The sequence below is a fragment of the Paraburkholderia sp. J76 genome (assembly GCF_905220295.1).
Lineage (GTDB): Bacteria > Pseudomonadota > Gammaproteobacteria > Burkholderiales > Burkholderiaceae > Paraburkholderia.
On sequence record NZ_CAJMZJ010000001.1, the window covers coordinates 1 to 112,518 of the forward strand.

Genomic DNA, 112,518 nt, shown 5'->3' on the forward strand with positions numbered 1-112,518 from the left:
GGTTTCCGGGAAGATCAGCGGATTGTCCGACACCGCGTTCGCCTCGACGAGCAGCACCTGCGCCGCATGGCGCATCTGGTCCAGACACGCGCCCATCACCTGCGGCTGGCAACGCAGCGAATACGGGTCCTGCACCTTGCCGCAGTCGCGGTGCGAAAGGTTGATCGCCGAGCCTTCGAGCAGCGCGCGGTAGGCCGCGGCGGCATCGATCTGGCCGCGATGGCCGCGCAGTTCGTGAATGCGCGCGTCGAACGGCTTTACCGAACCTGCTGCCGCATCCACGCAGAGCGCACCTGAAACGAGCGCCGTGCGGTAGAGGTCTTCGATCGCGAACATGTTGTAGATCGCGAGCGCCGTGGAAGCCTGCGTGCCGTTGAGCAGCGCGAGACCTTCCTTCGCCTGCAGCGCGAGCGGCTTGAGGCCGACAAGACGCAAACCCTCGACCGCGCTCATGCGCTCGCCCTTCGCGAACACATCGCCCACGCCGAGCAACGTGCAGGACATATGCGCGAGCGGCGCGAGGTCGCCCGAGGCGCCCACGGAACCCTTCACCGGGATCACAGGCAATACGTCGGCGTTGAATAGCGTGATGAGCGCATCCATCACTTCGCGGCGGATGCCCGAATGGCCGCGCCCCAGGCTCGACAGCTTCAGCGCCATCAGGAGACGCACGACAGGACGCGACATCGGCTCGCCCACGCCCACGGCGTGCGAGAGCACGAGATTGCGCTGCAGCAGTTCGAGCTGCTCACGCGGAATATGCGTGCTCGCCAGACGCCCGAAACCCGTATTGATGCCATACGCGGGCTCGCCCTTCGCGGTGATCTCGGCAACGGCGCGCGCGCCCGCGTCGATGGCGTCGAAGCTGGCCGGATCGAGTTCGAGCTTTACGCCGCCGTTTTCATCGGCGCGCGCGATCTGGCGCAGTTGGGGCAGGGTCAGGTGGCCGGGCGTGAGTTTGATGTTCATTGCGGTGTCGAAGTTGTCTGGACAAGGTGAAATCAGATTACCGAAGCAAGCTTGTCTATACAAGTTAAATTCGCTCAACGTATACCCGGATCGTCGATTCCTGACGCCGGAATTACGCCATCTTTCGATTCCAGCACAGTGAAATCCCCAGGTGATAACACCGATTGCCGGTCCTTTCGACGCGTCGATAATTGTATAGACAACTTGCCGGCCTATCGGAGACTTCATGAAGAAACTTGCCTTGTGTGTTGCCCTCGCCCTTGCCGCCGGTGGCGCGTACGCGAAAGACTGGTCCACCATCCGCTTCGGCACCGACGCGAGCTACGCGCCGTTCGAATCCAAGGCAACAGACGGCAAGCTGGTCGGTTTCGACATCGACCTCGGCAACGAAATCTGCAGGCGCCTGAACGCCAGGTGCGTGTGGGTCGAGCAGGACTTCGACGGCATGATTCCGGGCCTGAAGGCAAAAAAGTTCGACGGCGCCCTCTCCGCGCTCACAATCACGCCGCAGCGCGAACAGCAGATTGCCTTCTCGGCCAGGCTTTTCAACACGCCCACGCGCCTCGTCGCGAAGCAGGGCTCGCCGCTGCAACCGACCATCGCCTCGCTGCGAGGCAAGACGGTGGGCGTCGAGCAGGGTTCCATTCAGGAAACCTACGCAAAGCAGAACTGGGCGCCCAAGGGCATCAACGTGATTCCCTACCAGAACCAGGACCAGGTTTATCTGGACCTGCAATCGGGACGCCTCGACGCCGCGCTGCAAGACGAAGTACAGGCCAGGATCGGCTTCCTCAAGACACCGCGCGGCGCGGGCTTCGCGTTCGCTGGCGCGCAAATCCCCACGGGCGCCGCCGCCATCGGGCTGCGCAAGGAAGACGCCGACCTCAAGGCGAAGATCGACAAGACGATCGCCGACATGATCCAGGACGGCACGTACAAGAAGATCGAATCGAAGTATTTCGACTTCGACGTGTACGGCGGTTAAGCGCAGCGGTCTTTCCCGCAACGAAAAAACGGGAGCGCGGCTCCCCTGAACGAGGACATCCCCCATGGTCTTTCAAGGCTTCGGCCCGCTGCTCCTCGCGGGCACGTGGGAAACCATCAAGCTCGCGGTGCTCTCGCTCGGCGCCGCGTTTGTGCTCGGGCTTGCGGGCGCCGCCGCGAAGCTCTCGCCCAACCGCGCGCTCTCGCGCATCGGCACGGCGTACACCACGCTCATTCGCGCGGTGCCCGATCTCGTGCTCATGCTGCTGCTGTTCTACAGCATCCAGATCTGGCTGAACGACGCGACCGACATGATGGGCATGGACCAGATCGACATCGATCCGTTCGTGGCCGGCGTCATCACGCTCGGCTTCATTTACGGCGCGTATTTCACCGAGACTTTCCGCGGCGCGTTTCTCGCCGTGCCGCGCGGACAGATCGAGGCGGGCTTCGCATACGGCATGAGTTCCACGCGCGTGTTCACGCGCATCCTGTTCCCGCAGATGATGCGTTTTGCGTTGCCCGGCATCGGCAATAACTGGCAGGTGCTCGTGAAGGCCACGGCGCTCGTTTCGATCATCGGTCTCGCCGATATCGTGAAAGCCGCGCAGGATGCGGGTAAGGCCACGCAGGCGTTTTTCTTCTTCACGCTCGTGACCGGCGCGATCTATCTCGCCATCACCACGGTTTCCAACCTCGCATTGCATCGCCTCGAAAAACGCTATTCGACAGGCGTGCGGAGGGCAGCGCTGTGATCGAACTGCTTCGTCAATACTGGCCCAATTATCTGTACAGCGACGGTTTCAACACCAGCGGTCTCGCCATCACGCTCTGGCTGCTGGTCGTGTCGATCGTGGTGGGCTTCCTGCTTGCCGTGCCGCTCGCCATTGCGCGCGCTTCGCGCAACCGGTGGCTTTCGCGGCCGGTCTGGGTCTATACGTACGTGTTCCGCGGCACGCCGCTCTATGTGCAATTGCTGCTCTGCTATACGGGTCTCTACAGCCTGCATTTCGTGCATGCGAATCCGGTTCTCGGCGACTTCTTTCGCAGTGCGATGAATTGCACGCTGCTGGCGTTTGCGCTGAACGAGTGCGCGTACGCCACCGAGATTTTCGCGGGCGCGATTCGCGAGACCTCGTATGGCGAAATCGAAGCCGCTCAGGCCTATGGCATGTCGAAGACGAAGGTCTACACGCGCATCATCCTGCCTTCCGCCTTGCGGCGCGCCCTGCCCTCGTACAGCAACGAAGTGATCCTCATGCTGCACGCCACGACGCTCGCTTTCACGGCGACCGTGCCCGACATTCTGAAAGTGGCGCGCGACGCGAATTCCGCCACCTATATGACGTTCCAGGCGTACGGAATCGCGGCGGCGCTCTATGCGTCCATCGTCTTCGCCCTGATCTGGGGCTTTCGCCGCCTCGAAACACGTGTGCTGGCCTACCTGAAGCCGCAAGGCCATTGAGAACCCGGAGTGAACCGAGTATGTACAAGCTGATTGTCGACGACCTGCACAAGAAGTTCGGCGAGAACGAGGTGTTGAAGGGCGTATCGCTCAAGGCAAAGGCTGGCGACGTGATCAGTCTGATCGGGTCGAGCGGATCGGGAAAGAGTACGTTCCTGCGTTGCATTAATTTTCTCGAATCGCCCTGCTCGGGACGCATCACGCTCAACGGCGAGGAAATTCGCACGAACGCCGATCGCGGCGGCGCGCTGCGCGTGAGCGATCCGAAGCAGCTCCAGAAAATGCGCACGCGTCTTTCGATGGTGTTCCAGCATTTCAATCTCTGGGCGCACATGACGGTGCTCGAGAACATCATCGAAGCGCCGGTCAGCGTGCTCGGACTGAGCCGCAGCGAAGCCGAGGCCCGCGCGCGCAAGTACCTCGACAAGGTGGGGCTCGCGGCCGGCGTCGAGCACAAATATCCTTCGCACCTTTCCGGCGGCCAGCAGCAGCGCGTGGCGATTGCGCGGGCGCTGGCGATGGAGCCCGAAGTGATGCTGTTCGACGAGCCCACCTCCGCACTCGACCCCGAACTCGTGGGCGAAGTGCTCAAGGTCATGCAAAAGCTCGCCGAGGAAGGCCGCACGATGATCGTCGTCACGCACGAAATGGGTTTTGCGCGCAACGTTTCGAATCACGTCGTGTTTCTGCACAAGGGGAAGATCGAGGAACAAGGCGACCCCAAGGAAGTGCTCAATGCGCCGCGCAGCGAGCGGCTGCAGCAGTTCCTGGCGGGGCGGTTGAAGTAAGGCGCGCGCGGCGCCCTTTGGGGGCGCGCCGCGCCGTTGGGCCTAAACTACCGGCATGCCGCCCACTTCAGACGAATGCATGCCAGCCAGCGCAGCCGCCAGGTCCGCGCCCCTCTACGACCCGGCCCTGCTGCGCCGTCTACTGCGCGCAAAAGACCGCATGGACGCCGCCTCGCACGAGGCCTGGCCCGTCAAGCGCCTGGCCGAGGTCAGCGGCGTTTCCGAAGCGCATTTCGCGCGCTCCTTCAAGCGGGCCTTCGGCCTCCCGCCGCACCGCTACCTGCTCACGCGGCGCATCGAGCAGGCCGCGACCCTGCTGCGCGACACCGATCTCGACATCACGGATATCGCCTTCGCCACCGGTTGGGAAAGTCTCGGCACCTTCGGCCGCACATTTCGCGACGTTACAGGCCTGAGCCCCAGCGCCATGCGCGTTCAGGCGCGCGCAAACCTGCCCGATATCGACCGCGTGCCCGCCTGCGTGCTCAAGGCCGCGCAGCGCCCGGACCTCACCACAGCAGTTTTGGAGAAGCGCCGGCGCGCGCCCGCGGCTAAAGTGCGGCCATTCGACAAGGAGATGACATGAACCAGGGTATCAATGTGGTGGGTGTGTACGTCGACGACCAGGAAGAGGCGCTCAGGTTTTACGTCGACAAGCTGGGGTTCCGCGTGCATACCGACGTGCGCAACGGCGCGTACCGATGGCTCACGGTCCAGCACCCGGAGCAGTCCTCGTTCCAGCTCGGCCTCTTCCAGCCGGGGCCGCCCGTTCACGACGAGGCCACCGCGCAAACGCTGCGCGCCATGGTCGCCAAGGGCGCCATGCCGCCCCTCGTGCTCGCGGTGGCGGACTGCCGCGCCAGCTACGAGCGCCTGAAGTCGCTCGGCGTGGAATTCACCCAGGAGCCGGTCGATCGATACGGCAGTGTGGACGCCGGTTTTCGCGACCCGGCCGGCAACGGCTGGAAAATGATTCAGGCGCCGAAGCAGTCATAAGGGCGATGCATGCGCGGCGCCGGTGGGCGCGGCGCATGCCCAGTGCGAAGACGCAATGCGGGGCGTCCACGCTCATCAGCATTTTCAACACTCGCTTTCATTGTGGCCGCTTATACTGCACGCGTTCAACGCGCGCGAAGATGGCCATGAGCAAACGAATGACTGTCCGGCAGTCGCCGGTGCACGGAAAAGGCGTCTACGCATTGCGTCCCCTGCGGGCGGGCGAGCGCATCTTCGAATACAAAGGCAAGATCATGAGCTGGCGCAGCGCGGCCCGGCGTTATCGGCTGCGTGAAGATGGCGCGCATACGTTTCTCTTCGGCCTTTCCGATGGCCGCGTGATCGACGGCGGCCAAGGCGGCAACTGGGCGCGCTGGCTCAATCACGCGTGCCAGGCGAACTGCGAAACCATCGAAATAGACGGCCACGTCTTCATCGACGCATGCCGCGACATCCTGCCTGGCGAAGAGCTGTTCATCGACTACGCGCTCGAACTGCCCGAGGACGCCTGCGAAGAAAACGTGCGCGAATATATCTGCCGCTGCGGCGCGCCCGCATGCCGCGGGACGATGCTGGCCGGCGTCGGTGTGCGTGCCGACGCCGGCACGAACATCATCAGCGCTGCGAGCCTGCTTTAGGCGTCAGCGCATTCAGAACCGGCGCCTCCTGCCGATCGTCGTCATGATTCCGTCCTCGCGTTACGCGTTTGCATTCGTCGTCAATGCGGCGTTGCCCGCGGCGGTGTACTGGCTCACGCTGGCTCGCCTGGGAGTCCCAGGCGCACTGGCCGCATCGGCGGCGCCCCTGCTCGCCTGGATGATTTTCGACCTCGTGCGATTTCGACACTTCGACGCACTGAGCGCACTCGTTCTCGCGAGTATCGGCATGTCGCTCGTCGTGCTGGCTTCGGCGAGCGCGCGGTGGCTGAGCGAAGCGCGCGAGCCGCTGGTGAGCGGGGTGATCGGCGTGATTTTTCTGCTGTCGCTGCCGCTGGAACGGCCACTGGTGTTCTACCTCGGACGTTCGACGCTCTCGCGGGAACGCTCGGGCCGCGAGCGGGAATTCGACGAGATGTGGCAGAACCGCCCTGCGCTCGTGCGCTCGATCCGCCTCATGACCGCGGTCTGGGGCCTGGGACTCGTTGGCGAGAACGCGGTGCGGATCTGGCTCGTCTGCTGTACGGGCGCGCAAAACGGCGACCGTCTCTCGATGATCGTTAGGTATGCGACATACTTTGGACTCACCGCGTGGTCGATCGTTTACCGGAATCGGTATGTCAAGCGGCAGGCGTGAGGAGGGAAGCTCGAGGGGGCGATCGCGCGGGCACGCGCGATCGCCTGTCACATACGCCAGCCGTTACTGCGCGATCGGCTGCGTTACGTCCTGACCGAACCACTGCATGGAGATCTTCTTGAGCGTGCCGTCCTGCTTGAGCGAGGTGAGCGCGTCGTTGATCGCCTTCTCGAATTTCGGATTGCCCTTGCGGAACGGAATGCCCATTTCCTGATTGGCGCCCGGCAACACGGCGCCCGGACGCAGCGGCAGATTCGACGTCTTGATGATGTACGGCAGCATCAGGCGGTCGTCCATCGTCGCGTCGATGCGCTTCGCGGCCAGGTCGCGCAGCTTCTCGGGCGCGCCAGGATACGTTTGCACGTTGATGCCCTGCACCGCGCGCGCCATCTGGTCATAGTTGGTGCCGAGCGTCACGCCGAGCTTCTTGTCGCCCTTGAATTCCGCGAGCGTCTTGAATTCGCGCTTGTCGTCGGAGCGCTGGATGAGCTGCGCCGCCGAATACGTGTACGGCTGGCTGAAGTCGAGCGCCTGCTGGCGTTGCGGCGTAATGGTCACCTGATTGACGATCACGTCGAATTTGCCCGCCTGCAGCGCCGCGATAATGCCGCTCCATTCCGTGGGAACGAACTCGGGCTTGACCCCCAGTTTGGCCGCCACGGCCTTCGCCACGTCCACGTCGAAGCCGACGAGTTCGCCCTTGCTGTCACGCGAGTCGAACGGCGGATACGTGCCTTCCAGGCCGATCTTGAGCACTCCCGCCTGCTTGACGGAATCCAGCAAATCTTCCGCATGGGCGGAAACGGCGGTAAATCCGAGTGCCGATACGGCAAGCGCGCTAGTGAACAGGAGCTTCGTCAACTTCATTCAACTTCCCCTCTTTATCTGGATGTCTGGACTGCTTCGCGATGGCACATCAGCGCCCCCCGAGGCCGCGTCGCTAGAGAATACTACGATCGGCAGCGCGTTCGTAGCCCGCACAACTGAGTACTTTCCCGGCTGACGCGGGCGCGCCCGGTGCCTTTTACCGGCTTCTGGTAATGTCACGCACATGCAAACCATCCTCTCCATCGAGAATCTCTCGAAAGTCTACGCATCCGGACTCCGGGCGCTCACGGACATCAACCTCGACATCCAGCGCGGCGAAATCTTCGCGCTGCTGGGGCCGAATGGCGCGGGCAAGACGACGCTCATCAGCATCGTCTGCGGCATCGTCAATGCGAGCGAAGGCAGCGTGCGCGTGGCCGGCCACGATATCCTCGCCGACTACCGCGCCGCGCGCTCGCTGATCGGCCTCGTGCCGCAGGAGCTGACGACCGACGCGTTCGAAACGGTCTGGGCCACCGTATCGTTCAGCCGCGGCCTGTTCGGCAAGCCGGCCAACCCCGCGTACGTCGAGCGCGTGCTGCGCGACCTCTCGCTGTGGGAAAAGCGGAACAACAAGATCATGACGCTCTCGGGCGGCATGAAGCGCCGCGTGCTGATCGCGAAGGCGCTCGCGCACGAGCCGCAAGTTCTCTTTCTCGACGAACCGACCGCGGGCGTGGACGTCGAATTGCGCCGCGACATGTGGGAACTCGTGCGCGGACTCAAGGCGAACGGCGTGACGATCATCCTCACCACGCACTACATCGACGAGGCGGAGGAGATGGCCGACCGCATCGGCGTCATCAACGCGGGCCAAATCATGCTCGTCGAGCGCAAGGACGTGCTCATGCGCAAGCTGGGCCGCAAGCAGCTCACGCTGCAGCTCGAAGCGCCGCTCGCCGCGATTCCGCCGGGGCTCGCCGCATGGGGGCTGGAACTGGCCGGCGGCGGCGCGGAACTCACCTATACCTACGACAGCGAAAACGAACGCAACGACATCATCACGCTGCTCAAGGATCTGAGCGACGCGGGCATCGGCTTCACCGACCTGAAAACGAGCCAGAGTTCGCTGGAAGACATCTTCGTGAGTCTCGTCCACAAGGACCCGGCGGCGGCTTCAGGGGCCGCCGCGCTTTCGGTCGAGGAAAACGGCAAAGGACAGGTAACTTCCCGATGAACCACTACGCAATTCGCGCCATCTACCGCTTCGAAATGGCGCGCACGCGGCGCACGCTGATGCAGAGCATCGTCGCGCCGGTTATTTCGACGTCGCTCTACTTCATCGTGTTCGGCTCCGCGATCGGTTCGCGCATCAAGGAGGTGAACGGCGTGAGCTACGGCGCGTTCATCGTGCCGGGCTTGATCATGCTGTCGCTCCTTTCGCAGAGCATTTCGAACGCGTCGTTCGGCATCTACTTTCCGCGCTTCACGGGCACGATCTACGAACTGCTCTCGGCGCCCGTTTCGTACCTCGAAATCGTGATCAGCTATGTCGGCGCGGCGGCGACCAAGTCGGTGGTGCTCGGGCTCATCATCCTCGCGACCGCGGGGCTTTTCGTGCCGATCCAGATTCAGCATCCCGTATGGATGGTGCTGTTCCTGCTGCTCACGGCGATCACGTTCAGCCTGCTCGGCTTCATCATCGGCATATGGGCCGACAACTTCGAGAAGCTGCAAATCGTGCCGCTGTTGATCATCACGCCGCTCACCTTCCTCGGCGGCGCTTTCTATTCGGTCGACATGCTGCCTACGGCGTGGAAGGTGATCACGCTGTTCAACCCGATCGTCTATCTCATCAGCGGATTCCGCTGGAGCTTCTACGGGCTCGCGGACGTCGACGTGGGCGTGAGTCTCGGCATGACCGCCGCGTTTCTCGCCGTGTTCCTCGCGATCACCGCGTGGATCTTCAAGACGGGCTACCGGCTGAAAACCTGACTCCGGCGAACCGGCCCGGCGGCCGCCCCGAATGTCAGGCCGGCAACTGCCCTGGCGCGCTGTCGAGCGGGCCTTCCTCGCGGCGGTTCAGCGGGCCGTCGAACGAGCCATCGAGAATACGAAGCTTGTCGGTCATATCGGGAACGCTGTGACCGGCCGCGCGAAGCTCGTTCACGAGCCGATGTGCAACGGCCCGGCAATGCGCCAGCGTCTCGTGCAGGCGCGGCTCGGATTGAAGGCCTGTCACCGCGCGCTCCATGTCGGGCGGCGATTCGCTCAGCAGAGCGGGAACGACCTCCTCCGGCGGAATCAGCGAGCCGTGACTCAGCAGTTGCGCGGTCCAGTCGCATCCGTACAACAGCGCGCGCCGTTCAGCCCGGCGCGCTTCGTCCTGCTCGAGCGTGGCGAGGCTGTGGCGGCTCTTCTGTATCTCGGCGCGCCACGGCGCAAGAACATCGGCACGCAGCGCCGCTATCGCCTCGCCGAGCGCAACGTTCTGGCCGCCGGCCGCGAGGCGGCGTTCATCGAGCCTGTCGACTTCGTCCCGATAGCTTTCGAGGTACGCCAGCCAGTTCAACGGCAGTTCCGGTTTTTCGAAAAACGCGCGGCGCACTTCATTGAGTTCGTTGCGGATATCCTGCAGCGCCTGGCTGTCGGCGAGACGCGCCTCGTGTACGTCGTGGGCGGTCACCATCTGCCGGTGCAGCGGGAACAGCGGATTGCTGTAGCGCCGCTGCAGATGCCGCTCGGCCGCGCCCGGCCGGGCGCTCCACTTCCAGTTGGGCAGCGATTTCGCGTCGAATTCCACCGCCTCTATCATCGGCCGGAAAACAGCAAGCGCTTCTTCCGTGGCGTGGCGAAAGCAGTCCGCGAGCTTGTAGTCGTTGCCTTGCAACGATACGGCCGCATCCCCCGCGTAAGGCGACTCGGGCCGAAGCCTCAGGGTGCCCGTGGCAAGAAAGAATTCCATCGGCAATTCGACGCTCAGGCCTTCGAGGCTGAACGCCCGCTGCTCGGCGGCAATGGCTTCGACGGAATGCGCCAGGCGATTTTCCTGATCGAGAAGCGTATCGGCGGCATCGCCCGACGAGGGCTGCGCCGCGTCCGCCAGCAGGCAAAACGTTTCGCGCGCCATTCTCGCCGCGATGGTGCCGTGCTTCTCGGCAAAGAGCCAGAACCAGAGGGCGAGCTGATATCCCTTGACCCCATTTTGGGCGGCCGTTTCGACCTCGGGCGCAAACGCGATGCCGGGCGCGGCCCAGTTCGCGAACGGCGGCGTGCCAACGCCCTGATACATGCCCAGGAGTTGGCGTATCGATTCATGCGTATCGGCGGGCCAGTTGCGCGCCTCTTCCTGGCGCTTCTCCGTCTTCCAGAACCTCCAGTCCATTCTGCACCTCGCAAGAGAGCAAGAGTCTCGGTGCGACTCGCTGCGAGGGATACTTGCACACTCCGCCGAGGGCGTAAACCGGTGATGTCCGCGCTTGCCGCGCTCGTGCCTTTCAGGCCCCGCTCAATTCCTGATGCAGCGCGACGAATTCGCGCGAGAGTTTGTGCGCCGGATCGAGATGAACGACGGGCCTCGCCTGCTGATGCGATTCGCGAATCTTCACCGACGACGACAGCCGCGACGCCAGCACGGGTAGCCCTTCATCGACGAGTTCGTCGACAAGTTTCTGCGGCAGGCTCGCGCGTGGCTGAAACTGGTTGATGACGATGCCTTCCACCGTGAGAGCCGCATTGTGATCCTGCTGTATTTCCTTCACGTTTTCGAGCAGCGTATAGAGCGCGCGGCGCGAGAAGTCGTCGCAGTCGAAGGGAATGAGGCAGCGCTCGACTGCGATCAGCGCGGAGCGCGTATAAAAATTCAGCGCGGGCGGCGTGTCGATGTAGATCGCGTCGTACATGTCGAGTTCCTTGAGCGCGTCGCGCAGCTTGTAGATCTTGTAGCGCGATTCGAGCTTGCCGTGCAGTGTGTCGAGATCGGGATGCGCGGGCATCACGTCGAGATTCTCGAACGGGGTGGAATGAATGAACGAGGTGACGTCGATGGGCCTGAAGCTGAAAGTCAGCGCGGTTTCGAAGAAGTCGGCGACATTGGGCTTCGCGTCGGCGCAAGCCGCGCCGAGCAAGTACTGGCTCGAATTCGCTTGCGCGTCGAGGTCGATCACGAGCGTGCGCTGGCCCTCATTTGCGCTGATGGCTGCGAGGTTGCAGACGATTGTGGACTTGCCTACGCCACCCTTCTGATTGAACACCACGCGCCGCATCTCTTCGCTCCCCTGTTTCTCTTCAATTCAATGAAACGGATGGGGTTCAGCATAACCGATGCGGCGGTGCAAAAGATTTTGGGTGAGCAGTATTCGCAGCAAATTACCCGTTATGTAACGGCTTATTTTCCGGTGCCGTTTGACTGGTTATAACCACTGCCGTCGCCGCATGCGTAACTCGCGGTTGCCGGAAGCGCCAGGACAAGTGATACAGCCACGAGGGCTGCAAAGAGGCGTCGAGCTTTCATCCAGGTTTCTCCTGTTCGAACATGGGCCGTCCATTAAGGATAGGTCAGATGACTTACAGGTGTGCTTTCGTGTGATTACCTGTGATTACGACCTGAATCATGGCGCGACTGGCTTGCCGCTCGCGTCCTTGACCTTCTCTTTCCATTGCGACCTGATTTCGCTCACGACCGTATCGGGCAGCGAAATATAGTCGAGGCTATCGGCGGCCGAAGCGCCGTTCTTGAAGGCCCAGTCGAAGAACTTGAGCGTTTCCTTGCCTTGGTCCGGCTTGTCCTGTGCGGTGTGCAGCAGCACGAAGGTCGCACCGACAACGGGCCACGCGTCCTTGCCCGGCTCGTTCGTGAGGATCTGGTAGAACGACTTCTTCCAGTCCGCGCCGGCGGCTGCGGCCTTGAACGTTTCGGTGCCCGGTTGAACCACCGCGCCCGCTTCGTTCTTCATCGCCGCGTACACCATGTGATTTTGTTTGGCGTACGCCCACTCGACGTAGCCGATCGCGCCCGGCAGACGCTGCACGAAGGCCGCGACGCCGTCGTTGCCCTTGCCGCCCGTACCCGTCGGCCAGTTCACGGTCGTGCCTTCGCCGACCTTGCTCTTCCACTCGGGGTTGACCTTCGAGAGGTAGTTCGTCCAGATGAAGCTCGTGCCCGAACCATCGGCGCGGCGAACCACCGCGATGTCGAGATCGGGCAGCTTGACCTTCGGGTTCAGCGCAGCGATAGCCGGATCGTTCCACTTCCTGATCTTGCCGAGATAGATGTCGCCGAGCACCGGGCCCGACAGCGTGAGTTCACCGGCCTTCACGCCCGGCACGTTGATCGCAGGCACGACGCCGCCGACCACTGTCGGGAACTGGAACAGACCTTCCTTGGCCAGTTGATCGTCTTTCAGCGGAGCGTCCGAGCCCGCGAAGTCCACGGTCTTCGCCTGAATCTGCTTGATGCCGCCCGACGAGCCAATGCCCTGGTAATTCACCTTGCCGCCGCCCGACTTCTGATAGGCATCCGCCCATTTCGTATAGATCGGCGCTGCGAAAGTGCTGCCCGCGCCGGTGATGTCGGCGGCCTGCGCGATGCCCGTACCCAGCGCGAGAATGACAAACGCAAATACACTGAGTCTCATCTCGTACTCCTGAAAATCGGTCTTGATGCGCTGGACCTTACGTTTGCAACGTGACGATGGAGTGACACGGGAGGGATGTGGGGCATGCCTGTGAAAGGCAAATAAGGACAAAAGGACAAATGCGGGCAGCTACATCGGGACTGAACGCCGGGCGCATTCAATCCCTCACCACGAAAACTTTGGCGCTACTTCCTGCGCCGGTGGTTGACGAGCCGAAGAATATCGTTGGTCGGCCCGCTGGTGATGAGGCGCGAGATGTCGTCGAGGTGAACCCATCGGCACCTCGCTATTTCGCTGCTCGGCCGCGCCTTGGCTTGCCTCGGTATTTCGCACGAAAACACGTGGTGGTGTTTCTGCTTGCCGCGAATGTCGAACAAATACCGGGCTGCCTTGCCGGAGAGCCGGGTCTCTTCCCTGAGTTCTCGCAGCGCGGCTTCCATGAGATGCTCGCCGCGCTTCAACATGCCGCCCGGGAGCGCCCACTTCGACTGACTGCGCGCGACCAGGAGAATTCGCTTACCTCTGCGACAAATCACGGTGGCCCGTTTCTTCAACTCGAACTCCCATTTCGTTCATGGGGTGCTTCTCGACGAATATCTATTGCAACGCCTGACTTAGCTAAGCATCGTAATACAGAAAGTCAGAAGTTCAACCCGCTGGCGTGAGCGACGGCTGCCAACTTACCCGAACTCGAACATTTCATCAAATCGTCATAAAGATCGGGTTAGCGACAGCCCTTATGGTATGTTTTGGGCCACACATATTTCTTGTCGGACTCGAGGCTGCAATGGATATGGATAGTGACTGGCCGTTGCCACGCCCGCGCACTTTCTTCAGAATCGACCGGCAACGCGCCACGGCATCACTTACCAGAAAGTCCTCTATCGCCAGCACCTTTTCGTTATTGGCCATGCCGGTGGTCGTCGAGGCGGTGCAAAGAGCGAAAACGCTGTCGACAGAAGTCGACCCCGACGCGTTTCATCAGCTTCGTGTGGCGTTCCGAAAACTCCGCGCCTTGTATTGGGCGTACTCTCCGTGGCTCGGCGAGGAAGCCACCGCGCAAGCCAGCGACGAATTCAAGCGTCTGGCTGCCGTGGCAGGCGGTACCCGCGACTGGGACATCGCAGGCGATCTCCTCGAGACCGCGCAGAAGTCGGACGCATCCATCGAACGGCTCGTGACCGCTGTGCGCGAGAAACGCGCGCAAGCGGTGGCGCATAGCCAGGCCATGATCGACAGCGGCGCCGTCGAGGCATTTCTGAACGACGCCGTGCTTCGTGCGCAAACCACGCTGCAATCCTGTTGCGATGACCTGCCGATCAGCGCGTTCGCGAAGAAGCGCGTCCGTCTCGCGCAGCGCACGCTTCGAAAGCGCAGCAGGCGCGCCGCGCGAAGCGAAACTGGCCGCGAGGAAAATCTCCATGACGTGCGCAAGGCAGGGAAAAAACTGCGGTATCTGCTCGAGTTTTTTCAACCGGTCATCAAAGGCGGGCACGACCGCACCATCAAGGAACTGACGTCCGTGCAGAAGACGCTGGGGGAATTCAACGATATTGCCGCCAGTGAGACCTTGATTCGCAATACGACATTCGAAGACGTTCCGGCCGAAATCGTCGAAAAGTCATTGCAGTGGCTGGAAAGAAAAAAGTGCCAGCGAATACATGTGGCGTCGCGAAGGGTAAAAGAGTTATCCGGCTGAACCTGTGGCTGAACCCGCGCCGCCGCCACGCGGTTGAGCCGCGCTTGCGCGCAAAAACAGCCGCAAGGACAACGTAAGTTGCCGAAGAGGCCAAACCCGGGCCAAACCCGCCCCAACCGGGTGTTTTCGCCACACCGCCCCCGGCAAAGGTTGACGCGCGGAACGCGCGGCCATTACCCTTGCGCGCTGATGGTTCCCGGCGACGGGATCAAAAGGGAACGCAGTGCAAGACTGCGGCTGCCCCCGCAACTGTCAGCGGCGAGTCCATGCCAGAGAGGGCCACTGGGAAACCGGGAAGGCCGGCAACGGACGGCGACCCGCGAGCCAGGAGACCTGCCATCAGCCGAGTCCAACAGCAGCCGCAGCGGGCGGGGACCCCCACTGCGCAAGCACCGCCCGTGCGGCGGTCGCCCGTTGCAAGGACAGCCCTATACAGGAGCTGTTTCCAGCCACCGCATCATGAAGTTTCGCCAATTCGTTTTGACTTCCGCCGCGCTCGCCTGCGCATGGCACACCGCGCACGCCGCCGCCAGCGACGACGACACCACGCTGCCCAATATCCTCGTCGTGGGCGACACGCAGCATCTGCCGCAATCGTTCGATCAGCGCTATGCGACCACCCAGGTGCTCACGCGCGCGGACCTCGACCGCGTCTCCCCCGCCGACCCCAGCATCGCGCAAGCGCTCGCCACGCTGCCCGGCGTCACCGTTTCGCAAACCGGCGGGCCGGGGTCGTACACGGGCGTGAGCATCCGCGGGTCGTCGGCCGATCAGGTGGCCGTGTTCATCGACGGCATACGCGTGGGCTCCGTCACCACCGGCACGGCCGAATGGGCCGATCTCGCAACGGCCTCGTTCGACCGCGTGGAGGTGATCTCGGGTCCCGCGGCCGCCTCGTTCGGCGCGGACGCCGTGGGCGGCGTCGTGCAGCTCTTCACGCGCCATGCGTCGAATCAGCCTAACCAGACCACCGTGTCGTTCGGCGGCGGCTCGAACAAGACCTTCGATACGCAGGTGCGCACGTCGGGCACGGTGCCCTCGACCGGGCCGCTTTCCGCGTTGAGCGGCCTCACGTATTCGCTGGGCCTGCACGACTACAACACGGCCGGTATCGATGCAACGCAGCCCGGCGCTTACGGCCACGAAGACGGCCGCAACCCCTACCACGCGCAGAATCTGGACGCGCGCCTCGGCTACGCGCACGACAACTGGTCGATCTCGACCTTCGCGCTCTACCATCGCTCCGATCTGTCCTTCGACAGCGCGGGAGGCACCGACCGCCAGCGCGACAACCAGCTCACGACCGGCGTCGCGTTCCACCTCGACATCACGCCGACCACGCAGTTCGATCAATCGGTGGGTTACGCGACGGACCGTCAGTTCCTCTATTCGGACGACCCGACGATCCCCACCGACGAGATCGACTCGACCCGTCTGTCCACCTCCACCGCGATCACGCATCAGGAAAGGGGCCACACGCTCTTCGGCATGCCGCTCGAAGGCGAGACCAAGCTCGCCTACGACTACACGCGCGAACTGGCTTTCCTGCCCGTGGATGTGCCTGGCGGCCTGCCCGCGCGCAACGATTCAGCCGTCTCGATGCATCAGTCGGCCACGCTCGGACCCGTCACGCTGTTTCTGGCGGGGCGGCACGAGATCGTGCAGGGGCAATCGGTGAATACGGGCAATGCCGCGCTCTCGTGGGCGATCACACCGGTCTACACGGCGCGCGTTTCGTATGGCAATGCATTCCGCCTGCCCACGTTCAACGATCTGTACTATCCGGGCTATTCGAACCCCGACCTGCTGCCCGAGCGCAGCAACTCGGTCGAGGCCGCGCTCGATGCGACCACGTCGATCGGCACGTTCACGGCGGCCGTGTACGACACGCGCGTGCACGACCTCATCACGTACAACTCGCAGACTTTCCTGCCCGTGAACGTGGGCCGCGCGCACATTCAGGGTCTCGACCTCTCGTACAAGGGCACGCTCGGCAAGTACACGCCGGTGAGCCTCACGGTGGGCATTCTGAATCCGCAGGACGTGAGCGACCAGACCTGGCTCAATCGCCGCCCGCGGCAGACGGCGAGCCTGAGCGTGGATCACACGTGGGACGAGTTCCATCTCCACGCGCTCAGCACCGGCGTTTCGCTGCTGTATAACGGCTCGACGTTCGACGACCAGGCCAACACCATCTACCTGCCTTCGTGGACGACGGTGAGCCTGCGCGCGTCGTACCAGGTCAATGCGCATCTCGCGCTTTCGGCCTCGCTTGCGAACGTGTTCAACCGGCAATATGTGACCGCCTACGGGTACAGCACGTTGGGGCGCACGGCGTTCGGCAAGGCCACTTACACGTTCTAGGCGCGGGACCTGTGAGCGGGTGCGCAAAAGCCCTTGCGCGCCTGCCCCCCTAACTTTCGCGCCTGGGCCGCCGCACCGCGCGAATCTTCCCGCTATTGCCGCCGCCGCAGAAAAACTGTTCGGCGCCATCGGATTCCAGTCCCGAGACGGCCGTTCCGGGCGGCATGTCGAGCTGTTCCAGGACTTCGCCCGTGCCCGGATCGATGCGCCGCAAGTCGCTTTCGTCGCCTTCCCAGGTGCCGTGCCACAACTCGCCGTCCACCCACGTCACGCCCGTCACGAAGCGGCTCGATTCGAGCGTGCGCAATATCGCGCCCGTCTGCGGATCGACCTGATGAATCTTGCGCTCGCGATAGACGCCGACCCACAGCGTGCCGTCCGCCCACGCGAGGCCCGAGTCGCCGCCACCGCCGGGCGCGGGAATCGTGGCGAGCACGCGGCCCGTTTCGGGGTCGATCTTATGGATGCGGTCCTCGGCGATCTGAAACAGATGCTGACCGTCGAAGGCCGTGCCCGCGTGCGCCGCGATGTCGATCGAGCGCTGCGTCCGGCCGCTCTCGGGGTCGAGCGAGGCAATGCGCTCGCCCACGGCGAACCACACGTGCCTGCCGTCGTACGAAACCCCGCCCACCTTCTCGATGCCGGGAAACGGGCCGTACTCGCGGACAATTTCGGCAGTCGTTCGTTTCATGACTTCTCCTCGAATGAAAGGACAGGCGTCCATCCTAATCGCCCGGCAGCGGCGCGGGGAGTAACAAGGTCGTCGCGAATCCGGGCACGGGCGGCGTGGTCCAGCGGCGCGCGCGGCCATAGCCGAACGACTGCACCTTGCTCGCCGCGGCGAGCGAATCGAGCGCGCGCTGCACGGTGCGCTGGCTCGCGCCCAGCGCGAGCGCCAGCGCCGAACTCGACCACGATTCGCCATCGGCGAGAAAAGCCAGCACCGCCGCGTGCTTTTCTTCCACAGGCCGCGCCAGCACCACCACTTCGCTCGCGTGACGAGGCGCGAGCGCGAAGCCGCGCTGGGTCGCGCCGATGTCGGCCACGTCGCGCAACAGCGTGCGCAAGCGGCCAATTTCCACGCGCAGGCGCGCGCGATGCGTTTCGTCGGCGTGCTTCGTGCGAAAGGCGCGCTCGATGAGCGCGTCGCGCGGCACGTCGGCGGGCCACGCTTGCGCGAGCGCGCGGGCGAGCACGAACAGCACGGGGCGTCTTGCGAGTTCGACGACGGTCGCGCCCTCGCGCGCGACATAGCGGCACGCATCGACGACGAGCGCCTTCGAGGCGAGCAGCGCCTCAACCTCTTCCAGCAGCAGAATGCGCTCTTCGCCGCGCGCGATGAGGCGCGCAGCCGGCGAGTCCAGCAGCAGCGCGGCGCTCTCGATCTCCGCGCTCAGCGCGGCAATGCCCGCCGCGCGCGCGGCGCGTGCGGCCTCGGCGAGCGAGCGCCGCGCCGCCTGCGCCTGAATGCGCCGCATGGCGATGCCCGCGGCGATCAGTTCATGCGCGGCGCGCAAGGCGGCCGGCAGCGGCGCGGGATCGGCTTGCGCGAGCATACCTGCGGCCTCGTCGAGCCGCCCGATGAGCAGCAAGCGGCGAATTTCCAGGTAGCGCGCGTGCGCGGCATTGAGGCGGTCGCCGTGCGCTTCGAGCGTTTGCCGCGCAGCAGCGAGCGTATCGGTGGGCCAGCCGAGATCGCGCGATGCCAGCGCGATTTCGGCCTCGGCAACGACGCAGCGCGCGCGGGCCACGGCCTCGCGCGAGCCGAAGCCGCGCGCCGCGCGGCGCAATAGCGCCTTGGCGCGCGCGAAGTCGCCGAGCTGCGCCATGGCGATGCCGCGCAGCGCGAGCGCAGGCGCGTCGTCGCGCAAGGCCACGCGGTTCAGCGCGCCGAGCGGGTCACCGCCCGCGAGCGAGCGCGCCGCGGCCGTGATCAGCGAATCCATCGTCATGAGAATCCCGCCACACTTGTCACTCCCCTGGCTCCTGGGTCCGGACCTAATCTAACACGGCGATCACTCGCATCATCGATCGAACGACGCGGCGGCGCGAACGTCATGCTCGGGCGCGCCGCCCCCGATGAATCCATAGGAGGACCAGGCAATGGCAACCCATACCACCGGAACACGCGAAGACTGGCTTGCGGCGCGCATCGAACTGCTCGCGGCCGAAAAGGAACACACGCGGCGCGGCGACGCATTGGCGCGGCAGCGCCAGGCGTTGCCGTGGGTGCGTGTCGACAAGACGTATCGATTCGAAACGGAAGAAGGCGGCGCCACGCTCGCCGATCTCTTCCAGGGGCGCTCGCAACTGCTCGTTTATCACTTCATGTTCGGGCCGGATTACGCGGCGGGCTGCCCGTCGTGTTCCGCGATTGCCGATGGCTTCGACGGCGTCGCCGTGCATCTCGCGAATCACGACGTACGGCTCATGGCGGTGTCGCGCGCGCCGCTCGCCAAACTGCTGGCCTATCGCAAGCGCATGGGATGGCATTTTCCGTGGGCCTCGTCGAGCGGCAACGACTTCAACTTCGACTTCAACGTGTCGTTCACCACGGCGCAGCAGCGCGCGGGCGACATCGAATACAACTACGCGCGCAGCGGCCACAAGATGGACCTGAATCCGCCGCCCGCGCCCGTCGCCCAGTTCGCGGCGAGCTGCGGCACCGACGCGGCGACCTACACGCGCGACCGCCCGGGCCTCAGCGCATTCGTGCTGGAAGACGGCGTGATCTATCACACGTACTCGACCTACGCGCGCGGACTGGATGGCGTATGGGGCATGTACCAGTGGCTCGACCGCGCGCCGAAAGGACGCAACGAGGCGGGCATCTGGTGGCACCGGCACGACGAGTACGCGGATAGCTGAGGCGCATCATGGATAACGTCGGCATGACGGTACGGCGGCGCAGCGGCGCCGCGCGTGCGATTTTCTTCGGCGTTTCGTCGCTCGTCGTCGCGGCCAGCGCGCGCGCAACGTGGGTCTGGTGCGCTTCGATGGAAACGACGGGCGGCACGCCCATGCCCGGCGGCTGGACGATGTCCGCGCTCTGGACGCCCATGTGCGGACGCACGTGGTTCGACGCCGCCGTATCGTTTGCCGGCAAGTGGAACGCGATGATGGTCGCGATGATGTTGCCCGCGGTGGCGCCGGCCTTGTGGCGGTATTTCGAGGCGCTGCGCAACGAGCGCGCTGCGCGTGCGGGCGGGATGACCGTGACGGCGGCGTCGGGGTATTTCCTTGTCTGGCTGGCCGTGGGAATGCTCGTGTTCGCGGCCGGTGCACAACTGACGGCGCTTGCCGTGGCAGCGCCAGCGTTGACGCACACGGCGCCCACGCTGGCGGGTGTCGTCGTCGTGATGGCGGGCGTGTGGCAGTTCTCCGCGTGGAAAGCACGATGGCTTGCGTGCTGCGCGAACGTGCCGCCGGGCGCACATGCACGGCTCGACGTGCAGACTGCGCTGCGCCACGGCTTGCGGTTCGGTCGGCACTGCGTGTGCTGTTGTGGAAATTTGATGGCGGCGCTGCTGGCTGCGGGCGTGATGGACCGCCCCGCGATGGCTTTGGTGGCTGCGGCCATTGCCGCGGAAAGATGGGTGCCGGGCGGCGCAAAAGTCTCGCGAGCGGTGGGAGCGGCTGCGATTGTAGCGGGCCTGGCGATGGTGGCAAGAGCCGTGGCCGCATAAAAAACGCCGTTCCACATGCGGGAAACGGCGATAAAGCGCTCGATGCTCCGGACTGTGCTTAGCAATCCGTAGTAACAACAAGAGGCGCACTGAATACGACATGACGCCGCGCAACTGGCTCAATAGCCATCTGAAGCGACCATCGACGGGGGCGCGGCCCCTCAGCCCGTATGCGGCGCAGGCAGCGGCAACGGCTGCGGCTCCGGCGCGCCGGAATCGAACGTGGTCATGAGCCGCACCAGATCGGCGAGCGAATTCGCTTTCATCTTCTCCATGACGCGCGCGCGGTGAATCTTGATCGTTTTCTCCGCCGCGCCCAGTTCGTCGGCGACGAGCTTGTTCGGCCGGCCAGTCACCACGAGCGCCATGACCTCGCGCTCGCGCGGAGTGAGCTTTTCCACGCGCCGCTGGATTTCCGCACGCTGCTCGCGCCGCTCAAAAGCATCGCAAGCGCGTTCCAGCGCGCGCGACGTGGCTTCGAACAGCACGCGCGCGTCGATCGGCTTCGTCAGGAAGTCCGATGCGCCCGCCTTCATCGCCTGCACCGCCGTGCCCATGTCGCCGTGCGCCGATACGAACACGATCGGCACCCTGCCCTCCAGCCGTTGCTGCAATTCGATGCCGCTCAAATCGGGCAACTGGAGATCGAGCAGCAGGCACGCGGGCGCGCTCGTCAGATCGGCGCCGTGCAGGAAGGCGCTCGCGCTGCCGTAGGCTTGCGCCGTGTAGCCGCCGGATCGCAGCAGGCGGCACAGGGCGTTGCGAACGTGCTCGTCGTCGTCCACGACGAACACGACGGGAGTGGGCGAATTCATGGTGAAAAACGCGTGATCGTCTGCACGCACGCGCCCTCCGCGGGAAGTTCGATATGGAAGGTCAGTCCGCTGTCGGCGTTGCGCTCGGCCCATAGCTGGCCGCCATGCGCCATGACGATGGTGCGGCTGATGGACAAGCCCAGACCCAGCCCTTGCGGCTTGGATGTCATGAACGGCTTGAACAGCGTAACGAGCCGGTCGGCATCGACGCCGGGCCCGTGATCGCGGATCGCCAGACACACCCTGCCGCGATCCTTGCTGGCTGTCACGACGATGCACACCCGGCGATCTTCCGCGCGGCAGTCGTGCACCGCGTCGAGCGCATTCAATAGCAGATTCACGAGCACCTGCTGCAGTTGAACCGCATCGCCGTGCACTTGCGGCAGGCCGTCTTCGATTCGCGCGCCCACGGCCGCGCCACAGGTTTCCGTCTCGCGGCGCAGCAGGCGCACCACGTCGCGCACGAGGCTGCTTACGTCGACAGGACACATCTCGGGCGGCTCGCATCGCGCGGACTGGCGCATCTTGCGGATGATCGCGTGCGCACGCGTGCTGTCCGACACGACCTCGCCGAGCAGTTCCCGCAGGTCGCTCATGGCTGGCGGGTTCTGGGCGAGAAAACGCTGCGCGGCCTGTGCATTGCTGAGAATGGCGGTGAGCGGCTGGTCGACTTCGTGCGCGAGCGCGGCGGCCATGTCGCCCACTTCGGACGCGCGTTCCCGGCGCAGCCGGCGCGGTTCGTCGCGAGATTGCGCGTGCGCCCCGCCGTGACTTTCGGGTTCGATGACGACCACCATGCGCGCCGCCGGTCCAGCCGCGAGCGACGCCGAAGCGCTCACGCGTACGTCGATATCGGCGCCGTTCTTCGCCCGCGCGACGGCCACGCGCGTCACGCTATGCGGCAATCCTTGCCCGGTCTCCAGCGCGGCGAACGACACGGGGCGCGCGTCTCGACGCCAGCCCACGAGCACGCTTTCGATGTGCATGCCGATCAATTCGCCCAAGGCGTAGCCGAGCACGCGCGTGGCCATGCCATTGGCCCACGCAACGCTGCCCGTTTCGTCGATCACGAGCGCCGCCGCGGGCACGACTTCGAGAACGCTGTGCAGGCTTTGCGCGATGGCTTGCGTCGCCGGCGCCGATACGTGGGCGTCTTTGGCCGCGGCCGATGTTTTCCCATGTGGAAGACTGCGCGGCTTGATTCTTTCGAGCCACGCGAGCAGGCCGGCCGCTGCGTGCCCGGCTGTGGACCTGCGCAGCTCCAGTTTTTCGTTCCGCATGTCTGCCCTGATCACGTTGTCCTCCGAGTGCGCAGCCCGGCTACGGCGCGAGAAACGTAGTTGCGGAGAATGAGTCAGTCGTTGAAATGGACGGGAACATCGTCGCGAAACGGTAACGCCATATGCGTTCCCCGCGCGTGTTTATTATATGAAATAAATTGCGGATGCCTGATGTCGCGCGCAATTGCTTTCGATAACTTATTCCGCACATGAAGGCCTGAATGGCGCATATACACTGACTATTTGCGCGGATATATTTGCGAACGTTTTTCTGGATTTAGATAGTTTTCCGCGCAATGATTCGATTGAACCATTCAATGCAAATAGCAATCACCTATATTGCTTTTCAAATTATTTTTATGCGCATTGGTAAATAACCGCGGTCATTATTTCGCCTGGCAACGTTCTCAATCGCCACGCGCGAGCCGATGCCGATCACGGCGCCGAAGCTGGCGCCGCCGCGCTCGCCCCATGATGCTGCGCCGCGTTCTGCTGGGTACGCTGCTGAGACTGGTTCGAGCGCGCCTTGTGCTCCGCTTTGCGCTGCACGTCCCGCATCTGTCTCGTTCCCATCGTTCCCGCCTGCGCATATGCCTCAGACATGCAAGCGGGCGCACAAATCAGGAGCACCATCGCGCACGGCGCAGCAAAACGCATTTTCATTTCGGATCTCCAGGTATCGACGCTACCGACCTCGGCGAGCGACCAGATTCGCCGCGCAGCCGCTGCGGTGTCAAGAGGACTCTGGTCCGGCTGCCGGCATCAGGCGTCTTACCGGACTATACCCTTGGGTCAAGGCGCGTGCGTTGCCGCACGGGCGGGTGTTTGCGCCGGGGCTTCCTCGCCGAGCATATAGAGCAGCAACGCGTCGCGGTCGGGTCCGCTCAACGCCGCCGTCGAGCGCATGAGCACCGCGCTCGCCCAGCACACGTCGGCCATCGTGGCGCCGGGAGCGCCATTCGTGACGCGCGCGAGCCGCGCCACGGCGGCGGGATCGCCCGAGAGCGCCGCATTGACCGCATCGTCGAGATGCCGCAGCGCCCTCTCGTACGCTTCAGGCGTAGGCAGCGTGAGCGGCGCAGCAAGCAGGGCGCGGATCACCACGCGGTAGAGCAGCGAGAAATATTCGGCCGTGTCGGCATCGGTCATGCTGCCAATCGAAATGCGCCCGGCAATGTCCTGCACGCTCGCAATTCCCTGGCAATCGCCGCGCGCCGCGCGGCCTATGTATTTCACGAGCAAGGTGAAGTACGCCAGCCGTTCCTGCGACGTCAGGCGCGCAACGCCGCTGCGGATCAGGCGCTCGCGCGCCGCGTCGTCGCGCAGCAGCGCTTCGAGGCCCGCCGCGCCGCCTGGCACGGCGACCGCCACCGCCGGGTCAGCACGCAGCCGGTAGAACCAGGCTTCGACGATGCGGACCCGAGTCGTCTCCTGCTCCGCACCGGGCTCGCTCGGCGGCGACGTTTGCCAGGCGGGGGCGACAACGTAGTCGAGCACAGCGAAGAGCCGCTCCGGCGCGTCCTCGCTGCGCGGCACGCTGCCCGACGCATCGTGAGCCGCCGACGCCAGCGCCGCGGTCAGCGCGAGCAACGCACGACGCCATGTCTTCATGCGACCTCGCGAGGCGCGCTCAATCCGTCGCACTGCCAACTGTTGCGTGGTTCGCGCGAATCGCCGCGGCTATGTCGGCGCTGATGGCGGCAAGTGCGCGGTTGTGCGCGTCGACGAGCGCGCCGTAGTCCCGGCTCGTCGCCGGCTCGTGCGCCACCGTGTGGCCGAGCGTGAGCGCCTCGTGGCCCGGCGGCTTCACGACCCATTGCGCGTCGATCGTCACCGCGTCCCCGAGCACGCTGTCGATGCGCGTGATATCCACCCGAACGCGCCACACCGGCACCGTGGGAGCGCCCACATCGATGGTCGAAACGCGCGCCGTGCCGAGTCGCTGCGCGAGGTCCTCGGCCACGACGCGCCCGACATCCAGTTTGAGCGGCGAGGCCCAGCGCGCGAACTCGTTCATCTCGATCGTGTTGTCCGCGTTGCGCGTGACGATTTGCGGCCTGTCCACCATGTCGGGCACGGTCACGGGCCCGACGACGACATCGAGCGCGGCAGCGCTGCTCGATACGGCGGCCACGGCTGGTGTCGCGCCCGCCGTCGCGGCGCTCGCCTCGTCGGCGCGCAGCGCATAGAACGTCGGCGACGGCGACGAACAGCCAACAATGCACGCTATGGCAGCGGCGAGAACGGTTTGCGAGGTCGCGTAGCGGCGCTTCACTGCTTGCCTCCTGGTTTGCCCTGCACCACGGCCTCGGGATGGCGTTCGAGATAATCCGTGAGCATGCGCACGGAAGCGGCGGTGCGGGCCAGTTCGCGCATGGCGTCGCTCGTGTTCTGCTGAAGCTGCGAGTCGGGCTGCAAGGCGTCGGTGGCCGAATTGAGCGTGGACTGCGCCGCCGAGAGCGTGTCGTGCGCCTGCGGCACGACGTCGGTGCCGAGCTTCGCCATCACATCGTTCGCGCTTTGCAGCGTGCGCTGCGCACTCGCGCCGATTGCGTCGAACGGAATGCCATTGAGCTTCGCCAGCAGTCGCGTGAGCGAGTCTTGCAGCGACTGCAGCGTGCGCGGCACCGAGGGCAGTTCGGGCGGCGTTCTCGTCCAGTCGATCCTGGCCTTGGGCGCGTCCGGGAAGACGTCGAAGGCCAGGTAGAGTTGTCCCGTGAGCGGATTACCCGAGCGCAACTGGAACCGGAAGCCATTGGCAATCAGGAACTCGGCAAGCTGGTGCGGCTGCGCACTGATGCGTCCCGCCGGCTTGCGATCCTGGTAGCGCGACGTGAAGCGCTCCGGATACAGATTGATTTCAACAGGAATACTGAACTGTTTCTTGACCGGGTCGAAGCGCGTGTAGATCTTTGTCACTTCGCCTATCACCACACCGCGGAAATCCACGGGCGCGCCCACGGTCAGCCCGCGCACCGAATCGTGGAAGTCCACGACATAGGTATCGACGATGCGGTCGTGCACCTTCATCGAATCGGCATGCGTGGCGTAGAGTTCGAATTTCGAGTCGGCGTCGGCTTCGGGCGATTCGCCGCCAGCGTCGGCATCGGGCGTTTCGAACGCCACGCCGCCGATGAGCAGCGACACCACCGACTGCGTGTTGATCTGCACGCCATCGGGACTGAGCGAGACGTCGAGTCCGCTCGCGTGCCAGAAACGCGTGTCGCCGCGCACAAACCTGTCGTAGGGCGCGTTCACGAACACGCGCAGCGTGACGCCCCGGCCGTTCGGGTCCATTTCATAGGAAGCGATCTGCCCCACCTGAAGACGGCGGAAGAACACCGGCGAGCCCACGTCGAGCGAGCCCATGTTCATGCTGTGCAGCACGAATTCGCGCCCCGGAACGTCGCTTGGTATCGCAGGCGGCACTTCGAGGCCCACGAAGTCGCGACGCGTTTTGCTGGAATTGCCTTCGTCCATGCCGACGAAGGAGCCCGAAAGCAGCGTGCCCAGTCCCGAAACGGTCCCACCCGAAATGCGCGGGCGCACGACCCAGAAGCGCGTGTTGTCGACGAGCATGCTCGCCGCGTCCTTCACCAGTTCGCCCGTCGCGATCACGCGCTTGTGATCGCGCGAGAGCGTGACCGCCTTGACCACGCCGATATCGACGTCCTTGTACTTGATCTTCGTTTTGCCGGCTTCGAGGCCATCGCCGGTTTTGAAGCTGATCGTGATGGTCGGCCCTTCCTCGATGATCGCCTTGGCGGCGAGCCAGCCGCCGATGAGCACCGCGACGACCGGCACGAGCCACACTATTTGCATGCGCCAGCGCGAACCCTGCACCGGCTTCGCTTCGGGCAGGTCGGGCAACGCGTTGTCGTTACCGGGCGCTGCCATTCTCGCGCTCCGTGGCGTCCCAGATGAGACGCGGATCGAACATGTTCGCGGCGAACATCGTGAGGATCACTACCGCGCCGAAAGCGATTGCGGCAGGGCCCGCCTTGATCGTGGCGAGTGCGTTGAACTGCACCAGCGCGACGAGCATCGTGATGACGTAGATGTCGAGCATCGACCAGCGGCCCACCAGTTCGATGAGCCGGTAGATGCGCGTACGCTGCTCGGGCAGCCACGTCCAGCGGCGCTGCGTGGACCACGTGAGATACGAAAGCCCGAGAATCTTCAGCATGGGCACGGCAATGCTGGCAATGAACACGAGCAGCGCGAGCGGCCACGATCCCGACACCCACAAATACACCACGCCGCTCATGATCGTGTCCTTCTGCGTGCCGAACAGCGAACTCGTGTCCATGACGGGCAGCACGTTCGCGGGCACGTACAGCACGATCGCCGCAACGAGGAGCGCCCACGTGCGCGAAAGGCTCGCGACCTTGCGCAGATGCAACGCGCTGCCGCAGCGCGGACACGTGGCGGCATGCGCGGCCGCCGGCATGCGCGCGAGCAGCCCGCACGCGTGGCAGCGCGCAATCCCGCACGCGGCGCCAGTGAGCGGCGCTGCGGCGCGGCCGCTTCGTGCGATGGCCTCCTCGCGCGGCGGCAAGCTCGTTGCCACGGTGGGCGCGTCGGGCGCGTTGGCCGGCCGCGTCGCGCGCGCCACGCGCGACCAGAACTGGCGCGCGTCGAATGCCGCGCTCGCGCCCGCGAGCACCAGCATCAACGCGCCGAACGACCACAAGGCGACGCCCGTCACGACCGTTGCGATATGCGAGAGCTTCACGAGCGCGACCAGCAGGCCGAGTATGAGCACCTCGGTCATGCCCCAGGGCCGCGCGGTGTACATCAAGCGAAACAGGAGCGGCGCACGCCAGGGCGCGCGACCGATTGCGAGCGGCACGAGGAGCGCGAGCAGGCACATGATCTGCATGGCCGGCATGAGGATCGTCGTGGCGAACACCAGCGCCGCGATGGGCCACATTCCGTCGAGATAGAGAATCGCGACCGCATGCCACAATGTCGTGCGCACGAGATTGCCGTTCACCGAAAGCCCAACGATCGGATACAGGTTGGAAATCACGAACAGCACGAGCGCGCCCAGCGCGAATGCGAGCGAGCGCCCGAGGCTATCGGGAAGATCGCGTTCCAGTTCGGCGTTGCAGCGCAGGCAGCGCAGCGTGCCGCGAGGCGGACAAGGCGCGCCGCGCTGCATGAGATCGCAGTCGTGGCAAACAAGAAGCTCGGCGCGCTTCATCACGGGGCCTCCCTGAAGCCGGTCGTGGCGTGATCGCTGCATCGTCCTATACCGGTTCGGCGTGCGCGGCGTCAGCCCGGCGGCGGCACGCCAAGCACCGCATGAACCGCGCCAATGAGCGCGGAGTCGTCGAACGGTTTGCGCAGGTACGCAAACGCGCCCGCTGCCTGCGCCTGCTCGCGCACGCGCGTATCGTCATGCGCCGTGATGACGATGCACTGAATGCCCGTGCCGTCCAGCCGGCGCTGCACCTCGATACCGTTGATGCCGGGCATCTGGATATCGAGCACCACGCACGCCGGCGCGTGAGGCGCACCGGCCGCGAGCGCGTCGAGAAATGCTTCGCCGCTCGTGTACACGTCGGAGTCGATGCCAACCGACTTCAACAGGCGCTGGATCGCTCGCCCGACCGACTCCTCGTCGTCGACGACGGCCACGGATCGTGTCACGTTGTTCATATGACTGTGCGTTCGCTTTCCGATGGGACAGCCGGAGCGGCTGCCCCTTGCGCGACCTCCGGTTACAGATCGAGCTTCGTCACCTTCGTGCCGGCTACGGACGCGTCGGCCATGATGCCCGTATTGGTCATCACGATCGCCTGCACGGGCGCCGTTGCCGTTCTCGTGTCGATCTGCCCGTTCGCACCGACTTTCAGGAGCGAAACGGCAACGTCGCCGCCCACCGACCAGCCCGCCGAGTTGCGGAATTTGTCGAGCGATTCCTGGGTCATGAAGAGGAAGATCACGGCGGTGGACTGCACGCCGGCCTGCAAGCCGAACGAAGCCGCCGCCGTGCTGTAGTACCCGACGGTCGATCCGCCTACGCGCAGCGCGCCCTGACCATATGCCCCGCCGATGATGAACGCGGCCTTCCCCACCGAAGGAAACACCAGCACGCCTTGCGCCTTCGAAACAAGTTCGCGCGAACCGGCGACCGTCGAGAAGAGCCTTGACAGCGCGCCGTCAACTGACGCATCGATCTCCTGGCGCTTGGCCGCGTCGGTCGCGCCGCTCTGGCCGCTGCTCGTAGTCGTGCTGCAACCCGTAACGGCGAGCCCCGCCACAGCCGCCGCCGTAAGCACAAAAATCCGTCGCTTCATCGTTGTTCTCCATTGGGTTTTGACAGCCCGCATACCGCGCTCACGCACGACGCCCGGCGTCGCGCTGTTCATCCTTGAGCGACATGGTCGCAGACGCCGCGTACCGGACCAATCGGACCTTGGTCTTACGCCGTCCCGAAGCACGCCGCATTACTGGACGGTGTAACCGCGACCTTGCATGCACGCCGCAAACGCGCGGTTAAACGTATCGATCGCGCCCTGCTGCTGTTGCTGGGCGTTGGCTTGTTGCGCGCGCCGGTCCTGCCGGGCGCGCGCGCCGCCCGCCATCGTTCCCGCCGTTGCGCCCACCGCCGCGCCCCTGCCCGCGTCGCCCGTAATCGCGCCGATCACCGCGCCGCCCGCCGCGCCGCGCGCCGCACCCTGGACGCGTTGGCCGCCGCCCACGGCCGGACCCGAAGGCGGCGGCGGCGTCGACGCCACCTGCCGCGGGTCGATGCCCGTGTTGTTCTTCGCCCACGAGTAGCACGCCGATTCATCCGCCTGCTGTTGCTGCGCGCTCTGCCCCCGCGCGGGATAGGCAATAGGCGTGGCCTGCGCGGCGCTCGCCGCCAGCAGCACGGCGGCGCACAAGACGCCCGCCCGGAAATTTACGTAGGGATCCATATCGACTCCTTGTGCGCGTGCGAGATCGCGCCGGATTCACGGCAAACCACAGCGGCATGCGACTGTGGTTCGTTCAATAATGTGGGAGCGATACGGCGAGGGCAATCGGACCTTGGTCCTACCATCACGCCACGCGGCGGGACGGCGCTATGACACGCCCGGCGGCACACAGCCGGAAAGGCAGTGCGGTGCGGCGGGCGCAGAAGAGAGGCTGAGGCGGAGGCGGCGATCGATCAGAACTTGTGGCGAATACCGAGGCTCACCATGAATTCGAACTGCCGTTCATCCGGAAAGAGGGACGAGAAGCAGCATGAGCGCTAGCTTTTTCATGTTTGCAAATGGCGTGGAGCCCTTTGCGTTCCCTTACCGCTGCGCCGACCGCCGCTGCGAATAAACGATCAGGAGTCCGTACACGACACCCGCAGCGAGGCTCGTGCAGCCGCTATACCAGACGAGCCCGAGCGCCCATCCCTCTCCCGCCACCGCGAGCCATAACGCAACGAGCAACGCGCACCATCCCGCACAGCGCAGAACGCGGGAAGCCGCGGCGGACAACCGCGCGCCCAACAGCATCTCCTGATGACGCTCCATGGCCGCCGCGAGACACGCAAAGGCGGGTACGCATACCAGCAAGGCGAGCATCGGCATCACGCATCCTCCTGCGCGGCCAGTGCGCTCTCGCCGCGTTTGCCCGCGACCTTCGCGCGCTGCCGGTGCCGCGCGGTGCGCACCGCGAGCGCGGCATGCAGCGCGGCAAGCGCCAACATCATCAGGTCGAAACCGGCATAGACCCAGTCGCCATCCGCGAGACTGCGCCAGAGCGGACGCTGAGTCGTCAACGCATTGACCACGGGCAGCAACGCCAGTAGTGCAGCGGCGAACCACAGCAACTCGATCCACGCCCGTTTCGCCGGGCGAGCAAGCGCGTAAAGCAGCGTGACCGCCCAGATCGCGAAGAACGCATTGATCTCCGCTTCGGCGCGATTCGCGAGCGAGACCGGCAGCAGACGGTTGGCCCACAAATAGCCCGTCATGGCGATGGAAAGGCCCGCGATGCTCGCGATATTCAGGCGCTCCACCAGACGAAAGCCGAAGTACGGCCGTTCGGGATCGGGCAGCTTCTGGCGGCGCTTGACCGTCCACATCACGAGCCCTGTTCCCACCATCGCCGTGCCTGCAAGGCTCACGATGAAATACAGCCAGCGCAACTGCAGGTCGCTGAAGCGCCCCATATGCAGCGCGTACAGCACGCCGCGCGTTTCGGCCGCGCCGCCCACGCTGTCGTTCACGCTGAGTAGTTTGCCGCTCACGCCGTCGAACAGCAGGTACTGCGGACTCATCGACACGCGCGCCGCCTCGCCCCGCGAAACCGCCACGCGCGCGCTGGCGTCGCCGGGGTTCGTCACCGTCACGCGCAGCACGTTGTCGCGCCCCCAGCGCGCTTGTGCCTCGCGCACCATTGCGTCGACTGGCGCCAAGGGCGCTTTTATGCCGAGCGGGCTGCCGGGCTGGATATACGCGCTCATCTGTGCGGCGAATGCTTCGCGCTGCGCCGGTGCCTTCAGCGCGATCTGCGCGCCCCATGGCATGTACATCGTCATCAGCGTGACGAGGCCCGTGTACGTGATCATGAGGTGAAACGGAAGGCCGAACACCGAAAGCGCGTTGTGTGCGTCGAGCCACGAACGCTGGCCCTTGCCCCAACGGAACGTGAAGAAGTCGACGAAGAGTTTCTTGTGCGTGATCACGCCGCTCACGATCGCCACTAGCATGAACATCGCGCACAGCCCCGCCAGCCAGCGGCCCCACATCACCGGCATGTAGTAGAACTGGAAATGGAAGCGATAGAAGAACTCGCCGCCCAGCGTGTCGCGCGCGTCGACCTTGTTGCCCGTTGCGGGATCGAACGTCGCTTCGCCGAATACGCGCTTGCCTGACATCGCATCCGGGCTGTTGGCGGGCATGCGCCAGAACGCACTGGCGATATTGCTCCGCGCGGTGGGCAGTTGCATGCTCCACTGCGGGCTGCCCGCCGCGATCTTTTCGAGCGTGCCATTCACGCGCTGCGCAACGGCGGCGGGGTCGGGCGCGACCTGCTGGTGCGCGAGTTCGGGCCGCATCCATTGCGATATCTCCTCCTTGAAGTAGCTGACGGTGCCGGTCAGGAACATCGCGTAGAGAATCCAGCCAACGAGCAGTCCCGCCCACGTATGGAGATCGGACATGCTCTGGCGCACGCCGCGAGCTTGCGGTTGTTTCGCCGAACGTTTCATCGGTGCGCGCCTCCCGTCGCCGCCACGCTGGATGCGTTAGACGTTGCGTGCGCAACCGATGCAGAAACCCACCACGCCGCCAGAGCGAGCGGCAGCGCGGCAAGCAGCAGACCGGCCCACGCGCGCCGGGCGCTGCGCGCGAGAAATACCCAGATCACCGCGCCTGTGTAGAAAACGAAGCTCGCGAGCATGCCCGTAATGACGCCTTGCGGCGCGCTCATGGGCAGCGCGAGCGCAGCCACGCTCGCCAGCGCGCCGAGCGCATAGCCGCCGAAAATCGCGCCGACGATACGCGCGGCAAGCGGGCCCGCGCGGCACAAGCGATGGAGCGCGACGCTCATGCCGACTGCCGCGCAGGCACTATCCACCCCGCCAAAATTCGTTTCATGGTCCTTCCTGCAAGCTTGAAATGTCGACCTGCACCGGGCGCGGCGGCCTGCGAAGGCGCGCGCCAATGCTCACCTGCGCGTTACGCGAGGTGTCCGGATCGTATTGGGGGACGATGATGTATTACCGACGAGGTCGTGATGATAACCCGTGCGCGCGATGTGGGCAAAAGAGCGGACAAGGCGCGCCGCAACGGTTTCGGGCGCGCCTGCGGAACTCAGATCGACTTGACCTCGCCGCCGTCCATTCTGAGCGTCGTGCCGGTCATCCAGTGCGCGCCGGGCGACACGATGAACGCCATCAGCCCGGCGATTTCCTCGGGGGTGCCGTAGCGCGCGATGCCCGCTTCGGCGGGGAATTTCGCCGTCGCTTCCGCCACGCTCATGTCGTGCAGCGGCGCCCAGTGTTCCAGATACGACTGGCGGCGCCCCGTCATCACGGGGCCGGGCAGCACGCTGTTGACCTGCACGCCATCCGCGATGCCGCGATCCGAAAACGCCTTGGCGAGCGCGACGATTGCCGCGTTGATCGTGCCCACTGCCGCATAAGGCGCTTTCGGGAACACGGCCGAATTTCCCGACATCAGCACCACCGCGCCCGCGCTGGCCTTTAGTGCGGGCCATGCTTCGATCGTCAAACGTCGCGCTCCGTGCAGTTTGAGCGCGAGACCGGCTTCCCATTGCTCGTCGGTCATCTCGAACAGGTCGATTTGCGGCACCGCCCCCGCGATGTTGAGCAACGCGTCGATGCGCCCGAACGCCGCGAGCGCTTGTTCCACCACTTGCCGTGCTGCTTCGGCGTGCGAAAGATCGATGTCGATGACGAGCGCCTCGGCGCCCGCCTCCCTCACCTGCGCGGCGGTCTGTTCGAGTTGCTCGCGGTTGCGCGCCACCACGACAATTGCGTCGAAGTCGTGCGCCAACCTCACGGCGGTCATTCGGCCAATGCCCTGACTTGCGCCCGTTACGATTGCGACTTTGCTGGCCATCTCCTTCTCCTCATTCGATCAGTATTGCAAATCATCATCCGAGAAATTCGACAATCGCCGCGGCGATCTCGTCGGCGTGCGTTTCCAGCGCGAAGTGGCCGGTGTCGAAAAAGCGCACGACCGCCTGCGGCAAATCGCGCTTGAACGCCTCCGCGCCGGGGGGCAGGAAGAACGGATCGTTCTTGCCCCACACCGCGAGAAACGGCGGCTGGTGCGTACGGAAATACGCCTGAAACGCGGGGTAAAGCGCAACGTTGTTCCGGTAGTCGCGGAACAGGTCGAGCTGGATCTCGTGCGCGCCGGGGCGGTTCATATAGTAATCGTCGAGCGAATAGCCGTCCGGCGACACCGCCGACGCATCGGGCACGCCGTGCGTGTATTGCCAGATCGTCGCTTCGCGCGTGAGCAGTGTGCGAAGCGCCTCGCGATTGGCGGGCGACGGGTCCTGCCAGTAAGCGCGTATCGGATTCCAGCCTTCGCTCAAGCCTTCCTCGTAGGCGTTGCCGTTTTGCGAAATGATCGCGGTTATGCGCTCGGGGTGCGCGAGCGCGACCCGAAAGCCCGTAGGCGCGCCGTAATCGAATACGTACACCGCGAAGCGATCGAAGCCGATGCGCTCGGTAAAACGCGTAATCACCTCAGCAATGTTCTCGAACGTGTACGCGAATTGGCCGCGATCCGGCAAGTCCGACTGACCGAAGCCAGGCAGATCCGGCGCGACGATATGAAAGCGGTCGGCAAGCTTCGGAATGAGGTCGCGGAACATGTGGCCGGAACTCGGAAAGCCGTGCAGAAGCAGGAGCTTCGGTGCGCCGGCGCGCCCGGCTTCGCGGTAGAACACGTTGAAACCGTCGACATCGGCGCGGCGGTAGGTAATGGCTGTCATGACTTCCTCCAGAGTTTGAACGGGCAATAAGACAGGCAGACAGGCTGGCGCGGGTTGGTGCGGCTTAGCGCGAAGACACCGAGCCAACGGCTTCGGCAATCACCTGCGTTGTGACATCGGGCGCCGTGACGCTCGGCGCGTGATCGACTTCATGGGCGCGGACCTGCGCGTTCATCCGGCTTGCCATGAAGCGTTGCGTGTCGGGATCGATCATGCGGTCCTCGCCTGCGACCAGGAACCAGGCCGGCCGGTCTCTCCAGAGAGGCCGCCCCACCGCTTCGCCGATGCACGCGGCCGCAATCGGACGCTGGATCGCGGCAAGCGCCGCCGCCTCCTGCGCCGTGGCGTGCTGCGCAAACGCGTTTGCAAACGCCTCTTGCGGCAGCCAGATCCAGCCGTGCCGGTCGGGCGCCAGTTGCGGCGCCTGCGGGTGCGCATTCCCACGATGGAACACGTCGGCGACGCTTTCGCCCTCGTCGGGCGCGAGCGCGGCCACATACACGAGCGCCGCGACGTTCGCCGCCCGCGTAGCGCCGATCACGGCCCCCGCGTAGGCGTGACCGGCCAGGACCACCGGCCCGTCGATCCGTTCGAGCGTACGCTCGAGCGCCGCCACGTCGTCACCCAGCGACGTCAAAGGAAGCGGGGCGGCCACGGCCTCGATGCCCTGACGATTCAGCCGTTCGATCACCTTGCCCCAACTCGATCCATCCGCCCACGCGCCATGCGCCAGCACCACATTCGTTTTGCCGTGAGACATCCTCTGCTCCTTTTAAGAAGTAGCGCTCGGTGCGAATGGGCCGCTCCGCGTCGCCGTTTGTAACCGTGTTAATCGGTTATTAGAGGTTACTAACTGGCTGTGTAACTTGTCAAGAACGATTTTGATGGTTACACTGAAAGGACCCTGATTACCACTTTGCGGCAAGAAAAATGGATTACCGTCCTATCCCGGCGATATTCGTGGCCGACGCCCCCGGGCTCGACTTCCTAAACTCCATTGCGACACCGGTAGATGTTCCCGTCGACTGGATCGCCGACGGCGAAGGTTTGCTGTCGTGGCTCGAACAGGCGGGCTTGGTTCCCGCCCCGGCGCTCGCCGCCTTGCGCGGGCAGTTCAAGGCGGCGGAGTTCGACACGGTTGCGGCCGAAGCGCGCGCGCTGCGCGAATGGTTCCGCGGATTCCTGCGGGAGAGAATGGGCCGGCCGCTTACCGGCGCCGACCTGGGCGTACTCGCGCCGCTCAACGCCCTGCTAGCGCGCGACGAGCGGTATGGCGAAGTCGTCGCGCTCGGCGCCGAGGGCGCAACGGCGTTCGAATACCGCGTGAAGCGCCGCTGGAAATCGCCGGAATCGCTCTTGATGCCCATCGCCGAAGCGCTGGCGAAACTGGTGTGCGAGCAGGATTTCACGCACGTGAAGGCCTGCGAAGGACCGAAGTGCACGCTGCTCTTCGCCGACCATACGCGCGGACACGCGCGGCGCTGGTGCAGCATGGCGATTTGCGGAAATCGCGCGAAGGTCGCTGCGCACCGCAAACGGCTCAAGGAGCGCGAGAGCGCTTGAGGCGTGGGCAGGCGCGAGCCTTGCGGGACATGGCGAACCTGTCGAAAGGGAGAGGAACCATGAACGCCAGCACCCAGAAGCCCGATCAAGACGACGGCAAGAAAGCCGACGAGAACCAGCAGCAGAAGCACACGGAGCACAGCGACGATCAGCGCAGCGCGATGCCCGAGCGCGATGACGACTCGCGCAAGCAGTCACCCGCCGACCGCCCGGGCAAGCAGTCCGGCGAAGGGGAACCTTCGGTGGGTTGACTTCGTTGTTTCGTTTTACTAACTGCGCAAAGAGGCTTGCATGATGCCGGCCTCTATAGTCAGTCGCTGGTCAGTCGCGAGCCGGTGCGCCGAGCGGAAAGAGCGCACGATATGGCCGCGCCTCGTTCACGGCGCGCGCATACGAAGGCCTTGCGAGCAGGCGCTCGCGATAGGCGCGCACCTTGGGGTACGCCGTGGCGATGCGGTGCGTCCAGTCCGCGTAGAAGAGCGACGAAGACGCGGCGCAGTCCGCCATCGTGTAGTCCTCCCCTGCCGCCCAGGTTTTGTCCGCGAGGTGGCCTTCGAGCCATGCATAAGCCAGTTCGAGCTTTTCGGCCGCAAAGGCCCGCGCTTCGTCGCGCTTGACCACGTCGCCCGTCAAGGCGCCGTCCACGGCACGCTGCACGGGCGCCATGACGTGCAGGTCGAAGAAGCGGTCGAGAAACCGCACGTCGAGCGCGGCCATGGGATCCGCGGGCAACAGGCGCACCGGGCCGGGATACTCGAGCTGCAGGTATTCGATGATGATGCTCGTTTCCGCCACGTTGCGCTCGCCGTCCACGAGCACGGGAAACTTGCGTAGCGGCCAACGCCGCAACCACTGCGCCGTATGCTCGGGCGAATCCGGGCCGATGCCGCGAAACTCAAACGGTGTGTCGTTCTCGTACAGCGCGACGAGCACCTTCTGTGTGTACGACGAGAACGGATGGCCATATAGCGCGAGCGACATCGCAAGTCTCCTGGTTAGCGCCGGGTCGTTGAAACCATGCACTGGTTGCCTGTGGATTGCAAGCGGCGGCGCGTATTCCGTCAATCAATACTGGAATTTCGACCGCTGCGTCATCCAGCGCCGGTATTTGCACGTACGCGCCGCTTCGGCAATCTGCTGCACGATCAGCGCACGCAACGGCGACACGTTCGGATCGGGCGTTTTTCCCCGGCTCAATCGGCGCAACTGAAACTTGACGGCGGCCATGTTGGCCAGAGACGCCAGCGGCTTGTTCTTCCAGGTGATCGGCAAAAGTACGGGCGCGTTGTCTTTGCCGGCGCGCCAGTCGCGAGGCAGATGCGGATCGATAGCCAGCGCCGTGCCGATACCGACCATATCCACCCCGCTCGCGATAACCTGTTCGGCAACCGCTCGCCGGCGCACGCCTCCCGTTACCATCACGGGCATCTTCGCGATCGTCCGGATGTCGCGGGCAAATTCCACGAAATACGCTTCGCGGGCCAGGGTGCGGCCGTCGCGAGCATCGCCTTGCATGGCCGGGGCTTCATAACTTCCACCCGACAATTCCACGAGGTCGACGGCCTGATCATTGAGTAGCCTCACAACGTGCCGCGCATCGTCGGCGCTGAAGCCGCCGCGCTGGAAGTCGGCGGAATTCAGCTTGACGGCCACGGCAAAGCGAGGAGAAACGACCGCACGAATGGCTTTGACGATTTCCAGCAGCAGGCGAGCCCGATTCTCGAGCGAACCGCCCCACTCGTCCGCTCTCCGATTGGTGAGCGGCGAGAGAAACTGGCTTAGCAGATAGCCGTGGGCTGCGTGGACCTCCACGCCCGTGAAACCGGCCAGTTCGCCCAGTTGCGCAGTGCGGGCAAAACGGCGGATCACTTCTTCGATCATTTCGCCCGTCATTGCGTGAGGCACATCGAAGTACTTCGACATCTTGCCCAGCGCCAGGGGTACGGCCGAAGGCGCCCAGGTCGGCTGCCCAAGATTGGCCCGCATCTGCCGGCCAGGATGATTGATTTGCAGCCAGAATTGCGCGCCCTTCGACCGGCCGATCTGCGCCCAACGCCTGAATGCTTCGATGTGCTTGTCATTTTCAAGCACGACGCCGCCGGGGCCCGTCATGGCGCGGCTGTCCACCATCACGTTGCCGGTAATGAGCAGCCCGGCGCCGCCTTCCGCCCATGCTTGATAGAGACGCATGAGTTGCGCGGAGGGCGCATGGTCTGCGTCCGCCATGTTTTCTTCCATGGCGGCTTTGGCGATGCGGTTCCGGACTACCGAACCATTCGGGAGCGCCAACTTGTCGAACACGTTCATGGGTTCACCTCGTCTGATCGTGGGTTCGACTTTAAGGTTGAAGTCAACTTTAATGTCAAGACCTTTGGCGAGCGAAAGCACCATGCTTGACCTTCAAGTTCAGTTGAATCGTTTCCCAACGATTTTTTCCGCGGAATGCGACCTTGTTGCGCGGCGGTGGTCCGCTGAGCCAGTTGCTCGATGGACTGGGCGTCTCGACCATTGTTCGTCTGGACGTTATCAAGGATGCCCAGGTAGTGCTGAATTTACCGGCACCACTCAAGGCCTTCGATTGAAGCTATCCTTTCGGTCTGACCGGGGAGTATCGGAAACATGAAAATCGGCGAGCTTGCGGAGCGCACGGGCCTTGCCGCCTCGCGTATCCGCTTCTACGAAGGTATCGGCTTGTTGAAGGCGGAACGTCAACCGAACGGTTATCGGACGTATTCGCCTCAAGCCGTGCTGGTGCTCGATCTGATTGCGACGGCGCAGCACGCGGGTTTCAGTCTGGACGAGATTCGCATGTTGCTGCCACCGGACCTCACGCAGTGGAAACACGGCTCGCTTGTCGAAACGCTGCGCGGCAAGGTGCAGGATATCGAAGCACTGGAAATGAGGCTCGCGCAGAGCAAGGCCCATCTCGTCGCGCTTCTGGCGGAAATCGAAGCGAAACCGGATGACATGGATTGCTCCGCCAACGCCAAGCGAGTGCTTTCCCGTCTGCGGTCGGGAGAAGTGAAACCGCCGGCGCTGGAGGCCGCAGACGTCACGACGCTACGCAAGGCGAAGCGTCGCGGGCCGGTCAAGCGCGGTTAGGAGCGGGTTTCGCGCGGCGCGCGCCGCGAGCGATGGAGCGAATGCCACTGGGCTAATTCCGCAAGGCTAAAGGTTTCATGTCCTCTGCCGATATAGCGCCAGTTACGCAATCAATCCGAGGAATCCATGCTTCGTTTCGCATTTGCCGTTCTGTTCGCCGGCCTGCTCGCAGGTTGCAACACGACCCTGCACGTTGAAAAGCCCGACCCGACGTCCGGCCTTTATTCAACCCATACCGTACTGAAACCTGCCGACGTTCGCGTAGCGGAAAAGTTCGACCCGGCCTACACGCAAATGGTCTATCTGAAGATCAACACGGAAACGCCGAACCCACGGTTCGTCGACTTCTTTGTGTCGGCGCTTCAGGAAATGCACACCTTCAAGAAGGTCGTGACGAAGGATGACCTGCAGGCAATCGTGATCGAACACAACCTGGGCAGCAAGGTTCCGAGCGTGTCGGATCTCGTCGGGCTCAATAACCTTAGCAAAGAGATTGGGCCGTTCCTGATTGTCGAGCCCAATGCGGTGTTCAAGGGCGGCTATAACTTCGAAGGAACGCTGAAGGCCATCGACGCCAGCACCGGAAAAACCGTCCTGCTGATCGACATGACCGCGTTCAACATGGCAGGACTCGACGATCCGCTGTTTCACCCGATGCTCAATGGATTCATCAACTGGACGCACAACCTGCCTGTCGCGCCCGAAGCGCCAAAAACCGCGCAGCAATCGGACGGCGCAAAACTTTGACGGTTTCCGCGAACGTCCGGCTAGCGATGGCGTAGTGACGAATCCGCAGCCGGACGTCGCGGATAGGCCGCGAGACATAAATCCAGCACTTCGGCGCGAAACCAGTGATGTGCCGGGTCGTGATCGAGGCGCGGATGCCAGATCGCCGAAATGTTGAAAGCGGGCATGGCGAGGGGCAGCTCGAAGCACTGCAATCCGTTGGCGCTCGCGTAATCGGGTACGAAGGAATTGCCCAGGCAGGAATGCGGTACGGCTGCGAACCAGTCCGAATGACGTACCAGTTGCATGGCGCTGAGATAGGATGGCACCACCATCAGCACGTTGCGGCGTATGCCCGCTGGTTCCAGAGCCGCGTCAACCGCATTTTCCGCTTCGCCCGTACGCGAAACCATCACGTGGCCGCACGCTGTCCATTGCTCGACGCTGATACGCGTGTCGCCGAGTAAAGGATGGCCCACGCGGCACACGCCGACATAGCGATCGCGGAAAAGCAGACGCGTTCGCATCTCAGGGGCAGACGTCCTGACAACGCCGATCTCCAGATCGATCGCGCCTTCCCTCAACGGCTGGGCGTCCCAGTCGGGCTTGGGCGTGAAGCGAAGCTGCACGCCGGGCGCCGCGCGATGGACCCGGTCCATCAGGGCCGCGCCCAGCAGATCGATAAAGCCCTCGCCAGCACGCACGGTGAAGCGTTGCTCGAGGGTACCGAGGTCGAACCGATGCTCGGCACGGCTCAGCGCCGCTTCCGCTTCACGGGCCAGCGCAGGAATACGCTGACTCAAGTGCTCCGCATAAGGCGTGAGCACGAGCGTTCGACCGGCCTGTAGCAGCAGACGGTCGCCCGTCGCAATGCGCAGGCGCGAAAGCGTGCGGCTCATGGCGGAGACGCTGAGATTCAGACGCCGGGCCGCACCCGTAACGCTACGTTCGCTCAGCAAGGCATCCAGCGCGGTGAGAAGGTTGAGGTCGACGCGTGACATGCGGCCAGAATAATCGAAAAACGGCCTGGTTAAGGCGTCAGACGCAATCGTGGATTGCAGGCCGGGCGTCTGGTGCAAACCGTGTGCGCTCCCGACAATACATGGCATCCATTGCGCGCCACGGAGAACGCCATGTCCCTCACTGACTCACCCACCGTACTGCTGATCGGCGCCTCACGGGGTCTAGGCCACGCCATGGCGGCCGAATTCCTGGTGAAAGGATGGCGCGTCGTGGGGACAGTCCGCGCCGCAAGCGGCCGGACGCTTCTGCATGATCTTGCCGATGCGCATCCCGACCAGGTTGACATCGAAACGCTCGACATCACGCAGTCCGGGCAGATTCGGGCCCTCCGCCAACGCCTTTCCGGCCGCGCGTTCGACATTCTGTTCGTCAACGCCGGCACAACCAATCCGGATCCGACGCAGACCATCGGCGAAGTCTCGACTGAGGATTTCGTGGATCTCATGATTACCAACGCACTCAGCCCGATGCGCGTCGTCGAAAGCATGGCCGATCTCGTTGCGCCGGCCGGCCTGATCGGGATCATGTCGTCAGGACAGGGCAGTATCGCCGACAACGAATCCGGCCAGCGCGAACTCTATCGCGGCAGCAAGGCGGCGCTCAACCAGTTCATGCGCAGCTTTGCCGCGCGCCAGGCGCAAACGCCGCGGGCCATGGTGCTGATGGCTCCCGGTTGGGTGCGCACAGAACTGGGAGGGCCCGAGGGGCGACTGTCGATCGAGGAGAGTGTTCCGGGGGTGGTGAATGTGCTTCTGGACAAACTGGGGCGGCCCGGGCTGGAATATCTCGACTATCGGGGCAGGACTGTGCGGTGGTGAGGGAGTAGTTTGCGGGAACTCACGGATCCGTTCCAGGCGGAGGTATCTGTTTCATCGGCACAAGCGGAGCGAGGAACTGCTCAAAGTGCGGCAACCATATTGGGATTGAAGTGGCGACGGCGAACATACCGTGGCCGTTCTTTCCGAAGGGCGGCTCGACGATCATTTGCCCTTGACCGCCTCCTGCCTGAAACGCCGCGAACCAGGTCGCTACGACTTCGGGCGCAAAAAACATATCGTTTTGAACGTAGTGCCACAGTACGGGCACTCGTGTTGTCGACGCGAATTGCCCGATGGTCTTCGCCATCTGCTGCGGGTCGCACGGCATGCCCGGATGTTTCGACGGGTTCCCGCCGCGACCGCCCGAAAAATTAATGACCGCAACGACACCTTTCGGTGCATAGCTTGCGGCTGCCAGAGACGCGAATCCGCCAGCCGATTGGCCTACCAGAACAACGTGGTCGCGATCCACCTGGGGCAAGGTCTGTGCATAAGCGAGGGCGGCCAGCACATCCTGCGCTGCCTCTCTACCCGCAGATGTGTAATCGGGGTGCTGACAAGATCCTGCGTCCTCCTCGTCGGTGCCGCCTGTGGCTCCGTAGCCTCGGCGGATCGGCACGATTACTGCGAAGCCGAGTTCCACGAATGTCCGAATCTGCGGCAACTTGCGGTAGCGGCCGACCGTGGGGCGGTCTCGCGGGTCGGCCGGACTACCGTGACTCAAAACGATCAACGGAAAGGGTCCAGGGCCATCGGGCATATAGGTGGTCGCGACTATGTCACGTTCGTGATCACCAAAGAATCCGTGCTCTGTTATCGGCACTTTGACGACCGTTTCGTGGAGGTCGGTTGCGATGGGTTGGGACTCGTCAGGAGTTCGTGCGAGACTGGAAACAGAAGTGATCAATGTGCCCGAGATCACTAAATTGATCAGACGGACGAGGATCTGGTTTCGGTAAGTGGTCGGTCTCATGTGTTATTTGTGATTGACCTTGCATCGAGATTGTTGCTGTCGCGGCACGGAGCATGCATATGAGGCCGCCCATTATTCAACCATGCGAGTGATTTTGCCTGCTTCCACGGAAAAAAACGATATGGATCGCGCGCGTCGCGAGCGAGGTATCGCCTGCGCGCCTATCGCTGTACGCTTCCGTAGTACGCCGTCACCTTCGCCGCCTGACCTGCATCATTCAGGGTGACGCAGTCGATCACACGATTCCCGTTTTCCCTTCTGTACAGGATTGCGTAGCCTGAAGGTGCGAGGAGTACCTGTTCAAGCTGAAATTTCAGTTGCGGTGCCAGTTGCAGACCCAAGGCGAAGTGTTTCCTTAGTTCCGCGATTCCGAAGAGCTTGCCGTCCGGTTTCTTCCAACGCGTTCTCACTGTTTCAGCCTCGAACACCACATCATGTGAGTAGTGCGACATAATCTGCTCCAGATCGTGAGCGTTCCAGGCTTCGATCCAAGCCTTCGCATGCGTTTCGACATCTTCGTATGTCATCATCGTTTCCCTAAGTATAAACAGCACTTTGACAGCAACGCAGACCTGCCTCTCTTTGAAATAAATTTCACCGTGCAGCTAAGTGTTGACGATCAGGGCTCTCATGTTGAACGTCTGAGATTGGCCGAACCCACAACTTTCTGCAGCCGGACATGCTCTTTTAGAGAGGCAGCTAAATGAACTGCCCTTCGCGGCTGCGGCGCCGTTCACGATGGGCGCGCGCTCCATGGATCGGCCGGCAAACTCCGCGTGCGCAATGCCTTGCCGGACGCCGCTACAAACGCTCCCAGATGCCTCATTGATGCAAAATCGGTGCAATGGCCACAACGACACGACCTGAATACGATGGACGACCTAGAATCGCTTTCCCTGGCACTGCCCGACGGCACTAAGGTCTCTGCGCTCCTCCGGGTGCCGGAGGACGCGCGAGCCCTGTATGTCTTCGCGCACGGCGCCGGGGCGGGCATGCAGCATGCCGGCATGTCGTCATTGGACGACGCGCTTGCGGCGGCCAATGTCGCCACATTACGCTACCAGTTTCCGTACATGGAGCGGGGCTCCAAGCGGGTGGACTCGCCGGCCGTGGCACATGCTGCCGTGCAGGCGGCCGTCGCAGAGGCCCGCCGGCGGCTGCCAGCCCTGCCACTCTTCGCGGGCGGCAGGTCGTTCGGCGGCCGCATGACCTCCCAGGCTCAAGCCATCTCCCCGCTCGACGGCGTGCGTGGCCTCGCTTTCGTCGCGTTCCCGCTGCACCCGGCGGGCGCGCCCGGCGTGGAGCGGGCACGGCACCTGGCGGACGTCACGGTGCCGATTCTCTTCCTGCAGGGCACGCGCGACAAGCTGGCCGAGCTTCCCCTGCTGAGGTCGGTCGTCGAGACGCTGGGGCCACGCGCCACGCTGCATGTGGTGGACGACGCAGATCATTCGTTCCACGTACGCGCGTCCTCCGGCCGGACCGACGCGGAGGTCGTGCTCGAACTGGCACGGACGATGTCGGCGTGGTTCTTCGCCGAAGGCGAGTTCGTGCCCGTTACCTGAGCAAGCGCAGGAATGCTTGTAGCGAAGTCGGGACGGCGAGCCGGCGAACTCGCCGTGCTGCACTCGCCCGCTCAATCCCTTCGCTATCCGCAGATGGTCGGTCGAATAGCCACGATAAGCGACGCCTGTCGCGTCGGCGCCGTTTTCCCAGTGCCGAGTGAGTGAATTTGTCAGATCCGCTCGCGGTGAGCCGCCGCGGAAATCGCGGAGGGCATCTGCTTTGATTTGGCCGACACACCTCCGATGTCGGCGCCGAATCCGTGAGTGACCGCCCGAGGTGCTGGCGGAGCGTCGAACGACGCGCATTGGCCGGTCATTGCCCGACGCGGTCGCCCGAAACCGACCCTGAGCGGACAATTGGCGCTTCCGTTAACGCAGACCTAGCTGGCCGCTTGGCCGACCAGATGTGGCACTTCTGCGCCGTCACGTTCATAAGTCGCTTTCCGGAATCGACCGAAGTGGTGTACGTGCTCAATGACTCTGCTTACTCGTTGTCGATGTGTCGGTTGTCTGCAACCCATGTCGTCGGAGGACAATGGAGACCACCATCCACATCTGATTATTCACCTGTTGCGATAACTTTGCCATATACGCCGTAGTGCTACTGTCGCGCATCGCAATGCCCCATCTTTGCATGACAGGATCTTGCATTATCGTTATTAGATGCCTGAGTTCATCATCCGAGAATTTCGCGCTTTCAACGAAGTGCCTTGTTAGAAGAGCTTGCTCGCCGTACCCGGGCTTGATTTTGTTTGAAATAATGTCATTGACATCAGCACGGATAGATCCCCATGTGTCGTCCGGAATCCCTGGATTGAACTTCCTTGATGAATCAATCTGATATCCGGCTGTTGTCTTTTCCATGGCGGCTGGATCTCCATGCTCGGTCAACGCAACAACTCTATTGATCAAAGCGTCGGTAGCTGTGTTGGTCTGCGCGGAGACGTTTGCGGGTCCGCAGAGAAAGTCGAGGAGTAACGAAGCCATAATTACCCCTGCTCGTCGAGAAATAGCGTATTTTCGTATCATATTCTTCAAAATCGCCAACTAGCCGATTGCTGCCGCCGCGCCGATTGCCAACTATCGAGATGACTGGCTCGGCGGGCGAGCCACTCATTTGAGAGCTGCCTATTGTCAGCACTTGGCTCTGCCATTTCATGCAAGAGGCATGACCCGATCCTGAGCGGAAGTTCGCGGCGCGCCGAAGCCGGCATTCAATTCTCCTTAACAACGCTCAGATATGCGCAAGGACATTGACCAGTTTCTCGAATGGGTCTCGAACAAAGAACCGACGGACGCCCCACGGTTCGTCAATGGGACCATATACGATGGCAAAGCCGGCAGCCTTCACACGTTCAAGTGCCGCGTCCACATCATCCACTTCAATCGATAGATCCGGCACTGGCATGCCGGAGCCTCCTTCCGCAGCGAAGCTCACCTGAACGGTCATCTCTGTCTGAGAGCCATAGGTCTGGATCCAGCCTTGGTCCATTAAAAGCTCGAGACCAAGGACGTCTTGATAGAACGCCCGAGTCCGATTGAGATCAAGGGCCTTGAAATTTGCAACTATCCGTTTGACTTGCAACTTTGACTCCTTCGCACTTTAGGACGATGCTTCCGCGCCCGAACTCCGCGGTGGTTCGAGTGACCGGTCGTGGCCGGCCACTGCCTCACGGCGGCTGTCCGCCCGAACCCATCCCGGCCATCTATGTGGAGGCAGACACCATTAGAATCATGGGGCGCTCCAGTTCTTCGACCAATTGCGGCATCTCCTCTATCTGTGCAGGTGTCGGAGCAAACTCCTCAACCCGGCGAATGTTGAAGCCCGCGTCGATCAGCGCATTCAACGTCGTACCAAGCGTTCTGTGGTACTTCAGAACGCCCTCAACAAACCAGTTTGTTCGACGTTCGCCTTCGACCGAGTATCCATTGACCGGCCAGGTTTTGCGACCGCCTTCCTCTGTGATCCAACGCGCATGCGTTGCTGCCATAAAGATCGGATGTTCGATCGTAAAAACCAGATGCCCATTGGGGACGAGCGCCTGATAAATCACGCGCATGAGGCGGCCAAAATCCTGGATATAGTGGAAGCTCAGCGCGCTGTAAGCCAGATCGAAAGCCTTCTCGGGAAGCTCCAACGTGTCGAGATCGGCCATGCGATACTCTACCGCGGCGTCCGCGGTGTTCGCCCTGGCCCGCTCAATCATATTCTTCGACAGGTCGAGTCCAAGGACCGAGATCGCGCCTTGATCCCGCATCCAGCGGGAGGCCCAGCCAAAACCACACCCTAGATCGACAACACGCTTGCCGTTTAGATCAGGCAGCAAGGCTTGGATTACGCGCCATTCGGGTGCCCCTTCCAGTCCATGGACCTGCCGGGGAATCTGGCTGTAGCCCAGGAAGAACTCGGGATCGTCGTAGATGTTCTGCGCCATGTGTTGCACCGGGATATAAGGGATAAGGCTAGTGGGCAAGCCGGCAGACCCCATCCGGAAGGAACGCCGAAGCCGGCGGTCAGCCTGGTTGCCGTTTCGCTCGGCCGGATATTGTTCTGCCGGGGCGACAACACCGCTAACCGGTTACTGGTCGGTGCCGATTGTCAGCAATCCACGCGATTATGTCGACTGTCTCCTTATGGGCCTAAGCTTGCCCGACGCGTTCGGCCCGGGACGACCCCGAGCGGCCATTCGGGTTGGCTGAAAGCGGCCATTCGCTAGTTGATCTCCCGCACCATCGCACTCGTCAGACGTACGCGGCGGAAAGACCGTGGGGCTATATACTTCGCTACCGCCTCCGTGAAGACTCGAATGAAAAAGCAATTCGTTGTGTATGCGATGGTTTGTAGCCTTTCGGTATCCGCGGGTTGCGGCGTGGAAGGGGCCGACAACAACGCCGGAGATTCACGGGTCACGCCTGGGGCGCTGCTGCCGCTTGCGACGAAAGGTGACGCTAATTCGCAACGCGAACTCGGCGTGATGTATGCCTATGGTAAAGGTGTGCGGCAGGACGACGCGCAGGCACTATTCTGGATTCAGAAGGCCGCTGACCAGGGCGACGCCCGAGCACAGCGCGATCTGGCGGTGATGTATAGCACAGGAAGGGGCGTCTCCCAGGACGACAAGGAAGCCGACAGATGGTTCCGACTCGCCGCAGATCAGGGTCTGCCCTCCGCGCAAAATTCACTTGGGGTGAAGTATCGCGATGGCAAGGGCGTGCCCGCGGACGACACCGAAGCTGTCAAGTGGTTTCGTCTCGCCGCAGACCAGGGGGATGCTTATGCACAGGACAATCTGGCAAGGATGTTTATTCTCGCCAGGGGCGTTCCGCAGGACGACAAGGAGGCGGCGCGGTGGTACCGACTTGCCGCAGACCAAGGAAATGCGCATGCTCAACAACAACTTGGGTTGCTGTACGCCGTCGGTCGAGGCGTCCCGCTGGATGTAAACGAAGCGAAAAAATGGGTAGGCCTCGCTGCTGCACAAGGGGATGTACAAGCCAAGGAAATTCTTTCCAGGCTGATGTCAATGTATCAGGATGCCTCGCAGGCAGTAGACAGAGGCTATGAGTCGCATCCGGTGCCGGACGCGTCGTCGCCAGACGCAGCGATTTTGATGATGCGCACGACGGTGCAGATCGCAGAGGACTTGAAAACGCAGTGCGTCAGTCGCTACCCCGACCTACGGCAGGAAATAGACCAGAACCTTTCGACCTGGAAATCAACGGAGGCGCATGCCATCGACCAAAGTGAAGCTCGATGGCCAGCTTTGATTGACGCACACCCTGACTTCGCGACGATCGAAACTGTGGGAACTGGTCTTAGCGCCCAAGCCTTTCTGCGCCAATTCAAAGCCCCCGGCAATCAGGTGATCGGTCCACTTGTGTGCAAGAAATACTTTTCCGATCTTGCGTCGGGAGTTTGGCGCAAGAGGACACCGAAGATGTACGGTTTCCTCGATCAAATGCACTGATGGTCTCAGCCGGGGCCGAAGAAATGCTGGACGAAGTAGTTGGGCGATAGGTGAATGTGCTCCTTATGGTTGTCGCTCTTTTCCAGCTTATCGGCGAACGTCGCTCCGCGATTGTCGGCGATCCAACGGCCAGTATCGAAGGTCCGGAACTGGCCGAACTCTGCCCGAGGCGGTCGGCTTTGATCGACCCACTTCAGTCTCGCGGTTTCCTGCAAAGCGTTCGTTAAGTGGCGAAGACTCCACGTCGGTGCAGCGTGTACTATGCACACTGGCAAACATACGACAGCTCGCGATGAAAAGCCTTCTAGTCACTTCAGGTCGTGCCATGCTGGCAACGGAAGTCATCGGAAGCGGGGAACCGATTGTATTTTTGCACGCCCGGGTCGCGGATCGCCGGATGTGGGGCCAACAGATGCGCGAAATTGGCGCTAGCAACCAAGCTATCGCCTATGATCGACGCGGATTTGGAGAGACAGTTGCCGAAGCAGAGGATCACTCCGCAGTTGAAGATCTGATCGCCGTTCTCCAATCAGTGGCAGGTGAATCCCCCGCAATACTCGTTGCCTGCTCTCAAGGTGGCGGCATTGCACTCGACGCCGCTCTTCGGTATCCGTCGCATGTTCGCGGCCTCGTTCTTATCGCACCGAATGTGACAGGTGCGCCGAAAATGACGCATACAACGCGGGTTGAAGAGTTGGTCACCCGTTTAGCGGCGGCGGAAGCGAGGAAAGATATTGAAGAAGCCATAGCGATCCGAACCACTCTTTGGCTTGATGGCCCGTTCCAACCGGAGGGGCGTGTGACGGGTGCAGCTCGCAAACTGTTTGATGAGATGAACGTTGCCGCTCTTGGTTTGTCGCCGACGGGCACAAACATTGATGCACCGATCGCTTACGGACGGTTGGGCGAACTATTAGTACCGACGCTGGTGATGTTTGGGGACTTGGACCTTCCCGGAATTCAGGAGCGAAGTCGTTACGTCGCAGCTAACGTCTCCCGCGGGACGTTCCACCAAATATCAGGAACCGCGCATTTGCCGTCCCTCGAACGTCCACAGGAGGTTACGAGTATGACCGCGGGTTTCATCAATCAATGTAAAGAGCTGCAATAGCGGGAAAGCGAACCGCTAACGAGGACTTTCCTATGGCGTAGAAGTGATTGAAAATCATCTAGCGGGCCTCCGACCGCCGCCCCACGCCTAAGCGTGATGATTGCCTCGGGCCCGGATTCTCATTCAATCGGCATAACCGACCCTTAACTGCCCCTCGGCGCGCCGTGTCGGCAGTCGGGTGTTGGCTGGAACTCGGCCATTCGTTTGGAAGCGATACCTGTGAATCTCCCAACATGCAAACTAGTTGCCCCGCTGACGTGGCTATGGGGACGCACCGAGCATCACAATAAAATCTCGATGCGTCTCTGCCTCACCCTCCGCTATCCGGCAAGCCGACTCGCGATCGCAATGCCCTCCGTCACTGCCAGGAACCTCGCAACGTCACTCGGCGCATGGCAATGCAACGGAGAGATGCGCACCGCACCGTCGAGGTTGAACGATTTCAACATCCGCCCCGAGTAAAGGCTCGTCGCAATCCGCTCATAGACGATCACGCCCCGCTCTTCATAGGCGCGTACGGCGGCGGTCGGGTCAAGATTATCGAAGCCGATGCCTGCGATCAGATCGCGGCGCGTCAGATCGTCGTGATCCCAGAACACGCGTACGCCTTCGATCGCTCGCAGCCCGCGCTGTCCGTCAACGCCGTCGAGCAACAACGAAAGCAGCGCGCGCTCGTGCTCTTCGATGCGCTGCATGCCTTGTACGAACCGTTCGCGCCGGTCTTCGGCGTCGCTAAACTGGGCGCCGACCCACGCGACATAATCGACGATCGCGCTCACCACGGCGAATTGCGCGGGCGCGGGGCTGCCGAGTTCCCAAACCCCTTTGTCCTTGGCCGCGAGCCGATGATGCGGAAGTTCCGCAAGCCGTTCGGACAGCCATGACACGCCCGAACCGCGGCACCCGAAGAACTTGTACGGCGCGAAATTGATGCCGTCAACAGGGGTCTTTTGCAGATCGATAACCGCATGTGGCGCATGCTGAACCGCATCGACGATGATAAAAAGATCCGGCTTGCGCGCCCGCGCACTTTCGACGATGGCCGCAATATCGAGCTTCGCGCCCGAGATATTCGATGCGTACATCACGCTCAAAAGTGCCGTATCGTCGTCGATGAGCGCGACGATGGCATCGGTATCGACGCCGCCGGTTTCGGCATTGCTCGGTGCGATGCGAAGCTCCTTGCCGGTACGCTCGCAGTACATCGTCATCGCATCGAAAGACGACGGATGCTCGAGAATCGTGGTGACGGCGTTCGTGCCCGGCACGTTCTCCATCACCGCGCGGACCATGTCGAACATCGCCGCCGAAGCGGTCAGCGAGAGGTACACACTTCCACCGCGCGCGTTGAGGATGCGGCGCACGTCGTCTTCGCCGCGCGCCTGAATATCCTGCAGAAACAGCGCGCGCTCGTGGATACGCTCGGGACAGTCCGGCAGCGCATCGATTTGCGCGAATGCTTCCAGTGCCGATTTCAGTCTGAACGATCCGCCTGCGTTGTCGAAGAAAAGACGTTCACGGTTGTCGATATCGCGATCGACGTAATGAAAGCGCTGCTCGATGGCTTCCATCATCGATGCTGAAAACAACTGCCCGCGATTGCTGCTCATCGGATCTGCTCCTCGTTCCATGTTAGCCATTCCTGAATTCCACGAATCTCATGCGTCCAATGACGCGATATAAGCCTTGCCTTTCTCCGCGTCGTACTGGCCTTCCCAGCGGGCGATGACGAGCGGTGCGAGCGCGTTGCCCACCACGTTCAGCGCGGTGCGTCCCATGTCCATGATGCGGTCAACGCCTGCGATGAACGCGAGCCCTTCGAGCGGCAGTCCCGCGCTGGCGAGCGTCGTGAGCAGGATCACGAACATGAAGCCGGGCACGCCTGCCGCGCCTTTGGAGGTCACGACCATCGTGAGCACGAGCACGATCTGTTCTTGCAGGCCCAGATGCACGCCATAGAGCTGTGCGACGAACAGCGTGCCGATGCCGAGATAGATCGACGCGCCATCTAGATTGAACGTGTAGCCCGTGGGCACCACGAACGTCGTGATGCTCTTCGGCACGCCGAAGTCTTCCATCTTCTTCATCAGTTGCGGCAAAACCGTCGCCGAACTGCACGTCGAGAAGGCGATGATCAATTCGTCCTTGATGACGCGTACCAGCGTGAAAATGTTGAAGCCGAAGAGGCGTGCCGTAATGCCGAGCACGAACATCGCGAACAGCACGATCGCGAGATACGTCACCGCAACCAGCTTGATGAGCGGCAGCAGCGAACCGAAGCCGAAACTCGCGACTGTCACCGCGATTAGCGCACACACACCGAACGGCGCGTAACGCATCACCATGCCGGTGACCTTGAACATCGCGTCGCTGATGCCTTTGAAGGTTGCGAGCACCGGCTGGCGATATTCGGCAGGCACGGATTGCAGGCCCAATCCGAACAGCACGGAGAAAAAGATCACCGGCAGCAGATCGCCGTGCCCCATCGCCATAACGATGTTGTCGGGAATGATGCTCAGCAACAGCGCCATGAAGCCGTGATGACCTTGCGTTTGCTGCGTGGTCTGCTGATAGCGCGAGATATCGGTGTGGCCGAGCTGGGACAGATCCGTGCCCAGCCCCGGATGCAGCACGTTGCCGAGCACGAGTCCCAGCACGATGGCGATCGTCGTGACGACCTCGAAGTACACGAGCGTCTTCAGGCCGATGCGCCCGAGCGAGCGCCCGTCGCCGACGCCCGCGATGCCCATCACCATGCTCGTGAACACGATGGGTACGACCACCATTTTGATCAGACGAATGAAGATATCGCCGGCCGGCTGCAGGAAGCCGTTGATGGCGGACTCGCGAAACTCCGGGAAACGATTGAGCACCAGCCCGACCGCAATGCCGGCGATCAGGCCGATCACAATTTGCCACGCGAGCCCGATGCGGGGCTTGCGCGTCGCGCGTTCGGGGTGAGGTGTTTCCATGACGGATTCCATGCGCTCTCCAGACACGTATCGGTTGATATAGATGAGTCGAGCCTCTGCAGGGACTCGTTAGGGGGAAAAGTACCCAGTCAAAATGAACTAAAAAAGCGATTTTTTTCTATGAGAAACTATCGCTTTTAGTGATGTGAGTCCGGAGCCATGCTGACGTTCAAGCAAATGGAAGCCTTGTACTGGATCGTCCAGCTCGGTTCGTTCGAGGCGGCCGCAACGCGCCTGAATACCACGCAATCGGCGATCTCCAAGCGCGTGCAGGAACTGGAGCGGGCTTTCGACATGGCGGTGTTCGACCGCGCGAATCGCAGCGCGCGCCTCACGGAGAAGGGCGCAGAATTCTTCGAGCACGCGAGGGAATTGCTCGAGCGGCGCGACCAGATCGTCGAGCGCATGAGCTCGAAAGAGGCGCTGGTTCGGCAGATTCGCATTGGCGTGACGGAACTCACGGCCCTGACGTGGCTGCCGCGCCTCATTGCCGCGATTCAGGCCGAATACCCTAAGGTCAAGGTCGAAGCGGAGGTCGATCTGAACGCAACCTTGCGCGAGCGGCTGGCGGCGGCCACGGTGGACGTGATCATCGTGCCGCAGATGCACGAGGTCGAGCCGTATGCATCGACGCTCGTCGGTCAGGTTCGGAATGCGTGGATGTGCGCCGCCAGTCTCGCGCCGGGAAAGCGTGCGATTCCGCTTGCCGATATCGCGAAGTTTCCGCTGATTTTGCAGGGCGGCCTGTCGGGTACGGGCTACGTGTATAGCCGGTTTCTGGAGGAGCAAGGGGTCGCGTTGCAGAAAGTGCTGGCGAGCAACAGCCTGATTGCGCAGATTGGGCTCACACTATCGGGGCTTGGCGTTAGTTACCTGCCCGAAGCCTGTCTTGCGCGCATGGTCGAGCGATGTGCGCTCGTTGTGGTGCCGACGCGGCCCGCGCTCCCGCTAGTGCGGTACGTCGCCATGCATCGGGCGGAACAGTCGCATTCGCTCAGTGCCGCCGTGGCGCGACTTGCGGCGCAATCGTGCGACTTCTCCTCTAATCTGCTTGATCCGGGAATCTAGGCATCAGCAAAAGCGGTGGAAGTCGTTGACTCGTAGAATCGAACGTACGCGGCGCTCGAAAGCACTTGATCTAGAGCTGGCAGCCATTGCTCTCCAGTCTGGCGGAGCGAGCCGCTTTCGTGCGTCTTCAATCGGGACTGGCCCGGCCACTTGGTCCTTGCATCCGAAAGTCAGATTGTGGCCGCAAGCGCCCCGACGACAGAGCGCAACGAACATCTCGAAGCGGGCACGCGGCGCAAGAGGATGCACGACCTGGAAGCGACCGTCGCGGAAAATCATAAGGACGGCGGTGAGCTCAGCCGACATCTGATTCAGTTATGCCACAATTACCGCCTAATCTAAGGCTGAAGGCGAAAGGCTGAGCCGCCGCCAAGGCATGACATCCGGTGGAACCATGCTCAAAGACGATGTTCAAGCGGTCTTGGATACTTACTATGTCGGGGCTCTTGCCGCCGCAAAGCCGGGCTTAATTCACCACTTTCACGAGTTGTCGGCGCCGTTTCTCATAAGCGTATCTCAAGCTTACCTCGATGCGCCCGTCCGAGTCATGTTCATCGGGAAGGAAACTAACGGTTGGTGGGGCAAGCTGGGAGCCTTCTATGAGCATCCGGACGGGATCAACATCGCGAAGGCTCGCTATGAGAAGCAACACGCCAGTGGCACCGGTAATAGCGAGTTATTACGGCAGTGGAAGCGGTTCGCCGATGCGTTTGCTGGATGCGATCGAGCCGCTGTTTGCTGGAACAACCTAATGAAGATGGACTGGCACCGCCCGAAACGCGGCTCCTCCAGGACATCTATCGGGCATTCCGCTTATTTGTTCGATTTTTCGGTAGCGGCCGTTAAGTTCGAAATCGAACTGCTTAAACCAGATCTAATCATCTTTGGTAGCGGTCACACGTACGATCGCGCCTTGAAAGCCGTGCTTCCGGAGCGTCAGACTGTGAAGGTCGAGCCAAAGGCTCTTTGGCATTTCCGGTCGAATGGCATCGAGTGTTTCAGGACATTCCACCCTGGTGCACGGGATAAGCGCGTCAAAGAGTATTACCGGAAGATTATTGACACCGCATCGGACGCGTTTGGGGAGCGCCTACCGATGCAGAAAGCTTCGGCATAGGCTACCTTCGCTTCAACATTCTTCCGCACGATCGTGCGGCGTGTCGGCCACGGTGCTGACGAGACGGACATGGCCCAATGTCGCCTCCTCGTGCTCACGCGTCTTCTAATCGCTTGAACAACTCTTTGTGTTGACAGTAAATAGCGGCGAGTCGCGACCTATAGTCACCTTCCGAATATCCCTTCGCTCTGGCTGCAGGTTTGCCGGTCGCATGACACCGTGCTTGGTGCCTCTGAACAAGCCTTATCCGTACACGCTGCTTCATGACTCATGCGCGGTGGTGGATCGTATGGTCGATTGTCCGCGATTCGTGGCTCCGTGTCGAACGGCCGCTCCTGGCCGACCGCTGCCCCACACGGTGGCTTGAAACCGACCCGATTCAGCCATTCAAGCGCCAAAATTCATGGTCCGCTTTCGGGCAGAACCCGTTAAGCCGTGTGACGACGGTACAGAGCCAGAGACCCCGCGAGCGCAACAAACACAGCGCCGCAAGACCGTTCCAGCCATAGCGCTCCCGACTCCTTCAGCAGGCGAATTGCCCGTGCGCCGATCAGCGAATAGCCGAACATGATCGAGCAATCCAGCATCGCAAACGTTATAGCCAGTGCCACGTACTGCGGCGCAAGTGGTGCGGACGGCGTTATAAACTGGGGCAGAAATGCGGAGAAGAACAGGTACCCTTTCAGGTTCGTGACTGCGGTAAGGAAACTCTTGAGGAAAATCGCCGAGTTGCTGTCGCGGCTCACTTCGCCGTGCGTGCTCGCGACGCTCAACGAGCCCTTTGACATCAACAGCCTGACACCAATGTACGCAAGGTAGGCCACACCCACCCATTTGACGACGGTAAACCATAACGCCGACGCTGCCAGCAGCGCACCAAGGCCAAGTGCCACGGCGAAAATCAACGCGAAGTCGGATGCGACCGCTCCAGCGAATCCATAAGCGGCACGACGAAGACCATAGCGGGAGCCATTGGTCAACGCCAGTAGAACCGTCGGTCCGGGAGTTACGATACCTACAAAAGCTACAGCGGCAAAAATTAGTAACGTACTTTCGCGCATGCTGTTCTTCTCCGTTGAGAGTGAGTCGGGCATATCACATGGCCACCAAGTATAGCTCCGCATTTTTCACCTGCAGGTCACCCGTGGCACCGGCCGCCTCGCCAGCGTGGAAACTCTGTGCGCCCATCGCAAGCGGACGTCACGCAATAATCGGCAACGGCAGCCCTTGGCTGAACTCAGCCCACGACGACCGGCTCAGGTCGACGCCTAGCGGCCCAGGGCAAGGCGCCCAACCCGGCGCTTGACGTACCCACAGTCACGATCCCCGCGGGCCGCAACACCTTTCGCGACCCGGTCCTGGAAGTTTTACGGTAAACACTTAACTTCTCCTGGTTTTTGCCGTAACCAGAATGGAGAGGCAACACGGCCGATGCATTTAATCGGCTCGCCGACCAGAATAATCAACCAGGAGATAAACAATCATGCTGTTGCGTCGAATCGCGTTCTATGGCGTCGCTTTCTCAATCCTCGCGGGATGCGCTGTAGGTCGCACAACTGTCGATGTCTCGTCACCTCAGGGCACGAATCCGACGACAGGAAAGTACGTACGCATTGCCCCCGCCGAAGATAAACGTACTTTTGCCGTTGCCCCTCCCAAGGCCGATATCGCGTCGCTCGACCCGTCCGAAGACTCCAGCGATGCATCGAAAGCTCGTGCAATCGGCCGGAAGAGAAACAGTTACGGCAAGGCACTCGGCGACGTGGTCCTCCCCGAAGGGAAGACGGTCTCGGGCCTAGTTGAAAACGCACTGGAGAGAGGCTTTCAAGAGGCCGGCTACATCGTGGTGAGGCAAGGCGACCCCAACTTCGCGGCCGCCGCACCCGTAACAGCGGAGATTATCGATTTCTGGGCATGGTTCCAGCCCGGCTTCTGGTCCGTTACGACCAACCAGAAGTCGGAACTTCAACTGTCCGGCGACGTAGGCGCACTTCACGGCGAGCAGACCGTCAAGACGCACGTTAGCGAATCCAAACAGGTCGTGACTTCTAGCGACTGGCAGGAGATCGTGGAAAAAGGTCTGTCGGCAATTACGCTGGAGACAAAGAATCTCGTAAGCGGAAATTAGTTTCGTCCCGCAGCACAACACGACAAATAGTTAGTCGCAACGACGGCGGAAGCGTTTGGTCCGCCGCCCAGAAATCCTGGAGTTGCATGGAAGAACGGCTTGACTCACAGGTCGTTTCGCGACTTTCTTTGTTTGCGGCCGCGCAGCCACCACACCGAGAATCCCCAGAAAATACCGGCAATCATGAACGTGCCGATATTTCTGGCGACATCCAGCGCGCCGACTTCGTGATGCTGAAGAAACTGGATCGCAGTGAAAATGACCGCCGTACCAATTCCCCACGCGAGGACCCCACGGACTACGACAAAACGCAGCATTGAATGCTCCATGCGAACATGACATGTTGATCAGACATACCTGACAAATCGACAGCTTCCCGAGCGACGTAACCCCAACCGTCCGTTAAACCCCCCTCAAATAAGCTCGGCAACACGAACAATGACGACCGCTGCAGGAACCAGCACCGCCTGTGCGCACAACGTCCCGAGAACTCGCGCTCCGGCGAGCGTGGTGATGGCCCGCCGGAAACGATTTTCAGAGAGCCGGCCTTCGATCACATCATCTGTCATTACCGACACCTGAGGGTCGATGACAATCGCGAGCACCACTGTCGCGAAGCCATTTATCACCGACGACAGGTTCGCGCATGTCACTCGTAGTTCCGGCTTCAAGTACCCGGCATAAAGCGATGCAAAGACGCCAACCGTCCAGATTGCCATCGCCAATACGTTCAATGCTATGACCTTCCAGGAAACGCCGGCTCCTGTCGCTAACTGGATGACGTTGTTTCGCGACGGCAACCGCACGCCCATTCGAACGTAGTTAATGCCCCCGCGGCTGAATATGTGAAGCAGCAAGCGGGAAAGCGAGCGATTTGCCTGGAAGTGGTTAACCGCGCGGCTGAAATAGCGCTGAAACGTCGGAATCAGGAATGTTCCAGCGATGCTGGCCACCGTGGCCGTTAGCAGGAAAAGGCGGAAATCACCGAGCAACCCTCGACCAGCGTGGTGAGAGATATCAAGCTCCACGCGCTTGGCGATAAATGGCCCTTGAAAGGAGTTGGCCGTTCTCGAAACGAGAGCAATGATCCCGAAGAGCGAAAACGACAGCGCGATCCGGCGAGTGCGAACACCCGCAATGCGAACCGCATAAGCCAAAGTTGCAATCACATGGATCACAAATGTTAGTCCGCATATGATTAAAAGCTGGGAGTCCATGGCGGCGCGGCAAGTTCGGTACGAAGCCGAGTGTAACCGGTTTCAGTGAACGAAAAGCCTCGCTGCGTGAACGCAACTATCGGGATCCTCCATGACTGAGCTTCGCCTGACATTCCTCGATCAGAATGAATGGGAAAACTGGTTGACGCAAAACGGCGGTACTTCGGCGGGAATATGGCTGCGCCTTGCCAAAAAAGGCGCCGGACAACCGACCTTGACTTACGAACAGGCGCTCGAAAGTGCCCTTTGTCATGGCTGGATCGACGGTCAAAAGCAGACTGAAAGCGAAGAATACTGGTTGCAACGCTTCACTCGGCGCTCTGCAAAAAGTATCTGGTCCAGTCTTAACAAAGACCGGGCCGAAGCGCTGATCGCCGCAGGCAGAATGCTTCCTTCGGGCTTGCAGGAAATCGAGAAAGCCAAAGAAGATGGTCGATGGCAGGCGGCCTATACATCGGCCAGCAACTCAGTCGTGCCAGACGATCTGCAGGCCGCACTGGATGCCAATCCCAAGGCCCGCGCGTTCTTTGCGACGCTGAATGCCCGCAACCGCTACGCCATCCTGTTTCGGATACAGAACGCCAAAAAGCCCGCAACACGGGTGCGCAAGATCGAGGAGTTCATCGGCATGCTGAGTCGCGGCGAAACCATTCATCCCTGAGCTGACCGCACCCTGGCTCAAAACCCCACCCCGCCAATCCGAAAGTAATTCTCCAGCGCCTCAATCCCGTCAGTCGCGACAATCGCGCCGACATAACCATCCGGGCGCACGAGCACCCACTCGCCAGACCGCAGCCCGTAGGCATCGCGGAAATGACCGCCATCGTCGACGACATCGCCGCGCACGCCGAAGGTATGAATGCGCAAACCACGTCGCGGCGCCACGCAATCGCGTTCCACGTCGTAACCGAGCAGTGTCCAGTGAGTACCCCTGAACAACTCGAAGACACGCGTTGCATGGCCCGTCGCGCGACGAATCGGAGCGTCGGGCGCGCGGTCGCCGGCCGCCAGCCCGGCAGCGCGTTCGGGACACGCCATCGCAAGCGATGACTCCGGATAACCGATGTCGAGTTGCCGCACTTCGCGGCCGCGCCGAAGCTCGCCCCGCTTCATCGCGTCGAGCAGCTTTGTCGAAAGACCCAGCATCTCGGCTGCGACTGGCCGGCGTTCTTCCTCGTAGCTGTCGAGCAGCGCGGCGGGAGCGCCCGCGATCACGGCCGCCAGCTTCCAGCCGAGGTTATAGGCATCCTGCACGCTGGTGTTGAGCCCTTGTCCGCCCGTCGGCGGGTGAATGTGCGCGGCGTCTCCGACCAGGAACACGCGGCCTTCCCGGTAACGATCGGCGAGCCGCGCGTTCATGGTGTACGCGGATGCCCACGATACCGATTGAACGCCGATATCGGCGCGGCCGCTGCGCTCGGCCACCATGGCTGCGAGGCCGGCGGCCGAGAGATCGACGTCGCCTTCCAGCGGGACGGGCGCCTGGATCTGAAACAGGTCCGTGCCCGCGAGCGGACATAGCGCGAGCTGGCGCTCCATCGAGCCGTCGCCGAAGCGATGCCATGCGTCGCGTTCCAGCCCGGTGAGACGCACATCAGCCACGATGGCGCGCACGCCGAGCGTCTTACCCGGAAAGCCGATGCCGAGCGCCCCGCGCACGAAGCTGCGCCCGCCGTCGGCGCCGACCAGATGGCGCGCACGAACGATCCCTTCGCCAGCCGCGCCGGCAATGCGCGCCGTTACGCCGTCTTCGTCCTGCTCCACGCCGACCAGTTCGCATCCGTACTCGACCCCATGGCCCAGTTCGGCGAGCCGCTCGCGCATGATCTTTTCGGTCAGGAACTGAGGAACGAGCAATGGCTGGCACCAGGGTTCGGCCGGCGTCGGAGAGGCGTGCTCGACGATGGCCGACTCGGCATAACTGCCATCCGCACGATACTCGCGCTGCGGCGGATACACGCCCCCCGCAACCGCCACGCGGTCGAGGATGCCGAGGTCTTCGAAAATTTCCTGCGTTCGCGGCTGAATGCCTTTGCCGCGCGAGCCGCGAAACGGCCCGTCGTTCTTGTCCAGCACGCGCAACGACACGCCGCGCCGCGCCAGTTCGATGGCAAGCGTCAGCCCGGCAGCGCCCGCCCCGCTGATCACTACGTCGACAGTTGAAGTTCTCGTCATCTTTCGCTCCGTTATGTGTAATATGCACGCAACAGGAGGAATAGTATGTCGCCCAGAAAAAATGTGCAAGATACACATATATCCAAACGCATCCGGGAGTTGCATCTCGCGTTGATCAGCATTGTCAGCGTGATGAACCGGCCTGAACTCGACGAGAAAATGGTCCGGGAGGCGGGCATTTCGCTTGATCGCGCGCTGTTTCCGCTGCTGGTGCTGGTCGAGCGGCTCGGTCCCATCGGCGTGGTCGATCTCGCCGGACGCGTGGGCCGCGACCACACCACGGTCAGCCGTCAGGTGGGGAAACTCGAGAGTCATGGGCTGGTCGAGCGGCGCGCGGGCGTCGAAGACGGCCGCGTTCGGCAAGTCGTCGTGACGCCCAAGGGCCGCGCGATGACCGACGCCGTGGACGCCGCACGCGATCGGCTGGGCCAGTCGCTGTTCGCCCGCTGGGACGAGAGCGAAATCGACGAACTCGTGCGCCTGATGCGAAAGTTCGCCGACGATATCGAGGTTCAGGCTTCCCGCGCCGGGACGTGATTGTCGGCGGAGTCCGCTCGCCGCGCGCGTAACGTGCACAATACCGGCATGCAAGCCCCAGACCTCGAGCGCCTCGTCACCCTCGCCATGCCCTTCGGCAAATACAAAGGCCGGCTCATTGCCGACCTGCCCGGGCATTACCTCAACTGGTTCGCCCGCGAGGGGTTTCCGCCGGGCGAGATCGGCCGGCTGCTCGCGCTGATGCACGAGCTGGACCATAACGGCCTGAAGGGCTTGCTCGATCCACTGCGCAAACGCGCATAGCGCCACGGCGGCGCGCGGCGCACAATGCCCTGTGCGAATCTCCTGCGAGGCTGCGCAACATGGCCCGATTTCAGCCCGATGGATGGCATGCCGTCACGCCGCGAATCGTCGTGCGCGACGCGGAAAACCTGGTCGCCTTCATCAAGACGGTGTTTCAGGCGCAGGGCGAATTCCGCCACGGTCTGCCCGCCGAAATCAGGATCGGCGATTCCGTCGTGATGGTCAGCGGCTCGGACGGCCTTCGCGATCCGATGCCGGCGTTCCTCTATGTCTATGTCGAGGACACCGATTCGACCTACCAGCGAGCGCTGGACGCAAACGCGACTTCGCTCGAGCCGCCGGCCGACCTGCCATACGGCGACAGGCGCGCAATGGTCAGAGACGCGTGGGGCAACACCTGGCAGATCGCCACCCATCAGCGCGACCTCCCGGCCGAGGAGATCCGTTCAAGGTTGGCCAGCGAGGAATAGAGCCCGCGCCGCCGCGCCTACGCGAACGGCGATTGCAGGACGATCGCGTCGTCGCGTTCGGGGCCGGTTGTGACCATTGCCACCGGAACGCCGACTTCATGCGCAATCGCTTCGATCAGCGCCGCGGCCTGCCTCGGCAAGTCGCCATACGAGCGCACGCCGCGGGTCGAACCGGTCCAGCCGTCGAAGTGCCGGAGAACCGGCTGCAGGCGCTGCTGCTCCGCATTCGTGGACGGCAGGTAGTCGATGCGCTCGCCGTCGAGCATATAGCCCACGCAGAGTTGCACCGACTCGAAGCCATCGAGCACGTCGAGCTTGGTCAGCGCGAGCTGGTTGATGCCCGCCACCTTGCAGCTTTGACGCAATTGCACCGTGTCCAGCCAACCGCAGCGGCGCGGCCGTCCGGTGTTGACGCCGTACTCGCCGCCGCGCTGCCTGAGCGCGTCGCCGAGCGCGCCATCCAGTTCCGATGTGAACGGGCCTTCGCCAACGCGCGTCGCATAAACCTTGCTGACGCCAAGCACGTTGCCGAGGCGCGACGGGGCAATGCCCGCGCCGCTGGCCGCGCCCGCGGCAATGGTGCTCGACGACGTGACGTAGGGATAGCTGCCCCAATCCACGTCCAGCATGACCGCTTGCGAGCCTTCGAACACCACGCGCTTGCCCGCCGAATGGGCGCGGTCGAGTTGCTCCCACACGCGGCCCACGAACGGCAGGATGCGCGGCGCCATCGCGCGCAGGCCGCTCAGCATCGGCTCCAGCGGGAACGGCTCCTCGCCCGATCCACGCAGCCACGCGTTGTGGTGGTCGAGCAATACGGCGAGCTTCCCGGCCAGCAGCTCCGGTTCGGCGAGATCGCACACGCGCAGGCCGCGGCGCCCGATCTTGTCTTCGTAGGCCGGCCCGATGCCGCGCAAGGTCGTGCCGAGCGGCTTGGCGCGCAGGCGTTCCTGGGCCGCGTCGATGGCGCGGTGGATCGGCAGGACCAGCGTGGCCGTATCGGCGATTTGAAGCACCTCGGGCGTCACGCGTATGCCCATCGCCGCCATGCGGTCGATCTCCGCGAGCAGCGCCTCGGGGTCCAGCGCGACGCCGTTGCCGATCAGGCCCAGCTTGCCGCGCACCACACCGCTGGGGAGCAGCGCCAGCTTGTAGGTTTGGCCATCCACCACCAGCGTGTGACCGGCGTTGTTTCCGCCGTTATAACGAACGACGATGTCCCCCTTCTCCGCGAGCCAATCCACGATCCGGCCCTTTCCCTCGTCGCCCCACTGCGCACCGACCACGACGACATTCGACATGCGATATTTCCCCTGGTGAGTAAATCGAACAGATCCCGAATCCGGAACCGCTGCCAAGGCGCTAAATATATGGCTCATATGCCGCCGCGAAAAGCGATGTAAACTCACGCTATCTGTCAGGAAAACTCACATAGGAAATCACGCGATGTCTCGTCGTCTGCCGCCGCTGAACGCCCTGCGCGTATTCGAAGCCGCCGCGCGCGCTGAGAGTTTTTCTCTCGCCGCCGACGAGCTTTGCGTCACGCACGGAGCCGTTAGCCGGCAAGTGCGGCAACTCGAAGACTGGCTCGGACTCGACCTGTTCGAGCGTCGCGGCCGAAGGGTCGTGTTGACGGCATCGGGGCGCGCTTACCTGAGCGAGGTGTCGGCGGCGCTGGATCGCATCGCGCTCGCGACCAGCGAGCAACTTCGGGCCACGCGCGCGCAGATCGTGAGAGTCAACGCGCCCACGACGTTCGCGCTACGCTGGCTATTGCCGCAGCTTTCCAGCTTCCAGTTGACCAATCCGGCGGTGGAAGTGCGACTGACGACTTCGGACGAGCCAATCGAAAAACTCGGCGACGATTGCGACGTGGCGATTCGCGGCAGCGAACAGAAGTCGGCGGGGTATGCGGTCGCGGAGTTCCTGTCGGAAGTCCGGCTGCCGGTTTGCTCGCCCAGGGTGCTAGAAACGCACCCGATACACCGCGTCGCGGACCTGACGCACCACACCCTGCTTCACACCGCCACCTATCCCGGCCTCTGGGCGGAATGGCTTGCGGCGAGCGGCCACCCTGGGCTTGCGCCCCGCCATTCCCAGCAACTGGACCACTTTTATTTGACGCTGCAAGCCGCCATCGACGGTCTGGGGATTGCGATGGGCCCGACCGCGCTAGTCGCGCTCGACGTCAAGGAAGGCCGCCTCGTATTCCCGTTCGACGGCCCCGCGTTACCGGCATGGCGCTACTGCAGTTATGTTCGCGACGCGCGCCTCGACGATCCCGCCATCAATATCTTCCTTGCGTGGCTGCGCGACCTCGGACATCGCTTTTCACATCATGCGTAGTCCTGCCTTTTTTGACGGGTTGACACTCAGGACGCGATGCTTTAAAAAGTAAAGCATGAAGATTCCACGACCAGGACAGCCCGTTCGCGGCTCGACCACCGGACGGCCGATCATGGTCGTGCTGGACCTGCTCGGGCGGCGAACCGCACTGCGGATACTGTGGGAACTCCGCAGCGAGGCGCTGACGTTCCGCGCGCTCCAGGAAGCCTGTGACACCAATGCCCGTCTGCTCAATACGCGGCTCGCGGAATTGAGGGCATCCGGTCTTGTCGAGCACGGCGAAGGCGGTTACCGGATGACGGCTGAAGGCAGGAAACTCCGGGCCGCACTGGAGCCGCTGCAAGCGTGGGCCCGACAGTGGGCCGAGCGCGACCCCGAAGGCTTCGAGGCGGCGGATCGCGATCACGCCGGCGGCGACGCGTAATTCCTCAGATATCCGAACTATTCTCGCGATTCCCCGTATAAAGCTTTCCGGGCACGCCGCAGGGAGTTGAACGATGTTGCACAACGTGAACCATCTCCGCTGGAAGATCGTGGCGTTGCTCGTTGCGCCGCTTACGTTCGTGATGACGCTCGACCGCACGGCCATGGCTGTGGCAGCCCCGACGATCCAGAGCGAACTGGGCCTGTCGATCGTCGAAATGTCGATGATTCTCACCATCTACTTCTGGGCCTATGCCATCGGGCAGATCCCGGCCGGCCGCGCCGCCGAACGCTTCGGATCGCGCAAGGTGCTGTTCGGCACGAGCACGCTGTGGTCGCTCATGATGCTCGCCACGCCGCTCGGCACCTCGTTCGCGTGGCTCTTCGGGTGCCGGCTCGTGCTGGGCGGCGCGCAATCGGCGGACTGGTCGAGCAGCGTCGTCGCACTCAAGCGCTGGGTTCCGGCCAGCGAGCGCGCGAAAGGCAACGCCCTGCTGCTCGCGGGGCTCTATCTCGGCCCGATCGTTTCGGCGCCGCTCACAGCGTGGACCATCTCGCGGTTCGGCTGGCACGCGGTTTTCTACGGCTTCGGCGCATTGGGCCTGCTGCTCGGCGCGATCTGGTGGTTCGGCTACCGGGACGCCCCGGCGGCGCATCCGCTCATAACGAAGGCAGAGGTCGAGTACATCGCCGCCGGCCAGCCACCCGAGCGCACCGCGGCCAGAGGGGCGCTCAGGCGCTGCCTGCGGCAGTGGCGCTTCTGGATTTTCGGCGTGCAGTACTTCCTGCTGGTGCTGATCCAGAGTTTCTACACCACGTGGCTGCCCACGTACCTCATGCGCGCGCGTGGGCTTTCGCTCAAGGCGATGGGCCTCTACGCGTCGTTGCCGTGGGTGGCGGTGTTCGTGGCTGTTTTCGCCGCGGGGGCGTTCAGCGACTGGCTGCTTGGAAAGACCGGCTCGATCTATCGGGCGCGCACGCCCGTTGCGATGAGCGGATTTGTCGTAAGCGCGCTTGCGTTGGCGGCGGCCTCGCGAGCGCATTCGATGGCCGTGGTGATCGGCTTGCTGTGCCTGTCCTTCGCCGCGGTGGGCTTCGTGCAGGTGGTCGTGTGGTCCGCCACGCAGGATCTGGGGCGTGCGTTTGCCGGCGTCATGTCGGGCTGGACGAACGTGTGGGGCGCCCTTTCGAACGTCGCGGGCCCCATGACGCTGGCGCTGATCGTCAAGGTCACGCATAGCTGGGGCAGCGGCATGATCGTGATCGGCGCGGCGGCGGCTTGCGGCGCGCTGCTATGGCTGTTCGTGCATCCCGAGCGCCCCTTGCTCGGCGACGACGCGGGCGCCCCGCCAGCTCCGCTGGAAACGGGCGCGGCAGCCGATACCGCAGAGGTGTCCCAGCACAACGGCTGACGATTGCGCGCGCTGCGCGGTAACACTCTCCCGCCCGCTCCAGCGAACCGTCGGCGCCATTCAACCGTCGCGGAAGATAAAGCTGTACGCGCTCAACGCGGGCACGCCGCCCAGATGCGCGTACAGCACCTTCGACCCCGGCTCGAATTCGCCCCGGCGCACCTTGTCGATCATGCCGTGCATCGACTTGCCCTCGTACACCGGGTCGGTGAGCACGCCTTCCAGCCGCGCGCACAGGCGAATCGCCTCCAGCGTGCCTTCGTTCGGCAAACCGTATTCCGGCCCGGCGTACCGCGTGTCGAGAATCACGTCGTGCTCGCCGATATCGTGGTCGAGATCGACGAGCCCGGCGGTATGACGCGCGATCCGCGTGATTTGCGCGTGAGTTTTCTGCGGCGTAGCCGAAGCGTCGATGCCGATCACGCGCCTCGCGCGGCCATCGGCCGCGAATCCGGCCACCATGCCTGCCTGCGTGCTGCCCGTCACCGAGCACACGACGACGTAGTCGAACTTGAAGCCCAGTTGCGCCTCCTGCGCCCGCACTTCCTCGGCGAAGCCCACGAACCCGAGGCCGCCGAGCGGATGCTCCGAACAGCCCGCCGGTATGGCATACGGCTTGCCGCCCGCCGCGCGCACGCTTTCGAGCGCTTCCTCCCAACTCGGCCGAATGCCGATGTCGAAGCCGTCCGGCACGAGCCGCACGTCCGCGCCCATCATGCGCGACATCTGGATGTTGCCAACGCGGTCGTAGACAGCGTCGGAATAGTTGACCCAGTTCTCCTGGACCAGCACGCACTTCATGCCGAGATGCGCGGCGACGGCCGCGACCTGCCGCGTCTGGTTCGACTGGATGCCGCCAATCGAAACCAGGGTGTCGCAACCCTGGGCGAGCGCATCGGGAATCAGGTATTCGAGCTTGCGCGTCTTGTTGCCGCCGAAGGCAAGCCCGCTGTTGCAGTCCTCGCGCTTCGCGTATAGCTCGACCTTGCCGCCGAGGTGCTCGCTCAGGCGTTTGAGCGGCTGGATGGGTGTGGGTCCGAACGTCAGTGAATAGCGGGGAAAGCGCTGGAGGTTCATCGTATATCTCCGGAAGGTCGGCTCATGCGGGGCGTGGTCAACGGTCGGTGTGCGCTATCGCGCGCCATCCGATGGAGAAATGTTAGGCGTCCTGCCACGAAATGAGCTTGCTAAAAAAATGCCGACGACCTACGTTTAAAGCGATCTCACTGGCTATTGAATACTTTTAATTTGCCGAACGCCGAGAGGACGCAATGAAATTAACCAGAGAATCCCCCGCTGCGCCCCACAGCCCGCCCGCATTAGATCGCATCGATCGCGCGATACTCAGGCACTTGCAGCAGGACGCATCGATTTCGAACGTGAGCCTCGCCGCGAGGGTGAAGCTCAGTGCGCCCGCGTGCCTGCGGCGCGTGGAACGGCTCAAGGAGATGGGCTTGATACGCGGAATTGTCGCGTTGCTCGACCCGAAGCCGCTCGGCGCGGGCATGCTGGTCGTGATCGGATTCGTGCTCGACCGCTCGACGCCCGAAGCATTCGCCGCATTCGAGAAAGCGGCACAGAAAGTTTCAGGGTGCGTGGAATGCCATGTCGTGACCGGCGAATTCGACTATTTCATGCTGGTGCGCACGCGCGACAACGAAAGCTTCAACCAGTTGCACGCGGAACAGTTGTTGTACTTGCCGGGCGTGCGGCAAATACGCAGCTTCATGGTGCTCAAGGAGATTCTGTCGACGCACGCATTGCCGCTATGACAGCAGACGCGCGAATGCGATCCTTTACAAAGGATGCCTGAATATCGGTGCGGCGTGGGGAATTGGAACGAATGATGAGGCAACGTGCCCGAAGGCCACGCGTTCTGTTGGTGGAGGTAAGCGGGATCGAACCGCTGACCTCTTGCATGCCATGCAAGCGCTCTCCCAGCTGAGCTATACCCCCATGCAGAACGGCTTCCGCGCCAGTGGGATGACGCGGAATCGAGCAACCCCGGCTAACGGACCTGCTCGAAGAGCCGCGATTATATACGGCGCCCGCGCAACCTCGCAAGCCTCCCGTCGCAGCCCATTATGTCGGAATCCTTATCATTTCCCGACAAAACAAAAAGCCGGCTGATAAGCCGGCTTTCTTGCTCAATTCGCGGCGTAATCGCGCGAATGCAATTCCTGGTGCCGACGGCGAGACTCGAACTCGCACAGCTTTCGCCACTACCCCCTCAAGATAGCGTGTCTACCAATTTCACCACGTCGGCATTCCAATACAACACGGGGCTCACTTGATGTTGCTTGACCCCGTTCCTTCTCGCCTCTTGGGCTCGAAGGGTCGCCATTGTATCGACTCGCCGCGCATTTTTGAAGGCCCTGCGCGAAGATTTTTGAACCCCGCTGCGCCACGCTGATTCGACCCCGCGGGGGCGTCCCGACGCCGGCGGACCGCGTCGTCCCGGTCCGCCTCGCAGGGTCGGCGTAAGATGCACCTCTTGCCCCTGGACCAGCCCTCAAGCGCAGACCATGGAACTCCGCCATCTCAAGACCTTCCTCGCCGTGGCGCGGACTTTGAACTTCACGCGGGCGGCCGAGCAGGTCCACCTCGCGCAATCGAGCGTCACCGAGCAAATTCAGGCGCTCGAAGCGGACCTCGGCGCGGCGTTGCTAGACCGCTCGCGGCGCAAGCTCGCGTTGACCGAAGCGGGCAAGCGCCTGCAAGACTACGCCGGCGATCTGCTTAGTCTCGCCGAGGAGGCACGCGCCAGCGTCGCGCAAGCGGCGGGCGTGACAGCGGGCGCGCTGAGCGTCGGCGCGCTCGAAACGCTCTGCGTTTCGCGCTTGCCGCCCTTGCTAGCGGCTTTCCGGCGAGCACATCCGGCCACGGAACTCCAGTTGAAGGTGGCGGGCAGCGCTGCGCTGCGCAGCGGCGTGAAGAGCGGCGCGCTCGACGTCGGCTTCATGTTCGGCGAGCCGGTAGCGGCCGCTGGCGTCGAAAGCGAAGTGGTCGGGCGCGAACCGCTTGTCGTCATCGCGCCGCCGCGGCATCGCCTCGCGAATCGCGCGGCCGTCACGGCCGCCGACCTGGCGAACGAAGCGTTTCTCGTGACGGAGCCCGGCTGCGTCTATCGGCAGATGTTCGATGCCGCGTTTCCGGCGTCCCCGCGCGGCGTGCCGCCCGCACCACGCCTCGCCGGCGAATTCGGCAGCATCGCGGCTATCGTGCGCCTGGTGGAAAGCGGGCTGGGCTGCGCGCTCGTGCCCGCGCTCGTCGCCGCAGACGCGCGCGAGCCGCTCACGGTGCTCGCCTGGGCCGGCGATGCGGCGAGCGTGCCCGTCGTGATGAGCTGGCGCGCACGGCGCACACAGCCCGTGGTTCTGCGCGAATTTCTCGCCGCCGCGCGCGAGTCCGCCATCGTCACGACAGACGGTGACCGCCTTCGACATGCAGCACTGTCCCGGTGACAAACCCGTTCTCCATCAGAAATCGGATGGCGTGAGCGATGTCCTCGGGCTGTCCCACGCGGCCAACGGGAAGACGCGCGGCCATCGCGTCGAGCGTGTCCTGCTTCGCGTCGCCGGCGACGAACGTCCAGATCGGCGTATCTACCCATCCCGGCGAGACCACGTTCACGCGCTTCGGCCCTAGCTCCACGGCCAGCGCGGCGGCGAGCGAGGCTAGCGCGCCGTTGATGGCCGCCACCACCGAGCCGCGCGGCGCGGGCCGATACGCGGCGATGCCCGACGTAAATGTGATCGAGCCATTGGACGCGAGCACGGGCGCGCCGTGTTTGGCGAGCAGCAACGGGCCGATGAATTTCGAGTCGACCACGCGCCGCGCGGCGTCGAGTTCGAGCGACGGCAAGAGCCGATACGCGCCTTCGATATCGGCGGCGGTCGTCACGATGTGATCGAGCGCCCCCGTGAACGCGAACAGCGCGGCCACCTGCTCTTCCCTCGCGATATCCACGGCGAAAGTGCGCACGTTGTGCGAATGCGGCAGACGCTCCTTCGCTTCGGCGAGCTTTGCAGGCGAACGCCCGGCGACGATGACTTGCGCGCCGTCTTCCAGCAGGCTTTGCGCGAGCGCGAAACCCATGCCGGAACTGCCGCCGACAATCAGCACGCGCTCGTTGGCGTGCGCGTTTCGTTTCATGATGTCCGTTTCCATACGTCTCTCCCTGGTGGAGCGATCAGTATTGCGTTCGGGCAGCGCGCAACGGAAACGGGAATCCACGATAGTCGCAATCGGAACCGGCGATGATTGCATGCACGACGATCAGCGCCGGGCGGCTGGTCCCCGCACGCGCTTTTTCGCGGGAGCGGGAGTGCGCGCGCGCAAGGCGTCGGCGTGCTCGCGGATCGTCTCGATCAGCGCGCGCAGTCCCGCCGGGGCGTGCCGCCGCCCGGGGTAGTAGAGACAGAGCCCGTCGAGCGGCGGCGTCCAGTCCTCCAGCACGCGCACGAGCGTGCCCGCCTCCAGGTCGGCGTTCACGTTCCATTCGGTCAGATAGGTAAGGCCGAGTCCGTCGCGCGCGGCCGCGAGCATGAGGCCGGGCTCGTCGAGCGTTAACGCGCCTTCCACGTCCACGCGCACGGCCTGCCCGCGCCGCTCGAATTCCCATTGGTAGATTTGCCCGCCAGGCATGCGGCTGCGTATGCAGCGGTGCGACTTGAGATCGGCGGGCGTGCGCGGCGGCTTGTGCTTCGCGAAATATTCCGGACTGCCAACCACGGCGAAACGCTGACGGTCGCCGAATGGCACGGCAATCATGTCCTGCGGCACGATTTCGGCGAGACGGATGCCGGCGTCGTAGCCTTCGATCACGATGTCGATCAGGCGTCCTTCCGTGACGAGATCAAGCCTCATCTCGGGATAGCGCCGCAGAAAGGCCAGCAAAACGGGCATGACCTGCTTCGCCGCGCCCACCGAAGCATTGATGCGCAATGTGCCCGAGGGCGTGTCGCGAAAGCTCCCCGCCTGGTCGAGCGCTTCGCGGATGGTGGACAACGCGGGCGCGACGTTGCCGACGAACTGCGCGCCGGCTTCCGTCAACGCCACGCTGCGCGTCGTGCGATTGAAGAGCCGCACGCCGATGCGCGCTTCGAGCGCGGCCACCGCGTGGCTGAGCGCGGAAGTCGACACACTCAGGTCGTCTGCCGCCGCACGAAAGCTGCGATGGCGCGCCACGGCCAGCACGGCTTCGAGTTCCACCAGGCCCGATGTTTTCATTGTCCCAAATCGCTCAACAGGTCATCCGCCATTGTACGGCTAGTCAACGCAATGCGCGGCGTCTATCTTGTACCCATCGACTCACGTTTTCGGGAGCAACCATGCAAATCATCGACACGATCTATATCGACGGCGCATTCGTCACGCCGCACGGCGAGGAATATTTCGACCTCTTCAACCCCGCAACCGAGGCCGTGATTGGCCGGGTGCGCCTCGCAGACGCGGCGGACGCGGACGCGGCTATCGCCGCCGCAAAACGCGCCTTCCCGGCGTTTTCGCGCACCACGAAGGCGCAGCGCATCGAGATGCTCATGGCGCTGCACGAGGCCGTCGTCGCGCGCGAAGACGCGCTCTTCGAAGCGATCGTGCAAGAGTACGGCGCGCCGGTCTCGCGCGGGCGCTGGATGGCGCAGCACGCCTCGAACGTGCTGCGCGACGCCGCGAAGACGCTGGAAAATTACGCGTTCACGCGCCGCGCGGGAACGGCGGAGGTGACCATGCAGCCGCTTGGCGTCGCCGGTCTGATTACGCCCTGGAACAGCGACGCGGGCTTCATCTGCGGCAAGCTCGCGGCCGCGCTCGCGGCGGGCTGCACGGCGGTCGTCAAGCCAAGCGAGATGAGCGCGATCCAGACGCGCATCGTGACCGAGGCGCTGCATTCGGCGGGCCTGCCCGGGGGCCTCTTCAACATCGTCACGGGGCGCGGCGACACCGTGGGCGCGCGCATCGCGGAGCATCCCGACGTCGCCAAGATTTCGTTCACGGGCTCGACCGCCGTTGGCAAAACGATCCTGCGTACAGCGGCGGAAACGCTCAAGCGCGTGACGCTCGAACTGGGCGGCAAGTCGCCGGTCATCGTGCTCGACGATGCGAATTTCGAGGAAGCCGTGCCGCTCGCGCTGCAGGCCGGATTCATGAACAGCGGGCAGGCGTGCATTGCGGGCACGCGCATTCTGGTGCCGCAGTCGCGTCTCGCGCAGTTCGAAGCGAGCGTCGAGCAAGCCGTGGCGCAGATCCATGCGGGCGATCCGCGCGACACGCGCACGAGCGTCGGCCCGATGGTGAGCCAGAAGCAATGGGAGCGCGTGCAGCGGTATATCCGCATCGGCATCGACGAAGGCGCGCGCCTCATTGCGGGCGGCGCGGGGCGGCCCGAGGGTATGGAGTCCGGCTGGTTCGTGCGGCCCACCGTGTTCAGCGGCGTGACGAACGACATGACGATTGCCCGCGAGGAGATTTTCGGGCCGGTGCTTTCGATCATCGCGTATCGCGACACCGAACACGCGATCGAGATCGCCAACGACACGCCCTACGGCCTGCAAGCCTACGTGCTCTCGCCCGACATCGACCGCGCGCGCCACGTAGCCGCGCAGATCGAAGCGGGCCGCGTGCTCGTCAATACGCTCGCGCACGAGCCCGCTGCGCCGTTCGGCGGCTTCAAGCAATCGGGCATCGGGCGCGAGTACGGCACCTTTGGAATCGAGGCGTTTTTAGAGCCGAAGTCCACGCTCGGCGTGTTTTGATACACGCGCGCTTCGGCTCGTCTACCTGATCAAAAGGTCTGCCACTCGGCGTCGGACGTCGCCGTTACGCTCTCGCGGCGATCCGCCTTCGAAGCGCTCGCAGCGGGGGCACGCACGGGCGCGGGCCTCGACGCTGCAGGACGCCTGACCGTTGCGCTCGCAACGATATTGGCCGTCGGCGCGAAGCCAGCCGTTGTGGCACGCCCTGCCGCGCCGATGTTGAACACCGAAACCAGTTCGCGCAGCGCCGTGGCCTGCGAGGACATCGACTGCGCCGCCGCCGACGCTTCTTCCACGAGCGCCGCATTCTGCTGCGTGACTTCGTCCATCTGCGTCACGGCCTGGTTGACCTGCTCGATGCCCGTGCGCTGCTCGCCCGATGCCGCCGAAATCTCGTTCATGAGGTCGGCAACGCGCTTGACCGATTGCACGATTTCGCCCATCGTGCGGCCCGCGTCGTCCACGAGCGCCGTGCCGTTGTTGACGCGCTCGACCGACACGCTGATGAGTTCCTTGATTTCGCGCGCCGCCGTCGCGCTGCGCTGCGCGAGCGTGCGCACTTCGCCCGCCACGACCGCGAAGCCGCGACCCTGTTCGCCGGCGCGCGCCGCTTCCACGGCCGCGTTGAGCGCGAGAATATTCGTCTGGAACGCAATGCCTTCGATCACCGAGATGATCTGCGCGACCTGTTCGGAGCTGTTCGCGATGTCGCGCATCGTATCGACCACGCGGCCCACCACTTCGCCGCCGCGCGTGGCGGTTTGCGAAGCCTGGCCGGCGAGCGTGTTGCCCTGCGTGGCGTTGTCGGCGTTCTGCTTGACCGTCGCCGTGAGTTCTTCCATGCTCGCCGCCGTTTCTTCGAGCGATGCGGCCTGTTCCTCGGTGCGCTGGCTGAGGTCGGTATTGCCCGCCGCGATTTGCGCGGACGCCGTCGCAATGCCTTCGCTGCCCGTGCGCACGCGGCCCACGAGATCGACGAGCCGCTCGTTCATGTGACGCAGCGCGCCGAGCAACTGGGCGGCCTCGTCGCTGCCGTCCACATCGATGCGCGCGGTCAGGTCGCCCCGCGCCACGGTTTCGGCTACGTCCACGGCGCGAGCGATCGGGCCCGTGATCGAACGCGTGATGAAAAGTGCAATCGTCGCGCCGAAACCAATCGCGATCACGATGAGCGCGATGGTCCAGGCGAATGCACTGTGATACGCCGCCTTCGCTGCGGCGACTTCGGCGGCCGAACCATTGTGATTGAGCGTCACGTCCTGGTTGATCAGGTCCATCATGGTCTGGAACGACTTCGCCGAGGCAGTCGAAACCGCGGCGCGCGCATCGGCCGATCCGCCGTCGGCGGACGTGACGAGGGCTTCGATCTTCTTGTCGTCGTCCTGATACTGCGACCATGCAGCGCCGATCGAATCGGCGACGCGGCGCTCTTCGGCTGAGGAGACCAGCTTCGAATAGCTGTCGAACATCGTGTCGAACTGGCTGATCATCTGCGCGTGCTGATCGTGCAGGGCGCCTTTCTCGGTGGCGTCGCTGGAGATCAGCATGCGCAGCGACGTGCGCCGCACGTCCTGCGCTTCATTGCGCATGTTGCCGAGCGCCTCGACGCTGGGCAGCCAGTTCGTGCCGATTTCCTGCGTGCCGTCGAAAATGCGCGACGCCTGAAGAAGCCCGATGCCGCCCACTGCGCCGAGCAGGAGCAACACAATGGCAAAGCCCGCGCCGAGACGCGGGCCAATTTTGATTCGGGTAAGGAATGACATGGGGACACCGTAATGAGAGGTCCCCTTTATTGACGACCGCGACGCCAAAAAATTGAGTCAATGTTGCAAATATAACAACGCGTAAGGAAAGCGCGCAGCGGTCGGTTTCCTCATACGATTTCCTCCCGCATGATCAGGATAACTTATCAATTCCATGAACCGTGTTCGCCACCCAAACTCCGACCTGGGCGATCGCCGCATCGCGCTGCGCGGAACTGGCGTGCGTCGCGCCCGTGAGATACGTGGTGACGAGGATCGGCGCGCGCCCGGCGGGCCAGACAATTGCCACGTCGTTGGCCGTGCCCTGATCGCCCGTGCCGGTCTTGTCGCCCACGCGCCAGTCTTTCGGCAAGCCTGCGCGCAAACGCGCGTCGCCGGTCTTGTTGGCCATGAGCCACGCAATGAGCTGCTCGCGCGAGCCCGCGGAAAGACGCTCGCCCAGCAGCAATTCGCGCAGGTTCGCGACCATGGCGGCGGGCGTGGTCGTATCGCGCGGGTCGCCGGGTATCGCTTCGTTGAGCGTGGTCTCGTTGCGGTCGAGGCGCGTGACCGGGTCGCCGATGCTGCGCGCGAAAGCCGTAATCGCGGGCGGCCCGCCAATGCTCTCCAGCAGCAGATTGGCCGCCGTGTTGTCGCTACGCGTGAGCGCGGCTTCGCATAGTTCGGCCACCGTCATGCCCGCGCCGCCCGCACGCGGTCCGCTCACCGGCGAATACGACACCACTTGCGCGTGCGAATACACGACTTTGCGCGCGAGGTCTTCCTGGCCATGATCCTTGCGCGTCAACACGGCCCCCGCGAGCAATACCTTGAACGTGCTGCACATGGGAAAGCGCTCGTTCAGCCGCCAGCCGCGCACGTCGCCGTTGGCCGTATCGAGCATCGCCACGCCGAGCCGACCGCCCACCTGCGCTTCGATGGCGGCGAGCCGCTTCTCCGGCGCGCCCGTTTGCGCCTCGGCAGAAGCCGTGGCCGCCGTCGCGCCAAACGCCTGAGATGCAACCCCAGCTATTGCACCGCCCAATACCGTCATCGTGAATCTACGTCGAGTGATCATGGCCTCTCCCTGAAGAGCCGCCACTATCGCGTGTTCTCCGGGAAGTGACAAACGATGATAAATTGCGCGCTGCCCCAAAAAAACTTATGCCTTCACCATGCGACCGTATCTGCCCCTCAATGCCTTGCGCGCCTTCGAATCGTCGGCGCGGCACCTGAGCTTCACGCGCGCGGCGAGCGAATTGAACGTCACCCAGGCCGCCGTGAGCCAGCAGGTCCGCATGCTCGAGGAGCGGCTTGGCGCGACGCTGTTCAAGCGCCTGCCGCGCGGTCTCGCGATCACCGACGAAGGTCTCGCGCTGCGCCCCGTGCTCACGGATGCATTCGACCGCATCGAAGCCGTGTTGCGTCAGTTCGAGGGCGGCCACTTTCACGAAGTGCTGACTGTGGGCGCCGTGGGGACTTTCGCCGTGGGATGGCTCATGCCGCGCCTCAAATCGTTTCACGACGCGCATCCGTTCGTCGAACTGCGCATCATGACGAACAACAATCTCGTCGATCTCGCGGGCGAAGGGCTCGACTTCGCCATTCGCTTCGGCGACGGCACCTGGCCCGGTTCGCGCGCCGCGAAGCTGTTCGACGCGCCGCTTGCCGCGCTCTGCACGCCCGATATCGCGCAACGTCTGCATAGCGCCGCCGATCTCGCCAACGAAAAGCTGCTGCGCTCATACCGCGCCGACGACTGGGCGCTCTGGTTCAAAGCCGCCGGGCTCGCGCCGCGCCCGGTGCGCGGCCCGGTATTCGATTCGTCGCGGCTCATGGTGGAAGCGGCGATGCAAGGCGCGGGCATCGCGCTCGCGCCGGTTTCGATGTTCGAACGCGATCTCGCGGCGGCCAGGCTCGTGCGGCCGTTCGATATCGAGGTGCAGGCGGGCAGTTACTGGCTCACGTCGCAGAAGGGCAAAACGGCGACGCCCGCCATGCGCGCGTTCAACCAATGGATCGTGAAGGAAGCGGGCAGCGGCGAGCGCGCGTGAATACCGCGTTACGCGGCGGTTTGCACAAGCCGCGCGTGAAGCGCATCGATTTCCGTTTCCGCGAAAACCTCGATGCCATGCTGGCGCAGCAACGCGGCCGTCACGCCTGCGCCCGCGTGTTTGTGGCCCGTAAAACTGCCGTCGTAGATGGCGCGGCTGCCGCATGAAGGACTGCCGTCCACGAGCAATGCGAAGCGGCAATCGTGCGCGAGCGCGAGTTCGAGCGCCAACTGCGCGCCGCGCACGAACGGCGCGGTGACGTCTTCGCCGCGCGCATCGATCACGCGGGCAGCCCCCGCCAGCACAGCGGCGCCCGAGGCGGCGTGCGCGATCTCCGCGGGCGGCCGCGGCACGCCGAATCCGCCAGCCACTTCAGGGCAAACCGGTACGAGGCGCTCCTCACGTTGCCATTGCGCGATCAATGCATGCGCGACGGTTTTCGCCGAGCCGTTGTAGCGAACCGGTCGGCCCAGCAGGCAAGCGCTAACGAGTATTCGAGGGACCATGGGGCTGCGTTCAGATTGCGCGAATCCTTACCATTTTACGCGCCGAAGCGGGAAGGATCGCAGCGTCATCGTCCGCCTCGCGCTTTCATATCGTGCAATGCGCGCCCGGCGTGTGCAAAGCGCGTTTTCACGACGCGGGCCAGCAATTGCACATGGAAGGACCCCTTCTCTTATCGTGAAAGACAGCGCGCAAGCCATTGAATAACAAGCACATTTAAGCATCGCAACGCGACGCGGAGGCCGTCTTTCCCTGCGATAGACTGAAACCAACGACGCTTCTTATCCGCTTGTTATTCAATGGAGACGCATCATGGACGTGTATATCGAGCCGTTACCGAGGGGCCAATGGGGGCCGATCGATGGCTACGCACTGGAATTCGCAGACGGCAGCAAGTTCGCCGACAACATCTTTCGCTCGGAGCATCTCGCGATCAGCGAAATCGTCCTGCGAGGCTACAAACCGCTGCTGGCCCTGGTCCGCATCACGGACAAGGAAGCCAACGCGCACTGGAAGCGCCCCGAGACTTCGCGTTGATGCCGCCGTTGACGCCGCCGTTGACGCCGCCGTTGACGCCGCCGTTGACGCATCAAGCCGCTTCCTGCATGATCGTCCTCATGAACGCGCACATGCTCACCACGACGACTACCACGACCGCTTCCGGCGGGTCGTGAGTTCGGTGCGCGCACAGTAGATTTCGTATCGATTCACAAGGCCCCGCCAGCAATGGACGGGGCCTTGTCGTTTCTCCGTGCGTTGCGGGCACACAACCGGAGAAACCTCATGCCCACCCTCGCTCGCGCCCTTCTCGTCATCGATATGCAGGAAGGGCTGTTCAACGGCGCTTTCCATGGCAACCCCGCACCGTTCGACGGGCAGCGCGTGCTCGCCAACATCACGGGGTTGATCGCGAAAGCCCGCCAGGCACGCGCGCCGGTGTTCGCGGCGCGACACGTCGGGCCGCCGGGCTCGCCCATCGAGCCCGGCAGCCCGCTCACGCAATTGCTGCCGGCGCTCGCCATCGACGCGGACGTCGACAGCGTGTTCGACAAGCGCCGCCCGAACTGCTTTACCGGCACCGATCTCGCCCAACGGCTGGCGCGCGCCAATGTGGGCGAAATCGTGATCGTGGGCATGAAAACGGAGTACTGCGTCGACTCGACCTGCCGCGCCGCGGGCGACCTGGGCTTCAAGGCGCTGCTCGTTGAGGACGCTCACACGACCATGGATACGCCCGTGCTCAGCGCCGCGTCGATTATCGAGCACCATAACCGCACCCTGAGCGGCCCCTTCGTCAAACTCGTCAGGACTGCAGATTGTTCGTTCGAGTGCTGAGAGAGGGTCAGCCTTCGTTCTTGATCCGCTTTTCGATGTGTGCGGCGCGGCTGGGCGACGATGGGTGCGAACTCATCATGGAGCTCTGCCCGCCGTCGATCGTGGCCAGCTTCTGGAACGCCGTGACGAGGCCCTGCTGGCTCATACCCTTCTTCTTGAGCAGGTCGAAGGAATAGTCGTCCGCTGCGCTTTCCTGCGACTGCGAGAACTGCGCGTTGATGAACTTCTCCGTGAGGTCGCCGACCTGCGACGTGCTCAGCGCCGTGACCGCCGAACTACCCGCGGCGCCCGCCGCCGTTCGCGCGGCGCTCACCGTATACGCGGCCTGCATGGCCTTCTTCGTGTGGCCGAGCGCCACGTGGCCCATTTCGTGGCCGATCACGCCGCGCAATTCGTCGTCGTTCATCATGTCCATCAGGCCGCTGTAGACGCGCACGCAGCCATTGCCCATCGCCCAGGCGTTGACGTCTTTCGTCATGTAGACCTTGTAGTTGACCTTTTGGCCATTGAGCGTCATGTCGCCGAATCCGCTCATCACCCGCGCAAGACGCTTTGCGTATTCGCTGCCCGGCGCGGCGACCTTCTCGCCCGCGTCGCTCGATTTGCAGGCCTCGTTCGACAGCGTGACGATATCGCTGTCGGAAAGCGACGCCGCCTTGAAAAGGCTCGTGCCGGCCGACATCGCCGCGTTGGGATCGACGCTTTGCAAGCCGCTGCACGCCGCCGCCAACACCACGACAAGACCGCAAGCGATGCTGGTTTTGATCGGTGTCATTCTCGTTTTTCCTGGAATCGTTTTTGGAGCCGATAAATTTAGCATCACAAAATTTCGCGATAGGACGCACGCCGGATTAGCTTGCCGCGACACGATCCAGATCATCTTTCGGGCGCCTTACACGACAGAACCGGCTGCTTGCCGTGAGAAAAGCCATCGCGCAAAAAGCAGTCGGGCCATGCGGCCACTCAAGGTGTTCGCATGGCCCGACGGAGTACAGCGGGTTCGGCTAACTGAGGCCTGCTGCGGCTTACTGCTTTTCGACCTTCTTCGGCTTCGGCGGCGATTCGACCTTCGCATACTGGAACGCAGGCGTGGCCTTCAGCGCTTCCTTGGTCGCGCCGGGCAGATAGAGATTGCCCTGGCGCACGTCGAGCGATGCGATGGGCACCGCGACGTCGTGCGAACCGACGCCGAGGAAACCGCCCGCCGACACGATCGCCGCGGAAACCGAACCGTCCGGCGCCACGATCAGGTCGCGCACGGTGCCGATCTTCACGTTGTCGTCGTTATAAACGGGCTTGCCGAGCACGCTCTTTTTCACGCTCCAGCCTTCGAGCAGCGCCTGCGACTGTTCGACGGAAACGCTCAAGGGCTGCGCGCCCGCGATCTGGGCGTTCGCGCCGGCGCTTGCCGCCACGGCGCTGAATGCGGCCAAGGCCAACATCGTCTTGCGGAAAAGCATGTTGTTTCGCTCCTGTATTCCGGTTATTTCGCCGCGCAAGTCGTTGCGGGTCACTGCGAGACTGCAGGCGGAGTGTCATGTTAGCCGGTATGGCGCGGCCCTGCGCTCAAGGTGCTTGTGCGCGGTCGTGCGCGCTTGTGCTTACTCGCGCGCGCTCACTCCATCATTTCCGGCAGCGCCCGCGCCAGTTCTTCCATGGCCAGCCGCACCCGCATCGGCACGTGAGGCGTGCGCAGCCAGATCGCGTAGGCGTCGTAGGGAAAACCTCGTTGCACCGGCAACAATTCCACCAGCGCGCCCTCGCGAACGCGCTCCCGCACGAGCCAGAACGGCAGCCAGCCGAGCCCTTCTCCGGCCGCCACGGCGTCGGCGATGGCGGCGAGATCGTCCAGCCGAAAGCGGTGAGGCGGCGTGATCTCCACAGGCGGTTCGCCCTCGGTTTCGCCGGCAAAGCGCCACGGCGGCACGCGGCCCGAGCGGCGATACATGATCGCCTCATGCCGCGCGAGATCGTCGAGCGTTTCGGGGCGTCCATGCGCCGCGAGCCAGGCAGGCGACGCGCACACCGTCATGCGCTGCCGCGCCACCCGGCGCGCGACGAGGTCGGCGCTGTCTTCCAGCGCTCCCGTGCGGATCGCGAGGTCGTAGCCGTCGTCGGCCAGATCGACGAATCGGTCGTTCATCGACAGGTCGAGTTCGATGCCCGGATAGCGGCGCGCGAAACCCATGAGCACGGGCATCGCGCAGTGCCGCCCGAAATGCACGGGCATGGTAATGCGCAAGCGTCCGCGCGGCTCGCCTAGCTGGTCGGCGGCGAGCGCGTCGGCGGCGTCGGCTTCCGCGAGGATCAGCTTGCAGCGCTCGTAGTAAGCGCGGCCGAACGCCGTCACGCTCTGGCGCCGCGTGGTGCGGTTGATGAGCCGCACGGCAAGGCGCGTTTCGAGCCATTGCACATGTTTGCCGACCATCGGCGCGGAAAGGTCGAGCGCCTGCGCGGCCGCCGCGAACGACCCCAGATCCACGGCTTTCACGAAGACCTGCATGCTGTTCAAGCGGTCCATATTCGGAACGATCCGTTACGAGTGTCGATGACAGTTCGCAATTTATCGCCGATTTCCGCCCCGGTACAGTGGATTCGTTCCAATCGTTCAGGAGTCAGCATATGACACGCGTCATTCGGTTTCATCGGCCCGGGGGCCCGGAAGTGCTGCGTATCGAGGAGGTCGAGCTTGCGCCGCCCGGCCCCGGCGAGATCGCGATACGGGTCAAGGCGCTCGGGCTCAATCGCGCGGAAGCGCTCATGCGCGCGGGCGCGTATATCGAAACGCCGCCATTGCCTTCGGGAATCGGGCTGGAGGCGGCCGGCGTGGTCGAAAGCGTGGGCGAAGGCGTGACGGCGCTCGCGCCGGGCGACGCGGTGAGCCTCATTCCGCCGATCTCGATGGCGCGCTGGCCCGTGCACGGCGAACGCGTGAATTTCCCCGCGTCATATGTCGTGCGGCATCCCTCGTCGCTGGGTTGGGAACAGGCCGCGGCGCTCTGGATGGCGTATCTCACCGCTTACGGCGCGCTCGTGGAGATCGCGGGGCTTCGGCGCGGCGAGGTCGCGGTCGTCACGGCGGCATCGAGCAGCGTGGGATTGGCTGCGATCCAGATAGCGAACCGCATCGGCGCCACACCCGTCGCCATGACGCGAACTTCCGCCAAGCGGCGCGCCTTGCTCGACGCGGGCGCGGCGCACGTGATCGCCACGGGCGAAGAAGACGTGAGCGCGCGGCTCGCGGACATCACCGCGAACGCAGGCGCGCGCGTCGTGTTCGACGCCGTGGGCGGCTCGCTGGTCGAACCGCTCACGGCATCGATGGCGCGCGGCGGGCTGCTGATCGAATACGGCGGCCTGAGCCGCGAACCTACGCCCTTTCCGTTGCCCCAGGTGTTGAGTAAAACGCTGACGTTACGCGGCTACCTCGTACACGAGGTAGTTGGCAATCCTGACTGGTTGGCGCGGGCCAAAGCCTTCATTCTGCAAGGCGTGGAAGCGGGCGCGCTGCGGCCCGAAATCGCCAGGACGTTTGCCTTCGAGCAGATCGTCGAGGCGCACCGCTATCTGGAATCGAACGAGCAGTTCGGAAAGATCGTCGTCATGCTCTGAACGTTGCGCCGCTCGCGCGCCGCTTCACGATGAAGCGGCGGCGCACTCCGCGCAGATCCCGAAAACGACGAGGTTCGAATGCGTATAGCGAAAGTGTTTCGTCTCCGCGATGGCGGCGTGCTGCTTCGGCAGCAAGGGCTCGTCGATGTCGACCACGGTCTTGCAGCGCTCGCACACCAGATGCGCGTGCGGCACGCCACGCCCGCGCTCGTACACCACGCGCGTTTCGCCTACCCAGGTGCTGTCGAGCAAGGACGATTCCATTAGTTGTGAGAGCGCGCGATACACGCTCGCGAGGCTGCATTGCTCCACGTCCTGTGCAATGCGCCGAAACACCTGGTCGGCAGTCAGATGCTCGTGCGGCGCGTCATGAAACACCTTCAGCACGGCCACGCGGCTGGACGTCGGGCGCAGGCGCGCGCTCTTCAGTTCGGAGTAGACCGTTCTCATAGATGGAAACACGTCGGCAACGCCGACAGTTTCTCCGAGCAATGCTTAAGGCTTCCTTATGCCAGTATGGGGCCAGCAACTTTGCTCGCGCTTTATACTGCATTGCCGTATAGAGGAAACCACGTCGCGAGGCCCGCATGTCTCCCACGCCCACCGTGATTTTTGGCGCGTTCGACCGCCACAATTTCGGCGATCTGCTGATCGCGCAGGTGGTGGCGCGCATGCTGCCTGGCCGCGATCGGCTGTTCGCGGGGCTCGCCGCGCGCGCACCGCACGGCGACAGCGGACCGGAGACCGTCGCGCTCCCGCGCATCGCCGCGTTCGCGCGCGGCCGCGCCGTGAACGTGATCCACGCGGGCGGCGAACTGCTGACCTGCAATGCGTGGGAAGCCGCCGTGATGCTCGCGCCGCCGCAATGCGTGCGGGCGCTCATTGCCGCGGAGGCCGAATGGCTGCGCGGCGCTCGCGCGTGGGCGCAACAGCATGTGGGCGTGGCTTCGCTCGCGCCGTACGTGCTTTCGAAGGCCGCGTTGCCCGGCGTGCGCGTGAAGCATCTCGCGTTCAACGCGGTAGGCGGCGTCGATCTCGACGCGCGCGCTGCGCAGTTGGGCGCCGACGTGCTCGCCGCGCTGCAATCCGCGGACACGATAAGCGTGCGCGAACGTCAGACTCAGGCGCTGCTCGCGCAACGGGGCATCGAAGCGCGCCTGATACCGGACCCCGCCGCGATGACCGCGGTATTGTTCGGTGCGACGATACGCCGGCACGCCGCAAACTTCGCGCTGCGCGAAGTTTTTCATGCGTTCCCGCGCGGCTACGCAGCGGTGCAGTTCAGCGCCGACTTCGGCGACGATACGACGCTCGATACGCTGGCCGTCCAGCTCGAACGCGTGGCGCGGGTGCATGAACTGGGCATCGCGTTGTTTCGCGCGGGCGCCGCTCCCTGGCACGACGACCTGGGGGTGTACGAAAGGCTCGCGGCGCGACTGCACGCGGCCCGCGTTCGCGTCTTCGCCTCGCTGAATGTGTGGGACATCTGCGCGCTGATCGCAGCAAGCCGTGTTTATTGCGGCAGCAGCCTGCACGGCCGCATCGTGGCGATGGCTTATGCGCTGCCCCGCATCAACATCAGTCGTCCTGATCATGCCTGTGGGGAAAGCAAACACGCGGCTTATGTGCAGACATGGGAAGCAGCCGGTCTCGCCGGTGTCGTGCATGTGGAGAATCTGGCCGATTCGGTTGCCCACACACTGATGGCCGATCGCGCGCGCCTGCGCGAAACCGCGTCTGCGCTCGCGCGGCGGTATCGAATGGAATTTGAAAGCGCGATGGGGAAACCTTAGCGAAGCCGACGCGCGCAGAACGATTACATTTCTATTACACCCGCGTTCGCACCGGCAGGCGTATTTGTCCCGATTGTCTCGATTTATCCGCTGTGCAGAAATGCGCATGGAAACCGTCGCGAATGGTCAAGACGAAGCGATATTGGCTTCCTAATATTGGCTTCCTATAGTCGCTTTCAGCGTTTCGCTCCGGCGCTTTCCATGCGGAGCGGTCGATCCATAACCGCCTGGCTGGAGGAGCCCAACACGCAGTCGACGCGAACAAAAGAGTCGTGAACCGGCCGCCGTTGCGACCGCACAAAAGCGGGAATAGCAGGCGAGTCCCGCCGGTATGCACGCCACAGCAGTGAACCCATGCTTGCCGACAAAGGAAACAACATGCGTTTTGCGAAGACTCTTACCCCTATCGCAGTGGCCGTTGGAGCACTTCTCACTGTTGCACCGCTGGCCTCGCACGCGGACACCGTCGTCAAAATCGGCTTTGCGGCGCCGCTCACCGGCCCGAACGCCAATTACGGCAAAGACCTGGAAAACGGCGTCAAAATGGCACTCGACGACGCCAAGGCGCAAGGCGTCAAGATCAACGGCCAGCCCGTCTCGTTCGAACTCGTCGCCGAAGACGATCAGGCCGACCCGCGCGTGGGCGTGCAAGTCGCGCAAAAGCTCGTGGACGAAGGCGTTTCGGTCGTCGTCGGCCACTTCAACTCGGGCACGACCATTCCCGCTTCCGAACTGTACGAAAAGGCCGGCCTGCCCGACATCGATCCGGCCGCCACGAACCCGGTCATCAGCGGCCGCGGCTACAAGAATATCTTCATGGTGATCTCGAGCGACGCGCAAAACGCGGGCACGGCGGGCGCCTATGCGGTCACGACGACGAAGGCCAAACGCATCGCCGTGATCGACGACCGCACGGCCTTCGGCCAGGGCGAGGCCGACGAGTTCGTGAAGGCCGTGAAAGCGCATGGCGGCGACATCATCGACCGCGAGTACACGACGAATCAGGCGACGGACTTCAAGACGCAGCTCACCAACATCAAGAGCAAGAACCCCGACCTGATTTTCGTGGGCGCGCTCAATCCGCAGGCGGCCGGCATCATGAAGCAGATGGCCCAGCTCGGCATCAAGGCGCAGTACGTAGGCGGCGGCGGCGTGAAGGACGTGGACTTCATCAAGCTCGCGGGCGACGTGTCCGAAGGCGCGATGGCGTGGGAATACGGGCGTCCGCTCGACAGCACGCCGGTCGGTTCGAAGTTCGCCGACCGCTTCAAGCAGAAGTACGGTGTGGACGTGCTCTCCTACGCGCCGTTCGGCTACGACGCGGCGTGGGCCGCCATCAAGGCGATGCAGGCCGCCAATTCGACGAAGCCCGACGACTATCGCGCGAAGCTGCAAAGCATCAGCTTCGACGGCATTACCGGCCATATCGAGTTCAACGCGAACGGCTCGCTCAAGAACGGGTCGTCGACGGTGTATCAGGTGAAGAACGGCCAGTGGGTGACGGTCAAGACGGTTAGCGGTCTTTGATCGCTCGTGCGGGCTTCGCCGCTTTTGGGCGAGGTCCGCGTCAACCGTCCGTCGAAATCGTTACGGTCTCCCAGGCGTTGATTTCATTCTCAAGTGCCGCCAGTTTCGCCCTCACGAGCCCAAGTGCATCGCTGCCGAGCAGGAGATGCCTGGGTGGGTGATCCGCTTCGATGACAGCGAGCATCGCGCGCGCCGCCTTTTGCGGATCGCCCGGTTGCTTGCCGCTCTTCTCTTCGCGCGCCTGGCGAATGGGGTCGAAGATCGCGTCGTAAGCCGCGATCGAACGTGGCGTTCGCGTCATCGAGCGTCCGGCCCAGTCGGTGCGAAACGAGCCAGGCGCGACCGCCGTCACCCCAATGCCGAGCGGCTCGACTTCTTTGCCCAGAGCTTCGGAAATGCCCTCCAGCGCGAATTTGCTTCCGCAATAGTAGCTAACGCCCGGCATGGTGATATGGCCGCCCATCGACGTGATATTCAGAATGTGGCCTCGCCCGCGCTCGCGCATGAACGGCAGAACCGCTTTCATCATCGCGACCGCGCCAAACACATTCACGTCGAACTGTCTGCGCATTTCCGGCAACGACGACTCTTCCATGACGCCTTCGTGCCCGTATCCGGCGTTGTTGACCAGCACGTCCACGGGCCCGACGCTCGCTTCGATTTCCGCCACTACGCCGGCAATAGCGTCGAAATCCGTCACGTCGAGCTCGCGCGCCAGTGCGCGAGACGCGGACAGCGCCTCGAAATTGCGCCTCGCCTGCTCGCTGCGCACAGTCCCGACGACTGTGTGACCCGCTGCTAGCGCTTCTTGCGCCAGCGCGCGTCCGAAGCCGCTGCTGACGCCCGTAATGAGCAGAATCCTGGTGGATGCCATGAAAGGTTCTCCCGAATGATGTCTGGAGAGTGCATACTAGTATTGAAACATAGGCTAAAAAAGCCCGATTTCAGTAATTTTCTTGCCTGAAACTATGAGCCCGAAGCGAGACTCCGCCAACCTGTCCAGGCTTTCGTCGCACAGCCAGAAACGCGTGATCGCGTTGCTTCACGCGCTGGCGCCCGACGAAGGCTACAACCTCACAGCGTTGCCGGGCGTGCGCATTCTGCGCTCGAACCGGCCGCTTTCACGCACGCCGGTGCTCTACGACCCTGGCATCGTGATCGTGTGTCAGGGCCGCAAGCGCGGCTATTTCGGCAACCAGTTGTATCTCTACGACGAGCAACATTACCTCGCCGTTTCCGTGCCGGTGCCATTTAGTATGGAAACCGAAGCAACTACGGAGCGCCCGCTGCTTGCGCTGTATCTGCACCTCGATTTCGCGCTCGCCGCCGAACTGGCGATGCAGATCGATCACATAAGCGAAAGGGAACACGTGCAAGCGCCGCAGAGCATGATGTCGACCCCGATGGATGACGTCATGCAGATGTCCGTGTTGCGTTTGCTCGAAGCGCTGCACAGGCCGCTCGAAGCCGCCGTATTGGGCCCGGGCCTGTTGCGCGAATTGTATTTCCGCGTGCTCACCGGCGCGCAGGGAAGTTCGATGCGCGAGGCATTAGCAATGAAAGGCCAGTTCGGCCGCATAGGCAAATCGCTGCGCCTCATCCATGCCGGCTACACGCGGCCGCTGGACGTGATGCAACTGGCCGAAGCAGCGGGAATGAGCGTGCCGAGTTTTCACAGCCATTTCAAGGCGATCACTCAAGTCTCGCCCATGCAATACGTGAAATCCACGCGCTTGCATCAGGCTCGCCTGTTGATGGTCCGCCAGGACCTGAGCGCGGAGGCGGCGAGCCTCGCGGTAGGTTACACGAGCCCGTCGCAATTCAGCAGGGAGTTCAAGCGGCTGTTTGGCTCGACGCCGGCAGCAGAAGCGAAGCGCATGCGCGCAAGCTTTGCCATTCCGGCGCCTTTTGCCGATGCGGCGTTCGTGGCGTCGCATTGAGGCTGATCGGTATCGTCAATCCCGTCGTTGTCCCGCGCGCCTCGGGATATGATGGCCAACCAAGGCCAGTGCGATCAGCACCAGCGCCATGGCGGCGCCGAGCATCGTCAGATAGGCCGCCGCGCCGCCGGCGGTAATCACCGCGGCTCCGGCAAAAGCGCTCAGGATCGCGCCCACGCGGCCGAACGCCAGCGCCGAGGCCGTGCCCGTCGCGCGCACGCCTGTCGGGTATACGTAGGCGCACAGCGCGTACATCGTCGATTGCACCGCGTTGACGAAGAGACCGTGCACGCCGAGGCCCGCGATGAGCAAGCCCGTATGCTGGGTCGCGCCAACGCCGAGCATCACCCATGCGCTCGCCGCGCCGCCCGCGCAGCACAGCAGGAGCGGCCCGCGCGAGCCGAAGCGCGTAATGGCGAGCGCGCACAGCAAGGCGCCGATCACGCCGCCAAGGTTGTAGGCGCTCAGCCCGTAACCGGCGAGCGATACGCTCAGACCTTCGCTCGTCAGCATGGCGGGCAGCCAGCTAAATGCGCTGTACACGGCGAGCAGGCACATGAAGAACGCGCACCAGATCGCCACGCTGTCGCGTGCGCGGCCGTCGCGAAAGAGCGCCGTGAAGCCCACGTGCTTTTCGGCGCTTTGCTCGCGCAGGTCGGTGAACGCTGCGTCGGGCGCGACCTCGCGCGCCATGCGGCCAAGCAGGCGCACGAGTTCGGGCCAGCGCTTGGGACGGCGCGCGAGAAAGCGCGGCGACTCGGGCAGCGCGACGAGCAGCACGAGCGCGAGCACGAGGGGCAGCACGCCGCCCGCGAAAAATAGCCCGCGCCAGCCGTACACCGGCAACACTTGCGCCGCGAAAATACCCGCGAGCATGCCGCCGAGCGGTACGCACACGATGGTTGCCGTCACCGCGAACGTGCGAAAGCGCGCGGGCGTGAATTCGGCGGTTATCGTCGTCGAACTCGGCAGCGCGCCGCCAATGCCAAAGCCGGCAACGAAGCGCAGCGCGGCGATGGCCGCCACGTTCGGCGCGAGGCCGATCGCGCTGGTCGCCGCGCCGAATACGAGCACGCTGCCGACCACGGCCCAGCGGCGCCCGAAGCGATCCGCGAACAGCCCGGCGAAGGCGCTGCCGAAGCCCATGCCGATCAGCCCCGCCGCCACGACGGGGGCGAACGCGTTGCGCGTGACGCCCCACTCCTTGATCAGCACGGGAATTGCGAATCCGATCAACTGGCTGTCGAAACCATCGACGACGATCGACAAGGCCGCCAGAACCACGGCGATTTTCTGCAACGTGGAATATGCGCCCTCGTCGAGCGTGCGGCCGATATCGACCGTGCCGCCGGCGATGGCGATGTCCTCGCACGGCGTCGCTCCCGAAGCAGGGGCGGGCGTGGCATAAGTCATGATTTGTCTCCTTTGCTGCGCTTCGAATGCGCAGTCATTCGTTTGTCATGGGTTCGGCATCGATCGTCTAATTCATAGGGATTCCTTCGCATCGACGAGACGCACGAGATGCAGCAGCGCCGCCGTATTCGGCACAGCGATAGCACGCATGCGCGCGGCCTCGACCACCGCGCCGTTGATCGCCTCGATCTCGGTCTTGCGTCCGGCGAGCACGTCCTGAAGCATCGAAGGCCGATGCTCGCGGTGATGCGCGAGCGCATGCCGCACGTTACCGGCCACATGCGCTTCGTTCACGGCCACGCCGTGCGCGTGCGCCACCGCGGCGACTTCCGCGACGATCTTCAGCGCGAGCACTTCGCCGTCCGAAACATTCGTGAGTTCGCCAACCGTGCAGCCCGTCACCGCGCACAGACTGTTGAGCGCCGCATTGAAGGCGACCTTCTCCCAGATCGCGGCCCAAACGTCGGCGTCGGCGGTGCAGGCGAGTCCGGCCTCGTTGAGCGCTTCGACCGTGCGGGAAAGCATCGGCGAATTCGCGCCGTCCGCGCTCATCAGGCGGATCACACCCGCGCCATGGGAACTCACGCGGCCGGGACCGTTCTTGTCGGCGGGCCACGTCGTCACGCCGATCATCACGCGCGCCGGGTCCGCGAATCGCGCGAGACGTTCGGCGTTGCCCAAGCCGTTCTGCAGCGAGAGCAGCGCGGTTTGCGGACCCAGCGCGGCGCGCGCCGCGCCGAGCGCCGCCTGCGTGTGCAGCGTCTTGGTGAAGACAATCAGCAGATCGGCGGGCGCAGTCGCCGCCTCTGGCCGCAACGCTTCGAGATTCGTGACGACGCGCTCGCCCGCATCGGTAGTGAGCCGCAAACCGGCTTCGTTGATCGCGTGCAGGTGCGCGTCGTCGACGTCGAGCAGCGTCACGCGATGGCCCGCAACGGCGAGCAACCCGCCGAACAGCGAGCCCATCGCGCCCGCGCCGAGTATTGCGATATGCATGGCGCGCCCTCAGAACGGATAGTGGCGCGGCGCGGTCTGCATCGTGATCCAGCGCAGTTCGGTGAACTCGGCAATGCCCGCCTTGCCGCCGAAGCGCCCGAAGCCGCTCTCCTTCACGCCGCCGAACGGCATTTGCGCTTCGTCGTGCACGGTCGGACCGTTGATGTGGCAGATGCCCGACTCGATGCGCTGCGCGACGCCCCACGCACGCGCCGTATCGCGGCTGAACACCGCGGACGAAAGCCCGTAAGCGTTGTCGTTCGCGCAGGCAATCGCGGCTTCTTCGCCGCGCACGCGCACGATGCCCTTCACGGGACCGAACGACTCCTCGCGATAGAGACGCATCTCGGGCGTGACATGGTCGAGCAGCGTGGCGGGCATGAGCGTGCTGTCGGCCTTGCCGCCGCAGACGAGCGTCGCGCCTTTGGCGAGCGCGTCGTCGATCAGCGCGTTGCAGCGCTCGACCGTGCTCATGTCCACGACCGAGCCGAGCACCACCGGACCCTTGCGCGGATCGCCGAGCGGCAGTGCGCGGGCGCGCTCGCCGAGGCGCGCGACGAAGGCGTCGGCAATGCTTTCGTCGACGATGATGCGCTCCGTCGACATGCAGATTTGCCCGGAATTGGCGAACGCGCCGAACGCGGCCGCGTGCGCCGCCGCTTCGATATCGGCGTCGTCGAGCACCACGAGCGGCGCCTTGCCGCCCAGTTCGAGCACCGAAGGCTTCAAATGGCGCGCGCAGGTTTCGGCGATGATGCGGCCCACGCGCGTGGAGCCCGTGAAGTTCACGCGGCGCACTTTCGGATGCGCGATCATGGCTTCGACCACGCGCGCGGCGTCGGCGGGCGCGTTCGTCACGAAGTTGACGGCGCCGCGCGGCAGCCCCGCTTCCTGCATCGCCGAGACGATGAGACCGTGCGTGGCCGGGCAGATTTCCGAGCCCTTGAGCACGACGGTATTGCCGCACGCGAGCGGCAGCGCGATGGCGCGCACCGCGAGGATCACGGGCGCATTCCACGGCGCGAGGCCGAGCACGACGCCTGCCGGCTGGCGCACGCCCATGGCGAGGCTGCCGGGAACGTCGGAGGGAATCAGCTCGCCGCCGATCTGCGTGGTGAGCGCGGCCGCCTCCATTAGACCCGCCGCCGCGAGATGCACGTTGAAGCCCGCCCAGATGCCCGACGCGCCCGTTTCCGCGGCCATCGCCGCGGCGAACGCATCGGCTTTCGCTTCGAGCGCGTGCGCGGCCTTCGTCAGCAGCGCGCGGCGCTCGCTCGGGCCCATCGCCGACCACACCGGAAATGCGGCCGCGGCGGCATCGACGGCGGCCACGGCATCTTCCGCCGTGGCTGCGGGCGCGCGGCTCGCCACTGTGCCGTCGAGCGGATTGCGGCGTTCGAACGTCGCGCCGTTGCGCGCCTGCACCGCTTCGCCATCGATCAGCATCGTTACGGTTTGCATCTTCTCTCTCCTCGCATTTCGTGAAATGGAATGGGTTGCGCGCGCACCGTTCAGGCGACGAGCGTCTCGACCAGCATCGGTCCCTGCCGGGCCAACGCAGTCGCAAGGGTATCGCGCAACCGCCCTGCCTCGCTCACGCGCACGCCGGGGCAACCCATGCCCGCGGCCAGCGTGACGAAATCGAGGCCCGGCAGGTCGGTGCCCTGGACGGGATCGTTCGGCGCGAAGCCGAACACCGGCGCGAAGTCCTGCAGCGCGGCGTAGCGCGTATTGTTAAGGATAACGAAGGTAATCGGCAGTTCGAGCTGCACGGCGCTCCAGATCGCCTGGATCGAGTACATGCTGGAGCCGTCGCCGATCAGCGCGATCACGCGCTCGCCTGGCTTTGCGAGCGCCACGCCCACGGCGGCGGGCATGCCGTAGCCGAGGCCGCCGCTGTCCATTGTGAGGAACGTGCCGGGACGCTCGAACGGCAGATACGTCTGCATTACCGGGCGCGAGCTGGGCGCTTCCTCCACGACCGTCGTGCCTGCGTCGCGCACTTCGGCGAGCGTTTGCAGCGCGTAGGCAACCGACATGCGTTCGCCCGGCGCGGTGGGCGGCGTTGCACGCGGCGGCACGGCGCGCGGCGCGGGCATCGCACGTTCGCGCGCCGCCGCGCAAACCGGGCGCTCCAGCAGATCGAGCACGCCCAGCCGCACGTTGCCCACGGCGGCCATGCCTTCGGGCGTCCACGCGGCGGTGCCGGGGTCGTCGATCAACTGGCACAGCGCGGCGCCCCGCGGCACATGCGGCCCGTGACCCTCCACGTGATAAGTGAAAGCCGGCGCGCCGATCGCGAACACGAGATCGTGTGCGCCCAGCAGTTCGACAATGCGCTCGCGCATGGCCGGCAAAAAGCCCGCGAACAACGGATGCTTTTCCGGAAAGCTGCAACGCCCCGTCATCGGCGCGACGAACACGCGCGCGCGATGAAGCTCCGCGAGCCGCACGACATCGTCGGCCGCGCCCGCGCGATCCACGGCGCCGCCCACCACGAAAGCGGGGCGCGCGCACGCATCGAGCGCCGCGCCGATATGGGCGAGCATCGCAGGCTCAGGGCGCGTGGTGTGGGCAAGCGCGCGTTCGGGCACGCGTTCGGCCGGCTGGTCCCAGTCGTCCACGGGAATCGACACGAACACCGGGCCGCGCGGCTCCTGCATCGCGATCGCATACGCGCGCGCAATGGCGAGCGGCACGTCCTGCGCGCGCGCCGGCTCGATGCTCCACTTCACATAGGGCTTCGGCAGCTCCGTGGCCTGGGTGGCCGCGAGAAAGGGTTCGAACGGCAGGATCGAGCGCGCCTGCTGGCCCGCCGTGACGACGAGCGGCGTGCGGTTGCGAAACGCCGTGAAGATGTTGCCCATGGCGTTGCCCACGCCCGCCGCCGAGTGCAGGTTCACGAGCGCCGCGTTGCCGGTGGCCTGCGCGTAGCCGTCGGCCATGCCGACCACCACCGCTTCCTGCAGGCCGAGCACGTAGCGGAAGTCGGCGGGGAAGTCGCGGAACATCGGCAACTCGGTCGAACCGGGGTTCGCGAAGATCGAAGTCATGCCCACGCGGCGCGCGAAGTCGATGACCGCGTCGCGCACGGTCCTGACGTTGCAGCTCTGGGCGCGATTGTGCTGATGTTGCTGCTGAGGCGCGCTGCCGGTCATCCAAGGCCTCCTGTCGAAAAGCGCGTCGTTCAATGGAGGATCATTATCGCCATGCTACGGGTAACCGGAAATTGCGGATTCAGCTAAAAGGCATTACCTTTTGGCATGACTTACAACCTCCAGCAACTCCACGCGTTCGCGACCATCGTCTCCGCCGGCAGTCTGGGGCGCGCGGCGGAAACGCTGCACGTGACCCAACCCGCGCTTTCGCGCGCGATCCGCCGCCTCGAAGAACAGGTGGGCGCGCCGCTCTTCGAGCGCCATTCGCGCGGCATGCATCTCACCGCCGTGGGCGAGGCGCTCCTGCCGCACGCCATCCTGCTTCAGCGCGAAGCCGAGCAGGCGCGCGAGGAAATCGCCGCCATGCGCGGCCTCGCGCGCGGCACGATCCGCGTGGGGGCGGTCGGCAGCATTGCGAGCCTCGTGCTGCCGCTTGCCGTGAGCGGCGTGCTGCGGCGTTGGCCGGGGCTGCGAGTCGAGATACTCGAAGGCGTGTGGGACCGGCTCGCCGATGCGCTCGTCAAGCGCGAGATCGATCTCGCGCTCAGCATGGCCGTGCCCGATACCGACGAAATCGCGGCCATCGGCGATTGTCGCTGGGAGGATTGCAGCTATGTGGTGGCGGCGCACGATCATCCTTTGCGCGCGAAGCCCGACCTCACGCTCGCTGACACCTTGAACGAACAATGGGCGATTCCGCCGCGCGGCACGGCGCCGTTCGCGCATATGGAGCAGGCGTTCGCGGCGCAAGGGCTCGGCCTGCCGAACGTGGTGGTGCAAACGCGCTCGATCACGGCGCTCAAGAGTCTCGTGGCGCGTTCGGGATTCCTGAGCTGGATGGCGTCGACGATGTATCTCACGGAAAGCAAGGCGGGCGTATTCGATACGCTCGACATGCCTGGTGTCGAGGGCCGGCGCACGCTCACGGCGTTCCGGCGGCGGCACGGCATTCTGCCGAGCCCCGCGGTGAAGCTGCTGGAGCAGTTGCGCGCGTTGACGGCGGTGCCGCACTGACGTCGTTCGTCGTTCGTCACTCGTCGCGCAACAAACGCCCCGCGTTCGCGATCACCACGAACGTGCCCACGTTATGCAGCACCGCGCTCGCCACGGCGCTCAGCACGCCCAGCGCCGCCAGCGTGATGACGGCCACCGTCCACGCGAGCCCGATCGCCGCATTCGCCGTTGCGATTCGCCGGCAGCGCCGCCCGAGTCGCACGCTGTCGGGCACGCGGCGCAGGTCGTCGGCGAGCAGCACGATATCGGCGGCAGCCACGGCGATATCGATGCCGCGCTCGCCCATCGCCACGCTCGTCGCGCCTGCCTTGATGGCGAGCACGTCGTTCAGGCCGTCGCCGACCACCATCGGACGATGCCCCGCGCCGATCTCGCCCAGCACGTAATCGAGCTTGTCGTGCGGCAGCGCATGCGCCACGACGTTGTCGATACCTACCTCGGCGGCCACGCGGCGCGCCACGCGTTCGCGGTCGCCCGTAAGCAGCGTCGCATGCCCGATGCCGAGCGCGCGCAGGCCGTCCAACGCTTCGCGGGCTTCCGGGCGCACCGTGTCGGCGAAACCGAACCACGCGAGCAGGCGGCCGTTCAGCGCGAGGCCCACACAGGGGCCGTCCAGTTCCGCGGGCGTGGGCGGCAGCTCGCTCACATATTGTTCGAGCAAGTCATGGCGGCCGAGCACGGCCTCGCCTTCGGGCATCGTCGCGAGCACGCCTAGCCCGCGCAGTTCGCGCGCGTGTGGGAGCGGCGCGCCTTGCGGCGTTCCCGGCGCGCCGTAGCGCAAGAGCGCGCGACACACCGGATGCGCGCTGGCCTGGGCGAGTTGCACGGCCAGCGCGAGCGTGCCGGCTTCGTCCGCGTCCGGTTGCAGCGCTATCGTCGTCACACGCAACTCGCCGTGCGTGAGCGTGCCCGTCTTGTCGATCACGAGCGTATCGATTTCGGCCAGCGCGTCGATAAACGCAGCATTCCTGAACAATATCCCGCGCCGCGCGCCCGCCGCGATGCCCGCGATGGCCGTGGAAGGCGCGGCCAGCACGAGCGCGCACGGGCACGCGGCGACGATCACCGCCAGCATGGCCGAAGCGTTCGCGCTCACGAACCACACGATCGCCGCGATCAGCAGCACGAGCGCGAGATACGCGTCCATATAGCGTTCCAGCGCCTGCGTAATGGGCGGCTTCGCGGCCTCGGCGCGCTGCATCAACTCGACGACCTTGCCCAACGTCGAAGCCTCGCCGACGTGCGTGATCTCCACGCGCAACGCGCCGTCCAGATTCATCGCGCCGCCGAATACGCGCGCACCCTCGCCAGCGTCCTGCGGCAAAGATTCGCCCGTGATCGGGCCGTTGTCGATGGCCGAGCGGCCGTGCCGCACGATACCGTCAGCGGGTACGCGCGAGCCGGGCAGCACGTCGACCACGTCGCCGGGGCGCAACGCGTCGTAGGGCACCGTTTCGACGACGCCCGCGGCGTTCACGCGCCGCACGTCGCCGGCGGTGAGGCGGCCGAGCGCGCGTATCGCCTCCTGCGAGCCGAGTACGCTGCGCTCTTCGAGTGCGTGGCCGAAGGTCATCACGATGGGCAAGAGCGCAGCCGTCGTCATGTCGCCCACGGCCCACGCGCCCAGCATGGCGAGCGCGATGAGGCGGTCGGTCACGCCATGCAGACTCGGCGTCTTGAGGCTGCGCCAGGCGCTCGCGAACACGGGCGGCGCAACCACGATCGAAGCCGCCGCCGCCAGCACTTGCGCGAGCGTGGCGTTGCCGTTGAACAGATGCGGCCATGCGAGCGAAAGCAGCAACAGCGCGCCCGCGAGGAGCGCCAGCAACGTGTGGCGCGTGATGGCGCGGCGCTCGGCATCGGACATGACGAGCGTGGCGACGGATTCTCGTTCGTGCGCGTGCGTGGTTTCGCTTTCGGGCGTGCCGCCGCGTGTGCGATGACTCGCCGGTGTTTCGAATGGCGTGGTCATGGCGCGCGCCCCGGCAACACGAGGCTCGATGCGTCGTTGGGGTCGAGCGTCGTCACGCGCGCGGCGTGCGCGAGCACCGCCTGCACGCGGTCGCGATAAGCGCGCGCCAGCAGCCCCGGGTCGTGATTCGCGCCGAGCGCCGCTTCGAGTTGCGCGATCGTCGAGGTTTCCGACTGCGCCGTCGCCACCCGCTCCGCCGCGCTCGCTTGTGCGTCCTGCACGATGCGGTCGGCACTTTGCTGCGCGTGCTGGCGCGTTTTTTCAGCGAGCGTGCGCGCCTGCGCGACGTCGCGCTCGGCGTTCTGCAGCGAAGTCAGCACCGCGTTGAATGCATCCACGGCCGAAGCCGGAAACGAGGCTTGCAGATCCATGCGCGAAACCTCAATGCCAAGCCCGGCATGCGCGGCAGTCAGTGCGTCGAGCTGACGCTGGACCGCGCGCGCGAGATCGCCGCGCAATTGCTCGCGGCGCGCGGCCATTTGCTGATCGGCGGCCACCATTTCCGGGCGCGCGACGAGAATCGAATCGAGGTCGCGTTGCGCGGCAATTTGCGCGACGGCGGCCGACACGATGCGTTCGAGCGCGGCGTCGAGATGCGCGAGCTGCAACGCATACGCGTAAGGATCGCTCACACGGTAGAACAGCGTCGCGCTCACCTGCACGACGCCGTTGTCGCCCGTGAGCACGTAGCCGGAGCCCGCGAGCGCGTCGCTTGCGTCGCTCAGTTGCGCGGGTGCGCCCGGATCTCGCGCGAGCATGGCGATGCGCCGTTCGAGCACACGCTCGCTGCCCGGCACGAGCAGCACCGTTTCGAACGGACGCGGCCACGCGACCAGCAGCCCCGCGCCCTGACTGCGCACGTAGGCGCCAAAGCGCATCACCACGGCGCTGCTATCTGCCGGAATGCGGCGCACGTTCGAGGTGGCCCATGCGAGCGCCGCGAGTATCGCAAGCGCCGTCACGAACCGGAACGACAGGCGCACCGCCTGTGCGCCGGGCCCAAGCGCGGGAAAGTTGTCGCTCGTGCTCATGGCCTGCGCCCGCGCGTGTGGGCGTTGGTTGCGGGCGCAACGAACGACCCCGAAGACGCCGTGGCCGCGCCGAGCCCGGGCGGCCCCTGCACCAGCGCGCGGAACGGCGCGGCGTCGGTGCGCAGGATCAGGTTCGTGTTGCTGTTGACGACCGTGCCGAGCGTATCGAGCGAGCGCAGCATCGTATAGAGCTGCGGATCGGCGGCGTAACTCTTGCCGTAAATGGCCGCCGCGTCCTTGCGCGACTGCGCCTCGATATCGGCGGCCTTCACGTTGGCGTCGGCGATCAGCACGCGGGCGTCGCGATCGGCGTCGGAGCGGATCTGCGCCGCCTCGCGCAGCCCTTCGGCGGTGCGCTGCGCAGCCACGGTCTCGCGCTCGGCGCGCATACGGTCGACAGTCGCCGCCAGCGTCACGGCGGGCAGCGTGAGGCGCTCGAGCCCGACCTGCACGACGTGTACGCCATAGGCCGCGTAAACCTGCGCATCGACCTGGCGGCGCAGCGCCTCTTCGAATGCGCCGATACGGACTTGCGAGGGATCGGTATTCACGAGCGAAGCCAGGTCGAAGCCCGCGGACGTGGTCTGCAACGCCGAGCCGACCAGCGAGCGAATCTGGCGCGCGGCCTCGTCGGGTTCGTTGCGCACCGCGCGCACGAAGCGGCCAACGTCGTTCGCGTTGCCGGGCACGCGCCAGGCCACGTAGGCCTGCACGATGATGCGCAAACCGTCGCGCGTGCCGACGTCCTGCAAGCCGCTCGACGTCGTATGCAGCCGCAGATCGACGGGCACCGCGGCCTCGATGGGCGCGGGCAGCCGCCACGCAAGGCCGGGCCGCAGCAGCACGCGCACCGGGTCCCCAAAACGCGTTACAACAGTCGCTTCGCCCTCGCGCACCTGCACGACGCTCGCCACGATGAACGCGACGATCACGCAGAACAGCGCGAACGCCGCGCGTAACGCAAAACGCCGGGGATTCAGCGGTGCCGATCCTCCCGCGCCGTGGTCATGATGATGATGGGAGTGCGCATCGCCATGCGTATGCAAAAAGCTCACGTTCGAATCACCTTGCTTTATCTATGGGAGTAACCGGCGGCTACCACGCGTTTTTCACGCCCGCCGCCGTGGCCGGGCTCAACGTGCGCAGGTCGATCGTCGCGCGGCTGCCGCTCGCGAGCCGGTCGTCGATCACCGTCACGCTCGCGTTTTTCAGCCCTTTTTGCAGGCTGTGCAGGTAATACTCGAAGCCGAATGCCGGGCCGCCGAGCTGCTGCGCGATCACGTCCGCATCGAAGCCGATCTGCTGCACGCGCGCGGCGGCGAGCGTGTCCGCCGCGTTCGCACTACCCTGCGCCACGGTCTCGATCGCCTGTTGCTGCGCTTGCCCGAGCGCTGTCGCCGCGAAGCCGCGCGCCTGCACCACGCTCGCCTGCGCGCGAATTTGCGCGGCCTGCACGCCGTGATACGCGGCGGCCGCGCCCGCCGGCGGATGCACGCTCTCGATCACCACGGCCACCACTTCGACGCCGCTCGCGAGCCGGTCCAGCTCGCGCTGCACGGCGCCGCGCAATGCGCCGGCCATGGCCGTTTGCGGCGTGTCGAGCAGCGACGGCAGCGTGCGCGACGCGAGGTAACGCACGACCTCGCGGTTCGCGATCGAGCGCACCGTAGCGTCCATATCCACGGCACGGTAGAGCGAGGCCCGCGCCGCCGCATCCGTGAGGCCGACGCGATAGTCGAGCCGCACGTCCGCGCTCACGATCTGGAATGCCTGCTGAGCGCCGCTCGTGCCCGCTATTACCTGGGTCGTCTCCCACGGATGCGCCACGTCCCACAGGCGATTCAATTGCGCGGGCGGGTCGCCGTCGGCGGAAACGGGCGGCGCGGCGCGGCTGCTGTCGTTCGCGCTGCCCGAGACGATCAGTTGATGGACCGCGCCGTTGTCGATCACGCGCACGCGTCCGAAGGGCCACGGCAGGCCCGCATGCAGCCCGGGTTGCCACACGGCGACCGGCGCGCCAAAGCGCTCGTATACGGCGCGCTGATCGGGGCCGAGGATCGTCACGCCGCCCAGCAGCCAGCCCGCCGCGACCATGGCGGCGAACGCGCCCGGCAGGAGTCGAACGAAGCTTTGGAGCGCCCAGTTCTGCCGCAGGTCGATGCCGTAGCGCATGCGCATCTGGGCATTGAATGCGGCAAGCGGACGTGCCCGGATGCTCAGTACGCCCGCGATGGCGCTATGCAGATAGCGGCCCTCGTCGGGCTTTACCAGCGCAGCGAACAGCGCGCGCAGACCGAGTTCGACGGCAACGGCCACGCAGAGCACGGCGACGATACGCACGAGCCACGTGAGCGCCTCGCCTGCGTAAGCCTGCGCGGCGACCGAGGCCGCCATGCTCAACGCAGCGGCAAGCACTACACGCAACGGCCCCGCGAGCGCGGCGGATTCGCGCGATTGCGCACCGCGTTGCGCATGAAAGCGCTCGGCCACGAGCACAGCAAACGACATGACGAGCGCAGCGGCGCCCGCTATAAGAAAAGGCGCGGATTCACGTTGCGAAGCCGTTGGCGCAAAAGCCGGGGACGCCCATGCATAAATGGCCAACGCAAGCGAAACGAGCGCGGCGAGCGGCGCGATCCACCGTTGCCACGGGAGCGATTGCAGCAGGCCGCGTAGGTCCGCGGTCTCGGCATGGCGCTGGAAAGCGAGGCGCAAGAGACGCGACAGGCGCAGCGAGATCTTCGGGACCGGCTCGCCGGACGGGGCGCGCGCCGCCAATAGCCGCGAGCCGAAGACGACGATGAAGAGATTAAGGCACGCGCTCGACATCGCGGCGCACAGGCGCGCATCGAGCGGCAAACCGGGAACGAAAGCCAGCGCGCCGAACACGGCTGCGAGGCCCAACGCGGACCAGCCAAGCCGCGTCTGGCCGGCGCGGCCACCCAGCCAGCCATATTCTTCGCGGTGGTCGCGCGATACGCGATGCATCATCAGCAATCCTTACATACAAATTACACGAAATGAATCAATCGCGCGAGGCTGAATTGAGCGCGCCCAATGTAGCGTGCTCAAAACCGAAACTCAATATATACCGGCGCGATTGAAGCCGCGGCGCTTGCCGAACCTGCCCCGCATGAGCGGCATTGCGATAAGCGGCATTTGCCAGAAAGCGCAACGCATTTGGGTTTTAACCAGGTGTTTCAATGTCGCGGCATCAATAAAGTGCGTGCTATGGCCTGTATCGGCATTTGCACGCATCGCGCGCAACACGTGCAATCCATCGACGCATGCTCATTTCGCTCTCCACACGCTTTCAAAATGTAATGAGGAATCGGGATGTCCATAGAAAAATCGGCGGAAATTGCCGCCCGCCTCGACCGGCTGCCGCCGTCGCGCACAGTCTGGACAATGGTGATTCTGCTGTCGCTTGGCGGGGTATTCGAATTTTATGACCTGTTCTTCACGGGCTATGTCGCCCCGGGCATGGTGCATTCAGGTCTTTTTACGCCGGAATCGCTGGGCTTCTTTTCCGCGCTCGGGCCGCTCAAGGTAGCCGGCTTCGGCACGTTCGTGTTCTCCACTTTCGCCGGGCTGTGGGTCGGCGCGCTCGCGTTCGGTCAGGTGGCCGACCGCTTCGGGCGGCGCATTATTTTCACGTGGTCGCTGATCTGGTACATCGCCTGCACGGCCATCATGGCGTTTCAGACGAGCGGCCAGGCGCTCAATATCTGGCGCTTCATTGCCGGTATCGGCATCGGCATCGAACTGGTGACGATCGACACGTACATCTCCGAGCTGATTCCGGGCGGCGAGCGCGGGCGCGCCTATGCGGTCAACCAGTTCATCACGTTCAGCGTGGTGCCTGTGGTCGCGTTTCTCGCCTATATCCTCAAGGACTCGCATCCCATTGGTCTCGACTACTGGCGCGTGGTGATCCTGATCGGTTCGGTCGGCGCGGTCGTGGTGTGGTTCCTGCGCCGAAACATTCCCGAAAGCCCGCGCTGGCTCGCGCGCAATGGCCGCGAGGAGGAAGCGGAACGCGTCGTGGCCGACATCGAGCGACGCGTCGCCACCGAAACGGGCGCGCCTTTGCCGCCGCTCGGCCCGATTTCGCTCGAAAAAGCCGGGCGCGGCTCGCTCGGCGAAGTGCTGCGTGCGCCTTATTTGCGCCGCACGGTCATTCTGTCGATTTTCAACATGGCGCAAGTGATCGGCTTTTACGGCTTCGCCGCGTGGGTGCCGACATTGCTGATCGCCCGTGGCGTTCACATCACGCAGAGTCTCGCGTATGCCTTTGTGATCGCCATCGCCAATCCGTTCGGGCCGCTGATTGGCGTGTGGTTCGCGGACAAGCTGGAGCGCAAGACGCAGATCGTCGGCGGCCTGCTCATCATGGCCGTGGTCATCACGCTATTCGCGCAAGCCACGCAGCCGTGGATCCTGATCGTGCTGGGCGTGATTTTCACGCTCGCCTCGAATGTGATGTCGTACGCCTATCACGGCTATCAGGCCGAGCTTTACCCTACGCGCATCCGCGCGCGCGCCGTGGGCTTCGTGTATTCGTGGAGCCGCATTGCCGCCGCGTTCGCGGGGCTCGCCATCGGCATCCTGCTCCATCATTACGGTGTGCCAGGCGTAGCGGCGTTTATCGGCGCCTCGATGCTCGTGGGTATCGTGATGATTCTGCTTGGGCCCATTACGCGCGGGCTCTCGCTCGAAACAATCAGCCATTGAACGGCGCGATCGTCAAAACAGCACGCGTGATTTGACGATCATCTGCACGGCGGCGGCCAGCACGCAGACGAGCACGACCACGCGAAACGCGAGCGGATGCAGGTTGTCGCGCAACGGTCGAATGAGCAGCATGCCCGCGATGGCGGGCACGCTGGCCGCCGCCGAAATCGCGAGATCGACGAGATTGGCGTGCGCGCCGTGGCTGAACGTCGTAATGAGCGTGACGACCGAAACGACGAGAATGATCGCGATCTGCTTGGTGAAGGCCCGGCCCGTGGCGCCCGACGCGATCAGATACATGGCGAGCAACGGCCCTGGCACGGCGGCGATGCTTTCCATGAGCGCCGCCCCGAAGCCGAGCACGAAACCCACTGGCTTTGCGAGCGCCGGCGCGAGTTTGAAACGCGGCGAAACGAGCAGGAGCACCGCCGCCACGATCAACGCCACGCCCGAAGCCGCCTGCGCGTGATGCGGTTCGAGCGCGATCAGCACCGAGACGCCAATTACATTGCCGATGACGGTGCCAATTAACGGCGCCGCGATATTACGCAAGGTAGGCAGCATTTCGCCGCCTTCCAGCGCCTGCGGGATATTGCCGAGAATGATCGGCATCGACAGCAGCAGCACCGCTTCCTTGACCGGCAAAAAATGCGTGACGATAGGCATGGCCACGAGCGGCACGCCAATGCCGGTCACGCCTTTCACCATACCGCCCAGCACGAGTGCAACCGCAATGCCGAGCCATTGAAGTCCGTCGAGCGACTGAAGATAGGGCGCGAGAAGGCCCGAAGAAAAAGAAAGGCCGGACATCGGTGACAAAATGGGCAACGAGGGCGACGACGGGAACCAGGCGCGCGTCGTTTCGCGCCGCTCATGCAAAAGTGGCCGCGAGCGTTAAACGCCGTCGCGGCCACCGGTTCGCAAAGCGATGCTCGCTTATGCGATTTTCAGTGCGGCTTTATTAAGCAGCCGCTGCGGCTTGTGCCGGCGATGCGGCAGCTTTGCGGCCTGCCGGCTTACGCCCCGCGCGCTTTGCAGGCGCGGCTTTTTTAGCGGGCGCGGCCTTGGCGCGCTTGGCGACGGTCTTTTTCACCGCCGCCGCATTGGCGCGCGGCTTCCGGCCAACTTTGGCGGCCGGCTTTGCCGCGCTGCCGTCGATCAGGAATTTCGATCGGTCTTTCACGTCGCGAATCCATGCCGGCGCACGGCCGCGGCCGGTCCACGTCGCGCCCGTTTTCGGATCGGCGTATTTGGCCGCAACGGCGCGCCTGGCACCCGCGGCTTTAACGCCGCTGCCCGGCTTGCGGCCACGCCTCTTGCCCATGAAGCGCTCGATGTCGGCCACGCTCAGGCCGTGCCTTGCCATCAGTTCGCGAATTTTCGTGAGACCGAGCGACGTTTGTTTTTCCACGATCGATTCGGCCTGCTTTTGCAGCTTTGCGATCTTCGATTGAATTGCATCCAGGGTGACCATTCACACCTCCTTATTCACGGTTTTTACGGACACCCTTCAACCATCACTGGCCGATCCATTGCGTTTTTTGTCGGCCGGGGCGTCGCGAAAGACAGGGTGATTATGAAGTCAAATCACGCGTAGTGGCAATTTTAAACGAATGTTTTGTAGTAAAAAACACGCTTCCTGATCAGATTATTGATGATTTCGTAAGCAGACTTCCCGTGAATTTTCATTACGCAACATTCACGCCGCTATGCGACGACTGGCGTGCGCTGCAATTCGACAACATTGACGTGCGCGCCGAATATCTCGCGAATCAACGGCAAAAGGTGATCGTGGTGCGTGAGAAACAAGACCTGAGTTTTCGTGGATAGATTGCGCAATGCCGAAAAACCGGCCTTTGCGCGTTCGTCGTCGAAATTGATGAACAGGTCGTCGGCAACGAAAGGCAACGCCGCCTTGCTCGCCAGTTGCAATTCGAGTGCGGCGATGCGCAGTGCGAGAAAAAGCTGGTCGCGCGTGCCTTCGCTCATGCCACTCACTTCGACGGTTTTGCCATTGTTACGCCGCGCATGCAACACGGGCGGATTGCGTTCGTTATCGACCACGAGCCGGGCGAATTCTCCGAGCGTGAGTCCGTTGAATATTTCACCCGCGCAGCGCAGCATCGGCCCCTGCTTCTGATCGCGATAACGATCCGTTGCCCATTTGAGCAGGCGGCTCGCGGTCGCGGCTTCGAGATATTGCTCCGCGGCTTCGCCCATCGCGCTCAGAGCCTCCTGGCGCTTCGCCTCCGCAAGCGCGGCATTGGCCTGGCCGTTGATCGCGTCGAACGCCTGCCTCGCGCTCACCTGTTGCTGAAGGCATTCGCTCAGCTCGAGGTTGCCCGCTTCGCGTTGCTGATTCACGGTCGCGAGCAGCGCGGGCACCTCGGCGACAGGCTGCTCCAGGATCTCGGCGGCAATCGCCTCTTGCGCGAGTCCGTCGCCCTCGCGCACGAGCGTGTCCCGCGCCGCCGAAATCGCATTCGCCAACACGCGGCGAGTATCGGAACGCTGGGCGAGCGGCAATGCCGCGTCTATTTCGCCCACGCCTGCAAGCTTGAGGATGGGCTCGATGCGCGCCTGTGCGCCCGCCACCGCCGCTGCGGCGTCGGCCACGAGCCTGCCGGCGATTTGCACGTCGGCATCGGCCTGGGCGAGGGATTTCGCCGTTTCGCGCGCGGTAGCGAGCCGCGCTGCGAGTTGGCGCGCAACGTCGACCCCGTCGCTCGATTCGGGCCGCTCAAGTGCGAGCGTCTGGGCGAGACGTCGCGCATCGGCTGCCAGCGTCTGCAACTGCGTGCGGATGGCGCTCATGCGGTTGCGCGGTACTTCGGCGTCCGAAAAAGCGGCCGCGATGTCATTGGCGAGTTCGACGGCGCCTTCCACCGCGGCGAGCGTCGCGGCGCGCGCACCAAGATTCGCTTGAGCGAGCGCTTCGCGCCATTGCGCCTGCCATTTTGTGTAGGCGTCCTGCTCAATCGTCAATCGGGATTGCGCGGATTCGCTCGCGTGTTCGACGTCGCGAATCTGCGCTTCCAGACCCTCGCGCTGCACGGCACTCTTTTGCGCCGCCTGCACAACGGTTTCAGCCATGCCGATCAACGTCGTTAACGTATCGTCTTCGTTCGCCTGCGCCACCGGGCGCAATGTTTCGAGCAGCGCCGCATGGGCGTTGCTGCGCGCCGTGCGATGCGCTTCCAGTTCGCTCGTGCGGCGATCGCTTTCGCTTTGTGCATGAAGCGCCGCCTCGCGATTCGCGAGCCACGTGCCCATATCTGCAAGCGGCATGCCGGGCAGTTGTGCGTTGTTTGCAATTTGCGTCCACGCATGGCGAAAGGCTTCGAGTTCGCGCTCGCGTTCGCTGAAAGCCGCAAGCTTGCGCTGTGCATTGGCGCGCGCCGTTTCGACTTGCTGACGCAAGTTCTGCAACGTGGCCGCAGCCTGCGACGTGCCGAGTTGCGCATCGACGAGTTCATCGGCCAAACGCATCGCGTCGTCGACGGCGGGGGCGCCATCCGCGAGACTGACGCGCGCCTCTTTCACCTCGCCCCATGCGCTATCGCGGCGCGTGCGCGCCGCCTGCACTTCGGCAGTCGTCACCACCTTGTTGCCTTGCGTGAAATGCTTCTCCTGCAATTCGACGCGCTCAATCTCTTCTTGCGCGAGTGCCACCGCTTCTCGCGCCGCGGCCACCGCGCTCACGCGTTCGCTTTCTTCCTTTTGCAGTGCAGCCAGGCGCGTGGCCGATGGCAAATCGAGCGCGCGCAGCATTTGCACCGGCTTGCTCCATTGGCCAAGCAATTGCCGTTTCTCTTCGACGGTGCGTTGCGCATCCGCCAGTTCGCGTTCGAGCGCGCTTTCCTTCGTCGTGCTGTTGCGGAATTCGCGCGCGTCGTCGAGCGCCGCATGCAATGCAAGCGGCACGTCGATGCCGGGCAAGCGCGTAAGTTGCTCCTGCAATTGCGCGAGCTTGCGCGTCTGGTCGCCGTGCGCCTCGCGAGCCGTCGTGAGCGCTTGTTCGCGAACACCGTGGTCGCGCAGGAGATTCGTCACCGTCTTCAGCGCGAGCGCGCCGGGCAGCGCCGCACGCAATGCGGCTTCCTCGCTCGGCCAGCCAAGCTGGGCCGCAGCGGCAAAGGCGGCGTCGAGATGATTGCGGATCGTCGTTTCGCACACCAGCAACTCGCGCGGGTGATTGACGCATTCGCCGCGCAGCGTGTCGAGCGCGTCGATTTCTGCGGCGAGCGCAAGCGCCGCGCGATCGGGCTCGATCGCATCGCGTGACGCCTGTTTGCCGGCGAGATCGGCCTGGCGCGCCTCCTGCACTTTGCGCTCGGCGGCGATATCGGCTTGCGCCTTCAACAAATCGGCATAAGCGGTGGGCGGCAAATCGACGACGTCGCCCAATGCGGCCAGTTCGTTCTGCTTGAGCGAAAGCTCCTCTATATAGGGAGCGAGGCGGCGCACGCGCTCGAGTTTCGAGCGCTGCGATTCGAGACCGCGCTGTTCGTCGCGCAGACGTTCGATCGCCTGTTCGACCGTTTCCAGCGCGTCCCTTTTCTCGACCCAATCGCGCGTGCGCACTTGAGCGGCCTTCAGTTCGCTCGTTGCTTCGGAGAACGACGCTTCCGCCTGCGCATACGCACTGCCACTGCGCCGCGGCGCCCAGAGTTCGGCCGCGCGACTCTCCAGTTCCTCGCGCACTGGCCCGAGGCTTCCCACACCCGCCGCCGATTCGAACAACACCTGGCCCGGCTTGTCCGATGCGTCGAGAATGCTGCGGCCGCCCTCAACGAGCCGCGCATGATCGAGGCCGAACATCTGCTCGAAGAACTCCTTGCTCGCGCCGTCGAGAAAAGCGGCGAGAAAATCGTCGGGCAATTTGTCGTCCTGCGGCGTGCGCAGTGAGTTGCGACCCCGTGCGCGATGAAAACGTTGCTCGGCCGCGCCATTTTCCAATACGCCGCCCAGACGCAGTTCGGGCGTGCCGTGGAGAAAATCGAGCGGCGTTTGCAGACGCATGCCGAACAGCAATTCCGATACGGCGGTGCGCACCGTGGACTTGCCCGCTTCGTTCGGCCCCACGATGACGTGGAAATCGTGCACCGCGCGCGGAAACGGCAAGGTCGTATCGGTGAATTTGCCGTATTTGATCAGATCGAGTTGCTTGAGACGCACTGGTCATTCTCCCGTGGAAAGGCGCGCAAGCAGCGCAGGACCGACCTGCTCAACCAGCGCGGCCAATTTTCCGTCGCGGGCGAGTTCGAGCAGCGGCGCGTCTTCTTTCACTTCGCTGCGCACCTTGCCGACGAAGGCGCGCAAATCGCGTTCGAGCAGCGCGAGAAATTCGGGATCCTGCGTGGCGGCTTCGAGTATCTGTTTGAGATCCGCGAGCGCTTCGATCTGCTCGTTTTGCGCGGCGGCCATATCCGCAGCGCTCGTATCGAGCTTGACCTTTTCCAGCCACAACTTGTCATTGCCGATAATGCCGATCTGATTGAGCACCTCGGCCCGCAATTGCGTGGCACGCCCGAAAAAGAGGCCGTGTGCGGGCGACTTGCCCGTCACCGTCACCCGCACCGCGCGCGGCACATGCGCATCGACGGTCAGCAGCGCTTCGAGCGCAGCGCCAATCTTGCGTGACAGCTCCGCGACGCTTTCGCAATCGCTCGCATCGACGCGCACTGATTCCCAGCGCAGCACGTCGAGGTATAGACGCTCGACCTCCGTGCGACCGCCCTCGACATTGACGAGCACAGCGCCGCGGCGCCCGGTTTCGCGAATATGCCGCCCCTGAAGATTGCCCGGAAACACGATGGTCGATTGTTCCGACCACTGCTGAAATTCGTGGACGTGGCCAAGCGCCCAGTAGTCGTAACCCTTTGCGTGCAATTCGGAACGCGTGCATGGCGCGTAGGTCGCATGCGCCGTATAGCCTTCGAGTGCGGTGTGGAGCACGCCGATGTTGTAGTAGCCGGAAACCGGCGACGGGTAGCCCACGGCGAGATTTTCGATTACGGCCTTGTCCTTGAAACTCTGGCCGTGCAGCGCGACCTTGATGTCGTCCAGCACATGCGTTTCCGGTTTGCGATGACTGAATACCAGCACGTTATCGGGCAGCGTGAGTTTCTTCGTCATTTCGCTTTCCGCGTCGTGGTTGCCCCACAGGGCGAAGACGCGAATGCCGGCCTTGCGCAAACGTCCCATCTGCTTGCCGAAGAAAATGCCCGTGTTGTGATCTTTCCAGTCGCCGTCGTAGAGATCGCCGGCAATGACGACGAATGCGACCTCCTCTTCAATGGCTCGATCGACGAGCAGGCGTAGTGCCTCGCGCGTGGCGTTGCGCAATTGGCCGGCTGGGGCGTCGGGATAGGCGCTTAGACCGTGCAGCGGGCTGTCGAGGTGCAGGTCTGCCGCGTGGATGAACTTCACGACGTTTCCTCTGTTTTGTGTGTGCAGGCGCGGGGTGGCGGAAGCGATGGCTGAAGCGGGTTGGCAAAGCGGGGCAATTTTAATCGAGGTGGGGCGTGCGGTTTGGGTAGCGGGGGCGAGGAGGCGAGAGGGGGCGGCGGAGTCGCTTTCCGTTGCTAGTTTTTGAAAACTACAAAATACGTAGTGAATTGCACGATTGGTGTTGGCGAGCTTCGACTCTAGCTTGCAGGCGACAGTTCTTAGGTGTTTCGGGGTCGAAGAAGGGTTATCGCCGTGAAACAAGTACTAGAATTTGGATTGTTTTCGGGGCGAAAGGCCCGACAGGTAAAGGTTTTGTCGATTTCTTGGTTAGGCGCGAAATGTTTCACGCTTGACGTGGCGCTTGCTGAGGCAGAGTCGCGCGGGGGCCGGCCTATTTTATGAGCTTTTCGGTTCCTATTTCATTCTTGGGTGGGTCCATTGACCGCTACTTCAACCTCGTAGTTGCAGTTTTCCGCATGCCACGACGCGCAATTCCTGCATGGTGGCGCTATCCTTCAACACTTTCGTTTTATTCGGTTAGTTGCGTTTATAGATGTTTTTGCTCAGAGTATTTATGGAGCGGTGCGGCTGTCGGCCGCGCGGTCAACGCCACTACTACCCCACTCCCCAGCCGCGAGTATCAAACTCAGTACAGACACGCTGACTATCCGTGCTGAGGGATGGCCCCCTCGGGGGATGGTGGTTAAAAGCTAACTCGGCGTCCGCCACAGGAGGCTGCTCGGGCAAACGACGCGCTGTGCGGGTGGGGCGACGCCTTCGCTTTCCTCCCTATTTGGAGTGCAAGGCGTTGTGTTCCGCTGATCCCGCCGATTACGATCCCGGCCGTCCACGCCACGTTGATCTGAGGAACGCACATAAAGCGACCACTACGAACGGGGACGGCACAAGGAGGTTGAACAACATCCGCCGTCCACATCACATGTCTTAGACTGCATTCGCGAAGGGAATCACGGCCGAGGACGCCGTAACTATGTGTCGACTCGACACAGTTACGGGGTAAGTCAGCACACGCGTGGGTGCGCAAACCCTCCTCTACGTGGCGATGCAATGTGCCGTGAAAATGGCCGTATAACGTGTTCGCGAACGGTAGTGCCAGGTCCCAGATCAACGTTGATTCAGTTTGCCCCGGCAAGGAAGCGACGATGTGCGGCAAGTTGAGGGGCGCGCGTAGCATTCTCCTGGGCGGACAACGCCGACCGAACAGAAAAACAGGCCAATGGCATCGCACTTCGTTGATATTCACCGCCCCTGTCCGCATTTTTTGTGGGTGAGGCGGTTAAAGGAATCGTTACCCGCGCCTGCGCGAATCGACCGCCAACCGGGATAGCAAACTCGTTCATGGCCAACTTCCAGTCGAAGGCGGTGCGAACAGATTTCGCCGGGACACTGCGTAGCGCCAACCACAGCAGCTTGATGGCAGCCCGCGGGTTTTGATGATCTTGTGGGTCCCACGCGCGGTGCCCTGACCGGCTTGATCATCAGGTCTTTGAGGCCCCATGAACCCGTCAGCGAAAGTCGGTAGCGTCTTCCGTGCAGCGTGTTCACTGGCTGCCGAACAGACGGGTCGTGGCGGCGCCGCAAGGGCCTTGCGGTCCTTGTAGACTGGCATACTCAAGATTGCTGCGGATCAGGCGCACGATGCAAATCTGCACAGCCGTTCTGGGTAGACGGTGCCGACGGCCTCGCCCACCCCCGTTAGACCGTCGACCCCGCAATCGAGATGTCTGGCTGCCGCAGACCTTGATTTCATAGAAAACCTTGAGCCAGAACTTCGCATCCTTGATCTGTTCGATCATAGGCCCGGCCATCGCGCGGGCCATCGTCCTGGATGCGCAGCGCCAGATAGACCGCCTTATCGCTGACCACGACGTCGTCGCGAATCTGGACGCGCAAGGCGTCGAAGAATATGACTAGATGCATCGCTTCTCGCGTCAGGCCAGTGTTTGGCCATCACCTCGTTGGTGACCCGGGGGATACCTCGGTACCGTAGCTTTCGGCCAGAAAGGCCTGAATCTCGCGTACGCGCATGCCGTGCGCGTACATCGCGATCATCGCTCGCCGAATGCCGTAAAGCGGCGATCGTGTCTGGAGATCAGGGCAGGCTCGAAGCTGCCGTCACGGTCGCGCGGCACCTCGGTGCGAACAAGCCCCCGATCCGCGATGACTGTCTTGCCACTGGCACCGTTGCGCTCGTTGGCTTGCCCCGCCGGTTAGGTTCGTCCCGGCGCCCATAGCGCATTCAATCAGCCCCTTATTGAACGCCAGCATCAGAGTGCCAGACAGGTCCCACGGCTCTCCCAATTTCAGAGCCCGCGTGTGCCGACTCTACACAGCCGCCCCAAATACGAACCAGGGACCCCAGATCTCCCGGCCTAGGCTCATACCGACGGCCGACGAAGCAAGGCCCCAAATTCCCGGCTGTGATCCAGGCGACTCACCGCGGCCCGCTGCGACCCATGGCCCCCTTCGACCGGGGTGTGTCGACTCGACACACGACACACTTCACCGCCTCCGAATAACAGTTCCCCCGCGCCTCGGACGCGCCCGCGAACTCATCCACTAAATCAAGTGAGATCAACCTGCACGAGATGTTTCCGCACCCCCGCAAATCACCCCTGCTTATGTGTCGACTCGACACACCATCCTCCGTGCCCCTCTCAGCTTCCTTCCAGCAGCGTGTCAACTCGACACACATCCGAAGCCACAAAAAGAAAAAGCCCACCGAAGCGGGCTTCCCTCCACACTACACAACCTCAATGCCCGATTAACCAGGCTTCACATTGAACAACTGACTAATCAGTTCCCGAATTTGCGTCTCTTGCGCATCCGACAACACGCCCGTCTTGAGCTTGACCGTAAAGCTATTGGTATCTTTGGTGATGCTGCCGGCGTGGCTCTTCCCTGAAAAAATTTTCTCGATGCTGCGTTCAGATACGCTTTCGGTGGTCTCCCCACGCCCAGCTTGCGCACCGATCGCCGCAGCCAGCTTACCTTGATCCAGCGTCCGGGCAACGACCGCCGGCCACAATTCACGCGCAGCCGAATGACCAGCGGACCCATACTTCTTGATCGCCGACACGACTTCATCCGCCGCCGATCCACCCAGCAGTCGTGGATTCAAGTCCAGATCGCGTCGAATGAAGTCCGGCAGATTTTCAAAGGCCAAAAATCGGTACAAGCCTTTGCGCGACATACCCAGCGCCTCGGCCATGCGCTTGCGCGTCGGAAACTCCCGCTCGGCGCGGCGTAGCGATTGCCCGATTTCGTAATCAGTGAGATCTTCGCGGCCGACGTTTTCGACCAGCGCGAGCACCGCCATGTCCTGATCGGAACACTCGATCACGGAGGCGCGAATGTCCTGCGCCTGAATCAAGGCGTGCGCGCGCAGACGTCGTTCGCCCGCAATCAACTGGTAGCCGTTCTCTGCGCGGCGAACCACGATCGGCTCGACGAGCCCGACTTCGCGAATCGATTCAGCCAGCGAGGCAAGTCCCTCGTCGCTGAAAATCTTGCGGGGCTGCCACGGGTTCGGTTGAATCGCATTCACCGGAAGCATGAGCTTGTCGCTCGTGTTCTCCAGTTCCTGGATGCGCTGCTGCGCCACCGCCAATGCGCCGAGCATGCCAGGTCCGGTCTTGAACGCGCTGCTGCGGCGCGGTTCCGCCGGAGCAGCGGCGGCCGGCCGTTCGGCAGCCGGCCGGTCCGATGAAGAACCTAGCTCGGCGGTCTTCGCCGCCATCTTGTCGCGGAATGAACTCACTTGCCGGCCCTCCATTGTTCAACGTAGAGATCGTCGATCCACTGCACGTAATCGGTCAGCGGTTGACGCACGCGCGCGACCGTCTTGTCCGCGAGATCGCCCTTGCTGATGTCGAACACGGTAGCCATGGCCAGCGCACCGTTGCTCATCGCGGAACTCGCCGGCACCTCGAGCGCGTTCACCCAATCCTTGTAGGTCCGCTGCACCCAGGAGCGCACGACCGGCGCCGAAGACGTTTTGCCGTAGTCGACCTTCGAAAGCAAAACGGAGACGAAGTCGTACGTCTTCTCGTCGCCGCGTTCCATGATCGTGTGCGCAAGGTCCGAAAAGAGGCTCCAGAACGACACCGAGCTAATGAAATCCAGGCTCTCGGGCACAAGCGGCATGACCATCGCGTCGGCGGCCATGAGCGCATTGATAGTGAGATAAGACAGCGAGGGCGCCGTATCCAGAATGATGTAATCGTATTGCTTGCGCAGCACTTCTACGCCTTGGCGCAGCAGATCCCAAAATTTGAAGCCCGGATTTTTAATCACCGTACCCGGAATGTGAAATTCCGCGGAAAAAAGCGTGGGATGCGCCGGAATGACGTCGAGGCCGTCCCAGTAGGTTTCCTGCACAAAGTTCAGCAGACCGCCTTCCATATGCGGATCGTAGATGAACGGCAGGACCGTGCTGTCCTCCGTCACCTCTTTTTCGGCATACAGCCCACAGAGTTCCGTCAGCGACGCCTGGGGATCGAGGTCGATCAGCAGGACCTTGCGGCCGCGCAAGGTCAGGCCTTGGGCGAGACACATGGTTGTGGTCGTCTTGGTCGAGCCGCCCTTGAAGTTCGCGACGAGTATCACCTTGCCGTCGGCGTCGCGTACGCCGGTATGGAGGGGGGTCTGATAAATATCAGAAACCTGCTGGACCCAGGTTCTAGCCTCCGGCAGGGTAAAGACCCGGCTTCGCCCGGATCCTTGCGCCACGCCCTGCGGGAGACCCTCACGGGTGGCGAGCAGGTTGTTCAATTTGATGCGATCAATTCCGCACATCTCCGCTACCTGGGCGGACGTGAATGTGGGCGCCATCTTTCGCGGCCGCGGCGCCAGCATCATCTCCCGAAGCTCTTCGGATAGACGGCCAGCCTCTTCAGCGAATTCAGTGATCGCGGAAAGGTCCACACGTCGATCAATCGACGGCAATTCGATAGTTTTTGCCATTAATACGCTTTTTATCAGAATTTGGATAAAGCGTAGAATACAGCAAAAGCGTATGAAAACACATTAATTGAGGGCGATATGAAGAAAAATGACCCTTCAAAACAGCCTGTATCGGCCTCCCGCGCCCCTTTTGAGGGCTAACTACCAACGCAGCCAGGAAGGCCACCATGGCTCTTATAAGGCTGCTCCCAGTCGTCTGCCTATTTTTTGTGCAAAAAATGAGGGCGGGCGAATCGTCGCAGCGCGAACGGTCGAGGTTTTTGTGCAAATTCCGAG

General features: G+C 63.7%; 108 protein-coding genes, 2 tRNA genes, 2 pseudogenes and 1 riboswitch. Of the genes and pseudogenes, 45 read left to right on the plus strand and 67 right to left on the minus strand.

Annotation, left to right across the window (positions count from 1 at the left end):
* The coding region (locus U5768_RS00005; RefSeq protein ID WP_322028330.1) for an aromatic amino acid lyase at window positions 1-969 on the minus strand (969 nt) is incomplete at its 3' end.
* 226 nt (window positions 970-1,195) lie between these two features.
* On the opposite strand from U5768_RS00005, the gene U5768_RS00010 reads away from it, so the two are divergent.
* From U5768_RS00010 to U5768_RS00045, 8 genes are all read left to right on the plus strand, one after another.
* Entirely contained in the window at window positions 1,196-1,954 is a 759-nt protein-coding gene (locus U5768_RS00010; RefSeq protein WP_322028331.1) for an ABC transporter substrate-binding protein, read from the plus strand.
* Window positions 1,955-2,018: 64 nt separating this feature from the next.
* Entirely contained in the window at window positions 2,019-2,708 is a 690-nt protein-coding gene (locus U5768_RS00015; protein ID WP_322028332.1) for an ABC transporter permease, read from the plus strand.
* Window positions 2,705-3,418: an ABC transporter permease gene (locus tag U5768_RS00020; protein WP_322028333.1), complete on the plus strand. Its 714-nt coding sequence runs from the start codon at window positions 2,705-2,707 to the stop codon at window positions 3,416-3,418. The genes U5768_RS00015 and U5768_RS00020 overlap by 4 nt, the downstream gene beginning before the upstream one ends.
* A 20-nt stretch (window positions 3,419-3,438) precedes the next feature.
* Window positions 3,439-4,206 (plus strand): ABC transporter ATP-binding protein, encoded by a 768-nt coding sequence (locus tag U5768_RS00025; protein ID WP_322028334.1) that lies wholly within the window; start codon window positions 3,439-3,441, stop codon window positions 4,204-4,206.
* Between the two features lie 55 nt (window positions 4,207-4,261).
* Window positions 4,262-4,792, plus strand: a complete 531-nt coding sequence (locus U5768_RS00030; RefSeq protein WP_415913821.1) for a helix-turn-helix domain-containing protein — start codon at window positions 4,262-4,264, stop codon at window positions 4,790-4,792.
* The gene (locus tag U5768_RS00035) at window positions 4,789-5,202 is read left to right on the plus strand and encodes a VOC family protein (protein ID WP_322028336.1); all 414 of its coding nucleotides are present in this window, start codon (window positions 4,789-4,791) and stop codon (window positions 5,200-5,202) included. The genes U5768_RS00030 and U5768_RS00035 overlap by 4 nt, the downstream gene beginning before the upstream one ends.
* 146 nt (window positions 5,203-5,348) lie before the next feature.
* On the plus strand, window positions 5,349-5,840 hold the full coding sequence (locus U5768_RS00040; protein WP_322028337.1) for an SET domain-containing protein: 492 nt from the start codon (window positions 5,349-5,351) through the stop codon (window positions 5,838-5,840).
* Window positions 5,841-5,883: 43 nt separating this feature from the next.
* Window positions 5,884-6,495: a VC0807 family protein gene (locus U5768_RS00045; protein ID WP_322028338.1), complete on the plus strand. Its 612-nt coding sequence runs from the start codon at window positions 5,884-5,886 to the stop codon at window positions 6,493-6,495.
* 63 nt (window positions 6,496-6,558) lie between these two features.
* On the opposite strand, the gene U5768_RS00050 is transcribed toward U5768_RS00045, so the two are convergent.
* Entirely contained in the window at window positions 6,559-7,362 is an 804-nt protein-coding gene (locus U5768_RS00050) for a transporter substrate-binding domain-containing protein (protein ID WP_322028339.1), read from the minus strand.
* A gap of 184 nt (window positions 7,363-7,546) precedes the next feature.
* Between U5768_RS00050 and U5768_RS00055 the strand changes: the two genes are divergently transcribed.
* Together U5768_RS00055 and U5768_RS00060 are read left to right on the plus strand one after the other, a co-directional pair.
* Complete coding sequence (locus U5768_RS00055) at window positions 7,547-8,539, plus strand: ABC transporter ATP-binding protein (RefSeq protein WP_322028340.1); 993 nt, start codon at window positions 7,547-7,549, stop codon at window positions 8,537-8,539.
* Window positions 8,536-9,297, plus strand: coding sequence for an ABC transporter permease (locus tag U5768_RS00060; RefSeq protein WP_322028341.1), 762 nt, complete (start codon window positions 8,536-8,538; stop codon window positions 9,295-9,297). The genes U5768_RS00055 and U5768_RS00060 overlap by 4 nt, the downstream gene beginning before the upstream one ends.
* A gap of 34 nt (window positions 9,298-9,331) precedes the next feature.
* On the opposite strand, the gene U5768_RS00065 is transcribed toward U5768_RS00060, so the two are convergent.
* The 4 genes from U5768_RS00065 to U5768_RS00080 form a co-directional block, all read right to left on the minus strand.
* A complete protein-coding gene (locus tag U5768_RS00065) occupies window positions 9,332-10,687 on the minus strand; it encodes a tryptophan leader peptide (protein WP_322028342.1) in 1,356 nt (451 codons plus the stop codon).
* A gap of 112 nt (window positions 10,688-10,799) precedes the next feature.
* Window positions 10,800-11,567 (minus strand): ParA family protein, encoded by a 768-nt coding sequence (locus U5768_RS00070; protein ID WP_322028343.1) that lies wholly within the window; start codon window positions 11,565-11,567, stop codon window positions 10,800-10,802.
* 345 nt (window positions 11,568-11,912) lie between these two features.
* Window positions 11,913-12,938, minus strand: a complete 1,026-nt coding sequence (gene pstS / locus U5768_RS00075; RefSeq protein ID WP_322028344.1) for a phosphate ABC transporter substrate-binding protein PstS — start codon at window positions 12,936-12,938, stop codon at window positions 11,913-11,915.
* 185 nt (window positions 12,939-13,123) lie between these two features.
* Window positions 13,124-13,492 (minus strand): NUDIX hydrolase, encoded by a 369-nt coding sequence (locus U5768_RS00080; RefSeq protein WP_322028345.1) that lies wholly within the window; start codon window positions 13,490-13,492, stop codon window positions 13,124-13,126.
* Window positions 13,493-13,725: 233 nt separating this feature from the next.
* Between U5768_RS00080 and U5768_RS00085 the strand changes: the two genes are divergently transcribed.
* Together U5768_RS00085 and U5768_RS00090 are read left to right on the plus strand one after the other, a co-directional pair.
* Window positions 13,726-14,637 carry a CHAD domain-containing protein gene (locus U5768_RS00085; RefSeq protein WP_322028346.1) on the plus strand — a complete coding sequence of 304 codons (912 nt, stop codon included), beginning with the start codon at window positions 13,726-13,728 and terminating at the stop codon, window positions 14,635-14,637.
* Between the two features lie 173 nt (window positions 14,638-14,810).
* A riboswitch (cobalamin riboswitch) is annotated at window positions 14,811-14,993 on the plus strand.
* A gap of 103 nt (window positions 14,994-15,096) precedes the next feature.
* Window positions 15,097-17,001 (plus strand): TonB-dependent receptor domain-containing protein, encoded by a 1,905-nt coding sequence (locus U5768_RS00090; protein WP_322028347.1) that lies wholly within the window; start codon window positions 15,097-15,099, stop codon window positions 16,999-17,001.
* Between the two features lie 49 nt (window positions 17,002-17,050).
* On the opposite strand, the gene U5768_RS00095 is transcribed toward U5768_RS00090, so the two are convergent.
* Entirely contained in the window at window positions 17,051-17,692 is a 642-nt protein-coding gene (locus U5768_RS00095; RefSeq protein WP_322028348.1) for a glutamine cyclotransferase, read from the minus strand.
* Between the two features lie 34 nt (window positions 17,693-17,726).
* Window positions 17,727-18,947, minus strand: a complete 1,221-nt coding sequence (locus U5768_RS00100) for a helix-turn-helix domain-containing protein (protein WP_322028976.1) — start codon at window positions 18,945-18,947, stop codon at window positions 17,727-17,729.
* Between the two features lie 157 nt (window positions 18,948-19,104).
* Between U5768_RS00100 and U5768_RS00105 the strand changes: the two genes are divergently transcribed.
* On the plus strand, window positions 19,105-19,869 hold the full coding sequence (locus U5768_RS00105) for a DUF899 domain-containing protein (RefSeq protein WP_322028349.1): 765 nt from the start codon (window positions 19,105-19,107) through the stop codon (window positions 19,867-19,869).
* An 8-nt stretch (window positions 19,870-19,877) separates the two neighbouring features.
* Window positions 19,878-20,687, plus strand: coding sequence for a DUF2182 domain-containing protein (locus U5768_RS00110; protein ID WP_322028350.1), 810 nt, complete (start codon window positions 19,878-19,880; stop codon window positions 20,685-20,687).
* Window positions 20,688-20,848: 161 nt separating this feature from the next.
* Here the strand turns inward: U5768_RS00110 and U5768_RS00115 are convergent, their stop codons facing one another.
* From U5768_RS00115 to U5768_RS00190, 16 genes are all read right to left on the minus strand, one after another.
* Window positions 20,849-21,502, minus strand: a complete 654-nt coding sequence (locus U5768_RS00115) for a response regulator transcription factor (protein ID WP_322028351.1) — start codon at window positions 21,500-21,502, stop codon at window positions 20,849-20,851.
* On the minus strand, window positions 21,499-22,782 hold the full coding sequence (locus tag U5768_RS00120) for a sensor histidine kinase (RefSeq protein WP_322028352.1): 1,284 nt from the start codon (window positions 22,780-22,782) through the stop codon (window positions 21,499-21,501). Before U5768_RS00120 ends, U5768_RS00115 begins: the two co-directional genes overlap by 4 nt.
* A gap of 435 nt (window positions 22,783-23,217) precedes the next feature.
* Entirely contained in the window at window positions 23,218-23,355 is a 138-nt protein-coding gene (locus tag U5768_RS00125) for a hypothetical protein (RefSeq protein ID WP_322028353.1), read from the minus strand.
* Window positions 23,356-23,574: 219 nt separating this feature from the next.
* Entirely contained in the window at window positions 23,575-24,393 is an 819-nt protein-coding gene (locus U5768_RS00130; RefSeq protein WP_322028354.1) for a hypothetical protein, read from the minus strand.
* A 19-nt stretch (window positions 24,394-24,412) separates the two neighbouring features.
* Window positions 24,413-25,057, minus strand: coding sequence for a PqiC family protein (locus U5768_RS00135; protein ID WP_322028355.1), 645 nt, complete (start codon window positions 25,055-25,057; stop codon window positions 24,413-24,415).
* Window positions 25,054-26,679 carry an intermembrane transport protein PqiB gene (locus U5768_RS00140; RefSeq protein WP_322028356.1) on the minus strand — a complete coding sequence of 542 codons (1,626 nt, stop codon included), beginning with the start codon at window positions 26,677-26,679 and terminating at the stop codon, window positions 25,054-25,056. Before U5768_RS00140 ends, U5768_RS00135 begins: the two co-directional genes overlap by 4 nt.
* Complete coding sequence (locus U5768_RS00145) at window positions 26,663-27,988, minus strand: paraquat-inducible protein A (RefSeq protein WP_322028977.1); 1,326 nt, start codon at window positions 27,986-27,988, stop codon at window positions 26,663-26,665. Before U5768_RS00145 ends, U5768_RS00140 begins: the two co-directional genes overlap by 17 nt.
* A 71-nt stretch (window positions 27,989-28,059) precedes the next feature.
* On the minus strand, window positions 28,060-28,446 hold the full coding sequence (locus U5768_RS00150) for a response regulator transcription factor (RefSeq protein ID WP_322028357.1): 387 nt from the start codon (window positions 28,444-28,446) through the stop codon (window positions 28,060-28,062).
* A 62-nt stretch (window positions 28,447-28,508) separates the two neighbouring features.
* Window positions 28,509-29,087 (minus strand): YSC84-related protein, encoded by a 579-nt coding sequence (locus U5768_RS00155; protein WP_322028358.1) that lies wholly within the window; start codon window positions 29,085-29,087, stop codon window positions 28,509-28,511.
* Between the two features lie 150 nt (window positions 29,088-29,237).
* Window positions 29,238-29,711, minus strand: coding sequence for a glycine zipper family protein (locus tag U5768_RS00160; protein WP_322028359.1), 474 nt, complete (start codon window positions 29,709-29,711; stop codon window positions 29,238-29,240).
* Window positions 29,712-30,074: 363 nt separating this feature from the next.
* A complete protein-coding gene (locus U5768_RS00165) occupies window positions 30,075-30,359 on the minus strand; it encodes a DUF3325 domain-containing protein (RefSeq protein ID WP_322028360.1) in 285 nt (94 codons plus the stop codon).
* Complete coding sequence (locus tag U5768_RS00170; RefSeq protein ID WP_322028361.1) at window positions 30,359-31,984, minus strand: PepSY-associated TM helix domain-containing protein; 1,626 nt, start codon at window positions 31,982-31,984, stop codon at window positions 30,359-30,361. Before U5768_RS00170 ends, U5768_RS00165 begins: the two co-directional genes overlap by 1 nt.
* Window positions 31,981-32,325 carry a DUF3649 domain-containing protein gene (locus U5768_RS00175; protein WP_322028362.1) on the minus strand — a complete coding sequence of 115 codons (345 nt, stop codon included), beginning with the start codon at window positions 32,323-32,325 and terminating at the stop codon, window positions 31,981-31,983. Before U5768_RS00175 ends, U5768_RS00170 begins: the two co-directional genes overlap by 4 nt.
* 263 nt (window positions 32,326-32,588) lie before the next feature.
* On the minus strand, window positions 32,589-33,359 hold the full coding sequence (locus U5768_RS00180; protein WP_322028363.1) for an SDR family oxidoreductase: 771 nt from the start codon (window positions 33,357-33,359) through the stop codon (window positions 32,589-32,591).
* A gap of 34 nt (window positions 33,360-33,393) precedes the next feature.
* Window positions 33,394-34,245, minus strand: a complete 852-nt coding sequence (locus U5768_RS00185; RefSeq protein WP_322028364.1) for an alpha/beta hydrolase — start codon at window positions 34,243-34,245, stop codon at window positions 33,394-33,396.
* Between the two features lie 64 nt (window positions 34,246-34,309).
* Window positions 34,310-35,005, minus strand: coding sequence for an alpha/beta hydrolase (locus tag U5768_RS00190; protein ID WP_322028365.1), 696 nt, complete (start codon window positions 35,003-35,005; stop codon window positions 34,310-34,312).
* Window positions 35,006-35,175: 170 nt separating this feature from the next.
* Between U5768_RS00190 and U5768_RS00195 the strand changes: the two genes are divergently transcribed.
* Window positions 35,176-35,808, plus strand: a complete 633-nt coding sequence (locus U5768_RS00195; protein ID WP_322028366.1) for a CGNR zinc finger domain-containing protein — start codon at window positions 35,176-35,178, stop codon at window positions 35,806-35,808.
* Window positions 35,809-35,867: 59 nt separating this feature from the next.
* A complete protein-coding gene (locus U5768_RS00200) occupies window positions 35,868-36,059 on the plus strand; it encodes a hypothetical protein (protein WP_322028367.1) in 192 nt (63 codons plus the stop codon).
* A 70-nt stretch (window positions 36,060-36,129) separates the two neighbouring features.
* Here U5768_RS00200 and U5768_RS00205 read toward each other — a convergent pair whose 3' ends face one another.
* Both U5768_RS00205 and U5768_RS00210 read right to left on the minus strand, forming a co-directional pair.
* Window positions 36,130-36,789, minus strand: a complete 660-nt coding sequence (locus tag U5768_RS00205) for a glutathione S-transferase family protein (RefSeq protein ID WP_322028368.1) — start codon at window positions 36,787-36,789, stop codon at window positions 36,130-36,132.
* 84 nt (window positions 36,790-36,873) lie between these two features.
* A complete protein-coding gene (locus tag U5768_RS00210) occupies window positions 36,874-38,115 on the minus strand; it encodes an NADH:flavin oxidoreductase/NADH oxidase family protein (RefSeq protein WP_322028978.1) in 1,242 nt (413 codons plus the stop codon).
* A gap of 113 nt (window positions 38,116-38,228) precedes the next feature.
* On the opposite strand from U5768_RS00210, the pseudogene U5768_RS31930 reads away from it, so the two are divergent.
* The 3 genes and pseudogenes from U5768_RS31930 to U5768_RS00220 form a co-directional block, all read left to right on the plus strand.
* Window positions 38,229-38,390 (plus strand): annotated as a pseudogene (locus U5768_RS31930) (acetoacetate decarboxylase); the annotation flags it as partial.
* Window positions 38,391-38,427: 37 nt separating this feature from the next.
* Window positions 38,428-38,910, plus strand: coding sequence for a MerR family transcriptional regulator (locus tag U5768_RS00215; RefSeq protein WP_322028369.1), 483 nt, complete (start codon window positions 38,428-38,430; stop codon window positions 38,908-38,910).
* A gap of 126 nt (window positions 38,911-39,036) precedes the next feature.
* Window positions 39,037-39,657: a hypothetical protein gene (locus U5768_RS00220; protein WP_322028370.1), complete on the plus strand. Its 621-nt coding sequence runs from the start codon at window positions 39,037-39,039 to the stop codon at window positions 39,655-39,657.
* 20 nt (window positions 39,658-39,677) lie between these two features.
* On the opposite strand, the gene U5768_RS00225 is transcribed toward U5768_RS00220, so the two are convergent.
* Window positions 39,678-40,637: a LysR family transcriptional regulator gene (locus U5768_RS00225; protein ID WP_322028371.1), complete on the minus strand. Its 960-nt coding sequence runs from the start codon at window positions 40,635-40,637 to the stop codon at window positions 39,678-39,680.
* Window positions 40,638-40,769: 132 nt separating this feature from the next.
* Between U5768_RS00225 and U5768_RS00230 the strand changes: the two genes are divergently transcribed.
* Window positions 40,770-41,477 carry an SDR family NAD(P)-dependent oxidoreductase gene (locus tag U5768_RS00230; RefSeq protein WP_322028372.1) on the plus strand — a complete coding sequence of 236 codons (708 nt, stop codon included), beginning with the start codon at window positions 40,770-40,772 and terminating at the stop codon, window positions 41,475-41,477.
* Between the two features lie 19 nt (window positions 41,478-41,496).
* Here U5768_RS00230 and U5768_RS00235 read toward each other — a convergent pair whose 3' ends face one another.
* Together U5768_RS00235 and U5768_RS00240 are read right to left on the minus strand one after the other, a co-directional pair.
* A complete protein-coding gene (locus U5768_RS00235) occupies window positions 41,497-42,450 on the minus strand; it encodes an alpha/beta hydrolase family protein (protein WP_322028373.1) in 954 nt (317 codons plus the stop codon).
* 161 nt (window positions 42,451-42,611) lie between these two features.
* Window positions 42,612-42,977, minus strand: a complete 366-nt coding sequence (locus tag U5768_RS00240) for a nuclear transport factor 2 family protein (RefSeq protein ID WP_322028374.1) — start codon at window positions 42,975-42,977, stop codon at window positions 42,612-42,614.
* Between the two features lie 345 nt (window positions 42,978-43,322).
* Between U5768_RS00240 and U5768_RS00245 the strand changes: the two genes are divergently transcribed.
* Window positions 43,323-44,015, plus strand: coding sequence for an alpha/beta family hydrolase (locus tag U5768_RS00245; protein WP_322028375.1), 693 nt, complete (start codon window positions 43,323-43,325; stop codon window positions 44,013-44,015).
* A gap of 471 nt (window positions 44,016-44,486) precedes the next feature.
* On the opposite strand, the gene U5768_RS00250 is transcribed toward U5768_RS00245, so the two are convergent.
* The 3 genes from U5768_RS00250 to U5768_RS00260 all read right to left on the minus strand — a co-directional run bounded on the left by U5768_RS00250 (window position 44,487) and on the right by U5768_RS00260 (window position 46,450).
* Window positions 44,487-45,002, minus strand: coding sequence for a hypothetical protein (locus U5768_RS00250; RefSeq protein ID WP_322028376.1), 516 nt, complete (start codon window positions 45,000-45,002; stop codon window positions 44,487-44,489).
* Window positions 45,003-45,249: 247 nt separating this feature from the next.
* On the minus strand, window positions 45,250-45,600 hold the full coding sequence (locus U5768_RS00255; protein WP_322028377.1) for a VOC family protein: 351 nt from the start codon (window positions 45,598-45,600) through the stop codon (window positions 45,250-45,252).
* Between the two features lie 121 nt (window positions 45,601-45,721).
* Window positions 45,722-46,450 carry a class I SAM-dependent methyltransferase gene (locus tag U5768_RS00260; RefSeq protein ID WP_322028378.1) on the minus strand — a complete coding sequence of 243 codons (729 nt, stop codon included), beginning with the start codon at window positions 46,448-46,450 and terminating at the stop codon, window positions 45,722-45,724.
* 372 nt (window positions 46,451-46,822) lie between these two features.
* Here U5768_RS00260 and U5768_RS00265 point away from each other — a divergent pair, with 372 nt between their 5' ends.
* A complete protein-coding gene (locus tag U5768_RS00265) occupies window positions 46,823-47,983 on the plus strand; it encodes a tetratricopeptide repeat protein (RefSeq protein WP_322028379.1) in 1,161 nt (386 codons plus the stop codon).
* 292 nt (window positions 47,984-48,275) lie between these two features.
* Window positions 48,276-49,094 (plus strand): alpha/beta hydrolase, encoded by an 819-nt coding sequence (locus U5768_RS00270; protein ID WP_322028380.1) that lies wholly within the window; start codon window positions 48,276-48,278, stop codon window positions 49,092-49,094.
* Between the two features lie 320 nt (window positions 49,095-49,414).
* Here U5768_RS00270 and U5768_RS00275 read toward each other — a convergent pair whose 3' ends face one another.
* Together U5768_RS00275 and gltP are read right to left on the minus strand one after the other, a co-directional pair.
* Window positions 49,415-50,704: an aminotransferase class V-fold PLP-dependent enzyme gene (locus U5768_RS00275; RefSeq protein WP_322028381.1), complete on the minus strand. Its 1,290-nt coding sequence runs from the start codon at window positions 50,702-50,704 to the stop codon at window positions 49,415-49,417.
* A gap of 48 nt (window positions 50,705-50,752) precedes the next feature.
* On the minus strand, window positions 50,753-52,078 hold the full coding sequence (gene gltP / locus U5768_RS00280) for a glutamate/aspartate:proton symporter GltP (protein WP_322028382.1): 1,326 nt from the start codon (window positions 52,076-52,078) through the stop codon (window positions 50,753-50,755).
* A 147-nt stretch (window positions 52,079-52,225) separates the two neighbouring features.
* Here gltP and U5768_RS00285 point away from each other — a divergent pair, with 147 nt between their 5' ends.
* Entirely contained in the window at window positions 52,226-53,134 is a 909-nt protein-coding gene (locus U5768_RS00285) for a LysR family transcriptional regulator (protein ID WP_322028383.1), read from the plus strand.
* A gap of 394 nt (window positions 53,135-53,528) precedes the next feature.
* On the plus strand, window positions 53,529-54,251 hold the full coding sequence (locus U5768_RS00290; RefSeq protein ID WP_322028384.1) for a hypothetical protein: 723 nt from the start codon (window positions 53,529-53,531) through the stop codon (window positions 54,249-54,251).
* Window positions 54,252-54,679: 428 nt separating this feature from the next.
* On the opposite strand, the gene U5768_RS00295 is transcribed toward U5768_RS00290, so the two are convergent.
* Entirely contained in the window at window positions 54,680-55,312 is a 633-nt protein-coding gene (locus tag U5768_RS00295; protein ID WP_322028385.1) for a LysE family translocator, read from the minus strand.
* Window positions 55,313-55,734: 422 nt separating this feature from the next.
* Between U5768_RS00295 and U5768_RS00300 the strand changes: the two genes are divergently transcribed.
* Entirely contained in the window at window positions 55,735-56,379 is a 645-nt protein-coding gene (locus tag U5768_RS00300) for a flagellar biosynthesis protein (RefSeq protein WP_322028386.1), read from the plus strand.
* Window positions 56,380-56,483: 104 nt separating this feature from the next.
* On the opposite strand, the gene U5768_RS00305 is transcribed toward U5768_RS00300, so the two are convergent.
* Together U5768_RS00305 and U5768_RS00310 are read right to left on the minus strand one after the other, a co-directional pair.
* Window positions 56,484-56,696, minus strand: coding sequence for a hypothetical protein (locus U5768_RS00305; RefSeq protein WP_322028387.1), 213 nt, complete (start codon window positions 56,694-56,696; stop codon window positions 56,484-56,486).
* A 96-nt stretch (window positions 56,697-56,792) separates the two neighbouring features.
* On the minus strand, window positions 56,793-57,596 hold the full coding sequence (locus U5768_RS00310) for a lipid II flippase Amj family protein (RefSeq protein WP_322028388.1): 804 nt from the start codon (window positions 57,594-57,596) through the stop codon (window positions 56,793-56,795).
* Between the two features lie 91 nt (window positions 57,597-57,687).
* Here U5768_RS00310 and U5768_RS00315 point away from each other — a divergent pair, with 91 nt between their 5' ends.
* Window positions 57,688-58,257, plus strand: a complete 570-nt coding sequence (locus U5768_RS00315; RefSeq protein ID WP_322028389.1) for a YdeI/OmpD-associated family protein — start codon at window positions 57,688-57,690, stop codon at window positions 58,255-58,257.
* Between the two features lie 17 nt (window positions 58,258-58,274).
* On the opposite strand, the gene U5768_RS00320 is transcribed toward U5768_RS00315, so the two are convergent.
* Window positions 58,275-59,771 carry an FAD-dependent oxidoreductase gene (locus tag U5768_RS00320; protein WP_322028390.1) on the minus strand — a complete coding sequence of 499 codons (1,497 nt, stop codon included), beginning with the start codon at window positions 59,769-59,771 and terminating at the stop codon, window positions 58,275-58,277.
* Window positions 59,772-59,882: 111 nt separating this feature from the next.
* Here U5768_RS00320 and U5768_RS00325 point away from each other — a divergent pair, with 111 nt between their 5' ends.
* The 3 genes from U5768_RS00325 to U5768_RS00335 are packed head-to-tail and all read left to right on the plus strand — an operon-like array spanning window position 59,883 to window position 61,042.
* Window positions 59,883-60,308, plus strand: a complete 426-nt coding sequence (locus U5768_RS00325; RefSeq protein WP_415913822.1) for a MarR family winged helix-turn-helix transcriptional regulator — start codon at window positions 59,883-59,885, stop codon at window positions 60,306-60,308.
* 48 nt (window positions 60,309-60,356) lie between these two features.
* Window positions 60,357-60,572: a DUF3820 family protein gene (locus tag U5768_RS00330; protein WP_322028392.1), complete on the plus strand. Its 216-nt coding sequence runs from the start codon at window positions 60,357-60,359 to the stop codon at window positions 60,570-60,572.
* A 59-nt stretch (window positions 60,573-60,631) separates the two neighbouring features.
* A complete protein-coding gene (locus U5768_RS00335; RefSeq protein WP_322028393.1) occupies window positions 60,632-61,042 on the plus strand; it encodes a VOC family protein in 411 nt (136 codons plus the stop codon).
* A 17-nt stretch (window positions 61,043-61,059) separates the two neighbouring features.
* Here U5768_RS00335 and U5768_RS00340 read toward each other — a convergent pair whose 3' ends face one another.
* Window positions 61,060-62,343 (minus strand): adenylosuccinate synthase, encoded by a 1,284-nt coding sequence (locus tag U5768_RS00340; protein WP_322028394.1) that lies wholly within the window; start codon window positions 62,341-62,343, stop codon window positions 61,060-61,062.
* A 145-nt stretch (window positions 62,344-62,488) separates the two neighbouring features.
* Here U5768_RS00340 and gcvA point away from each other — a divergent pair, with 145 nt between their 5' ends.
* The 3 genes from gcvA (at window position 62,489) to U5768_RS00355 (ending at window position 65,223) form a co-directional block, all read left to right on the plus strand.
* Complete coding sequence (gene gcvA / locus U5768_RS00345) at window positions 62,489-63,388, plus strand: transcriptional regulator GcvA (RefSeq protein ID WP_322028395.1); 900 nt, start codon at window positions 62,489-62,491, stop codon at window positions 63,386-63,388.
* Window positions 63,389-63,443: 55 nt separating this feature from the next.
* Window positions 63,444-63,812 (plus strand): winged helix-turn-helix transcriptional regulator, encoded by a 369-nt coding sequence (locus tag U5768_RS00350; RefSeq protein ID WP_322028396.1) that lies wholly within the window; start codon window positions 63,444-63,446, stop codon window positions 63,810-63,812.
* Between the two features lie 73 nt (window positions 63,813-63,885).
* Entirely contained in the window at window positions 63,886-65,223 is a 1,338-nt protein-coding gene (locus U5768_RS00355) for an MFS transporter (RefSeq protein ID WP_322028397.1), read from the plus strand.
* Between the two features lie 60 nt (window positions 65,224-65,283).
* Here the strand turns inward: U5768_RS00355 and U5768_RS00360 are convergent, their stop codons facing one another.
* Window positions 65,284-66,300: a 1-aminocyclopropane-1-carboxylate deaminase gene (locus U5768_RS00360; protein WP_322028398.1), complete on the minus strand. Its 1,017-nt coding sequence runs from the start codon at window positions 66,298-66,300 to the stop codon at window positions 65,284-65,286.
* Window positions 66,301-66,494: 194 nt separating this feature from the next.
* Here U5768_RS00360 and U5768_RS00365 point away from each other — a divergent pair, with 194 nt between their 5' ends.
* Window positions 66,495-66,995 carry an Lrp/AsnC family transcriptional regulator gene (locus tag U5768_RS00365; protein WP_322028399.1) on the plus strand — a complete coding sequence of 167 codons (501 nt, stop codon included), beginning with the start codon at window positions 66,495-66,497 and terminating at the stop codon, window positions 66,993-66,995.
* A 108-nt stretch (window positions 66,996-67,103) separates the two neighbouring features.
* Here U5768_RS00365 and U5768_RS00370 read toward each other — a convergent pair.
* Window positions 67,104-67,179: transfer RNA gene (locus U5768_RS00370), tRNA-Ala, on the minus strand.
* Between the two features lie 225 nt (window positions 67,180-67,404).
* A tRNA-Leu gene (locus U5768_RS00375) sits at window positions 67,405-67,489 on the minus strand.
* Window positions 67,490-67,748: 259 nt separating this feature from the next.
* Between U5768_RS00375 and U5768_RS00380 the strand changes: the two genes are divergently transcribed.
* Entirely contained in the window at window positions 67,749-68,687 is a 939-nt protein-coding gene (locus U5768_RS00380) for a LysR family transcriptional regulator (protein ID WP_322028400.1), read from the plus strand.
* On the opposite strand, the gene U5768_RS00385 is transcribed toward U5768_RS00380, so the two are convergent.
* Together U5768_RS00385 and U5768_RS00390 are read right to left on the minus strand one after the other, a co-directional pair.
* On the minus strand, window positions 68,641-69,378 hold the full coding sequence (locus U5768_RS00385; protein ID WP_322028401.1) for an SDR family oxidoreductase: 738 nt from the start codon (window positions 69,376-69,378) through the stop codon (window positions 68,641-68,643). The two genes, U5768_RS00380 and U5768_RS00385, sit on opposite strands and share 47 nt — an antisense overlap.
* Before the next feature lie 123 nt (window positions 69,379-69,501).
* On the minus strand, window positions 69,502-70,455 hold the full coding sequence (locus U5768_RS00390) for a LysR family transcriptional regulator (RefSeq protein ID WP_322028402.1): 954 nt from the start codon (window positions 70,453-70,455) through the stop codon (window positions 69,502-69,504).
* A gap of 101 nt (window positions 70,456-70,556) precedes the next feature.
* Between U5768_RS00390 and U5768_RS00395 the strand changes: the two genes are divergently transcribed.
* A complete protein-coding gene (locus U5768_RS00395; RefSeq protein WP_322028403.1) occupies window positions 70,557-71,978 on the plus strand; it encodes an aldehyde dehydrogenase family protein in 1,422 nt (473 codons plus the stop codon).
* 29 nt (window positions 71,979-72,007) lie between these two features.
* Here the strand turns inward: U5768_RS00395 and U5768_RS00400 are convergent, their stop codons facing one another.
* Window positions 72,008-73,741 (minus strand): methyl-accepting chemotaxis protein, encoded by a 1,734-nt coding sequence (locus U5768_RS00400; protein WP_322028404.1) that lies wholly within the window; start codon window positions 73,739-73,741, stop codon window positions 72,008-72,010.
* A gap of 133 nt (window positions 73,742-73,874) precedes the next feature.
* Window positions 73,875-74,774, minus strand: a complete 900-nt coding sequence (bla, locus tag U5768_RS00405) for a class A beta-lactamase (protein WP_415913836.1) — start codon at window positions 74,772-74,774, stop codon at window positions 73,875-73,877.
* A 121-nt stretch (window positions 74,775-74,895) separates the two neighbouring features.
* Between bla and U5768_RS00410 the strand changes: the two genes are divergently transcribed.
* Window positions 74,896-75,774, plus strand: coding sequence for a LysR family transcriptional regulator (locus U5768_RS00410; protein ID WP_322028406.1), 879 nt, complete (start codon window positions 74,896-74,898; stop codon window positions 75,772-75,774).
* 8 nt (window positions 75,775-75,782) lie between these two features.
* Here the strand turns inward: U5768_RS00410 and U5768_RS00415 are convergent, their stop codons facing one another.
* Window positions 75,783-76,280, minus strand: coding sequence for a DUF523 domain-containing protein (locus U5768_RS00415; protein ID WP_322028407.1), 498 nt, complete (start codon window positions 76,278-76,280; stop codon window positions 75,783-75,785).
* A 310-nt stretch (window positions 76,281-76,590) separates the two neighbouring features.
* Here U5768_RS00415 and U5768_RS00420 point away from each other — a divergent pair, with 310 nt between their 5' ends.
* Both U5768_RS00420 and U5768_RS00425 read left to right on the plus strand, forming a co-directional pair.
* Window positions 76,591-76,815 (plus strand): hypothetical protein, encoded by a 225-nt coding sequence (locus U5768_RS00420; RefSeq protein ID WP_322028408.1) that lies wholly within the window; start codon window positions 76,591-76,593, stop codon window positions 76,813-76,815.
* A gap of 246 nt (window positions 76,816-77,061) precedes the next feature.
* Window positions 77,062-77,613 carry a cysteine hydrolase family protein gene (locus U5768_RS00425; protein WP_322028409.1) on the plus strand — a complete coding sequence of 184 codons (552 nt, stop codon included), beginning with the start codon at window positions 77,062-77,064 and terminating at the stop codon, window positions 77,611-77,613.
* 7 nt (window positions 77,614-77,620) lie between these two features.
* On the opposite strand, the gene U5768_RS00430 is transcribed toward U5768_RS00425, so the two are convergent.
* From U5768_RS00430 to U5768_RS00440, 3 genes are all read right to left on the minus strand, one after another.
* Complete coding sequence (locus tag U5768_RS00430) at window positions 77,621-78,388, minus strand: M48 family metalloprotease (RefSeq protein ID WP_322028410.1); 768 nt, start codon at window positions 78,386-78,388, stop codon at window positions 77,621-77,623.
* Between the two features lie 250 nt (window positions 78,389-78,638).
* Window positions 78,639-79,073, minus strand: a complete 435-nt coding sequence (locus U5768_RS00435; RefSeq protein WP_322028411.1) for a PRC-barrel domain-containing protein — start codon at window positions 79,071-79,073, stop codon at window positions 78,639-78,641.
* A gap of 155 nt (window positions 79,074-79,228) precedes the next feature.
* Complete coding sequence (locus tag U5768_RS00440; RefSeq protein WP_322028412.1) at window positions 79,229-80,134, minus strand: LysR family transcriptional regulator; 906 nt, start codon at window positions 80,132-80,134, stop codon at window positions 79,229-79,231.
* A gap of 101 nt (window positions 80,135-80,235) precedes the next feature.
* Between U5768_RS00440 and U5768_RS00445 the strand changes: the two genes are divergently transcribed.
* Window positions 80,236-81,225, plus strand: coding sequence for a zinc-dependent alcohol dehydrogenase family protein (locus tag U5768_RS00445; protein ID WP_322028413.1), 990 nt, complete (start codon window positions 80,236-80,238; stop codon window positions 81,223-81,225).
* Between the two features lie 24 nt (window positions 81,226-81,249).
* On the opposite strand, the gene U5768_RS00450 is transcribed toward U5768_RS00445, so the two are convergent.
* Window positions 81,250-81,675, minus strand: coding sequence for a Fur family transcriptional regulator (locus U5768_RS00450; RefSeq protein WP_322028414.1), 426 nt, complete (start codon window positions 81,673-81,675; stop codon window positions 81,250-81,252).
* Window positions 81,676-81,812: 137 nt separating this feature from the next.
* Between U5768_RS00450 and U5768_RS00455 the strand changes: the two genes are divergently transcribed.
* Both U5768_RS00455 and U5768_RS00460 read left to right on the plus strand, forming a co-directional pair.
* Complete coding sequence (locus tag U5768_RS00455; RefSeq protein ID WP_322028415.1) at window positions 81,813-83,018, plus strand: polysaccharide pyruvyl transferase family protein; 1,206 nt, start codon at window positions 81,813-81,815, stop codon at window positions 83,016-83,018.
* Window positions 83,019-83,396: 378 nt separating this feature from the next.
* Window positions 83,397-84,545 (plus strand): branched-chain amino acid ABC transporter substrate-binding protein, encoded by a 1,149-nt coding sequence (locus U5768_RS00460; protein WP_322028416.1) that lies wholly within the window; start codon window positions 83,397-83,399, stop codon window positions 84,543-84,545.
* Window positions 84,546-84,585: 40 nt separating this feature from the next.
* Here the strand turns inward: U5768_RS00460 and U5768_RS00465 are convergent, their stop codons facing one another.
* Window positions 84,586-85,419, minus strand: coding sequence for an oxidoreductase (locus tag U5768_RS00465; RefSeq protein WP_322028417.1), 834 nt, complete (start codon window positions 85,417-85,419; stop codon window positions 84,586-84,588).
* Between the two features lie 94 nt (window positions 85,420-85,513).
* Here U5768_RS00465 and U5768_RS00470 point away from each other — a divergent pair, with 94 nt between their 5' ends.
* Window positions 85,514-86,485 (plus strand): AraC family transcriptional regulator, encoded by a 972-nt coding sequence (locus U5768_RS00470; RefSeq protein ID WP_322028418.1) that lies wholly within the window; start codon window positions 85,514-85,516, stop codon window positions 86,483-86,485.
* A gap of 15 nt (window positions 86,486-86,500) precedes the next feature.
* Here U5768_RS00470 and U5768_RS00475 read toward each other — a convergent pair whose 3' ends face one another.
* The 4 genes from U5768_RS00475 to mdlC form a co-directional block, all read right to left on the minus strand.
* Window positions 86,501-87,898, minus strand: coding sequence for an MFS transporter (locus U5768_RS00475; RefSeq protein WP_322028419.1), 1,398 nt, complete (start codon window positions 87,896-87,898; stop codon window positions 86,501-86,503).
* Window positions 87,899-87,970: 72 nt separating this feature from the next.
* The gene (locus U5768_RS00480) at window positions 87,971-88,894 is read right to left on the minus strand and encodes a 2-dehydropantoate 2-reductase (RefSeq protein ID WP_322028420.1); all 924 of its coding nucleotides are present in this window, start codon (window positions 88,892-88,894) and stop codon (window positions 87,971-87,973) included.
* A gap of 9 nt (window positions 88,895-88,903) precedes the next feature.
* Window positions 88,904-90,355, minus strand: a complete 1,452-nt coding sequence (locus U5768_RS00485; RefSeq protein ID WP_322028421.1) for an aldehyde dehydrogenase — start codon at window positions 90,353-90,355, stop codon at window positions 88,904-88,906.
* 50 nt (window positions 90,356-90,405) lie between these two features.
* Entirely contained in the window at window positions 90,406-92,052 is a 1,647-nt protein-coding gene (gene mdlC / locus U5768_RS00490) for a benzoylformate decarboxylase (RefSeq protein ID WP_322028422.1), read from the minus strand.
* Between the two features lie 105 nt (window positions 92,053-92,157).
* Here mdlC and U5768_RS00495 point away from each other — a divergent pair, with 105 nt between their 5' ends.
* The gene (locus U5768_RS00495; RefSeq protein ID WP_322028423.1) at window positions 92,158-93,066 is read left to right on the plus strand and encodes a LysR family transcriptional regulator; all 909 of its coding nucleotides are present in this window, start codon (window positions 92,158-92,160) and stop codon (window positions 93,064-93,066) included.
* Between the two features lie 16 nt (window positions 93,067-93,082).
* Here the strand turns inward: U5768_RS00495 and U5768_RS00500 are convergent, their stop codons facing one another.
* From U5768_RS00500 to U5768_RS00515, 4 genes are read right to left on the minus strand one after another with little or no spacing between them, the layout of a single operon-like run.
* Complete coding sequence (locus U5768_RS00500; RefSeq protein WP_322028424.1) at window positions 93,083-95,038, minus strand: cation-translocating P-type ATPase; 1,956 nt, start codon at window positions 95,036-95,038, stop codon at window positions 93,083-93,085.
* Window positions 95,035-96,069, minus strand: coding sequence for a protease modulator HflK (locus tag U5768_RS00505; protein ID WP_322028425.1), 1,035 nt, complete (start codon window positions 96,067-96,069; stop codon window positions 95,035-95,037). The genes U5768_RS00500 and U5768_RS00505 overlap by 4 nt, the downstream gene beginning before the upstream one ends.
* Entirely contained in the window at window positions 96,066-97,124 is a 1,059-nt protein-coding gene (locus tag U5768_RS00510; protein ID WP_322028426.1) for a protease modulator HflC, read from the minus strand. The genes U5768_RS00505 and U5768_RS00510 overlap by 4 nt, the downstream gene beginning before the upstream one ends.
* A 40-nt stretch (window positions 97,125-97,164) precedes the next feature.
* Window positions 97,165-99,060, minus strand: coding sequence for a protease modulator HflK (locus tag U5768_RS00515; RefSeq protein WP_322028427.1), 1,896 nt, complete (start codon window positions 99,058-99,060; stop codon window positions 97,165-97,167).
* Window positions 99,061-99,477: 417 nt separating this feature from the next.
* Between U5768_RS00515 and U5768_RS00520 the strand changes: the two genes are divergently transcribed.
* The gene (locus tag U5768_RS00520; RefSeq protein WP_322028979.1) at window positions 99,478-100,803 is read left to right on the plus strand and encodes an MFS transporter; all 1,326 of its coding nucleotides are present in this window, start codon (window positions 99,478-99,480) and stop codon (window positions 100,801-100,803) included.
* 12 nt (window positions 100,804-100,815) lie between these two features.
* Here the strand turns inward: U5768_RS00520 and U5768_RS00525 are convergent, their stop codons facing one another.
* From U5768_RS00525 to U5768_RS00555, 7 genes and pseudogenes are all read right to left on the minus strand, one after another.
* Window positions 100,816-101,613, minus strand: a complete 798-nt coding sequence (locus U5768_RS00525; RefSeq protein WP_322028428.1) for a sulfite exporter TauE/SafE family protein — start codon at window positions 101,611-101,613, stop codon at window positions 100,816-100,818.
* Between the two features lie 151 nt (window positions 101,614-101,764).
* Window positions 101,765-102,148 carry an H-NS family nucleoid-associated regulatory protein gene (locus tag U5768_RS00530; protein WP_415913823.1) on the minus strand — a complete coding sequence of 128 codons (384 nt, stop codon included), beginning with the start codon at window positions 102,146-102,148 and terminating at the stop codon, window positions 101,765-101,767.
* 362 nt (window positions 102,149-102,510) lie between these two features.
* Window positions 102,511-105,981, minus strand: a complete 3,471-nt coding sequence (locus tag U5768_RS00535) for an ATP-binding protein (RefSeq protein WP_322028430.1) — start codon at window positions 105,979-105,981, stop codon at window positions 102,511-102,513.
* Between the two features lie 3 nt (window positions 105,982-105,984).
* Window positions 105,985-107,235: a DNA repair exonuclease gene (locus U5768_RS00540; RefSeq protein ID WP_322028431.1), complete on the minus strand. Its 1,251-nt coding sequence runs from the start codon at window positions 107,233-107,235 to the stop codon at window positions 105,985-105,987.
* Between the two features lie 1,331 nt (window positions 107,236-108,566).
* A pseudogene (locus U5768_RS00545) lies at window positions 108,567-109,548 on the minus strand (IS256 family transposase); the annotation flags it as partial.
* A 493-nt stretch (window positions 109,549-110,041) separates the two neighbouring features.
* Window positions 110,042-111,037 carry a ParB/RepB/Spo0J family partition protein gene (locus tag U5768_RS00550; RefSeq protein WP_322028432.1) on the minus strand — a complete coding sequence of 332 codons (996 nt, stop codon included), beginning with the start codon at window positions 111,035-111,037 and terminating at the stop codon, window positions 110,042-110,044.
* On the minus strand, window positions 111,034-112,242 hold the full coding sequence (locus tag U5768_RS00555) for an AAA family ATPase (protein ID WP_028208684.1): 1,209 nt from the start codon (window positions 112,240-112,242) through the stop codon (window positions 111,034-111,036). The genes U5768_RS00550 and U5768_RS00555 overlap by 4 nt, the downstream gene beginning before the upstream one ends.
* Window positions 112,243-112,518: the final 276 nt, after the last annotated feature.

Bases quoted from the DNA above. Each gene is read 5' to 3' on its own strand.
- U5768_RS00175 (WP_322028362.1), bottom strand. From the start codon at position 32,325: ATGAGCGTCGCGCTCCATCGCTTGTGCCGCGCGGGCCCGCTTGCCGCG.
- U5768_RS00250 (WP_322028376.1), bottom strand. From the start codon at position 45,002: ATGGCTTCGTTACTCCTCGACTTTCTCTGCGGACCCGCAAACGTCTCC.
- U5768_RS00015 (WP_322028332.1), top strand. From the start codon at position 2,019: ATGGTCTTTCAAGGCTTCGGCCCGCTGCTCCTCGCGGGCACGTGGGAA.
- U5768_RS00095 (WP_322028348.1), bottom strand. From the start codon at position 17,692: ATGAAACGAACGACTGCCGAAATTGTCCGCGAGTACGGCCCGTTTCCC.
- U5768_RS00465 (WP_322028417.1), bottom strand. From the start codon at position 85,419: ATGGCATCCACCAGGATTCTGCTCATTACGGGCGTCAGCAGCGGCTTC.
- U5768_RS00525 (WP_322028428.1), bottom strand. From the start codon at position 101,613: ATGTCCGGCCTTTCTTTTTCTTCGGGCCTTCTCGCGCCCTATCTTCAG.
- mdlC (WP_322028422.1), bottom strand. From the start codon at position 92,052: ATGACCGGCAGCGCGCCTCAGCAGCAACATCAGCACAATCGCGCCCAG.
- U5768_RS00010 (WP_322028331.1), top strand. From the start codon at position 1,196: ATGAAGAAACTTGCCTTGTGTGTTGCCCTCGCCCTTGCCGCCGGTGGC.
- U5768_RS00170 (WP_322028361.1), bottom strand. From the start codon at position 31,984: ATGAAACGTTCGGCGAAACAACCGCAAGCTCGCGGCGTGCGCCAGAGC.
- U5768_RS00485 (WP_322028421.1), bottom strand. From the start codon at position 90,355: ATGCAAACCGTAACGATGCTGATCGATGGCGAAGCGGTGCAGGCGCGC.
- U5768_RS00275 (WP_322028381.1), bottom strand. From the start codon at position 50,704: ATGAGCAGCAATCGCGGGCAGTTGTTTTCAGCATCGATGATGGAAGCC.
- gcvA (WP_322028395.1), top strand. From the start codon at position 62,489: ATGTCTCGTCGTCTGCCGCCGCTGAACGCCCTGCGCGTATTCGAAGCC.
- U5768_RS00395 (WP_322028403.1), top strand. From the start codon at position 70,557: ATGCAAATCATCGACACGATCTATATCGACGGCGCATTCGTCACGCCG.
- U5768_RS00555 (WP_028208684.1), bottom strand. From the start codon at position 112,242: ATGGCAAAAACTATCGAATTGCCGTCGATTGATCGACGTGTGGACCTT.
- U5768_RS00315 (WP_322028389.1), top strand. From the start codon at position 57,688: ATGACTGAGCTTCGCCTGACATTCCTCGATCAGAATGAATGGGAAAAC.
- U5768_RS00330 (WP_322028392.1), top strand. From the start codon at position 60,357: ATGCAAGCCCCAGACCTCGAGCGCCTCGTCACCCTCGCCATGCCCTTC.
- U5768_RS00305 (WP_322028387.1), bottom strand. From the start codon at position 56,696: ATGCTGCGTTTTGTCGTAGTCCGTGGGGTCCTCGCGTGGGGAATTGGT.
- U5768_RS00335 (WP_322028393.1), top strand. From the start codon at position 60,632: ATGGCCCGATTTCAGCCCGATGGATGGCATGCCGTCACGCCGCGAATC.
- U5768_RS00350 (WP_322028396.1), top strand. From the start codon at position 63,444: ATGAAGATTCCACGACCAGGACAGCCCGTTCGCGGCTCGACCACCGGA.
- U5768_RS00110 (WP_322028350.1), top strand. From the start codon at position 19,878: ATGGATAACGTCGGCATGACGGTACGGCGGCGCAGCGGCGCCGCGCGT.
- U5768_RS00230 (WP_322028372.1), top strand. From the start codon at position 40,770: ATGTCCCTCACTGACTCACCCACCGTACTGCTGATCGGCGCCTCACGG.
- U5768_RS00210 (WP_322028978.1), bottom strand. From the start codon at position 38,115: ATGAACGTGTTCGACAAGTTGGCGCTCCCGAATGGTTCGGTAGTCCGG.
- U5768_RS00300 (WP_322028386.1), top strand. From the start codon at position 55,735: ATGCTGTTGCGTCGAATCGCGTTCTATGGCGTCGCTTTCTCAATCCTC.
- U5768_RS00360 (WP_322028398.1), bottom strand. From the start codon at position 66,300: ATGAACCTCCAGCGCTTTCCCCGCTATTCACTGACGTTCGGACCCACA.
- U5768_RS00120 (WP_322028352.1), bottom strand. From the start codon at position 22,782: ATGCGGAACGAAAAACTGGAGCTGCGCAGGTCCACAGCCGGGCACGCA.
- U5768_RS00500 (WP_322028424.1), bottom strand. From the start codon at position 95,038: ATGACCACGCCATTCGAAACACCGGCGAGTCATCGCACACGCGGCGGC.
- U5768_RS00140 (WP_322028356.1), bottom strand. From the start codon at position 26,679: ATGGCAGCGCCCGGTAACGACAACGCGTTGCCCGACCTGCCCGAAGCG.
- U5768_RS00040 (WP_322028337.1), top strand. From the start codon at position 5,349: ATGAGCAAACGAATGACTGTCCGGCAGTCGCCGGTGCACGGAAAAGGC.
- U5768_RS00310 (WP_322028388.1), bottom strand. From the start codon at position 57,596: ATGGACTCCCAGCTTTTAATCATATGCGGACTAACATTTGTGATCCAT.
- U5768_RS00260 (WP_322028378.1), bottom strand. From the start codon at position 46,450: ATGGCGCAGAACATCTACGACGATCCCGAGTTCTTCCTGGGCTACAGC.
- U5768_RS00090 (WP_322028347.1), top strand. From the start codon at position 15,097: ATGAAGTTTCGCCAATTCGTTTTGACTTCCGCCGCGCTCGCCTGCGCA.
- U5768_RS00115 (WP_322028351.1), bottom strand. From the start codon at position 21,502: ATGAATTCGCCCACTCCCGTCGTGTTCGTCGTGGACGACGACGAGCAC.
- U5768_RS00385 (WP_322028401.1), bottom strand. From the start codon at position 69,378: ATGAAACGAAACGCGCACGCCAACGAGCGCGTGCTGATTGTCGGCGGC.
- U5768_RS00200 (WP_322028367.1), top strand. From the start codon at position 35,868: ATGAACGCCAGCACCCAGAAGCCCGATCAAGACGACGGCAAGAAAGCC.
- U5768_RS00070 (WP_322028343.1), bottom strand. From the start codon at position 11,567: ATGCGGCGCGTGGTGTTCAATCAGAAGGGTGGCGTAGGCAAGTCCACA.
- U5768_RS00495 (WP_322028423.1), top strand. From the start codon at position 92,158: ATGACTTACAACCTCCAGCAACTCCACGCGTTCGCGACCATCGTCTCC.
- U5768_RS00455 (WP_322028415.1), top strand. From the start codon at position 81,813: ATGTCTCCCACGCCCACCGTGATTTTTGGCGCGTTCGACCGCCACAAT.
- U5768_RS00460 (WP_322028416.1), top strand. From the start codon at position 83,397: ATGCGTTTTGCGAAGACTCTTACCCCTATCGCAGTGGCCGTTGGAGCA.
- U5768_RS00320 (WP_322028390.1), bottom strand. From the start codon at position 59,771: ATGACGAGAACTTCAACTGTCGACGTAGTGATCAGCGGGGCGGGCGCT.
- U5768_RS00420 (WP_322028408.1), top strand. From the start codon at position 76,591: ATGGACGTGTATATCGAGCCGTTACCGAGGGGCCAATGGGGGCCGATC.
- U5768_RS00480 (WP_322028420.1), bottom strand. From the start codon at position 88,894: ATGCATATCGCAATACTCGGCGCGGGCGCGATGGGCTCGCTGTTCGGC.
- U5768_RS00445 (WP_322028413.1), top strand. From the start codon at position 80,236: ATGACACGCGTCATTCGGTTTCATCGGCCCGGGGGCCCGGAAGTGCTG.
- U5768_RS00165 (WP_322028360.1), bottom strand. From the start codon at position 30,359: ATGCCGATGCTCGCCTTGCTGGTATGCGTACCCGCCTTTGCGTGTCTC.
- U5768_RS00295 (WP_322028385.1), bottom strand. From the start codon at position 55,312: ATGCGCGAAAGTACGTTACTAATTTTTGCCGCTGTAGCTTTTGTAGGT.
- U5768_RS00050 (WP_322028339.1), bottom strand. From the start codon at position 7,362: ATGAAGTTGACGAAGCTCCTGTTCACTAGCGCGCTTGCCGTATCGGCA.
- U5768_RS00160 (WP_322028359.1), bottom strand. From the start codon at position 29,711: ATGGATCCCTACGTAAATTTCCGGGCGGGCGTCTTGTGCGCCGCCGTG.
- U5768_RS00440 (WP_322028412.1), bottom strand. From the start codon at position 80,134: ATGGACCGCTTGAACAGCATGCAGGTCTTCGTGAAAGCCGTGGATCTG.
- U5768_RS00265 (WP_322028379.1), top strand. From the start codon at position 46,823: ATGAAAAAGCAATTCGTTGTGTATGCGATGGTTTGTAGCCTTTCGGTA.
- U5768_RS00130 (WP_322028354.1), bottom strand. From the start codon at position 24,393: ATGAAGACATGGCGTCGTGCGTTGCTCGCGCTGACCGCGGCGCTGGCG.
- U5768_RS00450 (WP_322028414.1), bottom strand. From the start codon at position 81,675: ATGAGAACGGTCTACTCCGAACTGAAGAGCGCGCGCCTGCGCCCGACG.
- U5768_RS00290 (WP_322028384.1), top strand. From the start codon at position 53,529: ATGCTCAAAGACGATGTTCAAGCGGTCTTGGATACTTACTATGTCGGG.
- U5768_RS00105 (WP_322028349.1), top strand. From the start codon at position 19,105: ATGGCAACCCATACCACCGGAACACGCGAAGACTGGCTTGCGGCGCGC.
- U5768_RS00410 (WP_322028406.1), top strand. From the start codon at position 74,896: ATGCGACCGTATCTGCCCCTCAATGCCTTGCGCGCCTTCGAATCGTCG.
- U5768_RS00245 (WP_322028375.1), top strand. From the start codon at position 43,323: ATGGACGACCTAGAATCGCTTTCCCTGGCACTGCCCGACGGCACTAAG.
- U5768_RS00365 (WP_322028399.1), top strand. From the start codon at position 66,495: ATGAAATTAACCAGAGAATCCCCCGCTGCGCCCCACAGCCCGCCCGCA.
- U5768_RS00055 (WP_322028340.1), top strand. From the start codon at position 7,547: ATGCAAACCATCCTCTCCATCGAGAATCTCTCGAAAGTCTACGCATCC.
- U5768_RS00065 (WP_322028342.1), bottom strand. From the start codon at position 10,687: ATGGACTGGAGGTTCTGGAAGACGGAGAAGCGCCAGGAAGAGGCGCGC.
- U5768_RS00355 (WP_322028397.1), top strand. From the start codon at position 63,886: ATGTTGCACAACGTGAACCATCTCCGCTGGAAGATCGTGGCGTTGCTC.
- U5768_RS00145 (WP_322028977.1), bottom strand. From the start codon at position 27,988: ATGAAGCGCGCCGAGCTTCTTGTTTGCCACGACTGCGATCTCATGCAG.
- U5768_RS00390 (WP_322028402.1), bottom strand. From the start codon at position 70,455: ATGAAAACATCGGGCCTGGTGGAACTCGAAGCCGTGCTGGCCGTGGCG.
- U5768_RS00125 (WP_322028353.1), bottom strand. From the start codon at position 23,355: ATGGGAACGAGACAGATGCGGGACGTGCAGCGCAAAGCGGAGCACAAG.
- U5768_RS00220 (WP_322028370.1), top strand. From the start codon at position 39,037: ATGCTTCGTTTCGCATTTGCCGTTCTGTTCGCCGGCCTGCTCGCAGGT.
- U5768_RS00475 (WP_322028419.1), bottom strand. From the start codon at position 87,898: ATGACTTATGCCACGCCCGCCCCTGCTTCGGGAGCGACGCCGTGCGAG.
- U5768_RS00225 (WP_322028371.1), bottom strand. From the start codon at position 40,637: ATGTCACGCGTCGACCTCAACCTTCTCACCGCGCTGGATGCCTTGCTG.
- U5768_RS00270 (WP_322028380.1), top strand. From the start codon at position 48,276: ATGAAAAGCCTTCTAGTCACTTCAGGTCGTGCCATGCTGGCAACGGAA.
- U5768_RS00100 (WP_322028976.1), bottom strand. From the start codon at position 18,947: ATGGATTCGCTGATCACGGCCGCGGCGCGCTCGCTCGCGGGCGGTGAC.
- U5768_RS00520 (WP_322028979.1), top strand. From the start codon at position 99,478: ATGGTGATTCTGCTGTCGCTTGGCGGGGTATTCGAATTTTATGACCTG.
- U5768_RS00470 (WP_322028418.1), top strand. From the start codon at position 85,514: ATGAGCCCGAAGCGAGACTCCGCCAACCTGTCCAGGCTTTCGTCGCAC.
- pstS (WP_322028344.1), bottom strand. From the start codon at position 12,938: ATGAGACTCAGTGTATTTGCGTTTGTCATTCTCGCGCTGGGTACGGGC.
- U5768_RS00400 (WP_322028404.1), bottom strand. From the start codon at position 73,741: ATGTCATTCCTTACCCGAATCAAAATTGGCCCGCGTCTCGGCGCGGGC.
- U5768_RS00415 (WP_322028407.1), bottom strand. From the start codon at position 76,280: ATGGTCCCTCGAATACTCGTTAGCGCTTGCCTGCTGGGCCGACCGGTT.
- U5768_RS00340 (WP_322028394.1), bottom strand. From the start codon at position 62,343: ATGTCGAATGTCGTCGTGGTCGGTGCGCAGTGGGGCGACGAGGGAAAG.
- U5768_RS00085 (WP_322028346.1), top strand. From the start codon at position 13,726: ATGGATATGGATAGTGACTGGCCGTTGCCACGCCCGCGCACTTTCTTC.
- U5768_RS00425 (WP_322028409.1), top strand. From the start codon at position 77,062: ATGCCCACCCTCGCTCGCGCCCTTCTCGTCATCGATATGCAGGAAGGG.
- U5768_RS00030 (WP_415913821.1), top strand. From the start codon at position 4,262: ATGCCGCCCACTTCAGACGAATGCATGCCAGCCAGCGCAGCCGCCAGG.
- U5768_RS00045 (WP_322028338.1), top strand. From the start codon at position 5,884: ATGATTCCGTCCTCGCGTTACGCGTTTGCATTCGTCGTCAATGCGGCG.
- U5768_RS00025 (WP_322028334.1), top strand. From the start codon at position 3,439: ATGTACAAGCTGATTGTCGACGACCTGCACAAGAAGTTCGGCGAGAAC.
- U5768_RS00185 (WP_322028364.1), bottom strand. From the start codon at position 34,245: ATGACAGCCATTACCTACCGCCGCGCCGATGTCGACGGTTTCAACGTG.
- U5768_RS00235 (WP_322028373.1), bottom strand. From the start codon at position 42,450: ATGAGACCGACCACTTACCGAAACCAGATCCTCGTCCGTCTGATCAAT.
- U5768_RS00060 (WP_322028341.1), top strand. From the start codon at position 8,536: ATGAACCACTACGCAATTCGCGCCATCTACCGCTTCGAAATGGCGCGC.
- U5768_RS00240 (WP_322028374.1), bottom strand. From the start codon at position 42,977: ATGACATACGAAGATGTCGAAACGCATGCGAAGGCTTGGATCGAAGCC.
- U5768_RS00505 (WP_322028425.1), bottom strand. From the start codon at position 96,069: ATGAGCACGAGCGACAACTTTCCCGCGCTTGGGCCCGGCGCACAGGCG.
- U5768_RS00380 (WP_322028400.1), top strand. From the start codon at position 67,749: ATGGAACTCCGCCATCTCAAGACCTTCCTCGCCGTGGCGCGGACTTTG.
- bla (WP_415913836.1), bottom strand. From the start codon at position 74,774: ATGACGGTATTGGGCGGTGCAATAGCTGGGGTTGCATCTCAGGCGTTT.
- U5768_RS00195 (WP_322028366.1), top strand. From the start codon at position 35,176: ATGGATTACCGTCCTATCCCGGCGATATTCGTGGCCGACGCCCCCGGG.
- U5768_RS00035 (WP_322028336.1), top strand. From the start codon at position 4,789: ATGAACCAGGGTATCAATGTGGTGGGTGTGTACGTCGACGACCAGGAA.
- U5768_RS00515 (WP_322028427.1), bottom strand. From the start codon at position 99,060: ATGATGCATCGCGTATCGCGCGACCACCGCGAAGAATATGGCTGGCTG.
- U5768_RS00435 (WP_322028411.1), bottom strand. From the start codon at position 79,073: ATGCTTTTCCGCAAGACGATGTTGGCCTTGGCCGCATTCAGCGCCGTG.
- U5768_RS00190 (WP_322028365.1), bottom strand. From the start codon at position 35,005: ATGTCTCACGGCAAAACGAATGTGGTGCTGGCGCATGGCGCGTGGGCG.
- U5768_RS00430 (WP_322028410.1), bottom strand. From the start codon at position 78,388: ATGACACCGATCAAAACCAGCATCGCTTGCGGTCTTGTCGTGGTGTTG.
- U5768_RS00215 (WP_322028369.1), top strand. From the start codon at position 38,428: ATGAAAATCGGCGAGCTTGCGGAGCGCACGGGCCTTGCCGCCTCGCGT.
- U5768_RS00285 (WP_322028383.1), top strand. From the start codon at position 52,226: ATGCTGACGTTCAAGCAAATGGAAGCCTTGTACTGGATCGTCCAGCTC.
- U5768_RS00155 (WP_322028358.1), bottom strand. From the start codon at position 29,087: ATGAAGCGACGGATTTTTGTGCTTACGGCGGCGGCTGTGGCGGGGCTC.
- U5768_RS00205 (WP_322028368.1), bottom strand. From the start codon at position 36,789: ATGTCGCTCGCGCTATATGGCCATCCGTTCTCGTCGTACACACAGAAG.
- gltP (WP_322028382.1), bottom strand. From the start codon at position 52,078: ATGGAATCCGTCATGGAAACACCTCACCCCGAACGCGCGACGCGCAAG.
- U5768_RS00180 (WP_322028363.1), bottom strand. From the start codon at position 33,359: ATGGCCAGCAAAGTCGCAATCGTAACGGGCGCAAGTCAGGGCATTGGC.
- U5768_RS00150 (WP_322028357.1), bottom strand. From the start codon at position 28,446: ATGAACAACGTGACACGATCCGTGGCCGTCGTCGACGACGAGGAGTCG.